Genomic DNA, 111309 nt, shown 5'->3' with positions numbered 1-111309 from the left:
CACGTCGCGCGAGGCCGTGCGCGGCGCGGCGGCCTCGTTGCGCAGCCAGGCGTAGGGCACGGCATGCCCGGCGGCGTTGTGCACGCGCAGGTCGCGCAAGTCGGTGTACGCAGCGCGGCCGTAGAGGGCCAGCGGCAGCGTGAGCCGGTGGTAGGGGCCGGCGCCCTGCAGCGTGATCGGCGCGGTCAGCGCGGTCAGGGCGGTCGCCGCGGGTTGTGCGCTCGCGAGTCCGCTGGCCACGGCCACCAGCGCGACGCCTGCGCGAAGGGTCCACATCGCCTGCGTGTTCATGCCGCACCGCCTTCCGCCGGCGCCTTCGGCTCCGGCACTTCGGGCATCTCTTTGTCGTCTTTCTTTTCGCCCTCCTTCTTCGGCGGCACGGGCGCGAAGTAGCCCACCAGCAGCAGCAAGGCCCCCACCCCGATGAACGACACGATGCGGAACAGCCCGCCCCGGTCCGCCAGCTCGACGAAGAACAGCTTCAGCACCACCACGCCCAGCAGCGCCGCGCCGGCAACCCACAGCGTGCGCACCCCGCGCGAATGGCCGAGCACCATGGCGACGACGCCGCACACCGCCCAGGTGATCGACAGCGCCGCCTGCGTGAGCCACGAGGCGTACAGCGCGTCGAAGCGCCACTCGACGCCTGCGTAGTGATGGCAGGTGCGCAGCACCATGCCGGTCAGCAGCGCCAGCCCGGTGAGGCCGGCGGCGCCCTTGGCGACCATCGGTTCCACGCGCGCGAACGAGCCGGCCGGCAGCGCGCGCCACCAGAGCACCAGCGCGAACAGCACCAGCCATTGCGCCAGCTCGAGCGGGTTCAGCAACGGCACATAGGGCAGCGGCGACGCATCGCCGGGGCTCACCGCGTTGGTCACCCACACCCAGGCGAGCACATAGACCGCCACCGGCGTGGCGGCGAACTCCAGGTAGGCGCTGCGGAACTCGGTGAGCGGCCAGCGCCGCAGCAGCGCGCGCGAGCGCAAGGCCCACAGCACCAGCGCCGGCACGATCGCCCAGCCCAGCAACTGCCAGCTCGACCACTCTGCACCCACGCGGCCCAGCTGCCATTGGCATTCGCGCGCGGCCAGCACCAGGAACAGCCAGAAACCGGCGACGTGGAACGGCGTCAGCGCCGCGGCGCCGAACCACCGCTTCTGCGCGTGCAGCAGCCGCAGGTGCCACGCCAGCGCCAGCGGCCACGCGAGCCAGCCGAGCGCGCTCGACGGCACATAGAACAGCGTGGCGCCGCCCGCGATGCCATAGGCGGCGATCAGTCCGAAAGCCGGCAGCGTGGCGAGCGTCGCCTTGCCGAGCTGCGCCCAGTCGCGCCGGTGCGCCACCACGGCGGCCAGCACCGAGGTGACCAGCACCACGGCCATCGCGCCCGCGGGAATGTGGCTTGCCAGACCATGGCGGTTCAGCACGCGAACGGTTTCGTCGAGCGTGCCGAACAGCCACCAGCCGAGCCCCCAGACCATCGGCGCCCACAGCACCGGGGGCACGGCGCACCAGGCGTTGGCCCAGCGCTTGCGCGCGCTGCCCGCCGGCACGCTCGCACCGGAAAAAGCCGCACGGGCCTCGTCGCGCAGCCAGTCGCCCGCCAGCAGGGCGGCCAGGCCGAGCACCACCGGCGTCCAGAAGCCGAGGTGGGCGAAAGCCGGCCGCACGACGTTCCCACCGCCAGCGCCATCGGCGGCGGAAATGCCGAAGGCCACGGCGGCGATCACCTGCAGCACACCGGCCAGCGCCGCCAGCGGAAAGTGCGCCATGCGCAGCCCGACCCACAGCACCACGGTCGCCGTGAGCGGCCACAGCAGCGCGGCCTGCGCGAGGCTCAGCTGGAACAGCATCGCCAGGTGCAGCAGGCTCACGCCCGCGATCACGCCGACCACATTGCCCAGCGACCACACCGGCTGCACGCCGCGCGCCAGCGCCGCGCGGTGCGCCTGCAGCATCGACCAGGCGGCGCTGCCGAGCACGCTCAGCGCAATCACGCAGGCCACGGCCGCGCCCTGCCAGCCGCTTTGCAGCACCTGGCCGTCGACCACCTCGCCGGTGCCGTGCAGCGTGGCGACGAAGCCCGCCACCGATAGCGCCTGCATGCCGAAGCTCACATGCGTCAACGGCAGCAGGGAGAAGCGGATCGCCACGGCGAAGGTGAGCGACGCCAGCACCGCGGTGGCCGCGGCGGCCCAGGGCGGCACCAGCCACTGCCACGGCAGCAGCGTGAGCGCGGCCATGGCCAGCCAGGGCAAGGCGATGCCGGCCAGGGCCTCCACGCCCCTGCCCTCGTCAAGCTTGGCGCGGCGATGGATGGCCCACATCGCGAAGGCGCTCACGGCCACCAGCACGGGGCCGATGAAAGAGCCTTCGAGCAGCGGATGGCCCGGCGCCGCGTCGAGCCCCGTGGCTTCGAGCAGCTTGACCACCGCGCCGGCGAACACCACGAACGCGAAGGCCCGCGCATAGACGCGGCCCTGCCGCGCGCCCAGCCAGTACATGCCCGCCGCCTCGACGGCCCAGGCCGCGCCGGTCCACTGCCCTTCGAGGCCCAGCGGAATGGCCAGCGTGCCGAAGATCACGCCGACGATGGCATAGGCCTCCGCCAGCAGCGCCAGCCCCTTGGGCTGCGTGGCGAACACCAGCCGCCCGAGCACCAGGTAGAAGGCCGACAGCGCCATCGCCGAGAACGCGGCACCGTATTCCCACGGACGCATCAGCAGCACCTGCATGCCGAACGCGACCATCGGGGTGCCGAACACCAGCGAGCTGTCGACCCGGCCGGCGCGGCGCAGCGTGTCCAGCGCGCGGCTGGCCAGCGGCTGCGCGGGCTGCACCGGCGCGTCGAACAGCGTGCGGCGCGCGAACAGCAGTCCGATGACGGTGAACAGCAGGAAGAACACCACCAGAAACGGCTGCACCGTCGCGTACTGGTCGTCGGTGTAGTACTTGTGCGCCCAGCCCGCGGCCAGCGTGAAGGTGCCGACGAAGCCGATCAGGTTCAGCACGCGCCACGCCTTGAACCAGGCGATGAGCACGATGCCCACATCCAGCACCAGCAGGTAGGTGAAGAGGCCCACCGGCTGGTTGGAACCGGTCGATGCGAGCACCGGCGCCGCGAAGCCTTCGAGCGCGGCCACGATGGCCAGCAGCGGCGCGTTCTGCAGCACGGCCAGCGCCGCGCTCAGCACGGCCACGCCGAACAGGAAGGCGAAGCCGATGCTCGCCGGCAGCAGGCCGCTGAGCTTCATGGCGGCCAGCGTCGTCAGGTAGAACACGCCGATGCCGGCGCCCTGAAGAATCAGCGCATAGCCCGCGCGCTTGTGGCGCAGCAGCCAGCCCAGCACCAGCAGGCCCGCGCCCACCAGCGCCACCGCCGCGTAGCGCAGCTCGATCGGCACGGTGACGCGTTCGGCCGTGTAGCGCAGCAGAAAGGCCAGCCCGAGGAACAGGATGAGCACGCCGAGCTTGACCAGCGTGTTGCCGCCGAAGATCAGGTTGGCGAGGGGCGCGGGCAGGCGGTCGCGCAGCGGCACTGGCGGCGGCGGAGGTGGCGCAGGCGGGCGACGAACCGGTGCGGGTACGGCCGCGGCCGCGGGCGTGGGCGTCGGGGTGGCTGCGGGTATGGCAACTGGCGGCGTGGCTGCGACGGCGACAGGTTGAGGCTGCGGAGCCGTCGTTGGTTGAGCGGCAGCCGGCTCCTGTGCCGCGGCCACCGTCGACTGCATGCGCGACAGGCGGGCCTGGGCAATTTCTTCGGCACGGCCTTCGAGGGTCGCGACGGGGAGCGAGGGGGCGTCGGTCAATGGCTTGCCGGCCATCGACGTGGCCAGTTCGCCGGGAATCAGTTCGGGGATCGCGGAAGGCTCGACTTCGGCGGCCTCGGCCTGCGCGCCCTGCGCCAGTCGGCGTTCGAGCGAGGCAACCCGCTGCTCGAGCTCCGACACGCGCTGCTGCAGCTTCAGCATGCCGCCCTGCGGGGCCGGCGTGGCGGCGATGGCCTGGGTGTTGGCGTCGAGCGAGCCGGTCGCGCGCTCAGCCTCGGTGCGATGCGGCTCGGACTTTTTCTTCTTGCCGAACAGCTTCGGCAACGCGAACGCGCCGACCACCGCAAGCACCAGCGCCACGGGCACCGACTCGAACAGCGCACCGATGAACAGGCCGGCAATGATGCCAATGAACCACATCCCTGACTCCCCTTGTTTGGCGAGTGCGGAGTGTACGGCGGTTCAGGTCAAAAGCGCCCTTTGCACGCGCCCTGCCTGCATTGTTAGCTATAGCTTTAGTAGCAACCTCAGATCGGCGTGAGCTTGGCCACCGACAGCGCCAGCCACTTCACGCCATGCCGCGCGAACTTGACCTGCGCGCGTGCGTCGTCGCCCGAGCCTTCCAGCGCGGTGACCGTGCCTTCGCCGAACTTGTTGTGGAACACCTGCATGCCCGAGCGCAGGCCGTGCGAAGGCGCGGTCTTCTGCGGCGGCACCGGCGGGCTGGCGAAGGTGTCCTTGTCGCGGCTGCTGCCACCGCTGTAGGCGTTGCCGCCGCCGTAGCCCCCTGCCCCGCCGCGCGTGCTGCCGTAGCCGCCGCCGTAGCCGAAGGCCGAGGGCGTGAAGCCCTGGTTCTTGGGCGTGAGCCACTTCAGCGCGCCTTCGGGCAGCTCTTCGAAGAAGCGGCTCTTCACGTTGTAGCGGGTCTGGCCGTGCAGCATGCGTGTCTGCGAGTGGCTCAGGTACAGGCGCTTGCGGGCGCGCGTGATGGCCACGTACATCAGGCGGCGCTCTTCCTCGAGGCTCTCGAAGTCGCTCATCGAGTTCTCGTGCGGGAACAGGCCCTCTTCCATGCCGGTGATGAACACGCAGTCGAACTCCAGGCCCTTGGCGGCGTGCACCGTCATGAGCTGCACAGCGTCCTGGCCGGCCTGCGCCTGGTTGTCGCCCGACTCGAGCGCGGCGTGCGTCAGGAAGGCGGCCAGCGGGCTCAGCGTTTCGCCGGTTTCGGCATCGGGCGCGAGCGGCTCGTCGATCACCGGGCGGGTCAGGTCGATGCCCTGGCTCGCGGGCGACTGGCGTAGTTCGTCGACCGGCAGCGCCACGGCGTCGCGCCCGAAGCCCTCCTGCGTGACGAAGCTTTCGGCCGCGTTCACCAGTTCTTCCAGATTCTCGATGCGGTCGGCGCCTTCGCGGTCGGCCTTGTAGTGCTCCACGAGGCCGCTGTGGTCGAGCACCAGCTCGATGATCTCGCGCAGGCTCACGCCCTGCGTCTGCTCGCGCAGCACGTCGATCTTGGCGACGAAGCCCGTCAGGTTGGCGCCGGCCTTGCCGCCGACCGCGCTCACCGCGTCGTGCAGCGAGCGGTTGGCCGCGCGCGCGGCGTCCTGCAGGGTTTCGAGGGTGCGCGCGCCGATGCCGCGCGGCGGAAAGTTGACGACGCGCAGGAAGCTGGTGTCGTCGTCCTTGTTCTCCAGCAGGCGCAGGTAGGCCAGCGCGTGCTTGATTTCGGCGCGCTCGAAGAAGCGCAAGCCGCCGTACACGCGGTACGGCACCGAGGCGTTGAAAAGCGCGGTTTCAATCACCCGGCTCTGCGCATTGCTGCGGTAGAGCACGGCCATTTCCTTGCGGTCGAAGCCGTCGCGCGCGAGCTGGCGCATTTCCTCGACCATCCACTGCGCCTCGGCCAGGTCGGTCGGCGACTCGTACACGCGCACGGGTTCGCCGGGGCCCTGGTCGGTGCGCAGGTTCTTGCCCAGGCGCTTCTTGTTGTGGCTGATGAGTTCGTTGGCGGAGTCGAGGATGTTGCTGTAGCTGCGGTAGTTCTGCTCCAGCTTGATCTGGTGGCGCACGTCGAACTCGCGCACGAAGTCGGTCATGTTGCCCACGCGCGCACCGCGAAAGGCGTAGATGCTCTGGTCGTCGTCGCCCACGGCGATCACGCTGTTGTTGCCCGGCGTGAAATGGCCCGCGACGGTGTTGCCGGCGAGCATCTTGATCCACGCGTACTGCAGGCGGTTGGTGTCCTGGAACTCGTCGATCAGGATGTGGCGAAAGCGCCGCTGGTAGTGCTCGCGCACCGGGTCGTTGTCGCGCAGCAGCTCGTAGCTGCGCAGCATGAGCTCGCCGAAATCGACCACGCCTTCGCGCTGGCACTGCTCTTCGTACAGGCGGTAGAGCTCGACCTTCTTGCGGTCGTCCTCGTTGCGCGTTTCCACGGCGTCGGGGCGCAGGCCGTCTTCCTTGGCGCCGGCGATGAACCACTGGGTCTGCTTGGCGGGAAAGCGCTCGTCGTCGACGTTGAACTGCTTCATCAGGCGCTTGATGGCCGAGAGCTGGTCTTGCGTGTCGAGGATCTGGAAGGTCGACGGCAGGTTGGCCAGCTTCCAGTGGGCGCGCAGCAGGCGGTTGCACAGACCGTGGAAGGTGCCGATCCACATGCCGCGCACGTTGACGGGCAGGATGGCCGTCAGCCGCGTCATCATTTCCTTGGCGGCCTTGTTGGTGAAGGTCACGGCCAGCAGGCCGCCGGCGGAGACCTGCCCCGTCTGCAGCAGCCATGCGATGCGCGTGGTGAGCACGCGGGTCTTGCCGGAGCCCGCGCCTGCGAGGATGAGCGCGTTGCCTTCGGGCAGCGTGACCGCGGCGAGTTGCTCCGCGTTCAGGTTGTGCAGCAGCGGCATGTCCGAAGGATTCGGGAGGGGGGCGTCAGCCGCGGGATCGTTAAACAACATCCTGCGATTGTAGAAACCACTGCGTATGCGGGTTATATGAAGAATCGGAAGACCCGCCGTCGCGAGACCGCGTAGACTCAATCACCGGGCCCAAGTTTCTTGCGCCCGGTTTTTTGTGGGCGTCTTTTTTTGCAAGGCGCACCGCGGAAACCGGCCGGACCAAGCGCTCATTCGTTTCTTTCAACGATCCCGGCCGCCGCCGGGCCGCCCCAAGGCGGCTCGAGCCTCCCCCCTCGGGGGGGCGAAGCACACGCAGTGGCAAGCCGGGGGGCCATATTTACTGGAGCCTGGTCATGCAAATTTTCGACTACGACAACATCCTTTTGCTCCCGCGCAAGTGCCGCGTGGAGAGCCGCTCCGAGTGCGACACCAGCGTTACGCTGGGCGAGCGCAGCTTTCGCCTGCCGGTGGTGCCGGCCAACATGAAGACGGTGGTCGACGAGTCGATCTGCCTGTGGCTCGCGCAGAACGGCTACTTCTACGTGATGCACCGCTTCGACCTCGACAACGTGCAGTTCGTGAAGGACATGCAGGGCAAGGGCGTGTTCGCGTCGATCTCGCTGGGCGTGAAGAAGGCCGACTACGACACCGTCGACACGCTGGTGGCCGAAGGCCTGGTGCCCGAGTACGTGACCATCGACATCGCGCACGGCCATGCCGACAGCGTGAAGAACATGATCGGCTACCTCAAGCAGAAGCTGCCGAAGACCTTCGTGATTGCCGGCAACGTCGGCACGCCCGAAGCGGTGATCGACCTGGAGAACTGGGGCGCGGACGCAACCAAGGTCGGCATCGGCCCGGGCAAGGTCTGCATCACCAAGCTCAAGACCGGGTTCGGCACCGGCGGCTGGCAGCTGTCGGCGCTCAAGTGGTGCGCGCGCGTGGCGACCAAGCCGATCATTGCCGACGGCGGCATTCGCGACCACGGCGACATTGCCAAGAGCGTGCGCTTCGGCGCGTCGATGGTCATGATCGGCTCGCTGTTCGCGGGCCATGAAGAGTCACCAGGCAAGACGGTGGAAGTCGACGGCGCGCTCTTCAAGGAGTACTACGGCTCGGCCAGCGACTTCAACAAGGGCGAGTACAAGCACGTCGAGGGCAAGCGCATTCTCGAACCCGTGAAGGGCAAGCTGGCGGACACGCTGGTCGAGATGGAGCAGGACGTGCAGAGCTCCATCAGCTATGCCGGTGGCCGCGCGCTGATGGACATCCGCAAGGTCAACTACGTGACCCTGGGCGGTGACAACGCGGGCGAACACCTGTTGATGTAAGCCCGCCCGGCGCGGGTTCGCCGGGCGCTCGTCGTCAGGCTTCGAGCAGTTGCACCGCGTGGCGGTGCAGCGCGTGCGCCGGATCGGCGAGTGCTTCGACCACGCCGAAGTGGTCGAGCCCCGGCAGCACCTCGCACACCGGCACGGTGTTGCGGCCCCAGGCGTCGCGGATCAGGGCGTTGTGGCGAATGAATTCCTCGCTCTCCTCGCCACCGGCGGCCGCATAGAGCTGGCCGCGTTGGGGCGCCGGCCACAACGCCGGGCTCGCTCGCAGGGCATCGGCGTCGCTCAGGTTCAGCGTGCGCTCCAGGAAAGGCGTGCGTTGCAGCGGGCGCAGGTCGTAGAGGCCCGAGACGGAAAGCGCGTTGCGCACGAGCTGCGCGGGCAGGTCGGGCGCGACCGCTTTCCAGTCGCAGGCCAGCAACGCCGCCGCCATGTGGCCGCCGGCTGAATGGCCCGCCACGGTGATGCGCGACGGATCGCCACCGTACTCGGCAATGTGGCGCCAGGTCCACGCGAGCGCGCGCACCATCTGCAACATGATGCCGGGCACCGTCACCGGCGTGTCGGGCGTGCCCGGGCACAGCGCGTAGTTGGGCTGCACCACGCAGATGCCGCGGTCATTGAAGGTGGGTGCGATGAAGGAATGGTCTTTCTTGTCCATCGCGCGCCAGTAGCCGCCGTGGATGAAGACCAGCACCGGCGCGTCGGGCACCGGCGCCAGGAACACGTCGAGGGTTTCGTTGATGCCATCGCCGTAGGGAAGGTCGATGCGGGCGTCCAGCACGTCGCGCGCGGCGGCTGACTCGCTCGCCCAGCGCGCGAAGTACGCGGGGTGGTCTTTTACCCGGGCGAGGTTGTTGTACATGCCTTCCAGCCAGGCGGGATCGAACGAAGCCATGCGATTTTTCTCCGTGTTTCGCGAGCCGCGCATCTTGGCACGCCGGCATGCGCCAAAACAGGAGTTCTGAGTAGAATCCGCCCTGCGTTGGGGGGGTAGCTCAGCTGGGAGAGCGCCGCGTTCGCAATGCGGAGGTCGTGAGTTCGATCCTCATCCTCTCCACCAACCGATACGAAAAAGGCCTTGGCTTCTGCCAGGGCCTTTTTTTCTGGGGGCTCAGCTGTCCAGCGTGAGGTGCTGGCCGTGCAGCGCGGCGGCTGCCGGCGACGCGAGAAAGCCGATGGTCTGCGCCGCGACCGAGGTCGAGACCCACTCGGCCGGATTGGCATCGGGCATCGCCTGCCTATTGGCAGGCGTGTCGAGCACGCTGGGCGCCACGCTGTTCACGTTCACACCATGCGGCGCCGCTTCGGCCGCCATGGCTTCGACCAGGCGCTGCAGCGCGCTCTTCGACGCGATGTACGCCGCCATGGCCGGCATGCCGCGCGCCGCCACCTTCGCCGTGACGGCGATGACGCTGCCCGCGCCCCGTTCGATCATCGCGGGCAGCACCGCTTGCGTTACCGCCACGAACGACCACGCATTCAGGTTCATCATGCGGTCCCAGCTCTCGCGCGTGAGCGCATGCGTGGCCTCGCCCATCTCGAAGCCACCCGCGATGTGGACGAGCGCATCGATGCGGCCGAAAGACTTGAGCGCCTGCTGCGCGAGGCCTGCCATCTCCGATGCCGACGTCACGTCGCCGGCCATCAACAAGTGCTGCGAGTTGTCGAGACCGGGAAAGACTTCGGCGAGCCGGCCTGCATGGTGATCGACCAACGCAAGGCGCGCGCCTTGGTCGAGAAAGTGCTGGGCTACGGCGCGGCCCAATGCGCCTGCGGCGCCGGTGATCAAGACATGGGGCGTGGTGCTTGCGTCGCTCATCGAAATTCTCCTGGTTGAAGGGCGGTGCCCTGCGTTGATGACGAATCCTAACGGTCCGACTACAAATTTTTTGGACAAGCTCAAAAACTGGGATATACTCGTGGTCTTGCCAGATAGCACTAAACGCTTTCTAAGCAAGGGCTCTTAGCTCAGTTGGTAGAGCAGCGGACTCTTAATCCGTAGGTCGAGTGTTCGAGTCACTCAGGGCCCACCAACCAACATTGCGGAAACGCTGAAAAGCCCGCTACCTTACCGGTAGCGGGCTTTTTTCATTGTGCTTCGACCGACCGCGCGATCCAGTCGTCGACACACCGCGCCAGCAGATCCTGACGCTCTTTCACTTCCGCCATCAGATATTGCCTTGCGTGCGCTTGCGCCAACGCGTTGGACATGAACCACTGCGCCCGCTCCGCGCTTCCCTGTGCAGGCGGCGTGCCCCATGCGGCAGCGCTCGCCCCGAGAAACGCTTCGGTCACCGGCAAGCGCCCATCGGTCTTGCCCAAGGTCGACAACGAATCACGCGGACCATCGAGCGCAATGCGCACCCTCACGACCTCTTCATCCACATCGATGAGCGCACCAAGGCCGCCCGACTCATGCACTTGCCAAAGCTGCGCGGCGGACGCGTTGCGAACCCAGCTATCGAGGGCGCGAATCAAACTCTCGAGGATGTCTTGCTTGTTCATATGGAAATCTTTCACAGTTCTGGTGCGGACTTTGGCTCAACCGCGCCCGGCGCAGAGCGCTGATGTTCAAAGACCACGGAGTCAACGGGCCTGGCGATATGCATACACGCGTGAGCTATATTTCCTCCCATGCAAAAGGCGTCCGACATAGGCAAACCCACGGTACCCATCGACCTGATCGGGCCCGACCACTGGCCCCGCTCGAAGCGAGGCGGCGGCCGTGCAACCAGGGTGCTCCTTGTCGTCGTCGGCGGCATTGCTGCCGCAGGCGTCATCGCCTACCGCTTCTTCGGCGTGGGACGCTGACAACCCGGCATCTCTCACCGACGAGAAAGCCCGCCGTCCGAAAGACAGCGGGCTTTTTTCATGGGCGCAGGCCGACATCAAAGCCACGCCCTCATTGAAGCCGCGAGCCCTTGGGCAGGCGCCTCGACAGCCACTCGTGCACGTCCGCACGGATGTTGCGGCCTTCGAGCAAGAAGTTCTCGAAGCGACTCGGCACGTACGGCAGGTAGACCAGCGGCATGTCCGCCTCTTCCGGCGTGCGCGCGGCCTTGCGGTTGTTGCAGACAGCGCACGCGCTCACGAGGTTGGTCCAGGCCCAAGGTCCGCCACGTGACTCGGGCACTACGTGTTCACATTGCAGATCGCGGTCATGGAACACCTCCGCGCAGTACGCGCAGGTGTGGCGATCGCGCCGCAGCAACTTGGCCTTGGTGACGCTCGGAACCACGTCGAAGAGGTTGATCTTCGATGCACCGCTCAACGCGATGATGGGCGCCACGTCGATGCGCGACTGCACACCGCGCGCCACGTTGAAACCGCCGCGCAGCGTGGCCAGCGGCAGGTCGCCGTCTTCCCAGGCCACGGAGCCGGTGGCGTAGTGCAACACCGCCTGCTCCAGCGAGATCCAGGCCTGCGGCGTGCCCTGAATGTCGAGTTGCAGGACGTGTGGTTGCATGTCTCGCCTCCTTTCGTGGCGATGGTCTTGGAAATGAAAAGTGAATAGAGCGGAGTTAACGAACGAATCGAGCTACCACTCGCCCGACGCACGCACGCGTTGATCGAGGTCTACACCGTCGAATGGCGGTTCGCCGCCAGGGAAATTCGGCGCGGCTTCCGCTGCGCGCCGCGCATCGGCAACGATGCCGAAGCATTGGGCCAGGGCGACCACCAGGCGCCTGCGTGGCAGTGCCGGGCGCACGGTGATCATCCGGACCGGGTTGTTGCGCTTGCGCATGGTGACTCTCCTTTGTGTGTGACAGCAAACAGTAAAACGTGGCCCCACGTGCACGACTCGAACGTGCAACCCCTTGCTTCGTAGGCAAGTGCTCTGATCCATTGAGCTAACGCGGGTCTAAAAAAGCAGTGCCCTCTTCCATTTCGGTTGTGTCCTCACGCGACGGGCAGCGCGCTGGGCGCTGCCCCGCAAGACGTCGCTGCACAGGAGTGATCAGTTCCTGCACATCCCGCCAGACCGTCTACGCGGTGGGCCCTGGCGGTGTGGTGAAGGCACACCCGAAATGGCAAACAAGGCACGAGTGCAAAGCAAAAAACAAAAAGGCCCGGAACCTTTCGGTGTCCGGGCCTCTGCATGAGAGAGCTTGGAAGGCTTGCGCCTATGCGCAACCTCCACCCGGTAGCACCTGATCCTCGAGTTTTCCAATGCGCAGACTGGCTGCGGGGTTCGCGGAATACACGTGGCTCTGGTGCTTGTTCGTTCGGACCGACGGCATGCTGTCGAAACCACCACATGCTTGGACGTGCACGAGCGATCGGCCCGAGGCGGGTCGAATGCTGGTGAGGTTCAATGCGGTGTTCACGATGGTTCCTGAATAAAGAATTGCCGATGTCGGCTGTAAGGGCTGGAAAGGTTTGCGGCTGGACCGCGACTGAAGACGACTGTAAATAGTGTTTACGCGACCGTCAACAACCGGGACAATCTTTGTCGTCTTGTTGTTGTTTTTGAACAGTGCCCAATACCACCGTCGCGCGTCGTCGCAATGCCCTCGCGTTGCATCGTCGCTTTCTCGAAGAGGCCGTTGCCGCTGGCCTTCCTGCCAAAGGCCTCGACCAGGCATTTGCCAGGAAGATCGAAATATCCCCGAGCATGTGGAGCCAGATCAAGAACTCCCGCCCCATCGGCGACAACCTGGCGAGGCAGATCGAAAAGCACTGCAGCGTGGTGCCAGGCTGGCTCGATGAACAGGAGCGCGCCTCCGAAGTCCCCGACGCAGCGGAAGAGCGCTTCATCGCGGCAGCGCGCGAAGCTTGGCGCACGGCCAATGCAAAGGGCAAGAAAGAACTTGGCGGCTGGCTGAAGAAGCGCGCCATGGACGCGGCGGACGCCGAAGCCGCGCCCTCACCCCATACAGTTCAGTTGTAGATGATGGTGAAAGTGGCGGACGCGTTGGCCGGCCCAGGCGTCACCTTCGCCGCGGTCTGGATGTACCTGGCACTGAAAGGAATGTCGTAGCTGGCAGAGGTGGGCAGCAAACCAAGACCAGTGGCGCGCTCACTCGACAGCTGCACGGGTTCACCTGCCCTGCTGCCGATCTGTATGCCCACTCCCGTCGCGGCGGCGAGCTTGCCCGCCCCGGCAGGGTCGATGCTCAGGATGCCGTTGGTCAAGTCCACCGCCCGCCTTACCGGATCGATGCGCACCGCCAGCGAATTGCTGACCTTCGCACCATCCTTGGTCGTGCCTGATGGGTTGTCGCCGCTGTCCGCTATCCAGGAAGGCCCGGCATTGACGAACGAACCCCAGAACGCAGGGCAGTTCCTCAGGGACACGACAAAGTTCTTCCAGGGTGTCGACGTGTTCACGCCTTTGAAGTCGCTCACCCTCTGCGACCCCATGGCAACCGTCTGGTCCGGGGTGGTGCACGTTTGGGCAACGATATTGATCGTTCCGCTGACACTCATCCAGAAACCGCGCACCGACGTGTTGCCGATGTTCATGGAGTTTTCGACGGTCGGCAGGTTCGAGCCCTGAATGGTGCCTGGGGAAACGTCACCGATCTTGATCAACAGCAGTTCGAAGTTGGAGACGTTGTCGAAGTAGACCGTGCAGTTCGGAGTGGTTGTGCAGAACGGAAACGGGCCCGTCGTGACAGGTGCCACGCCTTGGTTGTTTTGGTAGACCACGCCGATGCCGGCGACATCGGTCAGATAGACCTTGCCCGCATAGGGCCCCGTTGACCAGCTGCTCAAGGGCCTGGGAGCGCTCGTATAGAAATAGTTGATCTTGACTGTGAAGGGGCCTGACTCACAAAGAACATTGATGGGCTTGGCAGACCTGTATTGCTGCCGGTACACCACCGTTCCCACGGGCACATCACGGCCCACTGTGATATTGGCGACCTGCAGCGGCATGTAGCCGCTCGACGGTCGGCTGCCATCGTTGAAGATGCAACTTGTCGCCATGGCCGCGCCGGCCATGCCCCAGATTCCGCACAGCAGCAGCACGGTTCGTATCGCGGTCCAGATCTTCATGGTTCCCTACTTCTTGTCAGGAGTGACGGCCGTGGCGTTCGCAAAGCGCTGGCTGGCGGAGCACACGCTGTCCAGTTTCAGAAGGCCGCTCTGGCCGCTCCGGGCGCTTTGGTCGTTGTGGTTGTTTTGGGCGCTGTGTTCGGCTTGTTCGGCCAGCGCCGGAAGCGCCAAGGTACAGCGTTGTCGCGCCTGGTTCCCCCAGCTCACAACCAACTGGCGCGTGTCTTCCTTGACCCGCACATACAACTGACCGCCCTGTCCCGCCACACCGACGGAACTGCCGTCTTCGCCCACCACATTCGCACCGAACGGCAGCGGGCTGCCATCGTCCAGGCGCACGTTGAGCAACAGCGCGCGCCCGCTGCGGGTGCCGTACTTGAGGTACACCACAGCGCCGGCACGCGGCGCCACTTGCTGGCTGGTTTCCCCAAGCTCCACATTCATGGACGTGCCGACAGGGTCGATGGCCACTTCGTTCAGCTCGTAAGGCCGCAGGTAAGGCACGACCGCGTGACCGCTGGCGTCGAGCCTCAGCCCCGGGTAGCCGACGACCTTCGCGCCTTGCGCGCCCTGCGCCTTGATAACGGCGATGGTCTCACCGCGGTAAGGCGTCAGGGTCACACCGCCCGGATGGGCGACCACCGTGCCGCTCATGCCGAACGATGCGCTGCGATAGCCATCCCCGCGCCCCAGCGAGCCAGTCAGCATCGCACTGGGGCCCGTGTACTGCCCGTTGAGTGCCGTCGACAGCTTGCCCGCGCTGTCGCGCCCGAAGGTCGCGCCGTAGCCGTACTGGCGGTCTTCACCGGCGGTTCCGCTGAGCGTTGCTTGCTGGTTGGTTTTTCCGTAGGGGTCGCGGCCGGCTTGCGCGGTCAGTTGCGGTCCTTCACCAAGCGCACCCAGCGGAATGCTCATGGTGAGCAGCACGCGATTCATCATGTCTCCATGTCCGCTGCGACTGCGATTGGCGCTGATGCCGAAGCTCAGGCGGCCGACCTGCTTGCTGTAGCTGGCCTGGTACTGCACGTCGGTGCCCGACCTGTTCCAGTAGTCCTGCGTGTAGCCGCTGATCGCAATCTGGCCCCACGTGCCGAGGCTCTGGTCGACGGAAAGAGAGAGGCGGCTGCGCGGACGCGAGAGTTGGTTCACGTCGTAGCCCCGCTTGGCTGCATCCAGCTGCTGCATGGCATTGCTGAAATCCAGGAAGCCCTTGGTTGAGTACCGGTAGGCCGCGAGCGCGAAATTGCTGCCCGTACTAAGAATGTTCTTACTGTAAGAAACGCGCATGCTCTGGCCCTTGGACGGACCCGTCAACAGGTCAGTCTGGGCATGCGTCAGGTCGAGCGCCACTGCGCCGATCGGCGTGCCGAATGCAAGTCCCGCAAGAAATGATCTGTAGGCGTCGCTCGCCTGGACGCCGCCGTACGCGGTGAAGTTGTTGTTCAGCCCGTATTGAAAGGTGCCCTGCAGCAGGCTCGACTGCTTGTCGACAAAGTTGCTGCGGGTCCGCCCGCCGGTGAGACTGAAGCGCATGGTGCCCGGGCGCAGCAACTGGCTGACCGAGGCGTACGGAACCACGAAGATCTGCTGAGAGCCGTCCGCTTCCGAGACGGTCACGTTGAGGTGTCCACCGTAGCCGGTCGGGTACAGGTCGTTGATGACGAACGCGCCCGGCGCCACCGTGGTTTCGAGCAGCACATTGCCCGACTGCCGGATGGTCACGCGCGCGTTGGTCCGGGCGATGCCCCGAATGACCGGCGCATAGCCACGCATCGAGTCGGGCAGCATGCGGTCGTCGCTGGCCAACTGCACGCCGTTGTAGGCCAAGGTGTCGAAGATTTCGCCGCTCGTATTGGCCTGGCCCAAGGTGAGCTGGCTCTTCAGCGAAGTCACGTCACGCTGCACATAGGTGTTGAGCGCGTGATATTGGCTGCCGGCCCGGGGCTGCCAGCTCATCGCGCCGCTGTGGCGAAGGCGCCAGCCTCCTAGGTTGAAGCCACCGTCCAAGCCGAGGTACGCAGAAGAAAAATTGCCACTGCGGGTGGTGTTGTGGCTCGTGTTCAAGTTGTAGCTGAGCATTCCTGCCGTCACGCCACGGTTCCAGAGCTCGGGGCTGACATGGCCGCGGGCGTTGTGCCGCATCGCTGCTTGCGGAATGCTGATTTCAAGGAGTTGGCTCTCCGGCGTGAAGGTCGCGGAGGCGCTTTCGATCAACGTTCCCAGCGATGGGCATCGGCCTGCCTGCTCGCCTTTCGGCAGGGTCGACAAGCGGCCGACATCGACGCCCAGCAACTCGAGCAATTCCCGGGTGACACACACCACAGGGTTGCTGCCGTCGCTGTTCGCATCGATGCGAACGTCTTGCCGCGTGGTCAACTGGCCGTTCAGCATCACGTCGGCGCGGTATCTGCCGGGCAACACCGGGTTGCCGCTCTGGTAAGCGCTCAGGTCGAGATGCCGGGAGTCCTCCGGCAAGAAAGCGCTGTTGAACTGAACGTTCTCGGCGTTCGCCGCCGATGCGGTCAGCGCAACCGAACAGAAGGCCAGGCCGCGCATTGCTCGGAACGCCACCGGCTCGCTGACGAGGACGCGGCGCTGCAAAGGCGCGCGCCCGCAAAATGACGAATTGCTCATGGGTCGACGAGGACTACTGCCCGGACCCAAAGGGCCTGAGCGGCTGCTTGACGGGAACCAGGGCGCCGTAGTCGTTGATGGCGTTGAACTCGACCGTGGCGCCCGCCGGCGGAACGGCGCTAGGCTCTTTCAGGTCGAAGGTCTCGGTCTCGCCGGGGCCCACCATGCCGTCTTCACTTGCGATGTGCTGCGAATTCGCGACCACATTCAGATCGGCCAGCGAGACGTGGAATGCCGAGGGGTTGAATGCCTGCAATGCATAGCCCGGCCCATTTGCAGCACGGACGACTTTCCATTGAATTTGCTCCATGGCTTCGATTGGATTGCCGGAAAGACCTACGGGACGGAAAAAAATCTTGATGCGCGAGCGAAATGCCATTTGCAGGACATTGGCGTCCGGCTGCGCTTCCGGGGCAGGCGGAATTTCCAGGACGTTGAGCCAGAACACGGCCTCTTTGGCCTGCTGCAACGGGGCGCCCGTGAAGATCATGCGCAGGCTTTGGCCCTTGGAAGGATCGATGCGAAAGACCGGCGGCGAAAGAATGAACGGTGCGCTCGAACTGCTGGGACTGGAGGTCATGTCACCCGTATCGATCCATGCTTGAACCAGCGCGGGCAGCGACCCGTTGTTGTTCAGCTTCACGGTGACTTCTTTTTGAGCGGCGGGGTAGATCACGCGAGTGCCGGTGATCACCACGCCAGCCACCGCTTGCGAGCCAACCAGCAAGACGGAGGCGGCCAGCGCCAGGCGCTGGACGAAAGACTTGAGAGACATGACGAACTCCACGGTGGCATGGGCGCACATCCCAGGGAACGTGCGCCCAGTCGGCCGCTTTACTTGTAGTTGATGGAGTAGGTCACCGAGCTGAGGACGGTGCCTGCCGTGGCCTTGCCGGTAGCGAAGTACTGAACCGCGTACGGCAGCGTGGCCGAATTGGCGGTGATGGCCGTGGCGGTGGTTGCCGTGACTTGCGAGGTGTCGCCAGCCTTGATGACATTGCCGTTCGCGCCATCCACGAGCTGAAGCTGAACCAACCTGGCGGTGCCGGTCGTGTTGCGCAGGTTGTTGGTGATCGCGTCGACGGTTGCGCCGGACTCGAAGAACGCCGAGGCGGTGGTCGCAGGACCGGAGCAAGCGCTCAACCCGATCTTGAAGCCGGTCTGGCCGGTCGTCTTGCCGGCGGTGTCCAGGAGTGCGCTGGAAACCGTCGGCAGCGTGACCGTCGAGACGGCGGGGCTCACCTGGCCGTTGACGGTCACGGTGCAGGTCTGGTCTTTGACTTCACCAGCGAAGTTGATCGTGCCGTCTGCGGCGAATGCGGATTGGGCGGCGGTGGCAGCGATCAGGATGGAAAAAATGCGGGACTTGGAAATCATTGAAGAAAACTCCGGGGAGATGGTTGCTGTTTATTGACGTTCTCTTTTCAGGTAAGCGTCTGCGCGATAACGCAGACCGCAATTTAGAGAAGGCCCTCTCGCCGGCCCATAAGACTGGTCCTATAAATAAAACTGGTCTAGGAGTCTGTGGAAAAAGCCGCAATAGCGCGGTGTTGCGCACGGGCGCGCGCACCTCGTTCGAGTCGACAGCGGTCTGCCAGAGCCCAAGAAAAGCAGGTCAACCAAAAAAGAGCAGCCCGTCACGCTGCGGCGTGACGGGCTGAAATGCTGCGGGAATTTGGACGCTGAACAGGCCTGTCTAAGAAAACTCTGAGCGGGTCAATCTCGAATCTGGAGCCCCAATGAGAAAAGCCCACGTTCGCAAGGAACGTGGGCTTTTCGGGGCGAAGCGGCTGTCAAGCCGCCCGCAAAGGATCAGCGGCTGGGCTTGAACGAGCGCTTTTGCGCGTCGCGGGGCACGAAGACCTTGCCCGGACCGCCGTGGCCTGCGCCATTGCCGCGGGGAGCGAAGCCCTCACGGGGTGCAAAACCTTCACGCGGTGCGAAACCTTCGCGGGGAGCGAAGTCGCCGCGGCCGCCGCCGTTGCCGCCGCGCGGTGCGTTGTCGCCCCAACCCGGCTTGCGACCGTAGCCACCACCGCCTTCGTCACGGCCACCGCCGAAACCAGCGTTGTGACCGCCACCACCCTGGCCGCCGAAGCCACCGCCACGCGGTGCCGGGGGACGCGAGCCGCGGTCGTTGAAGCCGCTGGCGCCAGCGTAGTTGCTGTTGCCGCCACCGAAACCACCGGCGTTGCCGCCGCGATGACCACCACCGCCGCCGAACTTGCGGTCACGCGACTGGTTGTCGCCGCGGCCGCCGCGGTATTCACCTTGCGGCGGACGCGATTGCGGCATGCGCTGTTGCGGTTCCATGCCGGGCACCACTTCCGCCTTGAACTGCTGGCGGCTGTATTGCTCGATGTCCATGATCTTGCGGCGATCGCGGAACTCGGCGAACGTGATGGCCAGGCCATCGCGGCCAGCACGGCCGGTGCGGCCGATGCGGTGGGTGTAGTCCTCGGCCTTCATCGGCAGGCCGAAGTTGAAGACGTGCGTGATGGTGGGAACGTCGATACCGCGGGCGGCAACGTCGGTGGCCACCAGGATCTGCACCTGGCCTTGGCGCAGCGCCATCAGGCGACGATTGCGCAGGCCCTGGCTCAGGGCACCGTGCAGTGCCACGGCGCTGAAACCGTCTTGCTGCAGGTCGGCGGCGAGGCCGTCGCACTCGACCTGCGTGCTCGCGAACACGATGGCCTGGTTGATGGTGGTGTCACGCAGCCAGTGGTCGAGCAGCTTGCGCTTGTGCTGGCTGTTGTCGGCCCAGTACAGCGACTGCTTGATGTTGGCGTGCTTTTCTTGCGGGCTGTCGATCGTGATGCGTTGCGGCTCGCGCATGACGCGCTGGGCCAGCTGCTGGATGCGCGGCGCGAACGTGGCGCTGAACATCATGGTCTGCTGGCGCTCGATGGTGAGCTGGTTGACTTCGGCCAGGTCGTCGGAGAAACCGAGGTCGAGCATGCGGTCGGCTTCGTCGACCACCAGGAACTTGACCTGGTCGAGCTTGAGCTGCGACGAGCGTTGCAGGTCGAGCAGGCGGCCGGGCGTGGCAACCACGAGGTCGGCGTTCTGCAGCTTGGCGATCTGCAGCTGGTAGGGCATGCCGCCCACCACATTGGCGACGCGCAGGCCGCGGCAATGGCGAACCAGTTCGATGGCGTCGTGCGCCACTTGTTGCGCGAGTTCACGCGTCGGGCACAGGATCAGGGCGCCGGGGGTGGCGGCCTTGAAGTGGCGGGCGTTGGTCGGGTCCTTGCGCTTCGGCTTCTTCGGCACGGCTTCGCCGCGGGCGGCGGCTTCGGCGGCCAGGCGCTGGAATTCGGCCTTGGCTTCGGCTTCGGCTTCGGCCTGGCGCTTCAGGAGTGTGTGCAGCACGGGCAGCAGGAAGGCCGCGGTCTTGCCCGAACCGGTCTGGCTGGACACCATCAGGTCGACAAAGCGGGCCTTGCCGTCCTGGCCGGCTTCACCGCCCATGGCGAGCGGAATCACCTTGTCTTGCACGGTGGTCGGCTGGGTGAAACCCAGGTCGGCCACGGCGGCGATCAGTTCGGGAGCGAGGCCGAGACGGATGAAGCCGTTGGGCAGGCTGGGTTCTTCCACCGCGGCCACTTCAGGGGCGGCTGCATCGAGCGCCTCGAGGATGGGTGCTTCGGACACGGTGTCCACAGCAGCGGTGAATTCGTTATGGGTAGCGGATTGCACAGGCGCGAACTCGCCCTGCGCTTCAAAAGCGTCGGTCATGAATATCAATCTCAAACGCGAGCGCTGCCGTAGGCGGCGCCCCGTTGGTGGTTAAAAACATCAACCATCCAACGACATTCAACTTCGGGCTGACGCCTGAGGTTGCGGCCCTTTTTGATCAGCGAATGCGATCGGGCGCGGTGTGCAAGATAGGGAGATGCAAGAGACGCTGACCGGGCTTGGAACACCTACCTGATCAGCGAAGCCTGCGATTATGGCACGGATTCGGGTTTTTACCTAATCCTTCTTATACCGCCCCTGCTCAGTCGGTCAGGCGCAGGAAGGTATCGCGGTAGTGCGCCAGCTCTTCGATGGATTCGTGCACGTCGGCCAGCGCGGTGTGTGCCTGCTGCTTCTTGAAACTGTTGTAGGCCGTGGGCTTCCAGCGCTTCGCCAGCTCCTTGAGGGTGCTGACGTCGAGGTTGCGGTAATGAAAGTACGCCTCCAGCTTGGGCATGAACTTGACCAGGAAGCGCCGGTCCTGCCCGATGGTGTTGCCGCACATGGGCGAGCCGCTGCGCGGGATGTACTTGGCGATGAATTCGAGCAACAGCTTCTCGGCGGCGGCTTCGTCGAGCGTGGAGGCCTTTACCTTGTCGATCAGGCCGCTGCGGCCATGCGTGCCCTTGTTCCAGGCGTCCATGGCGTCGAGCACGGCGTCGCTCTGGTGAATGACGAGCACGGGGCCGTCGATGCGCGGCGTCAGGTCGGGGCCGGTGACCACCACGGCGATTTCGAGCAAGAACTCCTTTTCAGGGTCCAGGCCGCTCATTTCGCAGTCCAGCCAGACCAGGTTCTGGTCGCTTCTCTTCAGGGTGGGCACGGCGGCCGGGGATGTCGGGTCTAGGGATTCGGGCATCGCAGGATTGTCGTCGAAGGCCTGCGGCCCCAGATGCCGGGGACTAAACTCGCCGGTCCATATCTATGTCCTATTCCCTCATTTTCACCATTGCTTTCGCAATCGCGCTGGTTGCGGGCCTGCTCGTGAAGTTCTGGCTGGCGTCGCGCCAGGTGCGTCATGTGGCGCAACACCGGGGCGCGGTTCCGGCCGCATTCGCCCAGACCATCACCCTCACAGCGCACCAGAAAGCTGCCGACTACACCATCGCGAAGGCACGCTTCGGCCTGATCGAGCTGGCCTGGAGCGCGGCACTGCTGCTGGCCTGGACGCTGCTCGGCGGGCTCGACGTGCTCAACAAGCTGCTTTTGACATGGCTGGGCGGCGGCATGGTGCAGCAGCTGGTGCTCCTGGGCGCCTTCGCGCTGATCGGCGGGCTGCTCGAGTTGCCGTTCACACTCTGGCAGACCTTCAGGCTCGAGGAGCGCTTCGGCTTCAACAAGATGACCTGGAAGCTCTGGCTGGCCGACACCCTCAAGTCGACTGCGCTGGGCGCCATCATCGGCCTGCCGATCGCCGCGCTGATCCTCTGGCTCATGGGCGCCGCCGGCCAGCTGTGGTGGCTTTGGGCATGGGGCGCGTGGATGGGTTTCAACCTGCTGCTGATGCTGATCTACCCGACCTTCATCGCCCCGCTGTTCAACAAGTTCAAGCCGCTGGACGATCCCACGCTCAAGGCACGCGTCACGGCGTTGATGAAGCGCTGCGGCTTCGCTGCCAAGGGCCTGTTCGTGATGGACGGCAGCACGCGCAGCGCGCACGCCAATGCCTACTTCACCGGTTTCGGCGCCAGCAAGCGCGTGGTGTTCTATGACACGTTGCTGCGCCAGCTGAATGCCCGCGAGGTAGAAGCGGTTCTCGCGCACGAGCTCGGCCATTTCAAGCATCGTCACATCGTGAAGCGGCTTATTGCCATGTTCGCGTTGAGCCTGGCCGGCTTCGCCCTGCTGGGCTGGGTGTCCACACAAGTCTGGTTCTACACAGGCCTGGGCGTACAGCCCAACATGAGCGCGCCCAACAGCGCCCTCGCCCTGTTGCTTTTCATGCTCGCCGTGCCGGTGTTCGGCTTCTTCGTCGCGCCTCTGCCCGCACGGCTGTCGCGCAAGCACGAGTTCGAGGCCGATGCCTACGCCATCGCCCAAACGAGCGGCGCCGACCTGTCGGCCGCCCTGCTCAAGCTCTACCAGGACAACGCCTCGACGCTCACGCCAGACCCGCTGTTCGTCAGCTTCTACTACTCCCATCCGCCCGCTTCCGAACGCCTCGCGCGCATGACGGCGGCGGCGTGACCCGTTCACTTTCAATTTCTTCGCGAAGCCTTTCATGAGCAGCATGTTCAAGCCCAAAGACTGGAAAAACCTTCCTGCCCGCAAAGCCCTGAGCGCCACCGAGATCGTGGCCGGCCTCGCGCGACTCGACGGCTGGAAGCTCACCGGCGACGGCGCGGACGTCGCCATCGAGAAGACCTTCAGCTTCGCCAATTACTTCGAGACCATCGCCTTCGTGAACGCGCTGGCTTTCGTCGCGCACACGCAAGACCACCACCCCGACCTGTCGGTGCACTACAACCGCTGCGTGGTGCGCTTCAACACGCACGATGTGGGTGGCCTGTCGGTCACCGACTTCGACTGCGCGCGCCAGGCCGATGCGCTGGTCGCCAGCCCGGGTCCCGCCGCATGACGGAACTCGCTTTTGGCTAAGCCGGCCCGCCGCGCCACGCCCGCGGCCCCTGCCGCGAAGGCGCTGAACGACGGCCTCGTCGTCGCCAGCCACGGGCGCCACTGCCTGGTCGAGACACCCACGGGCGAGCGGCTGATCTGCCACCCGCGCGGCAAGAAAAGCCAAGCCGTGGTCGGCGACCGCGTGCTCTGGCAAGCCACCGAGGACGAAGGCACCATCGAACAAGTGCTGCCGCGGCGCAACCTGTTCTATCGGCAGGACGAGATCCGCACCAAGTCGTTCGCGGCCAACCTCGACCATGTGCTGATCCTGATCGCGGCGGAGCCGGAGTTTTCAGAGCACCAACTCGCGCGCGCCTTGATAGCGGCGCAGGCCGAACGCATCACGCCGATCATCGCGCTCAACAAGAGCGACCTGGTCGAGCCCTTCGAGCGCGCCTGGACCAAGCTGGCGCCCTACCGGCGCATGCACCACGGCGTGCTGCCGCTGTCGCTGAAGGCGTCGGGCGAAGCCGACTACGCCTCGCTGATGAAGCTGCTGGCAGGCAAGTCCACGCTGGTGCTGGGCCCCTCGGGCTCGGGCAAGAGCACGCTGACCAACCTGCTGGTGCCGGGCGCCACCGTGCTGACGCAGGAGATTTCTCAGGCGCTGAACTCGGGCAAGCACACCACCACCAGCACCACCTGGTACTGGATCGACGAAGCCCGCAGCACCGGGCTGATCGACTCGCCGGGCTTCCAGGAATTCGGGCTCAACCACATCGAGCCCACGCAACTCGCCGGCCTGATGCCCGACATTGCCGAGCACATGGGCGACTGCAAGTTCTACAACTGCACCCACCTGCACGAACCCGGCTGTGGCGTGATCGCGAACGTGGAGACGGCGGGCAAGCCCGGCGCCATCAGCGCGAGCCGCTACAGGATCTACGGCGAACTCTTCGCCGAACTGAGCCAGAAGCGGTACTGAGCAGCCGCGATCCCCAGCGGCCGGCTCAGCCGAGCCAGACCCGGTACGACTTCCAGGTCGGGTCGAAAACCAGGTCCAGCGTCACGGGCACGTCCATGTCTTCCTGCAGCGCTTGCGCATGCGTGATCGCCGCCGCCGCGTCGGCCACCTGAAAGTTGACCGTGCGCACGCCCTCCTCCAGCACCACGTGCGTGCAGCAACCGGCCTCATGCGTCTGCAGCAGCGCGGTCAGCCGGTCTTCGTAGGCGCGGGCGTCTTCCAGCTCTTCGCCCGAAGTCACCGGCATCGCGGCCGACAGCCGATGGCCGAGGTCGGCGCGCCCCAGCAGTGAGGTGGCGGAGTCGTTGCGCATGACGACCAGTTCGATCTCGCTGCCGTCCTCGGCTTCGCGCGTGGCCGTCAGGCCTGACCACGCGTGCTCGCCCACCGGGAACACGCCGGTATGGCCGAGCTCGTCGCGCCAGCAGGCATCGAACACCGGCACGAAGGCATCGAGCGACACGCCCTCGAAGTCCGCGCTGTCTTGCGCGTCGACATAGTCGACCGGGCCGACCTTCACCGCCGTGTCGTACTCGCCCAGGATGTGGTCGAGCATGATGAGGCTCATGTGGCGCGCGTGGTCCTGCATGTCCATCGGAATGGGCTTGGCGAAACCGATTTCCAGCGCTACCAGGCCGTCGTAGGGTTCGTGCTTGACCAGGATGTCGGCGCTTGCCAGTTCGAAGTCGCTCATGCGAATGCCAAAGCCCTCGCCGGTGCGCTGGCGAAATGCCTCCACCTCGACCTGCGGCAACACGGGGCTGCTGTGTGCGAGCGCCATCACATCGTCGAAGTCGTCGACGGAGCCATGTGCCGTCAACACCAGCTTGAAGCTGGGTGGCTCGCCGGCCACCTCGGCAGCCAGCCGCGGAAAGAAGGGCTCGAGCAGGGCGTTCAGCGCCTGCACCAGCTCGTGGGCCGGGAGGGCCCGCAAACTGTCGAGCTCGGCGCTCAAGGTTTTCCAGAAGCCTGCGCAGGCCGCTGCGCGCGGGTCGGAGTCGAGGGTCGACATTGCCGGAAGGTCCTTTGGTGTGTTCAGGCGGTGGGCCCAAGAATGTCTTGCAGGCATTGCACAAGCGTGCTGCATTGCTCGCGCGTGCCGATGCTGATGCGCAGGTATTGCGCGACGCGCTGCTGCTTGAAATGCCGCACCAGCACAGCGCGCTCGCGCAACGCCGCAGCCAGTTCGGCGGCGTCGCGCTGCGGATGGCGAGCGAAAACGAAATTGGCCTGCGACGGCAGCACCTCGAAGCCCAGGTCTTCCAGCTGGAGGCACAGGCCTTCGCGGGTGTCGACGATCTTGTCGCGCGTGCCGCGGAACCAGTCTTCGTCGTCGAGGGCGGCCAACGCGCCCGCTGAGGCCAGGCGGTCGATCGGGTAGGAGTTGAAGCTGTCCTTGACGCGCACCAGCGCGTCGATCAGCTGCGCCTGCCCGCACGCAAAACCCACCCGCAGGCCGGCCAGCGAGCGCGCCTTGGAAAGTGTCTGCACGACCAGCAGGTTGGGGTATTTATCGATCAGCGGCAGCGCGCTTTCGCCGCCGAAATCGACATACGCTTCATCGACCAGCACCACGCGGTTGGCGCAGGCCTGGAGCAGCTGCTCGATGCGCGCCAGCGGCTGGCCGATGCCGGTGGGGGCGTTGGGGTTCGCAATGACGACGCCCGCGCAGCCTCGGCTCGCGCGCGCGGCCATGGCGTCGATGTCGATGCGCAGGCCGTCGTCCACCGGCTGCAGCTCGCAGTCGATGCCGTACAGCTGCGCATAGACCTTGTAGAAGCTGTAGCTCACGTCCGGCATCAACAGCGGCTCGGCCTGCTGGAAGAAGGCGAAGAACGCGTGCGCCAGCACTTCATCTGAGCCGTTGCCGGCGAACACCTGCTCGGGCTTCAGCGCATGGCGACGCGCAACGGCTTCGCGCAAGGCGAGCGATGTCGGGTCGGGATAGCGCTCCAGCCCCTCTTCCGCCGCACGCCGGATCGCCTCGACGGCCATCGGCGACGGCGGGTACGGGTTCTCGTTGGTGTTCAGCTTCACGAGGTTCGCGATGCGCGGCTGCTCGCCGGGCACGTACGGCTCGAGCGCGCCGATGCGCGGGCTCCAGAAAGCCGGCACGGGATCTGTCATGAAATTCTCCTGCGGCTCAGCCCAGCAGGCGAGCAAGGGTCAGCAAGGCCAACAGCACCATCCACATGACGACCGAACGCCATACCAGGCCCACGACGCTGCGCAGATGGCCGGGCTCGGGCTCGCGCCCCGGGGTGCTGCCGCTGTCGATGCGGCGCCCGTCGACCATCGACTCGCCGGCCTGCGCGCGCGACAGCGGATCGGTCACGGGAATGGGGCTCAGCGAGCCGCCGCCCAGGCGCACGTTCACCGCGCCGGACGTCGCGGCGAGGATCACGCCGTCGTTCTCGTTGGGGAAGCGCTGCGCGTCGTTGCGCCAGCAGTCGATGGCTTCCTCGAAGCTGCCGACCACGGCGAAACCCAGCGCGGTGATGCGCGCAGGGAGCCAGTCGATGGCATGCCAGGCGCGCGCGCCGGCCTCCTGCACCGCGACACTCGACGGCTGCACCGCGGCGCCGTTCTTGTGGGCCCAGTAGCGCGAGACAAATTCGCTCATGCGATAGAACACGGCGCCCGCCGGTCCGAGGCCGATGGCCGCGATGATCGAGAACCACGCCAGCACGCCGAACACGTGGCGGTGTGCGGCAATCACCGAATGCTCGATGACGTGGCGCACGATTTCGCTGCGCGGCAGGTCGGCCGCATCGACGCCTTGCCAGTGTGCAAGCAGCGAGCGCGCGAGCGGCTCGTCGCCTTCGTCGAGGGCATCGCGGATGTCTGTGAAGTGGTGGCTGAACTGTCGGAAGCCCAGCGTGACGTAGAGCACCGCGATGCTCCAGAGCACCGCGAACGGCAGGCCGAGCGTGAGCACCAGCAGCCAGTGAACGCCCAGCGCGATGAGCGTGGGCACGAACACCGCGAGGCCCCATGCGATCCATCCGTGATGCGGCTTGCCCGCGTCGAAGTTGCGGCTGGTCCAGCGCGTCCACGCCAGGACACCGCCGTACACGGGGTTGTGCGGGCCCAGGGGCCGCACCTGCTCGATCAGCAGCGCGCACAGGATGGCAAAAAAGCTCATCCTTCGATGATAGCGAGAGCGCCTGACGGTTCAGGCCTTCCGGGCACGGGTCTCAGGCCGCGAGAAAGCGGTAGAGATTGCGCAGCATGCCCGCGGTCGCGCCCCACACGAAGCGCTCGTCGGGGCCGTCCTGGTAGGGCATCGAGTACCACTGGCGCCGGCTGCCGTCCACCGCGCTCACGGTATGGCGGCGATGGTTGGCGGGGTCCATCAACCAGGCCAGCGGCACCTCGAAGGCGTGCGCCACTTCGTAGGGGTTGATGGTGAGTTCGAAATCGGGCTGCACCAGCGCGACCACCGGCGTCACGATGAACGATGTCACCGTGGTGTAGGTCGGCAAGCTGCCGAGCACCTCGATGAACTGCGCCGACAGGCCGACCTCTTCCCATGCTTCGCGCAACGCGGCAGCGGCGATGTTCGCGTCTTCGGGGTCGACACGACCGCCTGGAAACGCCACCTGGCCCGAATGGTTCGACAGGTGGGTGGTGCGCTCGGTGAGCAGCACGGTCGCGCCTTGCGGACGCTGGACGATGGGCACGAGCACCGCAGCCTGCGCGGGCGCGCGGTCGATCATGCGCGGCTCCCGGCGCAGCTCAGGTTCCCACGCGGGCGGGGAGGCGAAGCGCGCGCGCAATGCCTGTGCCGCCAACTGGTCGACGGCCACCGCCGGCAAGCCATCGCTGCCATCCACGAACGGCGCCTCGCGCGGGTCGAACTGCAGCAGCGTGGGCGGTACCACGGCATTGATGGGTTCGACGGGAGCGGATTGCATGGAGGCGGCGGAGGTAGAAGTGGTCAAGAGGCGTTGAGTAGAGCGTAAAAAGGCAAAGCTGTCTTTTTGTGCGAAGCACCAATGCAAAAAGCCGCCAGAGCGGCGGCTTTTCTTGCACGACAGGGCTGCTTATTTGGCAGCGGCCGTCGACTTGCTCGGCAGCTTTTCCTTGATGCGTGCCGAACGACCGCTGCGTTCGCGCAGGTAGTACAGCTTGGCGCGGCGCACATCGCCGCGGCGCTTGACTTCGATGCCGGCGATCAGCGGGCTGTAGGTCTGGAACGTACGTTCCACGCCTTCGCCACTGGAGATCTTGCGCACGGTGAAGCCGCTGTTGAGGCCACGGTTGCGCTTGGCGATCACGACGCCTTCGTAGGCCTGCACGCGCTTGCGGGTGCCTTCGACGACGCTCACGCTCACGATGACGGTGTCACCAGGCATGAAATCGGGAATGGTTTTGCCGAGGCGGGAAATTTCTTCCTGCTCGAGGGTCTGGATGAGGTTCATGATTTCCTGAAAGTCGATCGTGTCGGGCTACACAAAGGGCGCCTTGGGCTTTCGACGGTGAACCGTTGAAAGGACCGGCGCGGCCGGGCAGAGGATCGCGGAGCCCGAGATTATAGCTTTTTTTTCAGCGCGGCTTCATCGGCCTTGCCGAGGCGGCCTGCAGCGCGGGCCGAGTCGATGAGTTCCGGGCGCCGGGCGGCCGTGATGGCCAGGCGCTGGTCGCGCCGCCAGCGCTCGATCTGCGCGTGGTGGCCCGAGAGCAAAGCCGCCGGCACGCCCTGTCCGTTCCATTGCTCGGGCCGCGTGTAGTGCGGGCAATCGAGCAGGCCGTCGAGCGCAGGGTTGAAGCTGTCCTGCACATGGCTGGCTTCGTCGCCGAGCACGCCGGGCTGCAGCCGCGCCACCGCGTCGAGCAGCGCCATGGCAGCGATTTCTCCTCCGGAGAGAACGAAATCGCCGAGGCTGATCTGGTGCGTGACACGCGTATCGATGAAGCGCTGGTCGATGCCTTCGTAGCGGCCGCAGACCAGCACCGCCCCCTCGCTGGCCGACCAGCGCTCGACCGACTCGTGCCGCAGTGCCTCGCCGATCGGCGAGAACAGCACGACCGGCGCTTGCGCGCCACGCGCCGCGAGCACCGCATCGAGGCAGGCCGAAAGCGGCTCCGCCATCATCACCATGCCTGGGCCGCCGCCGAACGGGCGGTCGTCCACGCGCTTGTAGTTGCCCAACGCGAAATCGCGCGGATTCCACAACACGACCTCGACCTGCTTCGATTCGTAGGCGCGGCGCGTCACGCCGCTGGCCATGAAAGGCGCGAACAGTTCGGGAAACAGCGTGAGGACGTCGAAGCGCATGCCGCGCGGGCGCCGGTCAGTATTCGGGTTGCCAGTCGACCGTGATCAGGCGACCGGGCAGGTCGACCTTGTCGACGAAAACCGAGACGAAGGGCACCATCCGTTCGACGGGCTTGCCGTCTTCTTCGGCGGTCAGCACCAGCGTGGTCTGAGGGCCGGTGGCGAGCAGCTCGCGCACCGCGCCGAGCACGACGCCTTCGCGATTGACCACCGACAGGCCGATCAGGTCGACCCAGTAGTACTCGTCGTCGCCGGCAGTGGGAAAGCTGGAGCGTGGCACGAACACGCGCGCCCCGCGCAGCGCTTCGGCCGCGTTGCGATCGGGCACGTCGTCGGACGTGGCGACGATGCAGTCGGAATGTTCTTTGGCCTCGCGGATCGCGAGCCGGAAAGCGCTGCTGGCCGAGGCTCCGGGAGCCTGCAGGAACCAGCGCTTGGAAGAGAAAAGCGCCTCGGGTTGAGCGCTGTGGGGCAGGACCTTGAACCAGCCCTTGATGCCCCATGCGTCGGCGATGCGCCCTACTTCAATCGCGTCCGCCGGCAATTCGGCGGTTTCGAGTGCGGGCAACATCGCCTAGCGGGACGGCTTAGGCCGCCGCCTTGGGAGCTGCCGAAGCAGCTTGCTTGATGATGCGCAGGACCGTGGGCGAAGCTTGTGCGCCAACGCTCTTCCAGTACGCCAGGCGGTCCTGGGCAATACGGATGCTTTCTTCGTTTTCCTTGGCGGTCGGGTTGTAGAAACCCAGGCGCTCGATGAAACGGCCATCGCGGCGAACGCGCTTGTCCGACACGACGATGTTGAAGAACGGACGGCCTTTGGAGCCGCCGCGGGAGAGTCGAATGACGACCATGATTTATCCTTGGGTGGTCAGCAGGCCTTATGGATGAAGAAGAGGCCCGCTCACAATGTTCTTCCAGCGTCGAGACACGCGACATGGCCACCCGGCCAGCGACACGCTGAAAAGCCTGCGATTATAGCCCGACACGCGTTTTCTCCGAATTCCGGCCTCGCGCCTTCTGTTTCCATCCGCATGCCCCTCACCATCCGCCCCAGCCGCGACGAAGACGTTGCAGCCATCACGGCCATCTACGCCCACCACGTGCTGCACGGCACCGGCACCTTCGAAACAGAGCCTCCCTCCCCTGCCGACATGGCCGCCCGCCGCGCGGACGTTCTGGGCAGGAACCTGCCTTACCTGATCGCCGAAGAAAATTCGGAAGTGTTGGGTTTTGCCTACTGCAACTGGTTCAAACCGCGCCCGGCCTACCGTTTTTCAGCCGAAGACTCGATCTACATGTCCGAGTCAGCACGCGGCAAAGGCCTGGGCGCGAAGCTGCTGGCGGCGCTGTCGCAAGCGGCCGAAGCGGCCGGCGTGCGCAAGCTGATCGCGGTGATCGGCGACTCCGCCAACGCCGGCTCCGTCGGCGTGCACCGCAGCCAGGGTTTCACGCATGTCGGCGTGCTGAAAGACTGCGGCTGGAAGTTCGGCGAATGGCGCGACGTGGTGCTGATGGAGAAGGTGCTCGGCGAAGGCAGCACCACAAAACCCGAATGACCCCCGAATGACCCCCGAATGAAAAACAAGACCACCGCCGCCTGGCTCACCTTCCTGGGCGGCCCGCTCGGCCTGCACCGCTTCTACCTGCGGGGCGTCGGCGACTGGCTCGGCTGGCTGCTGCCCATTCCCACCGCGCTGGGCGTTTACGGCATCGAGCGCGTGCGGATGTACGGGGTGGACGACGGTCTCAGCTGGGCACTGATTCCCTTGCTGGGCTTCACCATCGCCGGCTGCGCGCTGATGGCCATCGTCTATGGCCTGATGACGCCGGAGAAGTGGAATGCACGCTTCAACACCAGCGCGCCGACCGATGCCGCTCCCGGCCAGACCAACTGGTTCACCATCGGCGCGGTGGTGCTGGCCCTCTTCTTCGGCAGCACGATCCTGATGGCCAGCATCGTGTTCAGCTTCCAGCGCTACTTCGAGCACCAGATCGAGGAAGGCCGCAAGATTTCCCAGTGACCGCTCAGGCGCTCAGAACAACTGGATGCTGATCCAGTAGGCGATCGCGGCGACGAAGGCCGACGCCGGGATCGTGAAGATCCACGCCCACACGATGTTCCCCGCCACGCCCCAGCGCACCGCGCTCGCGCGCTGCGTCGAGCCAACACCGACGATGGCGCCGGTGATGGTGTGCGTGGTCGACACCGGTATGCCCAGCGCGGTGGCCAGGAACAGCGTCAGCGCCCCGCCCGTCTCGGCACAGAAGCCGCCCACGGGCTTGAGCTTGGTGATCTTCTGGCCCATCGTCTTCACGATGCGCCAACCGCCGAACATGGTGCCCAGCGCAATCGCCGTGTAGCAGCTCACGATGGTCCACAGCGGCGGCGCCGCGTCGCTGGCCGAGGCGTAGCCGGTGGCAATCAGCAGCATCCAGATGATGCCGATGGTCTTCTGCGCGTCGTTGCCGCCGTGGCCCAGGCTGTACGCGCCCGCGGACACCAGCTGCAGCCGGCGGAACCAGCGGTCCACGCGCGAAGGCGTGGCCCGGCGAAAGCCCCAGGCCACCGCGATCATCATCAGCGAGCCCAGCAGGAAGCCCAGCAGCGGCGACACGAAGATGAAGGCCACCGTCTTCCAGATGCCCGAGGCCACCAGGCCGGCGGTGCCGGTCTTGGAGATCACCGCGCCCACGATGCCGCCGATGAGCGCGTGCGACGAGCTGCTCGGAATGCCGTAGTACCAGGTGACGAGGTTCCAGCTGATGGCGCCCACCAGCGCGCCGAACACCACGTGCACGTCGACCACGCCCGGCTGGGCAATGCCCTTGCCCACCGTGGCCGCCACGCTCAGATGAAAGATGAAGATCGCGATCAGGTTGAAGAAGGCCGCGAACACCACGGCCTGACCGGGCTTGAGCACGCCGGTGGAGACCACCGTCGCGATCGAGTTCGCGGCGTCGTGGAAGCCGTTCATGAAGTCGAACAGGATCGCCAGCGCGACCAGCACTATCACCACCCAAAGGGCGACCTGAACCGTTGCCATCGGTTGCTACCCGCTCAGGAATTCTCGAGGACGATGCCCTCGATCACGTTGGCCACGTCCTCGCACTTGTCGGTGATCGTCTCGAGCAGCTCGTAGATCGCCTTCAGCTTGATCACTTCGCGCACGTCGGGCTCTTCGCGGAAGAGCTTGCTCATGGCGCTGCGCATCACGCGGTCGGCGTCCGACTCGAGGCGGTCGATTTCCTCGCAGGTCTTCAGCGTGGCCTCGGCCACGGCGGGGTCGGCGATCTTGCCCAGGAACTTGACGGCGTCCTTCAGGCGGTCGCAGCACTTCACGCTCAGCGCGGTGAGGCGCACGATCTCGTCGGTCATGTGGCGCACGTCGTACAGCGCCATGGTCTCGGCCGAGTCCTGGATCAGGTCGGCCACGTCGTCCATCGTGTTGATGAGCTTGTGGATCTGCTCGCGGTCGATGGGCGTGATGAAAGTCTTGTGAATGAGCCGGTTGACGTCGTGAGTCACGCGGTCGGCCGCGCGCTCGGCGTTGTCGACGTCGCGGTTGTACTGCTCGCGCAGGTGCACGTCGTTGTAGTTGGCCACCAGCTGTTCGAAGGCGCGTGCCGCCTCGACGATGCGCTCGGCATGCTGGTTGAACATCTCAAAAAAATTCCCCTCGCGGGGCAACAGCTTGCCGAACATGACAACTCCTGGGACGCGCCAATCACAATTTCATGACGCCTTCATGAAAAACCGGCGAAGTTTAACGGGCGCAGCGGCACAAACCCGCAGCACCGGCTTTTTTCAGACCCAGGAACAGCCGCGATTCAGCCCTGCAGGCGCAGCACCGGCAGGTGCCAGCCGCCGAAGATGCCGCCCAGGCGCAGCGCCACGATCAGTAGCACCCCGGCATGAAAGGCCCAGCGCCGCGGCACGCCGCCCGCCTGCAGCAGCAGGTAAGCAGCAATGCCCGCGATGGCGGCACCGTAGATGCCGCTGCTGAGCAGCAGCGGCACGTGCGCGGTGAACACGTCGCGCAGCAGGCCGCCGGCCGCGCCGGTCATGGTGCCGACCAACAACACGATGACGGCCGGCAGGCGCCGCTCCTCAGCCACCTGTGCGCCGGTGATGGCGAAAAGCCCGAGCCCCAGCGCGTCGGCCACGGCCAGTGCGTGCTCGGGCACCGGCAGCAAATGGACCCAGGCGATGGTGAACGCGCAGGCGGCCAGGATCACGTAGACGTAGCGCGTGTCCTTGATCCAGAACACCGGATGGCGGTCGAGCAGCAGGTCGCGCAGCGTGCCGCCGCCGACCGCCGTGACCGAGGCGATCACCACCACGCCCAGCCAGTCGAGCCCCGCGTGCCCGGCCGCCAGTGCCCCGCTGACCGCGAACACCGCCACGCCGGCGAGATCGAGGACGTAGAGCAGAAGCACTGCGGCAGCGCGGGCGGCCGCGTCAGGTGATGCGCTTGACCACCTGGCCCGTGACGCGTGCCAGCGCGGCGCGCGGCACCTTGTCGGGCGCAATTTCGGCCAGCGGCTTCAGCACGAAGGCGCGCTCGCGCATGCGCGGGTGCGGCAACGTGAGCGTGGGGGTGTCCATCACCGAATTGCCGTGCATCAGCAGGTCGAGGTCGAGCGTGCGCGGCGCGTTGGGAAAGGGGCGCTCGCGGCCGGCCTGCGTTTCCAGGCGCTGCAACGCCACCAGGAACTGCTCGGCGTCCAGCCCGGTGCGCACGGCGACCACGGCATTGACGAAATCGGGGCCTTCCGCGTCCACCGGATCGCTGCGGTAGAGCGACGAGCGGGCCGTCACCTGGGTGCGCTGCAGCGCGCCGATGGCCGCCATGGCCGCCTTCACGGACGCCTCGGCGTCGCCCAGGTTGGCGCCGATGGCGACGAAGGCCTGCACGGTGGGGTAGTCCTCGCGCAGGCCGCGCGGGGCACGGCGGGCGGGCGGGCCGCTCCTGGCGCCGGCCGGCGGCGGCTTGCCGCCTGCGCGCGGCGGTGCAGTCCTGGGCCTGGCGGCGGGCTTTACCGCATCTTTTGCCGGCGCTTTGGTCACCCCTGTGGCCACCTTTTTTGCCGCGGCCTTCGCGGGCGGATTCTTCGCGTCTTTCTTGCCGTCCTTCGGCCGGTCGAACGCGCTCATTCGCCTGCGGCGCTGCCGCCGCCCTCACCACCGCCACCTGCGGGGCGCGGCTTGCGGCGGCGCCGGCGCTTGCGCGGCACGGCCTCGCCATCGGGCGGCACGGCACCGGCCTCGATTTCGGGCTCGTCTTCGGAGTCCGAATCGCGGCTTTCTTGTCCGACCAGTTCGCCACGCGGCTTCGGCGGCGGCGGCGTTTCACGCACCCGCACGCGCTGGCGCACCTTCTGTTCTTCGCGCACCTGCTCCAGCAGGTCCTGGCGGCGCAGGTCGTCGGCGGTGCTGAACTCCTGCCACCACTCGGCGATGGCCTCGCTCACCTCGCCCACGTCGGCGCGCAGGCGCATGAAGTCGAAGGCAGCGCGAAAACGCGCCTGCTCGACCAGGCTGTAGGGCGTGGAGCCGGTGCGCTTGTCGAAACGCGGCTGCATCATCCAGATCTCGCGCATGTCGGCGGCCAGCTTGCCGCGGCCCGACACATCGCCGATGCGCGAATTGAACACGTCGTCGATGGCGTCCTGCAGTGCCGGGAACGGCGGTTGCGCGCGCTGGCCGTGGCGGCCTTCCTGGCGCTGGGCCCAGCCGTCGCGCACGTCGGCCCACAGCACGCAGGCCAGCAGGAAGCTGGGCGCCACGGGCTTGCCTTCGCCCACGCGGCGGTCGGTGTCCTGCAGGGCCGCACGCACGAAGGGCTGGTCGGCGCGCTCCACCACCACGTCGAGCAGCGGGTAGATGCCGCGCGCCAGGCCGAGCTTGTTGAGCTGCTCGATGGTGGCGATGGCATGGCCGGTCTGCAACAACTTGAGCATTTCGTCGAACAGGCGACTCTGCGGCACGTCGGCCAGCAGCTTGCTCGACTCGATGAGCGGGGCGGCTGTCTTGGCTTCCATCTTGAAGCCCAGGGCCGCGAGCTTGGCCGAGAAGCGAATGGCGCGAATGATGCGCACCGGGTCTTCGCGGTAGCGCGTGGCCGGGTCGCCGATCATGCGCAGCGTGAGCTTCTGCGCGTCCTTGATGCCGTTGTGATAGTCCACCACCACCTGGTTGGCCGGGTCGTAGTACATGGCGTTCACGGTGAAGTCGCGGCGCGCCGCGTCTTCTTCCTGCGGGCCCCAGACGTTGTCGCGCAGCACGCGGCCGCTGGCGTCCACGGCGTGCTTCATGCTCGCGAGCTCGCCCTTGCTGGTGCGCTCGTTGCCCGACACCTGCTCGGCGGCGGTGTTGTCCATGTAGGCGCGGAAGGTGGACACCTCGATCACCTCGTGCTCGCGCCCGCGGCCGTACACCACGTGCACGATGCGAAAGCGCCGCCCGATGATGAAGGCGCGGCGAAACAGCGACTTGACCTGCTCGGGCGTGGCGTTGGTGGCCACGTCGAAGTCCTTGGGGCGCAGCCCCAGCAGCAGGTCGCGCACCGCGCCGCCCACCACGTAGGCCTCGTACCCCGCCTGCTGCAACGTGGTGACCACGTTCTTCGCGCGTTCGTCGACCAGGGCCGGATCGATCTTGTGCACCTCGGCCGGCACCTCCTGGCGCTTGCCGAAGCGGCTCTTGCCCTGCGTGCTGTCGGCGGATTTGCCGAGCAGCTTGTCGATGAATTTCTTGATCATTGTTGGTTGGAAGCCTTGTTCGCTCTTTTATTCGTTCTCGAGCATGGAGCGGATCAGCGGGATGGTGATCGCGCGTTGCGTCTGCAGGGCGTAGCCGTCGAGCTGCGTGAGCAGCTCCATCAGGCTGCCCAGGTCGCGGCTGAAGCGGTGCAGCATGTAGTCGAGCACGTCGTCGGACAGCATCACGCCGCGCGCATCGGCCGCCTGGCGCAGCACCGCGCGGCGTTCGCTCTCGCTGAGCACCTGCAGGTGGAACACATGGCCCCAGCCCAGGCGGGTGCGCAGGTCCTCGCGCAGCGTCAGGTCGGCCGGCGGCAAGGCACCGGCGGCCACCACGCCGCGCTGCAGGGTCTGGGCGTTGACGAACCAGTTGAATGCCGCGTGCTGCTGCACGGCGGTGTAGAGGTGCACGTCGTCGAGCAAGACGGCGCCCCAGCGCTCGTCGAACTCGGGCGGCTCCAGCAGGCCGGCGTGGAGCCAGCCCACGCTGGCGCCCTGCTCTTTCAGTGCGACACGCACCGATTCGAGCAGATGGGTCTTGCCACTGCCGCCTTCGCCCCACAGGTAGGTCGGCACCGGCGAGTGCAGCGCAGGGCTGCCGGCGGCGCCCACCCACACTTGCAGGTGGCGCAGCGCCGCCTCGTTGGGGCCGGCAAAAAAGGCGTCGAAGCTGGGGCCCGTCGCAATGCCGATATCGAGCGCGAGCTGTTTCATCCCGGGAAGGTTCATGGAGGGGGCCGCGAGGGCCCTTAAAATCGTGAGGAATTCTATCGGCCCGGCCACCCCGGTTGCCGGCGCCCCCTTCAGTTCCTGCGCTTCGCACCCTTTCGCGTCTTTCGCTGCTCTTCCCGACCTCTCTTCCCGACCTCGACCCCTATGACCTCCCCTACGCCCACCCCGCTCAGCTACAAGGATGCCGGTGTCGATATCGATGCCGGCGACGCCCTGATCGACCGCATCAAGCCGCTGGCGAAGAAGACCATGCGCGAAGGCGTGCTGGCCGGCATCGGCGGTTTCGGCGCCCTGTTCGAGGTGCCCAAGCGCTACAAGGAGCCGGTGCTGGTGAGCGGCACCGATGGCGTGGGCACCAAGCTCAAGCTGGCTTTCGAATGGAACATGCACGACACCGTCGGCATCGACCTGGTCGCCATGAGCGTGAACGACGTGCTGGTACAAGGCGCCGAGCCCCTCTTCTTCCTGGACTATTTCGCCTGCGGCAAGCTGGACGTCGACACCGCCGCGGCCGTGATCGGCGGCATTGCCCGCGGTTGCGAACTCTCGGGCTGCGCGCTCATCGGCGGCGAAACCGCTGAAATGCCCGGCATGTACCCCGCTGGCGAGTACGACCTGGCGGGCTTCGCGGTCGGCGCGGTCGAAAAGTCGAAGATCCTCACGGGCCAGAACGTCAAGCCCGGCGACGTGGTGCTCGGCCTGGCCTCGGCCGGCGTGCATTCCAACGGGTTCAGCCTGGTGCGCAAGGTGCTCGAACGCGCCGAGCAACAGGAGGGCGGCCTGCCCGCCATGCTCGACGGCAAGCCCCTGCGCGACGCCGTGATGGCGCCCACCCGCCTCTACGTGAAGCCCGTGCTCGAGGCGCTGGCTAAGCACCCGATCAAGGCGCTGGCCCACATCACCGGCGGCGGCCTGCTCGAGAACATTCCGCGCGTGCTGCCCGAAGGCACGGCCGCCCACCTGAAGAAGGGCAGCTGGCCCCAGACCGAGCTGTTCGCCTGGCTGCAGAAGGTGGCCGGCATCGACGACATCGAGATGAACCGCACCTTCAACAACGGCATCGGCATGGTGGTGGTCATCGACGCGGCCGAAGCCGCGGCCTGCGCCGCCACGCTGCGCGCCGCCGGCGAATCGGTGCACGAGATCGGCGTGATCGCCGCGCGCGGCGAAGGCGCCGCGGTGATCGTCGGCTGAGCGCCGGCTGCTCCGTCCCCTTCCAGAGCAGAGCAAGCGACACCCCCCGGATGGCCAAGAAGCCGCAACCCATCACCCCTTCCGCGATCCCGGGCCCTCAAGGTTCTGCGGGTTCCTCGGGCCCCGCCTACCGCCCGACCGCCTCGCGCGGCGTGATGGTCGCCAGCTACCTGCTGATGCTGGCGGCGCTGCTGCTGGTGATGTGGGAGCACCTGCTGCCGGGGTTGCTGTGCGTGTGCATCGGCTTTCTGGCCACGCGCTGGTTCGCGCGCATCCTCACCACGGGCCTGGCGCGCATTCCGGCGCTGGGCAAGCGCCCTGAGCGGGCGCTGGGCTGGGCCAACGTGCTGGCCGTCATCCTGGTGCTGCTGGGCCCCATCGCGCTGCTCACGCTGGCGCTGTCGCAAGCCCGGGAATACATCGTCGACGCGCCCGACCAGTACCGCGAGCTGCTCGACTACACGGCGCGCACCGTGCTCGAGCTGCGCTCCAAGCTCCCGGTCGAGATCGCGGCCTACCTGCCCGAGGGCGCGGCTGAAATCCAGCGCGTCATCGCCAACTACCTGCGCGCGCAGGCCGGCTCGCTGGCCATGGCCGGGCGTGCCTGGCTGCACGGGCTGCTCTTTTCGTACGTGGGGCTGATCGTCGGCGCGCTGGCGGCGGTGTCGCATGCGGCGCTGCGCCGCAAGCCACTGGCCGAGCAGCTGCACCAGCGCGTGCAGACCTTCGGCGAGGCCTTCGGGCAGATCGTGGCCGCCCAGTTCTGGATCGCGGCCTTCAACACGCTGCTGACCGCCATCTTCCTGCTGTTCATCATGCCGATGTGGGGCGCGCACCTGCCGTACACGCCGGCGCTGATCACCCTCACCTTCCTGGCCGGCCTGGTTCCCATCGTGGGCAACCTGGTGTGCAACTCGGTCATCACGCTGGTGGGGCTGTCGGTGTCGCCGGTGACGGCCGCGGCCTGCCTGATCTTCCTGATCGTCATCCACAAGGCCGAATACGTCATCAACGCCAAGGTGGTGGGGGCGCGCACGCAGATGAGCGTGTGGGAGCTGCTGGCCGTGATGTTCGTGGCCGAGGCGATCTTCGGGCCGGCCGGACTGGTGGCTGCGCCGCTGTACTACGCGTACCTGAAGAAAGAGCTACAGGCGGCGGCGCTGGTCTGACGGGGTCCGGGGCTGTTGCCGCCTTCAGGCGGCCATGTCCGGATCTGATCGATTCTGGTCCGACGCGGAGCGGACCGCACCCCTGCCATCGCCAGAGAATACACGGCATCATCTACTCCGCCCCAGTGAGTTCGCCGCCATGAAAATCTGTCTGATTGTGATCGACGCCCAGGAGTCGTTCCGCCAGCGTTCCTACTGGAACCAAGCCCTGGCCGACGCCTACCTGGCGCAGCAGAACGCGCTGGTCGAGGGTTGCGCCGCCTCCGGCATGCCCATCGTGCGGGTGTTCCACACCGATGCGCCGTCGGACGCCAGCAACCCCTTCGCCGTCGAATCGGGCCATGTGCGCCCCCTGGCAGGCTTGGCCGACTTCGAAGCCGCGGCCACCTTCACCAAGCACCGCCACAGCGCGCTGGTCAACAGCGGGCTGGACGTGTGGCTCACGCAGAACGGCATCGGGCGGCTCATCGTGAGCGGCATCCGCACCGAGCAGTGCTGCGAAACCACCACGCGCCACGCCTCGGACCTGGGCTGGGAGGTCGACTACGTGGTCGACGCCACGCTGACCTTCGACATGGTGCAGCCCGACGGCCAACCGCTGTCGGCCGCCGACATCAAGGCGCGCACCGCCACTGTGCTGCAGGGCCGCTTCGCCACCGTGTGCACCGTGGCGCAGGCGCTGGAACGGGCCGTGGCATGAGCGACCCGACGCTGCGCGTGCTCATCCTGGCCTTCGACGGCGTCGAAGCGCTCGACTTCGCCGGCCCCTTCGAGGTGTTCACCACTGCGAGCCGGGTCGCGCAGCGCATGCGCCCCGTCGATGCCACCGGTGCCGCCAGCGCCGCCGTGTTCGACGTCGCCTCGGTCGCGCACGCCGCGCCGGGCCAGCCCGTGCAGGCCCGCGCCGGCCTGCAGCTGCTGGCCAACCACACGCTGGCGAACAGCCCGCAGGCCGACGTGCTCGTCGTGCCGGGTGGCGTGGTCGATGCGGCAATGGCCAGCCCCGACACGCTGCGCTGGATCGCCGCGCAGGCCGCCAAGGCGCAGGTCACTGCCTCGGTGTGCACCGGCGCCTTCCTGCTCGCCGCGAGCGGCGTGGTGACCGACGACGCGGTGACCACGCACTGGGAAGACATTGCCGACCTGCGCGGCCAGTTCCCCGCGCTCGACGTGCGCGACGACGTGCGCTGGGTCGACAACGGCCGCATCGTCAGCTCGGCGGGCATCAGCGCCGGCATCGACATGAGCCTGCACCTCGTGGCGCGGCTGGCCGGCGCCGAGCTGGCCGAGCGCACCGCGCGCCAGATGGACTACGCATGGATTCGCGACCCGCGCACCAGCCCATCCGCGTAGTCTTCGTGCTGCTGCCCGGCAGCCTGGTGCTCGACTGGGCCGGGCCGGCCGAGGCATTGCGCATCGCCAACCAGCGGCTGCGCGCCATGGGGCAGCCCGAGCGCTTCGCCATCGAGTTCGCGAGCCCGCGGCCCACCGCCATCGGCTCGGTCGGCGTGGCGATGTCGGGCCTTGCCGAATTGCCCGCGCAGTGGAACGGCCCGGGCTGGGTGGTGCTGGTCGGCCAGCCCGGCGACCGCATCGACATCGACACGCCCGAGGCGCAGGACATGCTGCACTGGCTGCGCGGCCAGCGCTTCGAGCGCGGGCGGCTGGAGCTGGTGACGATCTGCGCCGGCGCCGTGCTGGCCGCCCATGCCGGCGCGCTGGCGGGCCGCCGCGCCACCACGCACCACCATCACCTGGGCGAGCTGAGCGCCGTGGAGCCGCGCTGCGACGTGGTGAGCAACCGCGTGTTCGTGATCGACCCGCCGCTGTACAGCAGCGCGGGCGTGACGACCGGCATCGACCTGGTGCTGCACCGCATCGCCGAGCTCTGCGGCGAGGCGCTGGCGGCGCAGGTCGCGCAGACCATGGTGGTGGCGCTGCGCCGCGGCCCCAACGACCCCGAGCTGTCGCCCTTTCTCGCCTACCGCAACCACCTGCATGCCGCGCTGCACCGCGTGCAGGACGCCGTCAGCGAGCAGCCGCAGGCCGAATGGAGCGTGCCGCGCATGGCCGAGGTGGGGCACACATCGTCGCGGCACCTCACGCGCCTTTTCGTCGAGCACGCGGGCGTGGCGCCGCTGGCCTACCTGCGCCGGCTGCGGCTGGCCACGGCGCAACTGGCGCTGGCCTCGGGCGCCAGCGTCACGCGGGCGGCGGAGCAGTCGGGCTTCGGCTCCGATACGCAACTGCGCCGCGCGTGGCACCAGTTCGGGCTGCCGGGCTCGCCTTCGGAGGCGCAGTCGGCGTCCGGGGTCTGATTCGGCTGGTTCGCCTCGTTCACTTCATGAAGCAACGTAGGCGCGCGCCCGCGCCAGCAGCAGCGCCCGCTCGCGCGTGTTGCGCGTGAGCGCGGCGGCGCGGTCGAACTCCTTGCGCGCCTCGTCGTGGCGCCCCAGCTTGAAGAGCAGGTCACCGCGCACGGTCGGCAGCAGGTGGTAGCCCTGCAGCGCGGGCTCGTGCACCAGCGCATCGACCACCTCCAGCCCCGCCGCCGGCCCGAAGGCCATCGACAGCGCCACCGCGCGGTTCAGCTCGACGATGGGCGACGGCGACAGCTGGGCCAGCGCGTCGTACAGCGCGGCGATGCGGTGCCAGTCGGTTTCCTCGGCGGTGCGCGCGCGGGCGTGGCACGCGGCAATGGCGGCCTGCAGCGCATAAGGCCCCAGGGCGCCGCCGAGCGCCTCCGCGCGGGCCAGCGCCGCAAGGCCGCGGCCGATCAGCATGTGGTCCCAGCGCGCGCGGTTCTGCGCCAGCAGCAGCACCGGCTCGCCCGACGGGCCCATGCGCGCCGCGGTGCGCGAGGCCTGGATTTCCATCAGCGCGACCAGCCCGTGCACCTCCGCCTCCTTCGGCACCAGCTCGGCCACGATGCGGCCCAGCCGCAGGGCCTCCTCGCACAGCGCGGGGCGCATCCAGTGGTCGCCGGCGGTGGCCGAGTAGCCCTCGTTGAAGACCAGGTAGATCACCTCGAGCACCGACGCGAGCCGGGCTTCGAGCTCGTGACGGCGCGGCACCTCGAAGGGCACGCGCGCCTCGGCCAGCGTGCGCTTGGCGCGCACGATGCGCTGCGCCACCGTGGCCTCGGGCACCAGGAACGCGCGGGCGATCTCGTCGGTGCCCAGGCCGCCCATCACCCGCAGCGTGAGCGCCACGCGCGCCTCGGTCGACAGCACGGGGTGGCAGGCGGTGAACACCAGGCGCAGCAGGTCGTCGCCGATGTCGTCGCCGATGGCCGCATCGACGGCTTCCGAGAACTCGTGCTGCGCCATCTCGTGCCGCGCGTCGAGTTCGCGACCGATCTCGCCGGCCTTGTGCTCGGCCAGTTGCAGGTGGCGCAGCCGGTCGAGCGCGCGGCGCTTGGCCACGGCGGTGAGCCAGGCGGCGGGGTTGTCGGGCACGCCGGCTTCGCGCCATTGCTCCAGGGCCGAGACCAGCGCGTCCTGCGCCAGTTCTTCGGCCAGGCCCACGTCGCGCACCATGCGCGCGACGGTGGCGATGATCTTCGCGGACTCCATGCGCCACACCGCCTCGAGGGTGCGGTGCAAGGCGGGCCCATCGGCGCCCGTGCCTGCAGCCACGTCCATTCCAGCGTCCGCACCCGTGCCCGCGCGGCCCACCTCGGCTCAGCCCCCGGTCTTCCTGACCGTCTGCATCGAGGCCATCTCGGCGGTCACCGCCTGCACCTCGGGCGGAAAGTCTTCGAACTCCTGGACCTGGCGCACCTCGATGACCTCGTTGTCGCCGCCGGGGCAGCGCGTGGCCCATTCGATGGCGTCGGCGCGCGAGGGCACGTCGATCACCCAGAAGCCGCCGAGCACTTCCTTGGCCTCGGCAAAGGGCCCGTCGACGACCTTGGGCTTGCGCCCCTTGAAGCTCACGCGCGCGCCCATCGACGGCGGATGCAGGCCGTCGCAGCTGATCAGCACGCCGGCCTTCTGCATCGACTCGTTGTAGGCCATCATGGCCGACACCGCATCCACGTCGTCGGGAATAGTGCCGGGGGCGGCGGTTTCGTAGCCCTGGGGAATCATCAGCAGCATGAATCGCATGGCGGTCTCCTTGCGTTGCGGCGCGGCTTCAGCGGCCGGCCTGGGTGTGCCCCGCGGTCTCCGCGCGCAGGCGGTCTTCCTGCGCGAGCAGCTCGGGCGTCATCGCGTCGCCGAAGTCGGTGGCCTCGAAGACCTGGCGGATCTCGATCTCGCCTTCCTGGAACGGGCTGCGCTTGATCCATTCGATGGCTTCTTCCTTCGACTTGACCTGGAACAGCCAGAAGCCGGCCAGCAGCTCCTTGGTTTCGGCGAAGGGGCCGTCGATGACGGTGCGCTTGGCGGGCCCCTCGCAGCGCACGCGCGCGCCCTTGGAACTCGGGTGCAGGCCCTCGCCGGCCAGCAGCACGCCGGCCTTGACCAGTTCCTCGTTGAACTTGCCCATGGCGGTGAGGATCTCGGTGCTGGGCATCACGCCGGCTTCGGAATCCTTGTTGGCCTTGACCAGAATCATGAATCGCATGTCGTTTCTCCTGAGGTTGATGAGCGGGGGGAGGCGCTGCACGCTGAACACTGGAATTAGCGCGCTCCCTGTTCACACGTCGAACGAGCAAGAGGCGGATCGACACGGTGGCATCGATCTGCCTGTAAATTCTTGTTTCCGGACTCAGGCCACGTTCGGGCTCGGGCCCGAACTCAGGTCGAATCGCTGCAGAACCGCAGCACGTGCCCGTCGGGCTCGCGGATCGCGAACTCGCGCAGCCCCCAGGGCTGGGACGCCGGCGGCTCGATGACCGTCACGCCGCGCTTCACATAGGCCGCGTGCAGGCCGTCGATGTCCCGGGCCACCTGGATCACGATTTCGCCGCGCCAGGGTTTCGCGTCGCGTGCATTGCATTGCCACAGCCGCAGGAAGACCGGGTCGCCATGGCTGCGGTCGCCCTTCGGATCGCCTTTTTTCACACGGGCGTAGCTGGGCGGCTCCCCGGCGATGAAGTCGAGCTCGAAGCCCAGCACCTCGCAAAACCAGCGCGCCGCACGCGACACGTCCGACACCGGCAGCACCGGCTGCACGCCATGGAACCCGTGCAGGGTGCCCAGGTCGGGCGCCGGGATCACACCGGCCTTGGCGCTCATCAGCTGGCCAGTCGGCGCAGGGTGGCGACGCGCTCGGCGATCAGGTCGATGTCCAGCGCGTCTTCCGCCTTGGCCAGGTAGGTTTCCAGGTCGCGCACGGCCTGGGCGGTGTTGCCCTGCTCGGCATGCGCGATACCGCGGTCGCGGTATTCGCCCCAGGCGCTGGGCAGCAGCACCACCAGGCGGTCTTGCACGGCGATGACGCGTTGCCAGTCTTCCTGCGCCTGGTGCACTTCCTTCAGGTTGCGCAGCATGCGGGCGATGATCTCGCGCGAGCTGGCCGGCTGCAGGTACAGGCCCAGCGGCACGTCGAAGTCGCCGACCAGGCCGTTGCTGCGCTTGTAGGGCTCCAGCCGCTCGCCGAGTTCCTCGCGCGAGAGCGACTTGCCGGTGAACGGGTCGATCACCACCTGCCCCTTGGGCAGCGTCACCTTCAACATGAAGTGGCCCGGGAAACCGACGCCCCGCGCCTGCAGGCCCAGGCCCTGCGCCAGCTCCATCCAGAGCACGGCCAGCGAGATCGGAATGCCGCGGCGGGTGCGCAGCACGGCGTTCAGGTAGCTGTTGTCGGGGTCGTAGTAGTCGTTGACATTGCCGCCGAAGCTCAGGTCGCTGAAGAAGAACTGGTTCAGCGCCCGCAGGCGCGCCAGCGGTGCGGCGTCGCTGGGCAGGCGGCGCTTCAGGCGCGCCAGCAGCTGGTCGACGTCGCCGAGCACCTGCTGCACGTCGAGTTCGGGGTACTCGTCTTGCGCCAGGCTGGCGGCGGCCTCGAGCAGCGGAAAGTGATCGTCGCTGCGTACCAGCGATTCGAAATACTCCAGTGCGGTGGGAAGCTGAAAGCTGAACGTCATGTGTCTTTGTAGAGGAGCCCGCCCGGAGCGTCAAGGATTGGCGGGGGATGCGGCCTCAGCGCCGCATGAAGCTGCGCAGCCGCACGCCCACCGCCGCGAGCACGGCGAAATACAGCAGCGCGGCGCCGGCGACCAGCGCGGCGAGCAGGCCGATGCGCGCCAGGCGGTGCTCGCGCAGGCCGATCCAGTCGAAATGCTGCGAGCCCCAAGCCAGCAGCGCGGCCAGCACCAGCGTGCCCGTGAGCACCTGCAGCGCGAACTTGCCCCAGCCCGGCTCGGGCTTGTAGCTGCCGCGGCGCTTCAGGCCGACCAGCAGCCAGGTCGAGTTGACCAGCGCGCCGATGGCGATGGTCAGCGTCAGCGCAGCGTGCTGGAACACCGGCACCAGGAAGAAATTGAGCACCTGCGTGAGCACCAGCACGCCCACGGCGATGAGCATGGGCGTGCGGGTGTCGTGCTTGGCGTAGTAGCCCGGCGCCAGCACCTTCACCGCCACGATGCCGACGAGCCCCACGCCGTAGCCCATCAGCGCCAGCGTGGTGTGGTCGACGTCGACCGCCTTGTACGCGCCGTTGTGGAACAGCACCGCCACCAGCGGCTTGGCGAACAGCAGCAACGCGACGGCGCAGGGCGCCGACAGCAGCACCACCAGCCGCAGGCCCCAGTCGAGCAGCGACGAATAGCGCGCGTCGTCCTTCGCGGCGCGGGCCATGGCCAGCTGCGGCATCAGGATGACGCCCAGCGCCACGCCGAGCATGGCGGTGGGGAACTCCATCAGCCGGTCGGCATTGGTGATCCAGGTGACGCTGCCCTCGGCCAGGTGCGAGGCAATCTGCGTGTTGATGAGCAGCGATATCTGCGCCACGCTCACGCCCAGCAGCGCCGGCAGCATCAGCTTGAGCACCTTGCGGGTGGTTGGGTCGGCCCACGCGGTGCGCAGCGCCTTGAAGCTCGCGCCCACGCGCGGCATCAGCCCGAGCTTGCGCAGCGCCGGAATCTGCAGGCCCAGCTGCAGCACGCCGCCCACCAGCACGCCCATGCACTGCGCATAGATGGGCTCGATGCCCCAGCGGCGAAACAGCGGCGCGCCGAGCGAAATCGACAGGATCAACGCGATGTTGAGCAACACCGGCGACGCCGCCGGCACGGCGAACTTGCGCCAGGTGTTCAGGATGCCGCCCGCCAGCGCCACCAGCGACATGAAGCCGATGTAGGGGAACATCCAGCGCGTCATGACCACGGCCGCGTCGAACCCCGGCAGCCCGCTGGCCATGGCCCAGACCAGGAGCGGCGCGCCGGCCACGCCGGCCACGCACACGATCACCAGGGTCCAGGTCAGCAGCGTGGCGACGTGGTCGATGAGCTGCTGGGCGCCCTCCTGCCCGGCTTCGGTCTTGCGCGCGGCCAGCACCGGCACGAAGGCTTGGCTGAAGGCGCCTTCGCCGAACACCCGGCGAAACAGGTTGGGAATGCGAAACGCGACGTTGAAGGCGTCGGTCAGCGCGCTGACGCCGAAGACCGAGGCGAAGAGCACGTCGCGCACGAGGCCCGTGATCCGCGAAGCGAGGGTCAGCAGGGAGACGGTGGAAGCGGATTTGAGCAGTGACACGGGGGCCGAGTGTAGGGCCCGACGCCAGGAGAGACGGCCCCGAAACGGCCCGATTCGCCGCCGGATTGGGCAAAACCGCCAACCCGGCCTATAATGGAAGGCTTTGCTGCATCATCCTCAGACACCTAAGGAATAAATCATGGCATCCGCCAAGCCCAAGAAAAAGAACCCGCGCCTCGCCTCCGGCCGTAAGCGCGTCCGCCAGGACACCAAGCTCAACGCTGCGAACACCTCGCTGCGCTCCAAATACCGTACCGCTGTCAAGAACGTCGAAAAGGCTGTTCTGGCTGGCGACAAGACCAAGGCAAGCGAACTGTTCGCGAAGGCCCAGAGCATCGTCGACACCGTCGCCGACAAGGGCATCTTCCACAAGAACAAGGCAGCCCGCGACAAGAGCCGCCTGTCGGCCAAGGTCAAGGCCCTCGCCCTCGCGCCTGAAAAGGCAGCCGCCTGACACCTGTCAGGCAAGCCCGGACCGGAATTCTCCGGTCCGCCGTTTGATCGGGGTGCGCTGCAGCAAAGTGTAAAAAACCGCCTTCGGGCGGTTTTTTCATGGGCGCTCGGTTTTCAGGGCTTGGGCGGCTCGACCGGGATCACGGGGGCGACCGGGTCCGAACGCACTGTGGCGGCCACCGGCGTTTGCGCGGCCTTGGGCATGGCGGGCGCGGGCGGAGCCGGCGACACCTCGGACACCTGCAGGTCGTTGTCCTTGGCGAAGTTCACGCAGAAGTCCCAGGCCATGGGCTCGGCGTCGCGCAGGTCGCGGTTGACGATCACGCACTTCACGCCGTTGATGGACGTGGGCACGCACCAGGGGGAATAGCTCAGGTAGCTGCCCGGAAAGGCGCCACCGGGGCGAAAGGAGCTCATGACGCCGGCAAGGCGCTCGGCCCAATCGCTCGGGCGAAAGGTCCGGCCATCGCGGGTGATGCCCTGGATGAAGATTTCTTTGGCTGTGGGGGAAATCATCGTTGATTGAGGCGACCGGAACAGGTGCTGCGGTGCAGCAAGCGATTGTATCCGCGCCACTTTTTGCATCCTGAACATCGGGCATTGCTGTGATGCGCAATCCTCAACGAAGCCGTCAAATCGCGCGCCTAGAATTCGTGCTCCCTTACTGGAGATACCGAATGAGCGCCACTGCCCAGCCCACCTCGCCCCACGTCATGAACACCTACGGTCGCCTGCCGATCGCGCTGTCGCACGGCCAGGGCTGCCGAGTGTGGGACACCACGGGCAAGGCCTACATCGACGGCCTCGGCGGCATCGCCGTGAACACGCTGGGCCACAACCACCCCGAGCTGGTGCCCGCCCTGCACGACCAGCTGACCAAGCTGATCCACAGCTCCAACTACTACCACGTGCCCGGCCAGGAGCAACTGGCCGCCAAGCTGACCGAGCTGTCCGGCCTCACCAACGCCTTCTTCTGCTCCACCGGCCTCGAAGCCAACGAAGCCGCCCTGAAGCTGGCGCGCAAGTTCGGCCACGACAAGGGCATCGAGCGCCCCGAGATCGTCGTGTACGAAGCCGCCTTCCACGGCCGGAGCATCGCCACCCTGTCGGCCACTGGCAACCCCAAGGTGCAGGCCGGCTTCGGCCCGCTGGTCGAGGGCTTCATCCGCGTGCCGCTGAACGACATCGAAGCGCTGAAGAAGGCCACCGAAGGCAACCCCAACGTGGTCGCCGTGTTCTTCGAGACCATCCAGGGCGAAGGCGGCATCCACCCGATGCGCGTCGAATACCTCAAGCAGGTGCGCGCCCTGTGCGACGAGCGCGACTGGCTCATGATGATCGACGAAGTGCAGTGCGGCATGGGCCGCACCGGCAAGTGGTTCGCCCACCAGTGGGCGGGCATCAAGCCCGACGTGATGCCGCTGGCCAAGGGCCTGGGCTCGGGCGTGCCCATCGGCGCCGTGGTGGCCGGCCCCAAGGCCGCCAACATCTTCGGGCCGGGCAACCACGGCACCACGTTCGGCGGCAATCCGCTGGCCATGCGCGCCGGTGTGGAAACCATCCGCATCATGGAAGAGCACAAGCTGCTCGAGAACGCCGCCACCGTCGGCGCCCACCTGAAGGCGGCGCTGGAGCGCGAGATCGGCGAGCTGCCGGGCGTGAGCGACATCCGCGGCCAGGGCCTGATGCTGGGCATCGAGCTCGACCGCCCCTGCGGCGCGATCCTGAACCGCGCCTGCGACGCCGGCCTGCTGCTGAGCGTGACGGCCGACAAGGTCATTCGCCTCGTGCCCCCGCTCATCCTGAGCATTGCCGAGGCCGACGAAATCGTCGCCATCCTGGCGCCCATCGTCAAAAACTTCCTGTCGGAGCCTGCCGCCCAATGACGACCGCCTCGACAACCGCCGCCACCACGTCGCCGCACGCCATCCGGCACTACCTGCAGTTCTCGGACCTCACGGCCGACGAGTACGTCTATTTGTTCGACCGCATGGCGGTCATCAAGAAGAAGTTCAAGACCTACGAGAAGCACCAGCCGCTGACCGACCGCACGATGGCCATGATCTTCGAGAAGGCCAGCACGCGCACCCGCGTGAGCTTCGAGGCCGGCATGTACCAGCTCGGCGGCAGCGTGGTGCACCTGACCACGGGCGACAGCCAGCTCGGGCGTGCCGAGCCCATCGAGGACAGCGCCAAGGTCATCAGCCGCATGGTTGACCTGGTGATGATCCGCACCTACGAGCAGACCAAGATCGACACCTTCGCCGCGCACTCGCGCGTGCCCGTCATCAACGGCCTGACCAACGAGTTCCATCCCTGCCAGATATTGGCGGACATCTTCACGTACATCGAGCACCGCGGTTCCATCCAGGGCAAGACCGTGGCGTGGGTGGGCGACGGCAACAACATGGCCAACACCTGGCTGCAGGCGGCAGAGATCCTGGGCTTTACGGTGCACGTGAGCACGCCCAGCGGCTACGAGGTCGACCAGTCGATCGCAGGCATCCGCTCGGGCGACAGCTACAAGGTCTTCAAGGACCCGATGGAAGCCTGCCGCGGCGCCGACCTGGTCACCACCGACGTGTGGACCAGCATGGGCTACGAAGCCGAGAACGAGGCCCGCCGCAAGGCCTTCGCCGACTGGTGCGTCGACGAGGACATGATGCGCGCGGCCCAGCCCGACGCCCTCTTCATGCACTGCCTGCCCGCCCACCGCGGCGAAGAGGTGCAGGCCGAGGTCATCGACGGCCCGCAGTCGGTGGTGTGGGACGAGGCCGAAAACCGGCTGCATGCCCAAAAGGCGCTGATGGAGTTCCTGCTGCTCGGCAGGCTCTGAGCGTCAGACCGAACGTCACGAGCAACACACAGCCGGCCGCCGCATGTCCGATTGCCAGCAATGCGGCGCCTGCTGCGCCAGCTACCGTGTCGACTTCAGCGTGCACGAGCTCGACGACAACGGCGGCAGGGTGCCGTCGGGCCTGGCCGTCGAGGTGAACGACGCCATCTGCCGCATGCGCGGCACCGACCACACGCCCATGCGCTGCGCCGCCCTCACCGGCAAGATCGGCCAGTCCGTGGGCTGCGGCATCTACGAATGGCGCCCCAACCCCTGCCACGAGCTGCAGTCCGGCAGCGACGCCTGCGAACGCGCCCGCGCGCGCCACGGGTTGCCTCCGTTTTCTTCGGTGTCCTTGCCGTCCTCGCTGCACTGACCCGATCAACTCGTCACGTGCTGTGTTGGAAATAACCGACACCACGACCCCTCGGCCGGCGCTAACTTCGCGCCATGGCTTCCTCACACCCGCAACGCATCTGGGACATTTCGCCGCCCGTGCATGAAGGCACGCCGGTGTTTCCCGGCGACACGCCCTACCAGCAGCGCTGGGCCGCGACCATTTCGCCGGGCTGCCCGGTGAACGTCAGCGAGATCAGGCTCTCGCCCCACGTCGGCGCGCACGCCGACGCGCCGCTGCACTACGACCCCGAAGGCCAGGCCATCGGCCATGTCGATCTCGCGCCCTTCCTCGGCCCCTGCCGCGTGATCCATGCGATCGAGAAGGGCCCGCTCATCGAGTGGGAGCACATTGCCCACGCCGTCGACAGCCGGCTGCCGCCGCGCGTGCTGGTGCGCACCTACACCACCATGCCGATCGACCGCTGGGACCCGCAGCTGGCGGCCTACGCACCGCAAACGGTCGAGCGCCTGGCCGCCATGGGCGTGAAGCTCATCGGCATCGACACCGCCAGCATCGACCCGGCCGACAGCAAGACGCTGGAAAGCCACCAACGCATTCGCCGCCTCGACCTGCGCGTGCTCGAGAACCTCGTGCTCGACGACGTGCCCGAGGGCGACTACGAACTCATCGCGCTGCCGCTGAAGCTGGTCAGCGCCGATGCCTCCCCCGTTCGCGCCGTGCTGCGCGAACTCCATCGCTGAAACCTGCCCTATGACGACACTTGCAGACTGCCGCGCACTCGACGCGCAAGACCCGCTGCGCGCCCTGCGTGACCAATTCACCGTGCCCGAGGGCGTGCTCTACCTCGACGGCAACTCGCTCGGCGTGATGCCCAAGGCCGCGCCCGCGCGCATCGCCGAAGTCGTCACCAAGGAATGGGGCGAAGGCCTGATCCGCTCGTGGAACACCGCCAGCTGGTTCGACCTGCCGCAGCGCCTGGGCGACAAGGTGGCCCGCGTGATCGGCGCCGCGCCCGGCGAAGTGGTGTGCACCGACAGCACCTCGGTCAATCTCTACAAGGTGCTGTTCGCGGCGCTGTCGCAGCAGAAGGACAGCGGCCGCAAGCTGGTGGTGAGCGAACGCAGCAACTTCCCGACCGATCTCTACATCGCCGAATCGCTGTGCCGCGAGCGCGGCTTCTCGCTCAAGCTGATCGACGCGGCCGAGCTGCAAGGCCCGGGTTCGGTGCTGACCGACGAAGTCGCCGTGCTCATGCTGACGCACGTCAACTACCGCACCGGCGCCATGCACGACATGAAGGCCATCACCGCCGCGGCGCACGCGGTGGGCGCGCTCACGGTGTGGGACCTGGCGCACAGCGCCGGCGCCGTGCCGGTTGCCTTGAACGACAGCAATGCCGACTACGCCATCGGCTGCGGCTACAAGTACCTGAACGGCGGCCCCGGCGCGCCGGCTTTCGCCTGGGTCAACACCCGGCACGCGGGCCAGTTCGAGCAACCGCTGTCCGGCTGGTGGGGCCACGCCGCGCCCTTCGAGTTCACACCGCACTACCGCCCTGCTCCGGGCGTGGGCCGCTACCTGTGCGGCACGCAACCCATCATCGCGCTGGCCGGCCTGGAGTGCGGGCTCGACACCGTGCTGGCCGCCGAAGCCTTCAACGGCACGAACGGTGCCATGGCCGCGCTGCGCACCAAGTCGCTCGCGCTGACCGACCTGTTCATCGAGCTGGTCGAAGAACGCTGCGCCGGACAAGGCCTGTCGCTCGTCACGCCGCGCGAGCACGCACAGCGTGGTTCGCAGGTGTGCCTCAGCCGCGAGAACCCTGACGATCCGCAAGGCGGCTCGGGCGCCTACGCCATCGTGCAGGCGCTGATTGCACGCGGCGTCATCGGCGACTACCGCGCCGGCGATTCGCAGATGCCCGACATCCTGCGCTTCGGCTTCACGCCGCTGTACATCGGCTTCGAGGACGTGTGGAACTCGGTCGAGCACCTGGTGCAGGTGCTCGAGTCAGGCGAGTGGAAGCGCGAAGAGTTCAACCGCAAGAACGCAGTCACCTGAGCCGCGCGCTCCCCTTTTCTTCACCCTTTTTCATGACGCACATCACACGCCGGCTGTTCGCCGCCCTGGCCCCGTTGCTGCTGCTGAGCGCGCCTGCGCTCGCGTTCGCGCAGCAGCAGCCGACCTTCACCCTGCCGCAGCTGAAGGCCTTCGCGGCCCTCACGCCCGACGCCTTCCGCCAGGAAATCAAGCGCCAGGGCTTCTCGTACCGCGACAAGACCGTGACCGAGGAAATCAGCATGCTCGAGTACGAGAAATTCGTCGACGGCCAGACCACCAACCTGATGAAGTCCACCTACGTGGAAAGCCGCGCCGACGAGAACAGCGTGCAGCTCTCGACCACCGACAAGGCCGCCTTCGACAAGCTCGTGAAGGAAGCGCGCGACACCGGCTACGTGCCGGCAGAAAAGGGCCGCATCCCGGGCGGCGAGACCTACCAGCAGTTCAAGCGCAAGAGCGAGGCCGTGCGCTTCGTGTACCCGAAGAAAGACGCCGGCATGGGCCTGCCTTCCTACACCGCCGTGGTCTGGCGATGACCCGCCAGCCAACATCATGACCACCGACAAGACACCCGAGCACATCGTCCACGAAGAGAAGGCGCAGCTGGACTTCAGCAAGTCCATGAGCTACGGCGACTACCTGCACCTCGACCAGATCCTCAGCGCGCAGCATCCGCTGTCGCCCGCGCACGACGAGCTGCTGTTCATCGTGCAGCACCAGACCAGCGAGCTCTGGATGAAGCTCATGCTGCACGAGCTGCGCGCCGCCACCCGGTGCATCGCCGAAGAGAAACTGGCCGACGCCTTCAAGATGCTCGCGCGCGTGAGCCGCATCATGGAACAGCTCGTGAGCGCATGGACCGTGCTGTCGACCATGACGCCGCCCGAGTACACGGCCATGCGCCCCTACCTTGCCAGCTCCAGCGGTTTCCAGAGCGCGCAGTACCGCTGCATCGAGTTCGCGCTGGGCAACAAGAACGCCGCCATGCTCAAGCCGCACCAGCACCGCGCCGACCTGCTCGCGCAGGTCGAGGAGGCCTACCGCGCGCCGTCGCTGTACGACGAGTCGCTGCGCCTGCTCGCACGCCACGGCGTGCCGGTGCCGGCCGACCGCCTGGAGCGCGACTGGACGCAACCCTACGAGTCGAGCGAAGGCGTGGAGGCCGCGTGGCTCGCCGTGTACCGCGACCCGCACGCGCACTGGGACCTGTACCAGCTCGGCGAGAAGCTCACCGACCTGGAAGACGCCTTCCGCCTCTGGCGCTTTCGCCATGTGACGACGGTGGAACGCGTGATCGGCTTCAAGCGCGGAACCGGTGGCACCGGCGGGGTGAGCTATCTGCGCAAGATGCTCGACGTGGTGCTGTTTCCGGAAATCTGGAAGATTCGTACGGATCTTTGAGGGGGCTGTGGGGGCCGCGCGCAACCCCAACCCCCTCATGAAGCTGGGGTGGCACCGATTGCCCCGTTGACGCAACACGCTACAGTTTTGCAAACAACGGAGACCCTGCCATGAACGACATCCGGCTCACTCCCGACGAGCTCTCCACCCTGCGCGAACATGGCATCGTGCTGTTCGCGGACCGCGTGATCTTCGATGCGCAGCCGCCCATGCCGCAGGAGCAGATCGACGCCGTGCAGGCGCAGTGCGCAGGCGCGCTCCCCGAGGCGCTGCGCACGCTGTGGCAAACCACGGCGGGCGGGCGGCTCGACTACGACCTGTCGCTCGACATGAACGGCAACCTCGAGGCCATCAGCTGGAGCGAGCTGTTCTGGAACGGCAGCGACGGCTACCACGACCTGCAGGGCTGGATCGCACACGAGCTCGAACTGGCGCAAGAAGCCGCACAGGAAGCCGCGCAAGAAAGCGGCACGCCCTGGAGCGGCAAGCTCACGCACCTGCCCATCGGCGGCTTCGAGTACACCGACCGCATTTACGCCGTGGTGGAGCCCGGCGCCGAGCAAGGCCAGGTCGTGGCTTGGAAGAAGGGCCTGCCGCCGGCCTGGACGCACGCGTTGCACGAAGACAGCGTGAACACCGTCGCCACCGACCTGCACGGCGCGTTCGCGGCCCTGCACCTCGACGAAGATCCGCTGGCGCCCACGAGCGACTATTTCTCGGGCCAGACGCTGATCGAATACCTCGACGACCGCCACGAAGACCACGGGCTCGACCTCGACCTGATGGACAAGCTGGTGGCCTTCTACAGCCGCGCGGTGGTCGACTGGCGCACGCCGCTGGCCGAAGGCACGCTGCGCCACCATCCGTCGCTCGCACGCGCGGCGCTGCTCCACGCAACGGGCGCGGACGACGCCGAGCTGGTCGCATCGCTCGCCGCCGCGGGCGTGGGCTTCGACGGGCCGATGCAGGGCAGCGCGCTCGCCACCGATGTCGCGGTGAGCCACGGCGCCTTTGCCGCGGCCGCTGCGCTGGTGCGCGCGGGCGCGCCCGTGGCGGCTGATGCGCTGCGCAACATCGACGGACAGATCTCGCCCGAGCTCACGCAGGCATTGCTGGACAACGGCGCGGAGCCCAACGTGTCGGCCATCGTGAAATGCGCGGCCTGCGGCGCGCCCGCGAGCGCGCACCTGATCGCGGAAGCCTGCGCCAAGGCGGGCATCGACGTGCCGCCCGCGTTCATCGACGAGCGCGATGCGATGTTGCTGGATCTGGAAGACACCTTGGCCCGGATGCAAGGCGGTGCCTACGGCCACTACCTCGGGCAGGAAGGCATCGCGGAGCGCATCGAGCACCTGCAGGCGTTTCGGCTCTGAGGCGTTGCGGTTTGCGTCGAGTGCGCTGTTCACCCGCCCCGGAAGGTACTCGAAGGCCTGGAACTCAACCGCCGTAAAGCCAGGGCTGGTCGAGCAACCTGGCGCCCAGCACGCGCATCGCCATGTCGCGCCCCAAGCGCACCGCGCCCGTCGCATGAAAGATCTCGCCGTTGCGCCGCGCCCTCGCCTGCACCTGCGCATTGCGCGCCCAGCGCGCTTCGGCGTAGCGCGCGAAGGCGGCGGGCACATCGACCGCGCTGCCGTCGCCGAGGGCATCGGCCAACGCCACGGCGTCTTCTATCGCCATGCCCGCGCCCTGCGCCAGGTACGGGACCATCGGGTGCGCGGCGTCGCCCACCAGCGCCACGCGCTCGTGGGCCATGTCTGCGGCGGAGGTCATGGGCGCGCGGTCGCCCAGCGACCATGCGCGCCAGGCGGGCATCGCGTCCAGCAGCGCCTGCAGGCCCGCGCAACTGCGGCCCATGGCCTGCTTCAATGCGGCGATGCTGCCGGACTGGTCCCAATCTCGCGCATCGCCTGCCGGAGCCGATTCAGCGATCACCACCACGTTGAGCCAGTCGCCGCCGCGCACCGGGTACGCCACCGCATGCAGCCTCGGGCCCAGCCACACGTGCACCTGCGTGCGGCGCAAGGCGGCAGGCAGGCTGGCCTGCTCGGCCATGGCGCGCCAGGCCGTGTGGCCGGTCACGCGGGGCGGCTCGTCGGCCAGTGGGGTATCGAGTTGGCGGCGCACGATGCTCCACAGGCCGTCGGCCCCGACGATGGCCTCGCCCTCCCAGGCGCGCGCGTCGGTGCTCGACAGGCAGACCAGGTCGTCGCTGGTCTCCACCTGCTGGATGCGCGCGGCCGTGACCAGCGTGCCGTTGCCGCGCGCGCGCACGGCGTCGAGCAGCAGGCCGTGCAGGTCGGCGCGGTGCACGCAGACGTAGGGAGCGCCGTAGCGCTGCTGCATGGTGTCGCCGAGCGGCATGCGGGCCAGTTCGGCACCGCTCTCGGCGCTGTGCACCACCAGCGCATCGGGCCGCGCGGCGATGGCCGCGAGCCCCGTGTCCAGGTCGAGCTGTCGAAGACGCCGCGTGACGTTGGGGCCCAGCTGCACGCCGGCACCGATTTCCGCGAAGGCCGCGGCCTGCTCGAGCACGTCGGCGCGGTGGCCTCGGCGGGACAGCGCCAGCGCGGCGGCAAGCCCCCCGATGCCGCCGCCGGCGACGAGGATGTGCGCGGGCATCGGGCTCAGCGGCTGTGCGTGGAGGACAGCGTGCTGGGCGTGCTGGACTTGTGAAGGATGGCCTGGTCGGCTTCGGGTTGCTTCAGCGGCGCCTGGGCCTTGGGCGCGCAGCTGCCGCAGGTGTCGCACGAGCCGCAGCCCGAGGTCTTGGCCAGCGAGGCGGCCAGCTCCTTCGCGCGCGCTTCGTCGACCCAGCCCGCGCGGTGCGTGCCGGCCGCGAGTTTCTGCGCAGCGCCGCGGCGCCACCCCGCGGGCATCCAGCGCCACACCGCGTAGAACGCGGCCGCCGCGACGATCAATCCGACGATCAGTTGCTGTGCCATTTCTTCTTCAAACCTTTCAGCGTCGAGGTCGGTTTTAACCTGCTCCGAGTGCCACTGCAACGCGGTAGGTGATGAAGCAGGCGGCATAGGCCAGCGCGAACAGGTAGCCCGCCATGATCCACACGTACTTCCACGAACCGGTCTCGCGCTTGACGGCCGCGAGCGTCGAGATGCACTGCGGCGCGAACACGTACCAGACCAGCAGCGACAGCGCAGTGGCCAGCGACCAGCTGCCCGCAATCAGCGGCTCCAGCGCGCCCGCCACGTCGTCGCCGGTGGACGAGAGCGCATACACCGTGCCCAGCGCGCCCACCGCCACCTCGCGCGCGGCCATGCCCGGCACCAGCGCGATGGAGATCTGCCAGTTGAAGCCGATGGGCGCGAAGATGTGCTCCAGCCCGCGGCCGATCATGCCGGCCAGGCTGTACTGGATGGCGGGGCCCGTCGCGCCTTCGGGCGGCGACGGAAAGGTCGACAGGAACCACAGCAGGATGGTCAGCGTGAGGATGATGGTGCCCACGCGCTGGATGAAGATCCACGCCCGCTCGTACAGGCCCAGCGCCAGGTTGCGCGGATTGGGCCAGCGGTAGGCCGGCAGCTCCATCAAGAGCGGCGAATGCGCGGTGTTGTCGCGAAAGCGCTTCATCACCCAGGCCACGGCCATGGCCGAGACGATGCCGAACACATACAGCGCGAACAGCACCACGCCCTGCAGGTTGAACACGCCGCCCACCGTGCGCGCCGGAATGAAGGCCGCGATCAGCAGCGCATACACCGGCAGCCGCGCCGAACACGTCATGAGCGGCGCGATCATGATGGTCGTGATGCGGTCGCGCCAGTTGCTGATGGTGCGCGTGGCCATCACGCCCGGAATGGCGCAGGCAAAGCTCGACAGCAGCGGAATGAACGAGCGCCCCGACAGCCCGACGGTGCCCATCACGCGGTCGAGCAGGAAGGCCGCGCGCGGCAGGTAGCCCGAGTCTTCCAGCGCGAGGATGAAGAGGAAAAGAATCAGGATCTGCGGCAGGAAGACGATGACGCCGCCCACGCCCGCGATCACGCCGTCGACCAGCAGGCTCTGCAGCATGCCCTCGGGCATGGCCGTCTTCAGCAGCCCGCCCAGCGCCTCGGTGCCGGCCTTGATGGCGTCCATGGGCACGTTGGCCCAGCTGAAAACGGCCTGGAACATCAGGAACATGGTCACGGCCAGCACCAGCATGCCCCACACGGGGTGCAGCACGACGCGGTCGATGCGGTCGCTGGTGGCCAGGCTGCCCACGGGCTCCTTCACCGCCAGCCCCAGAATGCGGCGCACCTCGCGCTGCGTGGCCAGCACGTCGTCGAGTCCGGGCGCCTGCCACGGCTGAGGCGCGGCGGCGGCCACGGGCGTATCCAGCGCTTCGAGCAGGCCCTGCGCGCCGCCGGTGTGCACGCCGACGGTCTCGATGACCGGCAGGCCGAGCTCGCGCGAGAGCACGGCCGTGTCGACCACGATGCCCTGCTTCTTGGCCATGTCGGTCATGTTCAGCGCCATCACCATCGGCAGGCCGAGCCGCCTGGCCTCGAGCACCAGGCGCAGGTTCAGCCGAAGGTTGGTGGCGTCGGTGACGCACACCAGCAGGTCGGGCAAGGCTTCCTTGCTCTGGCCGGTGACGATGTCGCGCGTGACGGCCTCGTCGGCGCTCAGCGCGTTCAGGCTGTAGGCGCCCGGCAGGTCGAGCACGAACACGCGGCGGCCCGAGGCGGTGCGCAGCGTGCCCTCCTTGCGCTCGACGGTCACGCCGGCGTAGTTGGCCACCTTCTGGCGGCTGCCGGTCAGCAGGTTGAACAGCGCGGTCTTGCCGCAGTTGGGGTTGCCCAGCAAGGCGATGCGGCCCGGCTGCGCGGTGGCGGCGAGGCGCCCCGGGCCCTGGATGACGGCTTCAACCATGGTGGGCGGCTCCCGGCACGACGTGGATCAGCGCGGCCTCGTGGCGGCGCAATGCGAAGGTGGTGTGGCCCAGGCGAACCGCCAGCGGCTCGCGGCCCGGCAGCCCGCTGGCCACGATGCGCACCGCCTCGCCGGGCACGAAGCCGATCTCGGTCAGTCGCAGCACGAGCTCGCGGTCGTCCGCGCTCTCGGGGCGGGCCACGTCGAGCACGGTGGCCCATTGGTTGTTCGGAAGCTGGTCGAGGTGCAGGACGGCGGGTGCCGGCGCTGCGCCGTTGTCTTTGGTGTGCACGGTGAGGGGGCGCCAGGAATATCGGGCGCGCCAGTAAGCAATACCCGGATGCTAGCAATTCTCACTCGCGAAAGCCTGACCAAACCCCTTCAAAGGCGTCCGAGCCCCGACGAATCGGGGTTTTCGATCAGTTCAGCCCGAGCATGCCGCGCAGTTTCGACAGATCTTCGGCCAGCGTGTTCACCCGCCCGGCCAGCAGCTTGCGGTCGCGTTCGGTGAGTTTCGAATAGGTTTCGAAGCCGCCGTCGGCCGTCTTGTACTTGGCCAGCGTGTCGAACACCACCTTGAAGTTGGCGTCGGTCTTGTCCGAGAAGGCCTTGTTCTCCTTCACCACCAGCGGGCGCAGCAGCTCCACGATCTTGAAGGCGCCCTCGAAGTTCGACTGGAAGTCCCACAGGTCGGTGTGGCTGTAGCGGTTTTCCTCGCCCGAGATCTTGGTGGCGGCCACCTCTTCCATCAGCACGGCGGCGCCGCCCACCACCTTCTCGGGCGGGAAGGTCAGCGCGACCAGGCGCTTCTGCAGCTCGAGCACGTCGGCCAGCAGCTTGTCGGCCACGGGGTTCAGGTCCTTGGTGCTCTTTTGCGTCCACAGGCCGTACTCGATACGGTGGAAGCCGCCGAAGGCCGGGTCCTTCTCGGCCTTCTCGTGGTCGTCGGCGCGCGAGTCGATGGCCTTGTCCAGGTCGTTGAACAGTTCGGCCACGGGCTCGATGCGCTCGTAGCTCGTGCGCGTGGGCGCGTACAGCTTCTTCGCCTTCTCGATGTCGCCGGCCTTCACCGCGGCGGTGAAGGTGCGCGTGTCTGCGGCCAGCTTGCGCACGTTCTCGGCGACGTAGATCTTGTAGTCGGAAATCGGTCCGACCAGCTCGAGCGGCGACACGGCGGCCTGCGCGCCCACGGCATAGAGCCCGGCGAAGCCTGCGACGAAGGTGGCGAGGAAGTGGCGGCGGAACTGCACGGTCATGGAACTCCTGGTTCTGGCGGTGGTGAAAAAAACTTGTGTGCTGGCGACGCGGATTCAGACCGCGACAAAGCCGTGATTCAGGCCGTGATTCAGGCCGCGATCAGCCGGCCATCAGGCTGCGCCCCAGCCAGTCGCGCTCGTCCTGCACGCCCGGCAGCGTGAAGAAGAAGCCGCCGCCGATGGGCTTGATGTACTCCTCGAGCGGCTCCCCGTCCAGGCGCGTCTGCACGGCGATGAAGCCGTTCTCCAGGTTGGCCTGGTAGCAGATGAACAGCAGCCCCATCTCCAGTTGGCCCGATTTGGTGACGCCGTTGGAGTAGTTGAAGGGCCGGCGCAGCATCAGGTTCTTGTCGGAGGCCCGGGTGCGCGGATTGGCCAGGCGGATGTGCGCGTCCATCGGCGTGCGCTTGCCTTCGGGGTCTTTCGCGTAGTCGGGCACGTCGTGCTCGGTCTTGCCGCCGTCCATGGGCGCGCCGGTGGGCTTCAGCCGGCCCATGATGGCCTCCTGCTCCTGCAGCGGCGTGCGGTCCCAGCGCTCCACGAAGTTGCGGATGATGCGCACCGCCTGGTAGCTGCCGCCCACGGCCCAGGCCGGCTCGTCGCTGGCGGGCTGCACCCACACGATGGTGTCCATGAGCGTGTTGTCGGCCGAGTCGGGGTTGGCCGAACCGTCCCTGAAACCGAGGAAGTTGCGCGCGCTTTCCGAAGGCTTGCCGGGCACCGCCGCAATCGGCGGCACGGTGCCTTCCTGCTTCCAGTGCAGCACCAGCAGGTCGGGCGTGTTCTTGATGATGTCGCGCAGCGCGTGGATGTTGGTGTCGGGCGTGTTGGCGCAGAACTGGATCGACAGGTCGCCATGGCACAGCGCGGCGTCCAACGCGTCGTTCGGGTGGCGCTGCATCTGGTTCAGGCGCACCGGCTTCCTTTTGGCCAGGCCGAAGCGCTCGTCGAACAGCGAGGTGCCGACCGACACCGTCACCGTGAGCCCGTCGGGCTGCACCACCGGCCCGAGGATGCCGGAGCCCGCGGGTGGCAGCTTGGGGTCGGGGTCGGTCTGCGGGCCGCCCTGCGTGAGAAAGGCGATGCGCTCGGTGAGCGTCTTGAAAAGCCGCTCCAGGTCGGCGCGGTTCTCGGCCAGCACGAAGAACGAGGCGATCATGCCGGCCGTCGGGCGCGGCGTGACGATGCCCGCCTGGTGCTTGCCGCGGAAGGGCACGCGGTCTTGCGTGTGGGTGCTCTCGGGGGCGTCGGTGACCTGGGCGCCGCTGTCGGGGGCCTTGGGTGCGCCCGAAGGTGCGGCGGCATGCGCGGCGGCCGCGAGCCCGGCGAATGCCACGCCCGCGGCGCCGAGCATGCGGCGGCGGTGCGGGGATGCGGGTTGCCCTTCGGCGGGGACGGCGGTGTCGTTCTTCGGCTTGTCCATGGAGATGTTCTCGCTCTTGCTGTGCGCTCGGCTCATTCCAGGCCGAGCGCGGCGTTCACCTGGCCCAGCGCTTCCGCCAGCGCGCGCACCGGCTCGGCCAGCGCCTTGCGCTGTGCTTCGTCCAGCGGCGCCAGCTTGAAGCCCTCGCCGTCGCCTTTGCTGTCGCGGTACGGCGCCAGCGCGGCGTCGAAGGCGGCGAAGCGTTCGTCCACGCGCTGCTGCAGCGCGGGCGCGGCCTTCACCAGCAGCGGCTGCAGCAGCTCCGCGATCTTCTTCGTGCCTTCGTAGGTGCCCTGCAGGTTCACCAGTTCGGCATGCCCGTAGTGGTCTTCGCCGCCCGCGGGCAGGTTGTCGGCCACGCGGCGCAGCAGCTTCGAGGCCGAGCCGGCCAGGCGCTCCGGCGGCATGTTCAGCGCGCGCAGGCGCTCCTTGAGCACGCCGATGTCGGCCGTGAGCTGCGCGACCACCGGCCCGAGCGACTTCACGTCGTTCTGGCTGTACAGCGCGTACTCGATGCGGTGGAAGCCGGTGAAGCCGGCGTCGGCCTCGCGCTTCTCGAAGTAGTCGGCACGCGCGTTGATGCGGGTGTCCAGGTCGGCGAACAGCTCGGCCATCGGCTCGATGCGCTTGTAGGCCTGGTGCGCGGGGGCGTAGAGCGCCCTAGCCTGCTGCAGGTCGCCGGCCTTCACGGCGTCGGCCAGCGCGTGCACCGCGTCGTCGAGCGAGCCGGCCTCCAGCCGCAGGAACACCTGGTACTCGGCCAGCGCGCCCACGTAGTTGACCAGCGACGGCCGCGCCGCCTCGGCGTCGGAAGCGGCCGAGGGCGTCACGCGCAGCGTGCCGCGCGGGTTGCTCAGCAGGCCGCAGGTGATGGCGAATTCACCCGGCTGCAGCTTCACGGTCATGGTCTGCGAGAAGCCCGGCGCGATGTTCTCGCGCTCTTCCACCACCATGACGCCGTCGAGAATTTCCCACTCCAGCGCGCGATTCGACTTGTTGACGATGGTGAAGGTGGTGCGCCCCGCGGGCACGGTGATCTCGTTGGGCTCGCAGGCGTTGCCCTGGATGGTGACGGTCACGGCGTTGTCGGCCGCCTTGGCTGGCGCCTTCTGGGCCTCTTTGGAGGCGTACCAGAAGGCCGCGAGCCCGGCGACCACCAGCAGCGCCGACGCGGCCACCGCCACGCGCATCAGGGTGGACGAGACGGCTTTGGAGTCGGGGGACGGGGAAGAAGAAGGAGAGGAAGACATCGAAGGTTTTCAGCCGGCCGCGGCCGCGCGTGGCGCCGGCGGCGTGGAGGCCGAGCGCAGGAAGAAGAACAGGGCCACGGCCAGGAAGGCCAGGTACACGACCACCTCGCCCACCACGGGCGCGGCCTGGTAGCCCAGCAGGCCCGAGAGCACGGCGCCCACGGGGCTGTCCATGGGCAGCGTGTCGCTCATGTCGAACACCACCGTCTGCAGGTGGTTCCACACGCCGCCTTCGTGCAGCTTGCGCAGCACGCCGGCCAGCAGGCCCGCGGCCACCAGGAGAATGAACAGGCCCGTGTAGCGGAAGAAGCGGCGTAGGTCGAGCCGCACGCCGCCCGAGTACAGGCCCCAGCCGATCGCCACCGACACCGCGATGCCGGCCAGCGCGCCCACGGGCGCTTCCCAGCCGCTGCTCTGCTGGAACACCGCCAGCAGGAAGAACACCGACTCCAGCCCTTCGCGCGCCACGGCGAGAAACACCATGCCGATGAGCGCCCAGCCCTGGCCGTCCGCGCCCCGGGTCAGCGCCTTGTCGATGGAGGCCTGCAACTCGCCCTTGATGGAGCGCGCGGCCTTGCGCATCCAGAACACCATCGAGGTCAGCATGACCACGGCGATGAGCCCGACCACGCCTTCGAACAGCTCCTGCTGCTTCTGCGGAAACTCCGCCGCCAGCAGTTGCAGGCCGGCCCCCGCGAACAGCGACAGCGCGGTGGCCAGCAGCACGCCGACCCACACCGCGGGCATCAGCGCGCCGCGTCCGCTTTGCTTGAGGTAGCTGGCGACGATGCCGACGATCAGCGCGGCTTCGATGCCTTCGCGCAGCATGATGAGAAAGGGGATGAGCATCGGCATCGCAATTCAGGGCAGGAGGAGTCCCCGGAGCCGGCACGGTCAGCAGCGCTTGGCGTTGGCCCCTCGGAGGAGCGAACGAGCATAACCCATCAAATAAGAGACATTCTCATCTAGGGGCTTTAACTTACCGAATGGTAATGATTGCTCCCGACCAGGCCGCTGGGCGCTGATCGCTCACACGGCGAGTTCGACGATGCGCGCGCTGACGGCGTCGCCGTCGATCGTCAGCTCGGCCACCGCGATGGGCAGGCTGAAGCGCCGCGGCCCCGCGCTGCCCGGGTTCACGTAGAGCACGCCGTCGCGCTCTTCCACCTTCGGTTTGTGCGAATGGCCCGAGACCACCACGCGCACGCCGGCGGCGCGCGGGGCGATGTCGAGCTGCGAGAGATCGTGGATGGCGTAAAGGCCAATGCCGCCGAACACCACGCGTTCGGTCTCGGCGATGCCCGCCGCCCAGGGCTCGCGGTCGTTGTTGCCGCGAACCACCGTCAGCGGCGCCATCGCGCGCAGCGCTTCGAGGATGCCGGCGTTGCCGATGTCCCCGCCGTGCACGATGAAGTCGCTGCCCCGCAGGGCTTCCACGGCCTGCGGGCGCAGCAGGCCGTGGGTGTCGGAGATGAGCCCGACGCGGATCAAGGCATCGACGGCGTCACGCCGCCAGCAGCTGCCGCAGCACGAACGGCAGGATGCCGCCGTGCTTGTAGTAGTCGACCTCGATCGGCGTGTCGATGCGCAGGCGCACCGTCACCTCCTGGTGCGTGCCGTCGGGGCGGTGCACCACCAGCTTCACGTCCATCTGCGGCTTCAGCTCGCTGCCGATGACCACGTCGATCTTCTCGTCGCCCGTGAGGCCCAGCGTCTGCCACGAATCGGCGCCGCGGAACTGCAGCGGCAGCACGCCCATGCCCACCAGGTTGGCGCGGTGGATGCGCTCGAAGCTGCGCGCCACCACGGCCTTGATGCCCAGCAGCTGCGTGCCCTTGGCCGCCCAGTCGCGCGACGAGCCGGTGCCGTATTCCTCGCCGCCGAACACCACCGTGGGGGTGCCCTCTTCCATGTACTTCATGGCGGCGTCGTAGATGAACATCTTCTGGTTGCCGGGCTGGAACAGCGTGACGCCGCCCTCTTCCTGCGTGCCGTTGGCGTCCGGCGGAATCATGAGGTTCTTGATGCGCACGTTGGCGAAGGTGCCGCGCATCATCACGTCATGGTTGCCGCGGCGCGAGCCGTAGCTGTTGAAGTCGGCCTTGGGCACGCCGTGCGCCTTCAGCCAGATGCCCGCGGGCGAGCTTTCCTTGATGGAGCCGGCCGGCGAGATGTGGTCGGTGGTGATCGAGTCGCCGAACAGCGCCATGATGCGCGCGCTCTTGAAGCCCGCGTCGGCCGCGTGCGGCTTCATCTTGAAGCCCTCGAAGAACGGCGGCTCGGCGATGTAGGTCGACTTCGGCCAGTCGTAGACCTGCCCGTTGGTGCCCTTGATGCTGCTCCAGAACTTGCCCGGGTCGGTCTTGACCTTGTCGTAGTTCGCGCGGAACGACTTGGCGTTCATGGCATAGCGCAGGTTGTCGTCAATCTCTTTCGGCGTGGGCCAGATGTCGCCCAGGTACACGTCCTTGCCGCCCTTGCCCTTGCCCACGGGCTGGGTCATCAGGTCGGTCATGACGTTGCCGGCAATGGCAAAGGCCACCACCAGCGGCGGCGAGGCCAGGAAGTTGGCCTTCAGGTTCGGGTGGATGCGCGCCTCGAAGTTGCGGTTGCCCGAGAGCACGGCCGCGCCGATCAGGTCGTTCTTGGTGATGGCTTCGTTGATCTCGGGCGTCAGGTCGCCGGCGTTGCCGATGCAGGTGGTGCAGCCGTAGCCGGCCAGGTAGAAGCCCAGCTTTTCCAGGTAGGGCAGCAGGCCGGCCTTCTCGAGGTATTCGGTGACGATGCGCGAGCCCGGCGCCAGCGAGGTCTTGATGTGCGGCTTGACCGTGAGCCCCGCCTCCACCGCCTTCTTGGCCAGCAGGCCGGCCGCCAGCATCACGCTGGGGTTGGAAGTGTTGGTGCACGAGGTGATGGCCGCGATGAGCACGTCGCCGTTGCCGATGGTGACTTCGCCCTTGGGCGCGGTGGGTGCGGTGGCGCTGGTGTGCGCGGCGGCCTTGGTCGAGCGGTTGGCCACCATCTCGACCACGTCGCGCGGCGAGCCGGCGGGCGGCGCGGCGGCTTCGTCGTCGCTGCCCTGCGCGGCCGTGACCAGCGGGTAGCGCAGCTTGAGCCTGTCGGCAGGCTGGTTGAAACCGTTGGCGTCGTTGGGCTTGCTGTACAGCTCCGAGAACTTGGTCGACAGGTGGCCCAGGTCGATGCGGTCCTGCGGGCGCTTCGGGCCGGCCAGGCTGGGCGACACGGTGCCCAGGTCGAGGCGCACGATCTTGGTGTAGTCGATGTCGCCGGGCGCGGGCATGCCGTACAGGCCCTGCGCCTTGTAGTAGGCGGCAAAACGCTCGACCTCTTCCTTGGTGCGGCCGGTGCCTTCGAAGTAGGCCACCGTCATGTCATCGACCGGGAAGAAGCCCATGGTCGCGCCGTACTCGGGCGCCATGTTGCCGATGGTCGCGCGGTCGGGCACGGCGATGGACGCGGCGCCCGGGCCGAAGAACTCGACGAACTTGCCCACCACCTTCTCGGCGCGCAGGATGGCCGTGACGTACAGCACCAGGTCGGTGGCCGTGACGCCTTCGCGCAGCTTGCCGGTGAGCTCGAAGCCGACCACGTCAGGCGTCAGCATGTACACGGGCTGGCCCAGCATGGCGGCCTCGGCCTCGATGCCGCCCACGCCCCAGCCGACCACGCCCACGCCGTTGATCATGGTGGTGTGGCTGTCGGTGCCCACCAGCGAGTCGGGGTAGTAGGTGGGCACGTCGGCCTTGTCGTTCGGGCTGGTGTACACGCCGCGCGCAAAGTACTCGAGGTTCACCTGGTGCACGATGCCGAAGCCCGGGGGCACCACGCGGAAGGTGTCGAAGGCCTGCATGCCCCACTTCATGAACTGGTAGCGCTCGTTGTTGCGCTGGAACTCCAGCTTCATGTTCAGGTCGAGCGCCTTGGGCGTGCCGTAGTAGTCGACCATCACCGAGTGGTCGACCACCAGGTCGACGGGCACCAGCGGCTCGATGGTCTTGGGCGACTTGCCCAGCTTTTCGGCCACGCTGCGCATGGCGGCCAGGTCGGCCAGCAGCGGCACGCCGGTGAAGTCCTGCAGCACCACGCGGGTGACGACGAACGGAATTTCGTCGACGCGCTCGGCGTTGGGCGCCCAGTGGGCCAGCTCTTCGACGTGCTTGGCCGAAACCTTCTGGCCGTCGCAGTTGCGCAGCACCGATTCGAGCACGATGCGGATGGAAACCGGCAGGCGTTCGATGGTCGGGTATTGCTTGGCCAGCTCTTTCAGGGACCAGTACTTGCCGGACTTGCCCGATGCGGTCTTGAAGGTCTTGAGGGTGGACGCAAAGGCGTGTGCCGGTGCTTTGGCCATAGAGAGACTCCTGTGTGTTCGTGGAAGCCTCTCAAGGATATCTGGGAACAATGTCAACCGTTGTAGTCGGCCTTCTCTTGCGTGCCCTCTTTCGGGCGCCTGGTTCCTCATGGCGAAAAATGACGGGAACAGGGGCGCCCGTCCGCCTGGGCTGTCAGGCCATCGCCATCCGGCCGGCCCCGCGCGTGCGGCGCAAGCCGGTCCATTGCAGCTCGGCCAGCACCACGACGCACACCGCCTGCGCCAGCACCCAGGCGATGCCCACCGCGGTGACCGGGAACATGCCGCTCACCAGCAGCGCAACGCAGGCGACGGCCCAGCCGAAGTTGCCGAGCACGACCAGCCCGATCAGCATGCGCGGCGGCGTGCGGCGCATGGCCACCAGCGCGGCGACGGCCGCGTACGCCAGCAGGAAGAGGCCAGTGCCCATGAGCAGCGGCGCCGGCAGCCCGGTGAGCGCGGCGAGCGCGCCGGTGAAGGCCACCTGCAGCGCGCCGGTGGCGGCGCAGGAGGCGGCGTCGGCCCACATCACGCGGGGCAGGAAACGGGGGGATGCGAAGACGGACATGGGGTACTCCTTCAGGGTCGGGGTGGATGGGTCGGCGCGGCAGGCCTGTCCCGCCGCGTTGGAGCCAATGGTTCCGCCCGCCGGGCATGGCGTCGATGACCTCGCAGGTCATGGCGCCGCGCCGCCGCCGCGCCAGAATGCGGCTCCATGGACACCCCTACCGCCCAAGCCGCCCACCCCACCAAGCCTGGCAAAACTGGCAAACCCGGCCAGCCCGGCGCGCGCGATCCCTTCGGCGCGCACCTGCGCCACTGGCGCACCCACCGCCGGCTGAGCCAGCTCGACCTGGCGCAGGAGGCCGAGGTGTCGACCCGCCACCTGAGCTACGTGGAAACCGGCCGCGCCGCGCCCAGCCGCGAGATGGTGCTGCGCCTGGCCGAGCGGCTGGAGGTGCCGCTGCGCGAACGCAACGCGCTGCTGGTGGCGGCCGGCTTCGCGCCCATGTACCGCCAGCGCTCGCTCGACGACCCGGCCATGGCCGCGGCACGGCGCGCCGTCGACCTGGTGCTCAAGGGCCACGAACCCTTTCCCGCGCTGGCCGTGGACCGCCACTGGAACCTGGTGGCGCACAACGCGCTGGTGCCCCTGCTCATGGAAGGCGCCGCGCCCGAGCTGCTGAAGCCGCCCATCAACGTGCTGCGCCTGAGCCTGCACCCCGAGGGCGTGGCCCCGCGCATCGCCAACCTGGCGCAATGGCGCACCCACCTGCTCGAAAGGCTGCAGCAGCAGATCGCCGCCACCGGCGACGCCACGCTGCAGGCCCTGCACGACGAACTGGCGGGCTACCCCGCGCCCAAAGTGAGCCACGACGCGCCCGCGCTCGACACCGCGCTGTCCGCCGTGGCCGTGCCCTTCCAGGTAGTGATGCCGAGCGGCGTGCTGAGCTTCATCAGCACCATCACCATCTTCGGCACGCCGGTGGACGTCACATTGCAGGAACTGGCGGTGGAGTCGTTCTTTCCGGCCGACGAGCAGACAGCGGCGGCGCTGGTGGCACTGGCGGCGCAAATGTCGCGCTCGGCCGGCTAAGGTCGCCGCCCGGGCCGGTGCCGGCGGCCGGTGTTCGTGGCGGCCCGTCGAAGTCGTCCACCTGGATCACCTTGTCGGCCGCCTTCAGGTAGGCCAGCGCCAGTTCCGGGTGGGGCGACGAACGCGCCGCTTCCTCCAGCGAATTCGTGCGACGCAGCACCTTGTTGAGCGCGGCGGTGTCGCCGAGCTGCGCGCCCAGTTCCATCGCATGCATCAGGTCGCGCAGGCCGCCGGCGGCGGGCTCGCTCAGGTCGGGCGCCAGCCGCTCGACGATGCGCGGGTTGCTGCGCAGCAGCTCGGCCAGTTCCAGCAGCTGCACATCGCGCAGCGGCGCCAGGTGCGCGGTGCGGCGCAGCACCAGCGCGCCGATCAGGCGGCGCCCGGAGGTCGGCAGGTTGGCATACAGGTCGCGCAGGATGCGGCCGGCCTCGTCCAGCTGCAGCCGGATGGCCGCGCGCGCGAAAGGCAGCAGTTCGGGCGCCGCATCGACGCGGTAGCGCCAGATGCACGCGCTGGCCAGGTACAGGTGGGCCAGCACGTCGCCCAGGCGCGCCGAGAGCAGTTCCATGCGCTTGAGCTTGCCGCCCAGCATGCCCATGGCCAGGTCGGCCGTGAGGGCGTACTTGGCGCTCATGCGCGCCAGCAGCCGGGCCTCGTGCATCAGGTCTTCGGGCGGCTCGCCCAGCACCGGCGCGCCGAACACGCTGTGCCACAGGTTGGCCGCCACGTGCTTGCCATGCGCGATGAGCGCCTTGCCCAGCGCGGTTTCGTCATGCGCCTGCACCGCGGCCATTTCGTCGAGCACGTGCGGGTGGCAGCGCACCGCCCCCTGGCCGAACACGATGAGCGCGCGCGTGAGGATGTTGGCGCCCTCCACCGTGATGGCGATGGGCGCCTGCCGGTACGACACGCCCAGCAGATTCGACGGGCCCGAGATGATGCCCTTGCCCCCGAGGATGTCCATGCCGTGGTTCACCGCGCGGCGGCCCGCCTCGGTCAGCTGCACCTTGAGGATGGCGCTGGCCACGCTGGGCCGCTCGCCCTTGTCGAGCGCGGCAGCGGTGAAGCGCCGGGCGGCGTCGCTGGCATAGAGCTCGGCCGACATCTGCGCCACCAGCCCCGCAATGGCGTGGAACTTGCCCACCGGCATGCCGAACTGCTCGCGGATCTGGCCGTAGCCGTTGCTCACGTACAGCGCGGTCTGCTGCATGGCCGAGCCCAGCGCCGGCAGCGAAATGGCGCGGCCCGCGGCCAGGCATTCCATCAGCATGCGCCAGCCCTGGCCCACCTGCTTCTCGCCCCCGATGATCCAGTCCATCGGCACGAACACCTGGCGCCCGTGGATCGGGCCGTTCATGAAGGCGCTGTCCATCGGGAGGTGGCGCCGGCCGATGTCCATGCCCTCGTGCGGCACGGGAATGAGCGCGCAGGTAATGCCGAGCTCGCGCTCGCCCTCGGGCCTGCTCTCGTCCACCGCATGAAAGGCCAGGCCCACCACGGTGGCCACTGGCGCCAGCGTGATGTAGCGCTTGTCGAAGTCGACCAGGAAGCCGCGCGTCATGCGACCGTTGAACTCGCGCTCCACCACCACCCCGCGGTCGGGGATCGATGCCGCGTCGGAGCCGGCGTAGGGCGAGGTCAGGCCGAAGCACGGCAGCTCGCGGCCGTCGGCCAGGCGCGGCAGGTAGTGGTCTTTCTGGCTGTCGGTGCCGTAGCGCAGCAGCAGTTCGGCCGGCCCCAGCGAGTTGGGCACCATCACCGTGACGGCGGTGGCCACGTTGACGGTGGCAATGCGCGTCACCACGGTGGCGTGCGCGAAGTGGCTGAAGCCCAGGCCGCCGAATTCCTCGGGAATGATCATCCCGAAGAAGCGGTTCTCGCGGAGGTAGCGCCACACCTCGGGCGGCAGGTCGCGCGCCTGGTCGATGGCGTGGTCGTCGAGCAGGCGGCACAGCTCGCGCACCTCGCGCTCCAGGAACGCCTGCTCGCTCTCGCTGAGCCGGTTGGGGCCGACGCCGGACAGCACGTCGAAGTCGGGGTTGCCCGCAAAGAGCTGCCCTTCGAAGCCGACGGTGCCGGCCTCGAGCGCGGCGCGCTCGGTGTCTCCCAGCGGCGGCAGCGCCTTGGAAAACGGATGCATGGCCCATCGACCGATGAGTTTCGCCAGAGGCATGGTTGTCTCCTACCGCGAGGGTGATCGCGGCTCGACGCCATTCTTGCGGCCCGCAGCCCCCGGCGCGGGCCGGTCAAGCGCCACCTTGCGTGTCGGACAGGCGCGATCAGCGCTTCTTCGGCATCTGCCCGGTCAAGGGGGCTGAAGGCAGCCCGGGAGCGGCTGCGGCAGCCGAGGCAGCCGCCGATGCAGCGGCTTTCCAGCCGTATTCCACATACCGCCGAATCACCAGGCAGCCGGGCGGCGAATCGATCAGCGACACCGACGAGCTGGGCTCCTTGTCGTCGGTGTACACGGCGTAGATGGGCAGCAGCCGGGTCACCCGGTAGCCGGCCAGCTCCTGCTGCGCGACGCTCTCGCAGGTGAAGGGCGCCACCGAGATGCGCTCGGCCGACACGGTGCAGCCGCCGCTGTCCTCGGGAATGGCCGTGATCGACGCCGCCACGCCGGCGTTCGGGTACTGGATGCCGATGAGCGAGAACATCGGCCCCGTGTCGGGGCGCTTGCGGTCCCAGTCGAGCAGCACGTCGTGGCTGCGGCTGCCCTGCACCGTGAGCGACGACAACCGAGAGATGGCCGGCAGGCAGCGCTGGATGCCCACGCTGGTGGCCGCGCGCGTGAGGCTGTCCTGCGGCGCGGCAGGCGGTGCCGGGGGCACGAGCACGCCCTGCGCGAACGCGGTGCCGGCGGTGCATGCGAACGCGGCGAACACGAGCAGCGCGGCGACCGGTGTCCTGGGCGATGCGGCAATGGGTTTCATGGCGGGCCTCACAGGTAAAGGTTGTCGATCGCCGCCGTGTACACACGCACGTTCTCTTCGCCCTCGGGGTCGAGCGTGGCGATGAAGCGGCGCGCCTCGTCGCGGTAGGCCTGCAAATTGGCGTCGTGCCCGGCGAAGGCGCGCTGCAGCGCGCGCCCGCCCTCCTCGCAGTCGAAGCCGTGGTAGCGGTAGCCGCAGTCGCCGACAAGGTGCGAGTTGTGGATCAGCGGATAACCGCCGTACAGCGCCTCGTAGTAGACGTAGTTCTGCGCGTTCTCCCAGTGGTGCGCGAACACCGCGTCGATCTTGCCGGGCATCACCTGGTACACCGGAAAGCGCCCCTCGAAGGTGGCCAGCCCGTGGCGCACGATGTCCAGGCTCTGCGCGAAGCCGACGAACAGCGGCTTGTCCTTCAGGTGGAAGCTGTTGTAGACCCACATCTTCTCGATCAGCCGCGGCTGCGCGCGGTGCGCCGCCTCGCAGCCGAGCATGGGAATGAAGCTGGTCTTCACCAGGCAGATGTTGGGCTCGAAGATGGCGACGCGCCACTGCCTGCGCCCTGGCACATAGGCGAAGGGCGGGCTGTCGGGCGTGCGGGCCAGCGCGCGCTCCAGCACCATCGGGCTCCACAGGTGCGGCATGAGCCTGACGGGCGCGCGGAAGGTGCTCTCGAAGTACGGCTTGCACGACGAGGCGTACTCGGGAATGGTCCAGACCTCGTCGTACGGCGCGCCGGAAATCAGCAGGCCGTGCGGCTTGTCGAAGATCATGCGTTCGATGTCGATCACGTAGTCGTTGCCCACGCGCATCGAAACGATCTTGCCGCCCTTCTCGCGAAACGCCACCGACCACTCACGCGCCAGCTGCGCGCTCATCTCGATCATCAGGTCGAGTTCCTGCGCGGCGGCGGCCATGTCGATGACGGGCACCGGCGAATCGGCCAGGAAGCCGGTGGCGTCCGCGGGGCCGCCGTCGCCGCCGCCGGCCACCAGCACGGCGCTGTGCACGCGCGGCGAGCGCAGCAGCAGCATCACCAGGAACAGGCAGTTCTGGTAGACGCCGTTCTCCCACAGGCTCTGCTCGCCCTTGCGGATGAAGATCGACACGCCGACCTTGAGCGTGGCGGGCATGGCGGTGCGTTGCGCTTCGCTCATGCGGGTCTCGCGGCGTCTGTTGCATCGGCGCGAAAGCCGGCATCGCCGCCCACCAGGTGCAGCAGTCGCTTCGCATAGGCGTCGACATTCGCGGGCAGCAGCGGGTCGACCGACTCGAACACGCGCCGCGAACGCGCGCGGTAGTCGTCGAGTTGCGCATCGTGCGTGTGCACGGCCTGCAGCAGCTGCCGCGTGCCCTCGGCGATGTCGAAGTCGGGGTAGTAGTAGCCGGCGTCGCGCAGCCAGGGCGAGTTGTGCACCAGCGGATAGTCGCCGTGCAGCGCGTCGAGGTAGCTGTAGTTCTGGTCGTTCTGCCACTGGTGCGAGACCACCGCGTCGGCGAACTGCACCATGAAGCCCGCGAAGTCGTTGCGCCCATGAAAGACCGCCTTGTGCTCGCGCACGAGGTCCAGCGAGTTCGCCAGGTAGAGCATGGTCGGGTGGTCCTTGATGTGCAGGGTGTTGAGCACCTGCATCGACGCCACCGCCGCGGGCTGCGCGCGGTAGGCGCCGTCGCACACCAGCATGGGCACGCTGCTGGACTTCACCACCGAGATGTTGGGCTCGAAGATCGCCACCCGGAAGCCCGGCTGCGCGGCCGTGCGCGGCGTGTAGCCGAAGCGCCAGCCCGCGGCCTCGACCTCGGCCACGCGCTGCGCCAGGAACTGCGGCGCCCACAGGTAGGGCACCTCGAACACCGGGCAGCGGTGCAGCGTGCGCATCAGCGGCGCGAACACCTCGTCCTTGGGCAGCAGCCACACCTCGTCGCAACGCTCGGGCGGGCTGAAGTGGCCCTTGTCGGTGAACACGATGGGCTCGGCCAGGGACACGAAGGGCTGGCCCACGCAATGGAACACCACGCGGCCGCCGCAGGCTCTGAAATACGAGAGCCATTGCACGTCGAGCGCACCGGCCATTTCGATGACCACGTCGAGCGCATCGCCCAGCTCGCGCGCGCGGCCGAAGCCCAGTCCCATGGCGGCCAGGTCGACCTGGGGCGGCATCTGCTGCTGGTCGCCTGCATCGACCAGCGTGACCGATTCGACGAAGCCGATGCGCTGGAGCAAGCGCGCCAGGAACAGCACGTTCTGGCCGATGCCGTTTTCCCAGATGTTCTGGCCGGCGTGGGTCAGCACTGAAATACCGATTCGCATGGGGGCGAAGTGTGAACCGAAAAAATCGGCCCGCCCGTCAATTTTCACTCGATGAGCGGGCTTCCTGCCGCTTCCGGAGACTTCCCTTTCGCAGGCATCGGCAGACAATGAAGTTCGCCAGCCGATCCCGTTCCATTCGAACAGGCATGCGCCCGGATCGATCTTGAACCACATGACATGAATTCCACACCACGCCTGCGCATCGGCATCACCATCGGCCTCCACCACGAGGCCGAAACGCTGTGGAACAACGGCATCAAGCAGAACGCCGTGTTCCTCGCCGAAGCGCTCGGGCATTGCCCCGCGGTCGGCTCGGTGGTGCTGGTGAACACCACGGCCGTCGCCATCACCGCGGCGCTGCCGTGGGACCTGGCGCGCTGGCCCACGGTGAGCTTCGAGGCCGCGAAGGACAGCGTGGACGTGCTGGTCGAACTCGGCGGGCAGATCGATGCGGCGCAGACCGACTACCTGAAGCAACGCGGCGCGCGGCTGGTGTCCTACTGCTGCGGCTTTGAGTACGTGCACGCCATGGAGGCCATGCTGTTCAACAAGCCGCTGTGGGGCCAGAACCTGTTCGTGAACCAGCGCTACGACGACATCTGGATGGTGCCGCAGGTGGCGAACATCAGCCAGCCGTACTTCGAGGTGCTGCGGCGCACCGAGGCCCGCGCGGTGCCCTTCGTGTGGAGCCCGGTGTTTCTGGCCGAGCGCGCCCGCGAACTGCCCGAAGGCGGCATGTACCAGCCCCGTACGCACGCCGGCGCGCGCCGGCTCAGCGTGATGGAGCCCAACATCGACGTGGTCAAGTTCTGCCTGTACCCCGTGCTCATCGCCGAGCTGGCGTACCGCGCGCGGCCCGACGCCATCGCGCTGCTGCAGGTCACGAACGCCGAGCGGCTGGCCAGGGACAACATGGAATTCATCACGCTCATGAACCAGCTCGACTTGGTGCGCGAGCACAAGGCCGTGTTCCTCGGGCGGCACGAGACGCCCGCGTTCCTGGCGCAGCACACCGACATCGTGGTCTCGCACCAGTGGGAGAACCCGCTCAACTACTTCTACCTGGAGACCTGCTGGCAGGGCTACCCGCTGGTGCACAACGCGCACCTGTGCGCCGACCTGGGCTACTTCTATGAAGGCAACGATGTGGCCGCGGGCTGCGCGCGCGTGCTCGAGGCCGTCGACACGCACGATGCGCAGGCCCTCGCCTACCGCGAGCGGCAACGCACGCTCATCGGTCGCTACCTGCCCGGCAACGCCGTGGCCACCGACGCCTACAACACCCTGCTGCTCGCACTGATGCAGCGCCCCGCCAGATAACAAGGCCCCTCAGGACCTGACAGGACCCTTCTAGTGCTCGACCCCTCTGAACTCCGACAGTTCTTCCCCGTGATCGTCACGCCCAGCCACGACGGCAAGTTCTTCCAGAACTACGTCATGTCGATGATGAACTTCACCGTGGAAGCCGAGCGCGCCGGCATGCGGCTGCAGGTGCTGTTCCACCAGGGCGAAAGCCTGGTCACGCGGGCGCGCAACAACTGCGTGGCGCAGTTCCTGGCCAATCCGCACTGGACGCACCTGTTCTGGATCGACGCCGACATCGGCTTCTCGGCGCAGGCGGCGTTCCGGCTGCTGCTGTCCGGCTACGACATCGCGGCCGGCGTGTATCCGCTGAAGCGCGAAGACTGGCCCGCCGAAGGCGTGGCCGAGGGCACCACGCGCCAGCAGTTCGAGGCCACGTTCACGCGCTACACGGTCAACGCCAAGGCGTCCGAGCGCAGCGCGCAGGTCGAGCTCGAGGTCCAGCCCGACGGTTTCATGAAGATGACCGAGGCGCCCACAGGCTTCATGGTCATCGCGCGCGGCGTGTTCGAGCGGCTCATGGCGAGCTACCCCGACCTCAACTACGTGCCCGACAGCATCGGCGAGCCCGACCTGGGCCTGCACTACCGCTTCTTCGACGTGATGGTCGACCCGCAGACGCGCCGCTATCTGTCGGAGGACTACGGCTTCTGCCGCCTGTGGTCGGGCCTGGGCGAGTCGATCTACATCGACGCCAACTCCAACCTCACGCACCAGGGCGCCAAGCTCTACCGCGGCGATTTCGCGAACTCGCTGCTCACCTCGCTGCCGCATGCGGTCGGTGGCCCGGCGGGCGCGGCCATGGTGCTCAGCGGCAGGGAGCACCTGAAGCCCAACATGCCGCCGGCCTGAGCCTGCAGCGCCCAAGAAAAAAGCCCCGCGGTGCGGGGCTTTTTCATTGGCAAGGTTGCCGGGCCTGTCAGCAGGCCGCTGCGGTCTCGGCGACCTTGTAGTCGTCGATCTTGTCGAAGTTCAGGTACTGGTAGATCTGCGTGCTGGAAGCATCGAGCACGCCCGTGGCGGCCATGTACTCCTCGCGCGTCGGGATGCGGCCCAGGCGCGAGCAGATGGCGGCCAGCTCGGCCGAGCCGAGGTACACGTTGGTGTTCTTGCCCAGGCGGTTCGGGAAGTTGCGCGTGCTGGTCGACATGACCGTCGCGCCTTCGCGCACCTGCGCCTGGTTGCCCATGCACAGCGAGCAGCCCGGCATTTCGGTGCGCGCACCGGCATTGCCGAACACGCCGTAGTGGCCTTCCTCGGTGAGTTGCTGCGCGTCCATCTTGGTCGGCGGCGCGATCCACAGCTTGACCGGGATGTCGCGCTTGCCTTCGAGCAGCTTGGAAGCCGCGCGGAAGTGGCCGATGTTGGTCATGCACGAACCGATGAACACTTCGTCGATCACGGCACCGGCCACGTCGCTCAGCGTCTTCACGTCGTCGGGGTCGTTCGGGCAGGCCACGATGGGTTCGTGGATCTCGGCCAGGTCGATCTCGATGACGGCGGCGTACTCGGCGTCGTCGTCGCCCTTGAGCAGTTGCTGGTCGGCCAGCCAGGCTTCCTGGGCGGCGATACGGCGTTGCAGCGTGCGGGCGTCGGCGTAGCCTTCGGCAATCATCCACTTCATCAGCGTGATGTTGCTGTTGATGTACTCGGCGATCGGTTCCTTGCTCAGGTGCACCGTGCAGCCGGCGGCCGAGCGTTCGGCCGAGGCGTCGCTCAGCTCGAAGGCTTGTTCCACCTTCAGGTCGGGCAGGCCTTCGATTTCCAGGATGCGGCCCGAGAAGATGTTCTTCTTGCCTTGCTTGGCCACGGTCAGCAGGCCAGCCTTGATGGCGTACAGCGGAATGGCGTTGACCAGGTCACGCAGCGTGACGCCGGGCTGCATCTTGCCCTTGAAGCGCACCAGCACCGATTCGGGCATGTCCAGCGGCATCACGCCGGTGGCGGCCGCGAAGGCCACGAGGCCGGAGCCCGCCGGGAAGCTGATGCCGATGGGGAAACGCGTGTGGCTGTCGCCGCCGGTGCCCACGGTGTCGGGCGTCAGCAGGCGGTTGAGCCAGCTGTGGATCACGCCATCGCCCGGACGCAGCGAGACGCCGCCGCGGTTGGCCATGAACTCGGGGAGTTCGTGGTGCATCTTGACGTCGACCTTCTTGGGGTACGCCGCCGTGTGGCAGAACGACTGCATCACGAGGTCGGCCGAGAAGCCCAGGCAGGCCAGGTCCTTCAGCTCGTCGCGGGTCATCGGGCCGGTGGTGTCCTGCGAGCCGACCGAGGTCATCTTGGGTTCGCAGTACGTGCCCGGGCGAACGCCCTGGCCTTCGGGCAGGCCGCAGGCACGCCCGACCATCTTCTGCGCGAGCGAGAAGCCCTTCTTGGTATCGACCGGGCTGCTCGGCAGGCGGAACAGCGTGGACACGGGCAGGCCCAGTGCTTCGCGCGCCTTGGTGGTGAGGCCGCGGCCGATGATCAGCGGAATGCGGCCGCCGGCGCGCACTTCGTCGAACAGCACGTCGCTCTTGACGGTGAATTCGGCGATGACCTTGCCGTCCTTCAGCGCCTTGCCTTCGTAGGGACGCAGCTCGACCACGTCGCCCATGTTCATCTGCGTGACGTCGAGCTCGATGGGCAGAGCGCCCGAGTCTTCCATCGTGTTGTAGAAGATGGGAGCGATCTTGCCGCCGAGGCACACGCCGCCGAAACGCTTGTTCGGAACGAAGGGAATGTCTTCGCCGGTGAACCACAGCACCGAGTTGGTGGCGCTCTTGCGCGACGAACCCGTGCCGACCACGTCGCCGGCGTAGGCCACGAGGTGGCCGCGCGCGCGCAGGTCTTCGATGAACTTCACCGGGCCGCGCTTGCCGTCTTCTTCAGGGACGATGCCGGGGCGGGCGTTCTTGTGCATCGCCAGGGCGTGCATCGGAATGTCGGGACGGGTCGTGGCGTCGGGCGCGGGCGACAGGTCGTCGGTGTTGATTTCGCCAGCCACCTTGAAGATGCTGACGGTGATGCTCTCGGGCACTTCGGGGCGGCTGGTGAACCACTCGGCATCGGCCCAGCTCTGCAGCACGCCCTTGGCGTTGGCGTTGCCCTTGTCGGCCTTTTCCTTGACGTCGTGGAACTGGTCGAACATCAGCAGGGTCTTTTTCAGGCCTTCTGCTGCCACGGCGCCGACTTCGGCGTCGTCCAGCAGGTCGATCATGGGGCTGATGTTGTAGCCGCCGAGCATGGTGCCGAGCAGTTCGGTGGCGCGGGCGCGCGAAATGAACTCGCTCTTCTCGGTGCCGTGGGCCACGGCAGCGAGGTAGCTGGCCTTGACCTTGGCGGCGTCGTCGACGCCGGCGGGCACGCGGTAGGTGAGCAGCTCGAGCAGGAAGGCACCGTCCTTGGCGTTCGCGCTCTTCAGGAGCTCGATGGCTTCAGAGGTCTGCTTCGCGCTCAAGGGCAGCGGCGGGATACCGAGCGCGGCGCGTTCGGCAACATGATCAACGTAGGCTTGCAACATCTTCTTTTCTCCGGAAACTGGGCTGTCGGGCGTGCGAGGCGGCCCCCGCGGTCAAGCAAGAGCCGCGCCGCACCCCGTGGTCGGTACGCTTACTTGGCGCCGTCGGCACCCTCGAACAGGGCCTTGGGCGGGTTCTTCTTCATCTCGGCGGCGAACGCGACTTGCGCGTCGGTCTGGCATTCGTCGGCAATGCGCAGGCCGGCCTTCTGGTTCATCAGCATCGACTTGTTGCCGAGCTGGAGCCACATGGCGCCGGCACGCGGGTCTTCGAGGCGGATGGCGCCGGTGCGGCTTTCGACCGGGTGCATGCGGTACTTCAGGCCCTTGGTGGTCACGGTGAAGAAGCCGGGCTTCTTCTCGTCGGGCGTGACGGTCACGTCGGCACCGAGTTCGCACTGGGCCTTGCCGACGGACACGCGCTGGGCCACGGCCAGGTCGGTGTCGCTGAGCGTCACGTCGGTGTCGGTGTTGATGGGCGTGACTTCTTCGACGGCCTTGGCGGCCTTGCGCGTGACCTGGTGCTTCTTGGCGGGTGCCTTGGCCGTGGTGGACTTGGCGGCGGGCTTGGCCGCCGGCTTGGCAGCGTCCTGGGCCAGGGCGGCCAGCGGGAGTGCCAGGGCAACAGCGGCGATCAGGGCAATTTTCTTCATGTGTGGGTTTCCTTGAGGCTGGGTACAGGTGGTTTCAGGAGGCCGCGAATGCAAACCAGGCTTTCGCCTCGGGGGGCAACGCGCGCCCTGTTGCGTGGGCGCGCGTCAGAACCTGCCAGAAGTGGCGGTAGCTCGCGCGGTCGTGCAATGTGCCATCAATTTGTGTCGGCGCCCAATTCGCGGTTGCCGCCTTTACAAGGATTTTTGTGGCAATTTGAATCTGGGCCTCGTCGGGCGCGAAGGCCTCGAGGATGGGCCGGATCTGGTTCGGGTGGATGCTCCACATGCGCGTGTAGCCGAATTCGGTGGCCGCCCTGCGGGCCGCCGTGCGCATGGCATCGGTGTCGTTGAACTCGGTGACCACGCAATGCGAGGGCACCTTGCCGTAGGCATGCGCAGCCGACGCGATGGCCAGCTTGGCGCGCACCACCAGCGGGTGGCTGAACTGCCCCGCCGCGCCCATGCCGTCGGCCGGAATGGCGCCGGCGTGGGCCGAGACGAAGTCCATCAGGCCGAAGCTCAGCGACTGCACGCGCGGATGCGCGGCGATATCGAAGGCGTTGTGCACGGCCAGCGGCGATTCGATGAGCACGTGCAGCGGCAGCGCCGCGGCATCGGCCGCGTCGAGCGCGGCCACGGCCTGCAGCACGTCGGCGAGCGACTCGACCTTGGGCACCATCAGGTGGCTCAGGCGGTCGGCGGCGCGGCCGGCGATGGTGATCACGTCGCCGGCGAACGCCGGATGGTCGACCGGGTGCACGCGCACGCCGATGCGCATGCCCGGCCGAGCGGCCAGCGCCAGCTCGGTCACGAGCGCCGCGTGCTCGGCCTCCCCGCCCACGGGGGCGCCGTCTTCGCAGTCGAGGGTGACGTCGAACACGCAGGCGCCGAACTCCTCGGCCATCTCAGCCTGGAGCGCGAGGCTCTTCTTCATGCGCGCTTCGACGCCGCTGTAGTGGTCGCACACGGGCAGCGTCACGGCGCCGGCCTGCGCGCCGAGCAGCACTTCACCGGGATGGGCCGAATGGGTCATGCCTTGCTCTTTTGCGCCACGATGAACATGCGCGGAAACGCGAGCAGCCGCTTGCCGTCGGCGCGCGCCGGGTAGGCGGCGTCCACGCGGCGCAGGTACTCGCCAAGATAGCTGGCCTGCAGGTCGGCGCCCAGGCGGTCGACGAAGGGCTTGAGCCCCGTGCCGCGCACCCATTCGACGATGGAAGCGGCATCCGCCATGCGGTGCTGGTAGATGGTGTGCCAGACGTCGATGTGCGCGGCGCGCGGCGCCAGCAGGTCGTAGTAGCCGCCCAGGTCGAGCAGCAGCGTGCGCAGCCTGTCGGCGTCGCCGATGGCCTCGGCCCAGGGGGCTTCGGCGGCCACGGCGCGCATCAGCCGGTGCGTGGGCTCCTGGCGGTTGTCGGGCATCTGGATGGCGAGCACGCCACCCGGGGCCAGCGCGTCGAACAGGCGCGGGATCAGCTTCTGGTGATCGGGCACCCATTGCAGGGACGCGTTGGCATAGATGAGGTCGGGCGCTTCTTCCGAAGAACGTGGCGCCCAGGTCGCGATGTCGCTCAACTCGAAGGCCGCCTGGGGCAGGCGCTCGCGAGCGCTGACCAGCATGGCCTCGGAGTTGTCGGTTCCGGTGACTTGCGCCTTCGGAAACCGTTGCACCAGCAGCTCGGTGGAATTGCCCGGCCCGCAACCGAGGTCGACCACGCGGGCCGCCTCCGCCAGGGGCACCCGCGCCAGGAGTTCCTGTGCGGGGCGGGTGCGCTCGTCCTCGTAGCGACGGTAGAGCGCGGGGTTCCAGTCGAGCATGCCGGGCTTGCCTTGCGTGGCTTAGAGCAGGTGGGCGACGCCGGCGCGTTCGCCTTCGAGCTCTTCGAGCGTCTTGTTGATGCGTTCCTGGCTGAATGCGTCGATCTCGAGGCCTTCGACCAGCTTGTACTCACCGTTTTCGCAGGTGACAGGGAAGCCGAACATCACGTCCTTCGGAATGCCGTACTGGCCGTCCGACGGAATGCCCATGGTGACCCACTTGCCGTTGGTGCCCAGGGCCCAGTCGCGCATGTGGTCGATGGCGGCGTTGGCAGCCGAGGCTGCCGACGACAGGCCACGTGCCTCGATGATGGCGGCGCCGCGCTTGCCCACGGTCGGCAGGAAGGTGTTGGCGTTCCATTCCTGGTCGTTGATCAGCTTGGCCACGCTTTCGCCGTTGATGGTGGCGAAACGGTAGTCGGCGTACATCGTGGGCGAGTGGTTGCCCCACACGGTGAGCTTCTCGATGTCGGCCACGGCCTTGCCGGTCTTGGCGGCGATCTGGCTGGCGGCGCGGTTGTGGTCCAGGCGCAGCATGGCGGTGAAGTTCTTGCGCGGCAGGTCGGGCGCGCTCTTCATGGCGATGTAGGCGTTGGTGTTGGCGGGGTTGCCGACCACCAGCACCTTCACGTTGCGGCTGGCGACGGCGTTCAGGGCCTTGCCTTGCGCGGTGAAGATGGCGCCGTTCACGGCCAGCAGTTCGGCACGTTCCATGCCGGGGCCGCGGGGACGCGAGCCGACCAGCAGTGCGTAGTCGGCGTCCTTGAAGGCGGTCATCGGGTCGCCGTGGGCTTCCATGCCGGCCAGCAGCGGGAAGGCGCAGTCGTCGAGCTCCATCATCACGCCCTTGAGCGCCTTCTGGGCCTTCTCGTCGGGGATTTCGAGCAGTTGCAGGATGACCGGCTGGTCTTTGCCGAGCATTTCACCGGAGGCGATACGGAACAACAGGGCGTAACCGATTTGACCGGCGGCACCGGTGACGGCAACGCGGACGGGCTTTTTGCTCATGGGAAGACTCCAGAAGGTAGTGAAAACGGTGTAGGCGCTCTCGTGGGGCGCCAGGGGGTCCTGCGGGACGAAATACCTTCCCGCAGTGCGAGACCCGCAATATTTTAAGCCGATTCAATGAGGGTCGTCTTATGTCTTATATAAGATATCCTCTCGGGGTCCGCCAAGGCGCACCCACCGCTGCCATGAACACGCCCTCCACCCTCGACGAGCCCACGACGCCGTCCTTCAGTCCGCTCTACCAGCAGATCAAGACCTTGATCCTGCAGAGCCTGCAGGCGGGCGAGTGGAAGCCGGGCGAACCCATCCCCAGCGAGATGGACCTGGCGGTGCGCTACCGGGTGAGCCAGGGCACGGTGCGCAAGGCCATCGACGAGCTGTCGGCCGAAAACCTGGTGGTGCGCCGCCAGGGCAAGGGCACCTTCGTCGCCACGCATGCCGAGCAGCACGTGCAGTACCGCTTTCTCAAGCTCGTGCCCGACGCCGGCGACCCGAGCACCGAAGGCCCCGCGGTACGCACCATCGTCGACTGCAAGCGCCTGCGCGCCTCCGCCGACGTGGCGCGCGCGCTCGGCCTGCGCACCGGCGACGCCGTGCTGCAAGTGCGCCGCGTGCTCGCCTACGCAGGCGTTCCCACCATCCTCGAAGACCTGTGGCTGCCCGGCACGCCCTTCAAGGGCCTGACCGCCGAGCGGCTGCGCGCCTGGCCCGGCCCGATGTACGCGCTGTTCGAAACGGAATTCGGGGTGCGCATGGTGCGCGCCGAAGAAAAGATCCGGGCCGTGCTGCCCGATGCCGAACAGGCCCAGTTGCTCGAGGTGCCGCTGCAGATGCCCCTGCTGAGTGTGGAACGCGTCGCGCACACCTACCATGACATGCCGATGGAGTTGCGCCGCGGGCTCTATCGCACCGACACGCACCACTACAGAAACCAGCTGGGCTGACCCCGATGATGCAGACGAAAAAGGCCGAATACCGGTGCGCCAGCGTGCGCACACAACCCGTGCAGGGCGCTACCGGGTCAAGAGCATCCGACTGCAATGGTGCGCTGACTCGTGCGCGTCCGCTGCCCGATGGTGCATTGCAATAGAATTTTGCGTTGTTTGCATTTCCGCATAAGAAACAAAAGCGTTCGCTCTCAGAACAAGCCAACAAGTCTCCACGCCACGAAAGCACTTCCCCCAATGACAGAGCTTGCAACTCCCCCCCGGCCGCCGCGTCGCGAATTCCGCAACATCAACGCATTCACCGACCTCACGACCTATCGGCTGCCGCCGGCCGGCATCGTGTCGATCCTGCATCGCGTCAGCGGCGTGATCATGTTCCTGCTGCTGCCGTTCATCATCTGGATGTTCGACACATCGCTGTCATCTGAATACTCCTTCGCCAGATTCAAGGGTGCCTTCAACGTCGGCATCGGCTTTGCGCCCGGCTGGTTCTTCAAGCTCGTCGCGCTCGCGCTGATCTGGGCCTACCTGCACCACTTCATCGCCGGCCTGCGCCATCTCTGGATGGACGTGAGCCACGCAGCGGTCACCAAGGAGTTCGGACACAGCTCCGCCCTGGTCACGCTGTCCCTGAGCATCCTGCTCACCCTGGTGCTCGGCGCCAAGCTGTTCGGCCTGTACTGAGAAGGAGCCAACCATGTCTGTGAATTACGGCTCCAAGCGCGTCGTCGTCGGCGCCCACTACGGTTTGCGCGACTGGCTCAGCCAGCGCATCACGGGCGGCCTGATGGCGCTCTTCACGATCATCCTGCTCGCACAGCTGATCTTCTCCCGCGGCCCCATCGGCTACGACCTGTGGGCCGGCATCTTTGCCGCGCAGTGGATGAAGGTGCTGACGTTCTCCGTCATCGTCGCCCTGCTCTATCACGTGTGGGTCGGCATGCGCGACGTGTGGATGGACTACGTCCAACCTGTCGGCATCCGTCTCGTGCTGCAAATTTTCACCATCGTCTGGCTTGTCGGTTGTGCGGGTTGGGCCATTCAAGTGCTTTGGAAGATCTGACCCCACCATGACCTACACAAAAGAACAAATCACCAAGCGCAGATTCGACGTCGTGATCGTCGGTGCCGGCGGCTCCGGCATGCGCGCCTCGCTGCAACTCGCTCGCGCCGGCCTCAACGTGGCCGTGCTCTCGAAGGTGTTCCCCACGCGTTCGCACACCGTGGCTGCCCAGGGCGGCGTCGGTGCATCGCTGGGCAACATGAGCGAAGACAACTGGCACTACCACTTCTACGACACGATCAAGGGCTCCGACTGGCTCGGCGACCAGGACGCGATCGAGTTCATGTGCCGCGAAGCACCGAAGGTCGTGTACGAGCTAGAGCACTTCGGCATGCCGTTCGACCGCAACCCCGACGGCACCATCTACCAGCGCCCCTTCGGCGGTCACACCGCCAACTACGGCGAAAAGGCCGTGCAACGCGCCTGCGCCGCGGCCGACCGCACCGGCCACGCGATGCTGCACACGCTGTACCAGAAGAACGTCGAGGCCCGCACCCAGTTCTTCGTCGAATGGATGGCGCTCGACCTCATCCGTGACGACGAAGGCGACGTGGTCGGCGTGACCGCGCTCGAAATGGAAACCGGCGACCTGCACATCCTGCAGGCCAAGACCGTGCTGCTGGCCACAGGCGGCGCGGGCCGCATCTTCGGCGCGTCGACCAACGCGTTCATCAACACCGGCGACGGCCTGGGCATGGCCGCACGCTCGGGCATTCCGCTGCAGGACATGGAGTTCTGGCAGTTCCACCCCACCGGCGTGGCCGGCGCGGGCGTGCTGCTGACCGAAGGCTGCCGCGGCGAAGGCGCCATCCTGCTGAACAGCAACGGCGAACGCTTCATGGAGCGCTATGCGCCCACCCTGAAGGACCTGGCACCGCGCGACTTCGTCTCGCGCTCGATGGACCAGGAAATCAAGGAAGGCCGTGGCTGTGGTCCCAACAAGGACTACATCCACATGAAGCTGGACCACCTGGGCGCCGACACCATCCACAAGCGGCTGCCGTCGGTGTACGAGATCGGCATCAACTTCGCCAACGTCGACGTCACCAAGGAACCCATTCCGGTGGTGCCGACCATCCACTACCAGATGGGCGGCATTCCCACCAACATCAACGGCCAGGTCGTCATCCAGAAGGGTGAAGACAACAGCGCCGTGGTGAACGGCCTCTATGCCGTGGGCGAATGCTCCTGCGTGAGCGTGCACGGCGCCAACCGCCTGGGCACCAACTCGCTGCTCGACCTGCTGGTGTTCGGCCGCGCGGCCGGCAACCACATCGTGCAGTTCAACGACAAGCTCAAGGAACACAAGCCGCTGCCGGCCAACGCCGCCGACCGCACGCTGCAACGCCTGAACGAACTCGAAGACAGCACCGCCGGCGAGTACGCGCAGGACGTGGCCGGCGAGATCCGCGCCGTCATGCAGCAGCACGCCGCCGTGTTCCGCAAGCAGGCTTCGATGGACGAAGGCGTGGTCAAGATCGCCGCCGTGCGCGAGCGCGTCAAGGCCATCGGCCTGAAGGACAAGTCCAAGGTGTTCAACACCGCGCGCATCGAGGCGCTGGAAGTCGACAATCTGATCGAAGTGGCGCAGGCCACCATGGTCTCGGCCGCCGCACGCAAGGAATGCCGCGGCGCCCACACGGTGGAAGACTACGAGCGTCCCGCAGACGACCCGGTCGCACCGCTGGGCCGCGACGACGCCAACTGGATGAAGCACACGCTCTGGTACAGCCAGGACAACCGCCTCTCGTACAAGCCGGTCAAGCTGCAGCCGCTCACCGTGGCCTCGGTTCCGCCGAAGGTCCGCACGTTCTAAGCAACGGCTAACGTCAGCCAAGTAAAAGCATTCACAAGGTCACTACGATGAAGCGCACATTCCAGATCTACCGCTACGACCCGGACAAGGACGCCAAGCCCTACATGCAGACGGTCGAGGTCGAACTCGACGGCCACGAACGCATGCTGCTCGACGCCCTGATGAAACTCAAGGCGCAAGACCCGACGCTGTCGTTCCGCCGCTCGTGCCGCGAAGGCGTCTGCGGTTCCGACGCGATGAACATCAACGGCAAGAACGGCCTCGCCTGCCTGACCAACATGCTCACGCTCAAGGGCACGATCGTGTTGAAGCCGCTGCCGGGCCTGCCGGTCATTCGCGACCTGATCGTGGACATGACGCAGTTCTTCAAGCAGTACAACTCCATCAAGCCGTACTTGCAGAACGACAGCGTGCCGCCCGAGAAGGAACGCCTGCAGTCGCCCGAAGAGCGCGAAGAGCTCGACGGCCTGTACGAGTGCATTCTTTGCGCGAGCTGCTCCACGAGCTGCCCCAGCTTCTGGTGGAACCCCGACAAGTTCGTGGGCCCGGCCGGCCTGCTGCAGGCCTACCGCTTCATCGCCGACAGCCGCGACGAAGCCACCGCCGAGCGCCTGGACAACCTGGAAGACCCGTACCGCCTGTTCCGCTGCCACACGATCATGAACTGCGTGGACGTGTGCCCGAAGAGCCTGAACCCGACCAAGGCCATCGGCAAGATCAAGGAACTGATGGTGCGTCGCGCCATCTGATTCCGAGTCATTGCCAAGAGACGCCACCATGCAAACCGCCGCCGACTCCACCCAGCCGCTCAGCGAACGTGCGCTGAGCAAGCTGAAATGGCGCTGCCGGCGCGGACTGCTCGAGAACGACCTGTTCATCGCCCGCTTCTTCGAGCGGCACGAATTCCGCATGACCGTGGGTCAAGCGGGAGCGATGGAGACACTGATGGACCTGTCGGACAACGACCTCCTCGACCTCCTTCTGCGAAGAAAGGAGCCTGAGCCCGAATGGGCCGGGGCCGAGGTGGTCGCATTGCTGCAGCTGATGCGCACCGACGGCGCGCAGCGCCCCGCCATCTCTCCTTCGTCGTCCTGAATCCACCTCTGAAAGTAAACCGAAATGAAAGCATCCGATACCAAGGCCACGCTGTCGTTCAGCAACGGCGGCGACAGCGTCGACCTGCCGATCTACAAGGGCACCGTGGGCCCCGACGTGATCGACATCCGCAAGCTGTACGCACAGACCGGCATGTTCACGTACGACCCGGGCTTCATGTCGACCGCCGCCTGCCAGTCGGCCATCACGTACATCGACGGCGACAAGGGCGAGCTGCTGTACCGCGGCTACCCCATCGAGCAGCTCGCGACCAACTGCGACTTCCTCGAGACCTGCCACCTGCTGCTGTACGGTGAACTGCCGGACCAGGCCAAGAAGGAAGACTTCACCAAGGTCGTGACGAACCACACCATGGTGAACGAGCAGATGCAGTTCTTCCTGCGTGGCTTCCGCCGCGATGCCCACCCGATGGCCATCATGACCGGCCTCGTGGGCGCCCTGTCGGCCTTCTATCACGACAGCACGGACATCAACAATCCGGAGCACCGCGAGATCGCCGCGATCCGCCTGATCGCGAAGATGCCCACGCTGGTGGCCATGGCGTACAAGTACACGATCGGCCAGCCGTACATGTACCCGAAGAACGACCTGAGCTACGCAGGCAACTTCTTGCACATGATGTTCGCCACGCCGTGCGAAGAGTACAAGGTGAACCCGGTGCTCGAACGCGCGCTGGACCGCATCTTCATCCTGCACGCGGACCACGAGCAGAACGCCTCGACCTCGACCGTGCGCCTGTGCGGCTCGTCGGGCACGAACCCCTTCGCTGCCATCGCGGCCGGCGTGGCCTGCCTGTGGGGCCCTGCCCACGGCGGCGCCAACGAAGCGGCGCTGAACATGCTCTACGACATCCAGAAGGAAGGCGGCGTGGAGAAGATCGGCGAGTTCATCAAGAAGGTCAAGGACAAGAACTCGAACGTCAAGCTCATGGGCTTCGGCCACCGCGTGTACAAGAACTACGATCCGCGCGCCAAGCTGATGCAGGAAACCTGCAACGAAGTGCTGACCGAGCTGGGCCTGGAAAACGACCCGCTGTTCAAGCTGGCCAAGGAACTCGAAAAGATCGCCCTGGAAGACGAATACTTCGTGTCGCGCAAGCTGTACCCGAACGTCGACTTCTACTCGGGCATCGTGCAGCGCGCCATCGGCATCCCGGTGCCGCTGTTCACCGCGATCTTCGCGCTGGCCCGCACGGTCGGCTGGATCGCCCAGCTGAACGAAATGATCGGCGACCCCGAGTACAAGATCGGCCGCCCGCGCCAGCTGTTCGAAGGCTCGCCCAAGCGTGACGTGAAGCCGATCACCGCGCGCTGATCGGCTGGTGGACTGATGGACCGGTCGACGACCGGTTCACGAACCGTCCCCCAAAAGCTGCCTTCGGGCAGCTTTTTTATTGCCCGTTCGGCATGCCCCTCTTCGCGAGCGGGCAGCAATGCCATCTCGCATCACGATGGCAGCGGCAGGAAAACAGGAAGAAAATAGCCAACTCATCGCCAGACGCGATGCCCAAGCCTTCCAAAGCCCACCCCCATGAGCACGTCCGAACGCAACTTTGCACGCCGCATCGACCTCACGTCGCTGCAGCTGTTCGTGGCCGTGTGCGAGCTGGGCAGCATCGGCCGCGCGGCGGAGCGCGAGTTCATCGCGGCGTCGGCCATCAGCAAGCGGCTGTCGGACCTGGAGGCCACGCTCGGCACCACCCTGCTCTACCGCCATGCGCGCGGCGTCGACCTCACGCCCGCCGGCGAAAGCCTGCTGCACCATGCCCGCTCGGTGCTCTACAGCCTGGAGAAGATGCAGGGCGAGCTCAGCGAATACGCCGACGGCGTGCGCGGCCATGTGCGGGTGCACGCGAACATCTCGGCCATCGTGCAGTTCCTGCCGGAAGACCTGGGCGTGTTCACCCGGGCCCATGAGGCCATCAAGATCGACCTGGAAGAGCACCTGAGCAGCGAGGTGATCCGCGCGGTGCAGGAAGGCGCGGCCGACCTCGGCGTGTGCCACGTGGCCGGCGGCGCGGGCGAGTTGCAGAGCCTGTCTTACCGGCACGACCGCCTGGCGCTGATCGTGCCCACGGGCCATGCGCTGGCCGCGCAGGGCGCCATCGACTTCATCGACTCGCTCGCCTTCGACCACGTCGGCCTGCACACCAACAGCTCCATCTACGTCGCGATGCACGAGGCCGCGCTGAGCGCGGGCCGCAGCGTGAAGCTGCGCATCCACGTGACCGGCCTGGACGCCATGTGCCGGATGATCGAGAACGGCCTGGGCATCGGCGTGATGCCGCAGCGCGCCTTCGAGCTCATGCGCAACGGCATCGGCCGCGGCCTGGTGAGCGTGGCGCTGAACGACGCCTGGGCGGCACGCGAAATCCGCCTGGTGGCGCGCGACTTCTCGACGCTGCCGGTGGCCGCGCGCTCGCTGGTGAACCACCTGCACGCCGCAGCGGACGGCACCGAACAACTTGCGGCCTGAAACGAATTCGACCGATCCGAAGCCGCACAGACAAGACAATCCATTTCCCCACGAAAGACAAGAGACCGACATGGCACGCACGCTCTACGACAAGATCTGGGACGAACACGTCGTCCACACCGAGGAAGACGGCACCGCGATCCTCTACATCGACCGCCACCTGGTGCACGAGGTGACCAGCCCGCAAGCCTTCGAAGGCCTGCGCGAGGCCGGCCGCAAGCTGTGGCGCATCAGCTCGGTGGTGGCCACGGCCGACCACAACACGCCCACCACCGGCTGGGAGCGCGGCTACGAAGGCATTGCCGACCCGACCAGCAAGGAGCAGGTCACCACGCTGGACCACAACATCGCCGAGTTCGGCGCCGCCGCGTTCTTTCCGTTCCTGAGCAAGCGCCAGGGCATCGTGCACGTGATCGGCCCCGAGAGCGGCGCGACGCTGCCGGGCATGACGGTGGTGTGCGGCGACTCGCACACCTCCACGCACGGCGCGTTCGGCGCGCTGGCGCACGGCATCGGCACCAGCGAGGTCGAGCACGTGATGGCCACGCAGACGCTGCTGGGCAAGAAGGCGAAGAACATGCTCGTGAAGGTCGAAGGCAAGCTGCCCCTGGGCTGCACGGCCAAGGACATCGTGCTGGCCATCATCGGCAAGATCGGCACTGCGGGCGGCACGGGCTACACCATCGAATTCGCGGGCGCGGCCATTCGCGAGCTGAGCATGGAAGGCCGCATGACGGTGTGCAACATGGCCATCGAGGCCGGTGCGCGCGCCGGGCTGGTGGCGGTCGACGAGAAGACCATCGCGTACGTCAAGGGCCGCCCGCTGGCGCCCACCGGCGTCGAGTGGGAGCAGGCGGCCGCCTACTGGCGCACGCTGCAGTCGGACCCGGGCGCGACCTTCGACGCCGTGGTCGAGCTCGACGCTACGCAAATCCCCCCGCAGGTGACCTGGGGCACCTCGCCCGAGATGGTGGTCGACATCAACGGCCGCGTGCCCGACCCCGACAAGGAAAAGGACGCGAGCAAGCGCGGCGCCATCGAGCGCGCGCTGGTCTACATGGGCCTGGAGCCCAACAAGGCCATGAACGACATCTTCATCGACAAGGTGTTCATCGGCTCGTGCACCAACAGCCGCATCGAGGACATGCGCGAAGCCGCCGCCGTGGTGAAGAAGCTCGGCCAGAAGGTGGCCAAGAACGTGAAGCTCGCGATGGTGGTGCCCGGCTCGGGCGTGGTGAAGGAACAGGCCGAGCGCGAAGGCCTGGACGTGATCTTCAAGGCCGCGGGCTTCGAATGGCGCGAACCCGGCTGCTCGATGTGCCTGGCCATGAACGCCGACCGGCTGGAGCCCGGCGAGCGCTGCGCATCCACCAGCAACCGCAACTTCGAAGGCCGCCAGGGCGCGGGTGGCCGCACCCACCTCGTGAGCCCGGCCATGGCCGCCGCCGCCGCGGTGCACGGCCACTTCGTCGACGTTCGTACCTTTGCCTGATCTGGCCTGAACTGGAGACATCACATGCAGAAATTCACCGTGCACAAGGGCCTCGTGGCTCCCATGGACCGCGAAAACGTCGACACCGACGCGATCATTCCGAAGCAATTCCTCAAGTCGATCAAGAAGACCGGCTTCGGCGTGAACCTGTTCGACGAGTGGCGCTACCTGGACGCCGGCTTCCCCGGCCAGGACCCGAAGAGCCGCAAGCCCAACCCCGACTTCGTGCTGAACCAGCCGCGCTACGCGGGCGCCTCGGTGCTGCTGGCGCGCAAGAACTTCGGCTGCGGCTCGTCGCGCGAACACGCGCCGTGGGCGCTTGACCAGTACGGCTTTCGCGCGATCATCGCGCCGAGCTACGCCGACATCTTCTTCAACAACAGCTTCAAGAACGGCCTGCTGCCGATCGTGCTGAGCGAGGCGCAGGTGGCGCAGCTGTTCGACGAGGCCTTCGCCTTCCCGGGCTATTCGCTGACCATCGACCTGGAGCGCCAGGTGGTGGTGAAGCCCGACGGCGGCGAGCTGGCTTTCGACGTGCAGGCGTTTCGCAAGTACTGCCTGATCAACGGGCTGGACGACATCGGCCTCACGCTGCGCCACAAGGACAAGATCAAGGCCTTCGAGGCCGAGCGCCTGGCGCAAAAGCCCTGGCTCGCGCATACGATGCTCGCCAACGCCTGAGCACGCCCCTCTTTCATCTCTTCAACACACGACAAAAATGAAAATCGCAGTTCTCCCGGGTGACGGCATCGGCACCGAAATCGTGGCGGAAGCCGTCAAGGTGCTCGACGTGCTCGACCTGAAGTTCGAGCTGGAGTCGGCGCTGGTCGGCGGCGCGGCCTACGAGGCGCACGGCCATCCGCTGCCCGAGGCCACGCTCAAGCTCGCCAAGGAATCGGACGCGGTGCTGTTCGGCGCCGTCGGCGACTGGAAGTACGACAAGCTCGACCGGCCGCTGCGCCCCGAGCAGGCCATCCTGGGGCTGCGCAAGAACCTGGGCCTGTTCGCCAACTTCCGCCCCGCCATCTGCTACGAGCAGCTGGTGGACGCGTCGAGCCTGAAGCCGGAGCTGATCGCGGGCTTGGACATCCTGATCATTCGCGAGCTGACCGGCGACATCTACTTCGGCCAGCCGCGCGGCCGCCGCACCGCGACGGACGGGCACTTTCCGGGCGCCGAGGAAGCCTTCGACACGATGCGCTACTCGCGCCCCGAGGTCGAGCGCATCGCGCGCGTGGCCTTCGAGGCCGCCCGCAAGCGCAGCAAGCGCGTGACCAGCGTGGACAAGGCCAACGTGCTGGAGACCTTCCAGTTCTGGAAGGACATCGTCACCGAGGTGGGCAAGGAATATCCGGACGTCGAGCTCGACCACATGTACGTCGACAACGCGGCCATGCAACTCGTGAAGGCACCCAAGAAGTTCGACGTGGTGGTCACGGGCAACATGTTCGGCGACATTCTTTCGGACGAGGCCGCGATGCTCACCGGCTCGATCGGCATGCTGCCGTCGGCGTCGCTCAATTCGAGCAACCAGGGCCTGTACGAGCCCAGCCATGGCAGCGCGCCCGACATTGCAGGCAAAGGGGTTGCCAATCCTTTGGCTACAATCCTGTCCGCTGCCATGATGCTCCGCTTCTCACTCAACCAACCCGAGGCTGCCGACCGTATCGAGTCGGCGGTGAAGCACGTGCTTGCCTCCGGGCTGCGCACGGGCGACATCTGGTCGGAAGGCACGAAGCGCGTCGGCACCCGCGAAATGGGCGACGCGGTGGTAGCAGCAATCACCAAAAAGACGATTACCGGCTAACCGCAGCCCGCTTCGTCACGCCCCTCCCCGGCTCGACGAGTCGGGGGCAAGAAAAGACAGATTTTTTCTTTTTTTAAAGGGCAAATGGAAATGGCGAACGCATCTCAACCTCTGGTCGGCCTCGTGGGCTGGCGCGGCATGGTCGGCTCGGTCCTGATGGACCGCATGCAGGCCGAAGGCGACTTCGGGCTCGTCGAGCCGATCTTCTTCTCGACCTCCAACGCCGGCGGCAAGGCCCCGGCGATGGCCAAGAACGAAACCGCGCTGAAGGATGCGAACGACATCGATGCACTGAAGAAGTGCGACATCGTCATCACCTGCCAGGGCGGCGACTACACCAGCGAGGTGTTTCCCAAGCTGCGCGCCGCCGGCTGGAACGGCCACTGGATCGATGCCGCGTCGACCCTGCGCATGAAGGACGACGCGATCATCGTGCTCGACCCCGTCAACCTGCCGGTCATCGAGAACGCGCTCGCCAAGGGCGGCAAGAACTGGATCGGCGGCAACTGCACCGTGAGTTGCATGCTCATGGGCGTGGGCGCCCTCTACAAGGCCGGCCTGGTCGAGTGGATGACCAGCATGACCTACCAGGCAGCCTCGGGCGGCGGCGCGCAGCACATGCGCGAACTGCTGACCCAGTTCGGCACGCTGAACGCCGAGGTGCGTGCGCTGCTGGACGACCCGAAGTCGGCCATCCTCGAAATCGACCGCAAGGTGCTGCACAAGCAGCAGACTTTGAGCGCCACCGAAACGGCCAACTTCGGTGCCCCCCTGGGCGGCTCGCTGATCCCCTGGATCGACAAGGACCTGGGCCTGGGCAAGAGCCAGGACGACGCCGAGTGGGGCATGTCCAAGGAAGAGTGGAAGGGCGGCGCCGAGACCAACAAGATCCTCGGCCAGGGCGCGGGCTTCGGCACCGCCGCCACGCCGGTCGACGGTTTCTGCGTGCGCATCGGCGCCATGCGTTGCCACAGCCAGGCCCTGACCTTCAAGCTCAAGAAGAACGTGCCGCTGGCCGACATCGAAGCGCTGATCGCCGCCGACAACCCGTGGGCCAAGGTGGTGCCGAACACGCGCGAAGCCACCGTGAAGGACCTGACGCCGGTGGCGGTGACGGGCACCATGGACATTCCGGTCGGCCGTATCCGCAAGCTGGCCATGGGGCCGGAATACGTGGGCGCCTTCACCATCGGCGACCAGCTGCTGTGGGGCGCCGCCGAACCGCTGCGCCGCATGCTGCGAATCTTGCTTGAAGCCTGATATGGTCCGCTCGGCGCCTTTTGAAACATGATTTGTTGCTAAATGGCGACGCTGAATGTCATCGTAAGTATGCGCGCACTGGGTAGAACAGGCGCACTGCCTTGTCAGTGTGCAGCGATGGTGCTAACGTCCTCTTACAAATTCTGGGCCTGAGCCGCCCCTATCAGCATGACAAGACATCTGTTGCCCGCGGCCAGCCCATCGGCCGTTCGCCCGCTTCTGCCATCGAACGGCTGGCGCCTCTCCATCCTGGGCGCAGCGGCAGCTGTCGCCCTGGGCATCGCCAGCACCGACGCTAGCGCCTTCACGCTGGGTCAGCTGAAGGTGCAGTCGGCGCTGGGCGAACCCTTGCGCGCCGAGATCGACGTGACCGAAATGGCCGCCAGCGAGGCGGACGGTCTGAAGATCAACATCGCCACCGCCGAAGCCTTCAAGAGCGCCGGCGTTCCCTACAACTCGGCGCTCAGCGACGTCAAGGCGACGCTGCAACGCCGTGCAGGCGGCCAGTATGTAGTGCGCCTGAGCGGCAACCGCCCGCTGAACGACCCGTTCATCGACCTGCTGCTCGAAGCCAACGGCGCCTCGGGCCGCATCGTGCGCGACTACACCGTGCTGCTTGATCCGCCGGCCACGCGCCAGGCGGCTTCGAGCGCATCGGCCGCCGCGCTTGCGCCCATCGCCCCCCAGATCACCACGCCCGTCGAGCGCCCTGCCCCGGCAGCACGCGCACGCCGCGAGCGCGCCGCCCCCCCCGTTGCGGTGGCACCGCCGCCGTCGGCACCCGTCGCAGCGCCAGCCCCGGCGCCCGTCACGGCAGCTGCACCGGCTCGCTCCAGTGGCGGCGGCAGCGGTGAACAGGTCACCGTGCAGCGCGGCGACACCGCCAGCAAGATCGCAGGCGCCCACAAGCCCGCCGACGTGTCGCTCGACCAGATGCTGGTCGCGCTGCTGCTGGCCAACCCCGACGCGTTCGTCGGCGGCAACGTCAACCGCATGCGCGCGGGCGCCGTGCTCGACCTGCCCAGCGCCGCCGAAGCGGCCGCGGTAACGCCCGCGGAAGCACGTCGCACCGTCACCGCGCAAAGCCGCGACTTCGGCTCCTACCGCCAGCGCCTGGCCGAGAACGCACCCACCGCCAACGTCGCCGCGGCGAGCCGCAATGCCTCGGGCAAGCTGCAAGCCAACGTCGAAGACCGGAACGCCGCGACCAGCGCACCCGACAAGCTCACCATCTCGCAAGGCAGCGCCTCCACCCGCGCCGCCGACGAGAAAGTGGCGCAGGCGCGCCAGGCGCAGGACAGCAACAACCGCGTGGCGGAACTGTCGAAGAACATCAACGAGCTGAACAAGCTCAAAGCCGCTACGGGCACCGGCGCATCGGCACCTGCCGCTGCAGCGCCCGCCGCAGCGGCGCCCGGCATCCCGGTGCCGGCACCGTCCACCGCCGCGACGACGACTCCAACGCCTGCAACGCCAGCACCCGCTACGCCGGCACCCGTGGCCGCAGCGCCCATGCCGGCACCGGCTGCTTCTCCTGCTCCGGCGACGGCAGCACCTGTTGCGGCGCCGACACCCGCACCTGCAACCCCCACACCCGAAGCCACCGCAGCGACTGCCGCACCAGCAACGGCACCAGCCGCTGCCGTTGCTGCTGCCACCACGCCATCGGCCACTGATGCCGCTGCCACCCCCGCCGCAGGCGCAGCGAGCGCCGCAGCCACCGCGGCCGCAGCCCCGAAGCCCGCTGCCAAGAAGGTCGTCGCACCGCCGCCGCCGCCCGAGCCGACCTTCCTCGAGGAACTGCTCGACAACCCGCTGATGCTCGCCGGCGGCGCGCTGATCGCGCTGCTGATCGGCTTCCTGCTGTACCGCGTGCTGGGCCGTCGCCGCGAGGAAATGAGCGAAAGCGTGTTCCTCGAGAGCCGCATTCCCAAGGACTCGTTCTTCGGCGCCAGCGGCGGCGAATCGGTCGACACCAAGAACCGCGGGGACTCCACCGTTTCGTCGCTGTCGTACTCGCCGAGCCAGCTCGACGCGGGCGATGTGGACCCCGTGGCCGAAGCCGACGTGTACTTGGCCTATGGCCGAGACCTGCAAGCCGAGGAAATCCTGCGTGAAGCGCTGCGCCTGAACCCGGACCGCACCGCCATTCACCTGAAGCTGCTCGAAATCCACGCCAAGCGCCGCGACGTGCGCGCCTACGAAAGCCTGGCCACCGAAGTGCACAAGCTGACGAACGGCGCCGGTTCCGACTGGAACCGCGTGGTCGACATGGGCAAGGACCTCGACCCGGGCAACCCGCTGTACGAATCGGGCGCGCCCCGCAGCGGTGGCGCCAGCGCCGCCGAAACGGCTGCCTTCGCAGGCGCCCTGGCCGCAGCCGCCAAGCCGGTGGCACCGCCGCCCCCAGCGGCACCCGCGGCATCCGCACCGCCGGCTTTCGTGCCCTCGGTCGCTCCGCTGGACTTCGACCTCGACCTGACCGCACCGCCGCCGCCACCTCCCGCTCCTCCGGTGCCGGCGCCCGCCCCTGTGCAAACCCACGCGCCGGTCGGCGCCAGCCTGCCGAAGTCCGCCTACGCGCCCGCTCCGACCGCCGCACGCCCCGCCGCGCCGCTGTCGAACGGCCACGCTTCGCTGCCTGTCGATCTCGAAAACGACTTCGACACCGCCCCCGGCGCGCTGACCGCCAACACGCTGCCCGGCTCGCTGAGCGACGTGGACAACACCCGCCCCGCCATGCTGCGCAATGCGTTGCCGGCCGACTCGGGCTTCATCGAGTTCGACATGAGCGCGCTGGCCGGCCTGCCGGCCCGCACCCCGGAGGCCGAGGTCATCACGCGGCCTAACGGTCTCTCGCATGACGACGAGGGCGACGACGAAAGCCCGCATGCGGTCAAGCTGTCGCTCGCACGCGAGCTGCAGGCCATCGGCGACGTCGAAGGCGCCCGCTCGCTGGTCGAGGAAGTCGAAGCCGAAAGCGCCGGCGACCTCAAGTCGCAAGCCCGCCAACTGCTCGCCGAGCTGCGCTGAGCGATTGGTTGTTCCGGTTCCTGATTTCGTGAGGCGGGCGTCTTGAGGCTGGCGCTCGGTATCCGTTACAACGGCCAGGCTTACGAGGGCTGGCAGAGCCAGCGCTCGGGCCGCACGGTTCAGGACAAGCTCGAGGCGGCCCTCGCCAAATTCACCGCGCAGCCCCCCGGCAGCATCGGCACGTTGTGCGCCGGGCGCACCGACGCCGGTGTGCACGGGCTGATGCAGGTGGTGCACTTCGACACCCTCATCGAGCGCGACCCCTTCTCCTGGATGCGCGGCACCAACCGCTTCCTGCCCGACGACATCGCGGTGCAGTGGGCGCACCCGGTGCCCGACGAATTCCATTGCCGCGCCAGCGCCCTGGCCCGCCGCTACCTCTACGTGCTCTCGCAATCGCCGGTGCGGCCCAGCCTTGATGCCGGCCGGGTCGGCTGGTCGATGCACGCGCTGGACGGCGATGCCATGCGCCAGGCCGCCGCCGTGCTCATCGGGACGCACGACTTCAGCTCGTTCCGTGCTTCGGCCTGCCAGGCCAAGTCGCCTGTGAAGAACCTGCGGCGCATCGAGATCACGCGCGTGGGCGAAGGCGAGCGCTGCCGCTGGCATTTCGAGTTCGAGGCCGACGCCTTCCTGCACCACATGATCCGCAACCTGATGGGCTGCCTGGTGCGCATCGGCCGCGGCGACGAGCGGGTCGAATGGATCTCCGAGGTGCTCGAGGCGCGCAGCCGCAAGGTCGCGGCCCCGACCTTCTCCGCGGACGGCCTGTACTTCGTGGGCCCGTTGTACGACGCCAAGTGGGGTCTGCCGGCCGAGGCCACGCTGCAGGCGGGCGGGGCTCCTTATGATCCCCCGCCATGACCGCGCCCCTGCCCAGCACCCTGTCCCGCACCCGCATCAAGATCTGTGGCCTCACGCGTGAGGCCGATGTCGATGCGGCGGTGGAAGCCGGCGCCGACGCCATCGGCTTCGTGCTATACCCGAAGAGCCCCCGCGCCGTGACGCCAGCGCGCGCCGCCGAGTTGGCCTCGCGCCTGCCACCTTTCATCACGCCGGTGCTGCTGTTCGTGAACCAGCCACCGGAGGAGGTCATGGCCGCGCTCTCGCTCGTGAAGGGCGCCATCGCGCAATTCCATGGCGACGAGACCCCCGCGCAGTGCGAAGAATCCAGCGGCCCGGGGCGTTTTCGTTACATGCGCGCCGCCCGCATTCCGCTGGGGGCTGCCGGGATCGGCTTCGACCTCGTAAAATACGCGTCCGATTACTCCCACGCCCAGGCCATCCTGCTCGACGCGCACGTCGAAGGTTATGGCGGTGGCGGCAAGGCTTTCGATTGGTCACTTCTTCCACCCGCCGTCGACGCTCACCTCGTCTTGAGTGGTGGGCTCACACCTGCAAACGTGAGCGATGGCATTCGCATCCTGCGGACGCGCTGCAAGTCGCTGTCCGTTGATGTGAGCTCGGGCGTCGAAATCGACGGCCCCGGGAACAAGGGCCTCAAGGACGCCGGAAAAATCCGGCAATTCGTCGCAGCGGTCAGAGCCGCCGACGCGTCCTTCTCCAGTTAGCCGCCGCAGCCGATCGATTCGGGCTGCGGCCCATCGATCGGAAATCATGCAAAGCCAATTTCAGGACTACCAGCAACCCGATGCCACCGGCCATTTCGGCAACTACGGCGGCACCTTCGCGAGCGAAACGCTCACCCACGCGATCAACGAACTGCGCGACGCGTACGCCCGGTTCAAGGACGACCCGGCCTTTCTGGCCGAATTCCACTACGAGCTGAAGCACTTCGTCGGGCGCCCCTCGCCGATCTACCACGCCGCGCGCACCAGCCGCGAAATGGGCGGCGCGCAGATCTACCTGAAGCGCGAAGACCTGAACCACACCGGCGCGCACAAGATCAACAACGTGATCGGCCAGGCGATGCTCGCGCGCCGCATGGGCAAGCCCCGCATCATTGCCGAGACCGGCGCCGGCCAGCATGGCGTGGCCACCGCCACCATCTGCGCGCGCTACGGCCTCGAATGCGTGGTCTACATGGGCAGCCAGGACGTGAAGCGCCAGAGCCCCAACGTCTACCGAATGAACCTGCTGGGCGCCACCGTGGTGCCGGTGGAGTCGGGCAGCAAGACGCTGAAGGACGCGCTCAACGAGGCCATGCGCGACTGGGTCACCAACGTGGAAAACACCTTCTACATCATCGGCACCGTGGCCGGCCCGCACCCCTACCCGACGATGGTGCGCGACTTCCAGAGCGTGATCGGCACCGAGTGCATCGACCAGATGCCGGCCATGCTCGCGGCACAGCAACGCGCCGCGGGCATCCCCGGCGAAGCCGAGGGCAAGCAGCCCGACGTGGTCGTGGCCTGCGTGGGCGGCGGCAGCAACGCGATGGGCATCTTCCACCCCTACATTCCGTTCACCGGCACGCGCCTGGTCGGCGTGGAGGCGGCGGGCGAAGGGCTCGACAGCGGCAAGCACTCGGCATCGATCCTGCGCGGCAGCCCGGGCGTGCTGCACGGCAACCGCACCTACCTGCTGCAGAACGAAGACGGCCAGATCACCGAGACGCACAGCATCAGCGCCGGCCTCGACTACCCGGGCGTGGGCCCCGAGCACGCCTACCTTGCCGACATCGGCCGTGCCGAGTACGTCGGCATCACCGACATGGAGGCGCTCGAGGCCTTCCACTACCTGTGCCGCACCGAGGGCATCATTCCCGCGCTCGAATCCAGCCACGCCGTGGCCTATGCCATGAAACTCGCGAAGACCATGCGCCCCGACCAGTCGATATTGGTGAACCTCTCGGGCCGCGGCGACAAGGACATCGGCACCGTGGCCGACCTGTCGGGCGTCGACTTCTACGACCGCCCGTCCATGCGCGGCCTGAGCGTGAAGGGAGGCAAGTGATGAGCCGCATTGCAAGCACCTTCGACGCGCTGAAAAATGACGGCCGCCGCGCCCTCATTCCGTACGTCACCGCGGGCTTCCCCTTTGCCGACATCACGCCCGAGCTGATGCACGGCATGGTCGAGGCCGGTGCCGACGTGATCGAGCTCGGCGTGCCCTTCTCCGACCCGATGGCCGACGGCCCCGTGATCCAGAAGGCCGGCGAAGCGGCGCTGGCGCTGGGCATCGGCATGAAGCAGGTGCTGGCCATCGTGGCCGCCTTCCGCCAGAAGGACACGACCACGCCCGTGGTGCTGATGGGCTACGCCAACCCGGTCGAGCGCTACGACCTGGTGCACGGCAAGAAGGCCTTCATTCGCGACGCGGCCGCGGCCGGCGTCGATGGCCTGCTCGTGGTCGACTACCCGCCCGAGGAATGCGAGGCCTTCGCCGCCGAGCTGAAGGAAGCCGGCATCGACCTGATCTTTTTGCTGGCGCCCACCAGCACCGACGAGCGCATGGCCCAGGTGGCGCGCATTGCCAGCGGCTACGTGTACTACGTGTCGCTCAAGGGCGTGACCGGCGCCGGCCACCTCGACACCGAGGCGGTCGGCCTGATGATTCCGCGCATTCGCCAGCACGTGAGCATCCCCGTGGGCGTGGGCTTCGGCATTCGCGACGCGCGCACGGCGCAGGCGGTCGGCTCGGCCGCCGATGCGGTGGTGATCGGCACCAGGATCATCCAGCTCATCGAAGACCAGCCGCGCGAACGCGTAGTGCCGGCGGTGCGCGAATTCCTGGCGGGCATTCGCGAAGCGCTCGACGCGCTGCCGGCGGCTACCCCCAAGAACGCGGCTGGCCGATAATCGCGGTTGCCTCCGTCCCCTGGGCTGTGTTCCGCACGCGGCCCAGGGGAGCTAATCGTCGCGAAGGCCTGCCTGTCGCGAGAACCAAGGATTGCCCATGAGCTGGCTTGAAAAACTGCTACCCGCCAAGATCGCACAAACCGACCCGTCGGAGCGCCGCCAGGTGCCCGAGGGCCTGTGGATCAAGTGCCCCGCCTGCGAGACCGTTCTGTACAAGACCGACCTCGAGCACAACCAGAATGTCTGCCCCAGCTGCAGCCATCACCACCGCATCGGCGCGCGCGCCCGGCTCGACGCGTTCCTCGACGCCGAAGGCCGCTACGAACTCGGCCAGGAAGTGCTGCCGGTCGACGCCCTGAAGTTCAAGGACAGCCGCAAGTACCCCGAGCGCCTGAAGGAAGCCCTGGAGAACACCGGCGAGACCGACGCCCTGGTGGTGCTCGGCGGCTCGGTCCACAGCATCAGCGTGGTCGTGGCCTGCTTCGAGTTCGAATTCATGGGCGGCAGCATGGGCAGCGTGGTCGGCGAGCGCTTCGTGCGCGGCGTGGAAACCGCCATCGAGCAGAAGGTGCCCTTCATCTGCTTCACCGCCACCGGCGGCGCGCGCATGCAAGAGGGCCTGCTCTCGCTGATGCAGATGGCCAAGACCAACGCCGCGCTCACCCGCCTGGCGAAGAAGGGCCTGCCGTATATCAGCGTGCTGACCGACCCGACCATGGGCGGCGTGAGCGCCGGCTTTGCCTTCGTGGGCGACGTCGTCATTGCCGAGCCCAAGGCGCTGATCGGCTTTGCCGGCCCGCGCGTGATCGAGTCGACCGTGCGCGTGACGCTGCCCGAAGGCTTCCAGCGCGCCGAGTTCCTGCAGACCAAAGGCGCCATCGACTTCATCAGCGACCGCCGCGAACTGCGCAAGACCATCGCCAGCACGCTGGCCATGCTGCTGCGCCAGCCGGCCGACGCGGTCAGCTGAAGCAAGTACGGCACGACGAAAAAAGGGCCCGGGTGCATCGCACCCGGGCCCTTTTTGCTTGCCGCCTGGCGGAAGGTCAGACCGTCAGAACGTCAGCTGGTAGGCAAACACCAGCAGGTTGCTCAGCACGATCGCCACGATCTGCAGCACCACGATGGCCGCCAGCGGCGACAGGTCGACCCCGCCGATCAGCGGAATGAAGCGGCGAAACGGCCGCACCAGCGGTTCGGCCAGCCGCGAGATCAGGTCGAGCAGCATCGGCGACGCGCCCGGAATCCACGACAGCACCGCGTACACCACCAGCAGCGCGGTGAGCCCCGAGACCGCCAGCTGCATCAGCCCGACCAGCGACACCAGCGGCAAGGTCACGATGTGTCCCAGGTTGCCGATGAGCAGCCACAGCAGCAGGAACTTCAGCATCACCAGCAGCCACGCCGCGATCAGGCTCGCCAGGTCCCAGCGCTTCACCGAGGGCACGATGCGCCGCAGCGGCAGCACGATCCAGTCGGTGATGGCGAAGATGAAGCGCCCGAGCGGGTTGCCGAACGGCACCCGGTGGTACTGCATGTAGAGCCGCAGCAGGCAGGCGCCGCCGAGCAGGCCGACGATCACGTCGAGGAGGAAAGAGGGGATCTGATAGAGCATGAGGGCGCAGCCGTGAGCGGAATGCGATGATAGCCACGCAAGGTTCTTCGATGACGACACAACCCCTTTTGCATTCACTGCCATTGTTCCCGCTCGGAACCGTCCTGTTCCCCGGCGGCCTGCTGCCCTTGCGCATCTTCGAGGTGCGCTACCTCGACATGATCGGCAAGTGCCGCAAGGCTGGCGTGCCTTTCGGCGTGGTGAGCCTCACCAGCGGCAGCGAGGTCCGCAAGCCCGGCTCCGACGCCGAGCGCTTTTCCAGCATCGGCACGCTGGCCGAAATCCGCGAGTTCGATTCGCCGCAGAGCGGCCTGCTGCAGATTGAGTGCGTGGGCACGCAGCGCTTTCGCATCCGCCAGACCGAGTTGCAGAAGCACGGCCTGTGGGTCGCCGAAGTGGAGGCCGTGCCCGACGACGTCGCGCTCGACATTCCCGACGACCTGAAGCACACCAGCACCGCGCTGCGGCGGCTGATCGACACGCTCGAAGAGCGGCGCCGCGCGCAGGACGCGACGGCCCGCCTGCCCATCGGCGAGCCCTACCGCCTGGACGATTGCGGCTGGGTGGCCAACCGCTGGTGCGAGCTGGTGCCGATGCAGCTCGAGCTGCGCCAGCGCCTCATGACGCTCGACAGCCCGCTGATGCGCCTGGAGCTGGTCAGCGATCTGCTCGCACGCACGGGCATCACTGAATAGCTTGCTCTGTTTTTTGTAGCGCACGCCGCAGGATCGGCGGGCGCTGGCGCCAGCTTTTATTCGAAAAGCCATGGGCTAAAATGCCAGCCCCGCGCACGCTCCCGGATGCGCGCCACCCGCCTCCCATGTCCGATCACCTGACCCCCCACATTCCCACGCCCGCAGCGGCACCGGCAGCCACCGTGGCCGCCGTCGACGACAACAAGCTCATCGCTGAACGCCGCGAAAAGCTCAAGCTGCTGCGCGCCGCGCAGGCCGAGGGCAAGGGCGTCGCGTTCCCCAACGACTTCAAGCCGGGCCACCGCGCGACGGCGCTCGCCGAGGCGCACGGTGCCACCGAGCCCGAGGCGCTCGAGGCGCAGGCCGTGGCCGTCAGCGTGGCGGGCCGCATGATGCTCAAGCGCGTGATGGGCAAGGCCAGCTTCGCGACCCTGCAGGACGCCACCGGCCGCATCCAGCTGTACGTCACGCGCGACGCCGTGGGCGAAGAGGCCTACGCCGAGTTCAAGCGCTGGGACCTGGGCGACATCCTCGGTGCCGAAGGCACGCTGATGAAGACCAAGACCGGCGAGCTGTCGATCAAGGTCACCCGGCTGCGCCTGCTCACCAAGAGCCTGCGCCCCCTGCCCGGCGACTTCTACGGCATGGCCGACCAGGAGCAGAAGTACCGCCAGCGCTACGTCGACCTGATCACCGACGAGTCGGCCCGCGTGCGCTTCACCGCGCGCAGCAAGGCCGTGAGCGCGCTGCGCGAGTTCATGGTGGCCAACGACTTCCTCGAGGTCGAGACGCCCATGCTGCACCCCATTCCGGGCGGTGCGAACGCCAAGCCGTTCAAGACGCACCACAACGCGCTCGACCAGGAAATGTTCCTGCGCATCGCGCCCGAGCTGTACCTCAAGCGCCTGATCGTCGGCGGCTTCGAGCGCGTGTTCGAAATCAACCGGAGCTACCGCAACGAAGGCATCTCGGTGCGGCACAACCCCGAGTTCACGATGATGGAGTTCTACGCGGCCTACTGGAACTACCGCGACCTGATGGACTTCACCGAGACGCTGATCCGCACCATCGCCGACAAGGCCGTGGGCACCCAGCAGCTCAGCTACGGCGGCAAGCCGGTCGACCTGACCCAGCCCTTCCAGCGCCTGACGATCCGCGAAGCCATCCTGAAGTACACCGAGGCCGAGGGCGTGGCCCAGGGCGTGGACGACAGCGCCTGGCTCGTCAACGCCCTGCGCAAGATCGGCCTGAGCGAAGAAAAGGACAAGCTCTCGCAGCGCAGCCTGGCCAGCCTCCAGGTGATGTACTTCGAGGAAACCGTGGAAGAGAAGCTCTGGCAGCCGACCTTCATCATGGAACACCCGACCGAGATCTCGCCGCTGGCGCGCGCCAACGACGAGCGCCCCGAGGTCACCGAGCGCTTCGAGCTCTACATCACCGGCCGTGAGTTCGGCAACGGCTTCAGCGAGCTGAACGACGCCGAGGACCAGGCCGCGCGCTTCAACGCGCAGGTGGCCGCAAAGGACAGCGGCGACGACGAAGCGATGTTCTACGACCACGACTTCGTGCGCGCGCTCGAATACGGCATGCCGCCCACCGGCGGCTGCGGCATCGGCATCGACCGACTGATGATGCTGCTGACCGACTCGCCGAGCATCCGCGACGTGATCCTGTTCCCCGCGCTGCGCAGGGAATCTTGAGCATGGCGTCACCGTCGTCGTTGCCGACGATCGGCATCGACTTCGGCACCTCCAACTCCGCCGTGGCCTGCCGGGTCGACGGCGTGGCCCGCCTGCTGCCCATCGAGGGCGCGGCCACCACCCTGCCCACCGCGATCTTCTTCAACGCCGAAGACCGCAGCACCCATTTCGGCCGCGACGCCGTCGCGCAGTACCTCTCGGGCACCGAAGGCCGGCTGATGCGTTCGCTGAAGAGCCTGCTCGGCAGCGCGCTGATGCAGGAGAAGACGGCCATCTACGACGGCCTCGTGAGCTTCGAGGACATCATCGCGCGCTTCCTGCGCGAGCTGGCCGTGCGCGCCAGCCGCGAACTCGGCCAGCTGCCCGAACGCGTGGTCATCGGGCGCCCGGTGCACTTCGTGGACGACGATGCCAAGCGCGACGAACGCGCCGAAGACAGCCTGCGCGTCGCGGCGCGCGCGGCGGGCTTTCGCGAGATCGCCTTCCAGCTCGAGCCCATTGCCGCGGCCTTCGACTACGAGCAGCGCATCACCAGGGAATCGATCGTGCTCATCGTCGACATCGGCGGCGGCACCTCCGACTTCACCGTGGTGCGCGTGGGTCCCGAGCGCGCCACGCGCGACGACCGCAGCGACGACGTGCTGGCCACCAGCGGCGTGCACATCGGCGGCACCGACTTCGACCAGCGCCTGAACCTGGAGCGCGTGATGCCGCAGTTCGGCTTTCGCCACCATGGTCCGCAGGGGCGCGAGGTGCCGAGCAAGGTGTTCTTCGAGCTGTCGTCCTGGCACCTGATCAACTGGCTCTACGCCGCCAAGGCGGTGCGCCAGGCCAAGGACCTGCGCACCAGCTACAGCGACCTGCGCCTGCACGACCGGCTCATGACCGTGCTCGAGGAGCGGCACGGCCACCGGATCGCCAGCGCGGTGGAGGCGGCCAAGATCGACGCCTCGGTGAGCGACGCCGAAACGTCCATCGACCTGTCCTGCGCCGAAGCCGGGCTCGTGGCCTCGCTGTCGCCCGCCGACATGGCGCAGCAGCTGGCCACGCCGCTGCAAAACGTGATTGCCTGCGCGCACGCCTGCGTCAAGCGCGCGGGCCTGCGCAGCGGCGACCTCGACGCCATCTACCTCACCGGCGGCTCGTCAGCGCTGCGGCCGTTCCAGCACGCCCTGCGCAAGAGCTTCGCGGGCGTGACGCTGGTGGAAGGCGACCTCTTCGGCGGCGTGGCCACCGGCCTGGCCTGCGCGGCCCGCACCGAGCGCCGCGCATGAAGTACCTGGCGGGCTATCCAGCGACCCTGCTGGACCAGGTCCGCCAGCTGATGGCAGAGGACAAGCTGGGCGCGCTGCTGAGCAGCCGCTACCCGGACGGCGCCCATGCCGTGCAGACCGACCGCGCGCTGTACGACTACGTGAGCGAGCTCAAGAGCGATTTCATGCGCAAGGCCGAGCCGCTGTCCAAGGTGATGTACGACAGCAAGCTCCACGTGATCAAGAACGCGCTGGGCACGCACACCACGGTGTCGCGCGTGCAGGGCGGCAAGCTGAAGGCCAAGCGCGAGATCCGGGTGGCCAGCCTGTTCAGGGAAGTGCCGCTCGAATGGCTGCGCATGATCGTCGTGCACGAGCTGGCGCACATGAAGGAGCGCGAGCACGACAAGGCGTTCTACGCCCTGTGCAGGCACATGGAGCCGGACTATCATCGCCTGGAGTTCGACCTTCGCCTGTATCTGGAGCACCTGAACACGGGTGGAAAGCGCCTCTGGGGCGGGGCCCCCGAAGCACCTGGTCCGGCGCCGGGCTCGATACCGGACAACGGCTAGTCCGCCTCGGACGCCGGTCGGCGTTCACCCCGCCGGCCACGCGCCCCCCGCTCTTTCAACGCCACGGGGTACCGCCATGTCACATCCTCAACAACGATTCTTCGTCGCCGGTGTGAAGCAGTTCCTGCCGTCCTACTTCAGGGACCGCTCAGTCGTCGAAATCGGCAGCCTCAACCTCAACGGCTCGGTGCGCGAACTCTTCGAAGGCTGCAGCTACCTGGGCATGGACGTGGACGAAGGCCCCGATGTCGACCTGGTCTGCCATGGCGAGAACTACGGCGGCGCCGCGAGCGGCACGGACGTGGTGATCTCCTGCGAGGCGATGGAACACAACCCGCAGTGGAAGAAGACCTGGCTCAACACCCTTCGCCTGGTGAAGGACGACGGCCTCGTCGTCATGACCTGCGCCACCCCGGGGCGGCGCCAGCACGGCACCGTGGAGTTCAACCCCTCCGATTCGCCGTTGACGGTCGGCCAGCACCAGAACCACTACCGCAACCTGGCCGCCACCGACTTCACGGCCCTGCTGCAGCACGACGCCTGGTTCTCGGTGTGGGGCTTCTTCGAAGACCGCAGCAGCCACGACCTGTACTTCTTCGGCGTCGGCCCGGAGGCCGACGAACCGACCCGCGCGCAGGCGCTCGCGCTGCACGCGGCGTTGAAGGAGCACTATCACCAGGTGAACGTGTTGGGCCGGTACTGAGGCGCAGGAAGCAAGCAGCAGGGCCCGAGACCAGAAACCCGGAAACGTGAGCCCCCATGTCCACCCTGCCCCGGCTCAACTTCACCTCGCTGTCTTCGCACGAGACCTGCGGCGATATCGTGGAGGCCTTCAGGCTGGCGGCGCAGAGCCTGGGCTACCCGACCCGCTTCACGCCCTGCTACATCGTGCCGGGGGAAATCAACATCCTTTTCTTCTTCTGGGATGTGCCGTGGGAGCACATCGAGCAGCACCACCCCGATTGCATCGTCGTCAATTTCGAACCGATGGTGCACGGCACCCATGCATGGAACGAGCGCTATCTGGACGTGCTGAAGCGCTGCTATCTCTGGGAGTACAGCAAGTCGAACTTCCAGCGGCACCGCCAGCTGGGCTACCGGAACGCCGACTACGTCGCGCTCGGCTGGGAGCCCGGCGCGGCCGAGATCTTGCCGCTGGCCGACGTGCTGCCCGACGCGAAGCAGGACATCGACGTGGTCTTCTTCGGTTCGCTGACGCGGCGGCGCATCGACATCCTCGAAGGGCTGATGGCGCGCGGATGGCGCGTCGAAGTCAATCGCGGGCGCGCCTGGACGCTGGAGGAGCGCAACGGCTTCCTGCGGCGCGCCAAGATCGTGCTGAACCTGCACAACTGGGAGGCGTCGCGCGTGGTCGAAGTGCCGCGCCTGTCGATCCTGCTGCGCCATCGCAAGGCGGTGGTCTGCGAGCTCTATCCCGACAGCGAGGTCGAGGCGCCGGTGCGCGATGCGGTGGTCGGCGCGCCGTACGAGCGGCTCATTGAAACCATCGAACAGCTGCTGGCCGACCCGCCCCGGCGCGAGGCGCTCGAGCGCGACGCGCTGGACGTGTTCAGCCACGCGTTCGCGCCGCCGCTGGTGGGGCCGGCCATCGAGCGCTTCCTGGACTGGCGCGCACAGCAGCCCGACCGCTTCGGGGCCACGGCCATGCCGCGCGTGACGGTGTGCCTGACCGCCGGGGACTCTCTGGATGCACCCGATGCGCGCGGTGCGCTGTCGCAAAGCTTGCGGGCCTGGTCGGCGCAGCGAGGCGTGTCGCTGCACGTGGTGCTGGTGGCTCCGGCGGAAGTGGACTGCCTGCCCGCCCTGCTCGCTGAAGCGGGCATCGTCGATGCGCAACTGATCTCGCTGCCGGTCGCTTGCGACCGCGCCACCGCCCGCAACCTCGCGTTGGCACAGGCGCAGGGCGGCTGCATCGTGTTCTCCGACGCCGGAGACATTCCCTCGCCCGAGCGCCTGCAGCGCCAGGCGGCGCTGCTGCAGGCGTGCGCGGCCATCGACATCGTCGGGTGCTGGTGCGACACGCTAGACGGCGCATTCGAGTTCGCCGAGCGGCACCAGGACATCCTCGTGGAATTTCTCGGGCCCCGCCCGCTGCAGCTGTCGGCGTGCATGGTGCGCCGCAGCTTCCTGGCGCGCAGCGGCGTGCGCCACGACCCGGAATTCGCGGTGCACGACGACCTTCACATGCTGTGCAAGAGCGCCGCCGCGGGTGCGCGTTTCGCGGTACTGCCGCAGCTGCTGCACCGGCCGGCGACGCTGCCTTCGCCCCTGGGTGCCGATGCTTCAGCAGCACTCGCCGCCCGGGCGCGTGCGCTGGTGCTGGCCTGCCTGTTGCCGAAATCGACGGGCGAAGCCTTGCAACAGATCGCGCAGCTCTATGCGCTGTACTGGCCACCGACGCTGGATTTCGCGCAAGACCTGCTGCACGCCCTGGCGCACGCCTGCTTCAAGCCGGCCGCGCCGCCGGAGCAGCAATGGGTCGAGCACGAGACCTTGACGCGCGCGCTTCGCCACGAGGCGTTGCGCCTGCTGCGGATCTTTTTCGACGCGGGGCTGGCGGACAGGGACTGGCTGGAACGCCAGTTCATGGCCCTCGAGGTCGCTCAGTTCCTGGCACCGGCGTCCAACGAGTTGCCGGTGCGGGTGTTCAGGCACGCGCAGGACGCTTCGGCTGCATCGCCAGCCCCGCTCCAGGGCGACGCCGGTTAGCGCAGGCGCTTAGGCCGTCAGGTCACCGCGCGACAGGATGCGCCGCGCACCCTGGTAGGGCGCCGAGCCCGCGAGATCGGTCCACGACAGCGCTGCCGATGGCGGCAGCAACGCCCGGCGGCGCGCCTCGCTGGCGGCATCGCCCACCCAGCGGCCCGTGTCGCGTGCCGCGCCGAAGCCGTCCAGCAGGCTGTCGAGCGGCGCGCCGTCGCCGATGCTCTGGTTGCACAGCATGGCGAGGTCGCAGCCCGCGTCGATGGCCGCCAGCGCCGCATCGGCGTAGCTGAGCAACTGGCCGTCGATGTAGCGCCCCGCCTCCATGCTGAGGTCGTCGCTGAAAATCACGCCCTCGAAACCCAGCCGCTGCCGCAGCACCGCCTTGAGCCACTTCGACGAAAAGCCCGCGGGCCGCTTGTCGACCTTCGGGTAGATCACGTGCGCGGGCATCACGGCGCTGAGCGTGCCCGCGAGCCAGTCGTAGGGCTGCGCGTCGTCGCTCAGGATGTCCTTGAGCGCGCGCTGGTCGACCGGAATCTCGACGTGCGAGTCGGCCGCGACAAAGCCGTGCCCCGGAAAGTGCTTGCCGCAGTTGCGCATGCCCATCTGCAGCATGCCGTGCATGACGCTCTTGGCCAGCAGCGCCACCACGCGCGGATCGCGGTGGAAGCTGCGGCTGCCGATGACGCTGCTGCCGCCGTAGTCGAGGTCGAGCACGGGCGCGAAGCTGAAGTCGACGCCGCACGCGCGCAGCTCGCCGGCCAGCACCTGGCCGACGGCCGTCGCGGCCTGGGTGGCGCGCAGGGCGTCGCGCATCCACAGCTCGCCCAGCGCGCGCATCGACGGCAGGTGGGTGAAGCCGTCGGTGCGAAAGCGCTGCACCCGGCCACCCTCGTGGTCGACGCAAATCAGCAGGTCGGGCCGGATCGACTTGATCTCGGCGTTGAGCGCGGTCATCTGCGCGCGGTCTTGCCAGTTGCGGGCGAAATGAATCACGCCGCCCACCAGCGGGTTCGCCAGGCGCCGGCGGTCGGCGTCGGTGAGCGCGGTGCCGGCCACGTCGACGATCAGCGGCGCGTGCACGGCGCGGGGGCGTTCGAGCCCGGGGGTCATAGCTTCTCCACCACCACGAAGCTCGCGGCGTATTCGGTTTCGTCGGTCACGGTCACATGGGCCGTGAGGCCCTGCGCCTCGAACCATTCCTTCAGCTCGCCATGCAGCACGATGACGGGCTTGCCACTGCGCAGGTTGGCGATCTCGCACAGCCGCCAGCTCATGGGCATGCGCATGCCCATGCCGACGGCCTTGCTGAAGGCCTCCTTGGCGGAAAAGCGGGTCGCCAGGTAGCTCAGGCCGCGCTTGGGCCAGCGCGCGCTGCGCGCCTGCCAGACCGCGAATTCGGCGTCGCTGAGCACCTTGCGAGCAAAGCGCTCGCCCTGTCGCTCGAAGGTCGCGGCAATGCGACGCAGGTCGCAGATGTCGGTGCCAATGCCGTAGATCATGCGGCGGCGACGTTCACTGCGCCTCGCTGATGCAACGCAGGTAGTCGCGCGTGGCGGCGGCGTAGCCGAGCTCGAGCGCATCGGCCACGAAGGCGTGCCCGATGGACACCTCCTGCACACCGGGCACGGCGCGCAGGAACGCCGTGAGGTTGTCGCGGCTCAGGTCGTGCCCGGCGTTCACGCCCAGGCCCGCGGCCAGCGCGGCGCGCGCGGTGTCGGCATAGCGCGCGAGCACGGCTTCTTCTTCAGGCGTGCCGCGCGAGGCG

108 protein-coding genes and 3 tRNA genes (2 of these 111 only partly in view) are annotated in these 111309 nt (G+C 67.4%); 51 read left to right on the top strand and 60 right to left on the bottom strand.

What is annotated here, in order from left to right:
• The 3 genes from QTI51_RS03320 to QTI51_RS03310 all read right to left on the bottom strand — a co-directional run.
• Window positions 1-291 carry the start of a DUF3999 domain-containing protein gene (locus tag QTI51_RS03320; protein WP_286512871.1) on the bottom strand. It extends 1242 nt beyond the left edge of the window, so only the first 291 of its 1533 coding nucleotides appear in the window; the start codon lies at window positions 289-291; the stop codon falls past the left edge of the window.
• Window positions 288-4190, bottom strand: a complete 3903-nt coding sequence (locus QTI51_RS03315; RefSeq protein ID WP_116908170.1) for a DUF2339 domain-containing protein — start codon at window positions 4188-4190, stop codon at window positions 288-290. The genes QTI51_RS03320 and QTI51_RS03315 overlap by 4 nt, the downstream gene beginning before the upstream one ends.
• Window positions 4191-4297: 107 nt before the next feature.
• A complete protein-coding gene (locus QTI51_RS03310; RefSeq protein WP_116908171.1) occupies window positions 4298-6724 on the bottom strand; it encodes a UvrD-helicase domain-containing protein in 2427 nt (808 codons plus the stop codon).
• Window positions 6725-7017: 293 nt separating this feature from the next.
• Between QTI51_RS03310 and QTI51_RS03305 the strand changes: the two genes are divergently transcribed.
• Entirely contained in the window at window positions 7018-7995 is a 978-nt protein-coding gene (locus QTI51_RS03305; RefSeq protein ID WP_116908172.1) for a GMP reductase, read from the top strand.
• Between the two features lie 34 nt (window positions 7996-8029).
• Here QTI51_RS03305 and QTI51_RS03300 read toward each other — a convergent pair whose 3' ends face one another.
• A complete protein-coding gene (locus QTI51_RS03300; protein WP_116908554.1) occupies window positions 8030-8896 on the bottom strand; it encodes an alpha/beta hydrolase in 867 nt (288 codons plus the stop codon).
• An 89-nt stretch (window positions 8897-8985) separates the two neighbouring features.
• Between QTI51_RS03300 and QTI51_RS03295 the strand changes: the two genes are divergently transcribed.
• Window positions 8986-9061: transfer RNA gene (locus tag QTI51_RS03295), tRNA-Ala, on the top strand.
• A gap of 51 nt (window positions 9062-9112) precedes the next feature.
• Here QTI51_RS03295 and QTI51_RS03290 read toward each other — a convergent pair.
• A complete protein-coding gene (locus QTI51_RS03290) occupies window positions 9113-9820 on the bottom strand; it encodes an SDR family NAD(P)-dependent oxidoreductase (RefSeq protein WP_116908173.1) in 708 nt (235 codons plus the stop codon).
• Window positions 9821-9958: 138 nt separating this feature from the next.
• Here QTI51_RS03290 and QTI51_RS03285 point away from each other — a divergent pair.
• Window positions 9959-10034: transfer RNA gene (locus tag QTI51_RS03285), tRNA-Lys, on the top strand.
• A 55-nt stretch (window positions 10035-10089) separates the two neighbouring features.
• Here the strand turns inward: QTI51_RS03285 and QTI51_RS03280 are convergent.
• Window positions 10090-10506: a hypothetical protein gene (locus QTI51_RS03280; protein WP_116908174.1), complete on the bottom strand. Its 417-nt coding sequence runs from the start codon at window positions 10504-10506 to the stop codon at window positions 10090-10092.
• Window positions 10507-10635: 129 nt separating this feature from the next.
• Here QTI51_RS03280 and QTI51_RS03275 point away from each other — a divergent pair, with 129 nt between their 5' ends.
• Entirely contained in the window at window positions 10636-10812 is a 177-nt protein-coding gene (locus QTI51_RS03275) for a hypothetical protein (RefSeq protein ID WP_165840286.1), read from the top strand.
• Window positions 10813-10903: 91 nt separating this feature from the next.
• On the opposite strand, the gene QTI51_RS03270 is transcribed toward QTI51_RS03275, so the two are convergent.
• The 3 genes from QTI51_RS03270 to QTI51_RS03260 all read right to left on the bottom strand — a co-directional run bounded on the left by QTI51_RS03270 (window position 10904) and on the right by QTI51_RS03260 (window position 11862).
• A complete protein-coding gene (locus tag QTI51_RS03270; protein WP_116908175.1) occupies window positions 10904-11467 on the bottom strand; it encodes an HNH endonuclease in 564 nt (187 codons plus the stop codon).
• 72 nt (window positions 11468-11539) lie between these two features.
• Window positions 11540-11746, bottom strand: coding sequence for a short-chain dehydrogenase (locus QTI51_RS03265; protein WP_116908176.1), 207 nt, complete (start codon window positions 11744-11746; stop codon window positions 11540-11542).
• Between the two features lie 39 nt (window positions 11747-11785).
• Window positions 11786-11862, bottom strand: a tRNA-Arg gene (locus QTI51_RS03260).
• 616 nt (window positions 11863-12478) lie between these two features.
• On the opposite strand from QTI51_RS03260, the gene QTI51_RS03255 reads away from it, so the two are divergent.
• A complete protein-coding gene (locus QTI51_RS03255) occupies window positions 12479-12892 on the top strand; it encodes a hypothetical protein (protein WP_116908177.1) in 414 nt (137 codons plus the stop codon).
• Here the strand turns inward: QTI51_RS03255 and QTI51_RS03250 are convergent.
• The 6 genes from QTI51_RS03250 to orn all read right to left on the bottom strand — a co-directional run bounded on the left by QTI51_RS03250 (window position 12883) and on the right by orn (window position 21235).
• Window positions 12883-14001: a fimbrial protein gene (locus QTI51_RS03250; RefSeq protein WP_116908178.1), complete on the bottom strand. Its 1119-nt coding sequence runs from the start codon at window positions 13999-14001 to the stop codon at window positions 12883-12885. The two genes, QTI51_RS03255 and QTI51_RS03250, sit on opposite strands and share 10 nt — an antisense overlap.
• Window positions 14002-14007: 6 nt before the next feature.
• The gene (locus QTI51_RS03245) at window positions 14008-16635 is read right to left on the bottom strand and encodes a fimbria/pilus outer membrane usher protein (RefSeq protein WP_286512879.1); all 2628 of its coding nucleotides are present in this window, start codon (window positions 16633-16635) and stop codon (window positions 14008-14010) included.
• Window positions 16636-16648: 13 nt separating this feature from the next.
• Complete coding sequence (locus tag QTI51_RS03240; protein ID WP_116908556.1) at window positions 16649-17410, bottom strand: fimbrial biogenesis chaperone; 762 nt, start codon at window positions 17408-17410, stop codon at window positions 16649-16651.
• Window positions 17411-17469: 59 nt separating this feature from the next.
• On the bottom strand, window positions 17470-18012 hold the full coding sequence (locus QTI51_RS03235) for a fimbrial protein (protein ID WP_116908179.1): 543 nt from the start codon (window positions 18010-18012) through the stop codon (window positions 17470-17472).
• A 435-nt stretch (window positions 18013-18447) separates the two neighbouring features.
• Entirely contained in the window at window positions 18448-20376 is a 1929-nt protein-coding gene (locus QTI51_RS03230; RefSeq protein ID WP_116908180.1) for a DEAD/DEAH box helicase, read from the bottom strand.
• Between the two features lie 262 nt (window positions 20377-20638).
• Entirely contained in the window at window positions 20639-21235 is a 597-nt protein-coding gene (orn, locus tag QTI51_RS03225; RefSeq protein WP_116908181.1) for an oligoribonuclease, read from the bottom strand.
• 65 nt (window positions 21236-21300) lie between these two features.
• Here orn and QTI51_RS03220 point away from each other — a divergent pair, with 65 nt between their 5' ends.
• From QTI51_RS03220 to rsgA, 3 genes are read left to right on the top strand one after another with little or no spacing between them, the layout of a single operon-like run.
• Window positions 21301-22563, top strand: a complete 1263-nt coding sequence (locus QTI51_RS03220; RefSeq protein ID WP_116908182.1) for a M48 family metallopeptidase — start codon at window positions 21301-21303, stop codon at window positions 22561-22563.
• Window positions 22564-22597: 34 nt separating this feature from the next.
• On the top strand, window positions 22598-22954 hold the full coding sequence (locus tag QTI51_RS03215) for a 4a-hydroxytetrahydrobiopterin dehydratase (protein ID WP_116908183.1): 357 nt from the start codon (window positions 22598-22600) through the stop codon (window positions 22952-22954).
• 12 nt (window positions 22955-22966) lie between these two features.
• Complete coding sequence (gene rsgA, locus QTI51_RS03210) at window positions 22967-23920, top strand: ribosome small subunit-dependent GTPase A (RefSeq protein ID WP_116908184.1); 954 nt, start codon at window positions 22967-22969, stop codon at window positions 23918-23920.
• 25 nt (window positions 23921-23945) lie between these two features.
• On the opposite strand, the gene QTI51_RS03205 is transcribed toward rsgA, so the two are convergent.
• From QTI51_RS03205 to rpsP, 8 genes are all read right to left on the bottom strand, one after another.
• Window positions 23946-24971 (bottom strand): hypothetical protein, encoded by a 1026-nt coding sequence (locus QTI51_RS03205; protein WP_116908185.1) that lies wholly within the window; start codon window positions 24969-24971, stop codon window positions 23946-23948.
• Window positions 24972-24994: 23 nt separating this feature from the next.
• Window positions 24995-26086 (bottom strand): histidinol-phosphate transaminase, encoded by a 1092-nt coding sequence (gene hisC / locus QTI51_RS03200; protein WP_116908186.1) that lies wholly within the window; start codon window positions 26084-26086, stop codon window positions 24995-24997.
• A 16-nt stretch (window positions 26087-26102) separates the two neighbouring features.
• Window positions 26103-27104 (bottom strand): CobD/CbiB family protein, encoded by a 1002-nt coding sequence (locus QTI51_RS03195; RefSeq protein ID WP_116908187.1) that lies wholly within the window; start codon window positions 27102-27104, stop codon window positions 26103-26105.
• Between the two features lie 52 nt (window positions 27105-27156).
• Window positions 27157-27876 carry a CoA pyrophosphatase gene (locus QTI51_RS03190; RefSeq protein ID WP_116908188.1) on the bottom strand — a complete coding sequence of 240 codons (720 nt, stop codon included), beginning with the start codon at window positions 27874-27876 and terminating at the stop codon, window positions 27157-27159.
• A gap of 129 nt (window positions 27877-28005) precedes the next feature.
• Window positions 28006-28383 (bottom strand): 50S ribosomal protein L19, encoded by a 378-nt coding sequence (rplS, locus tag QTI51_RS03185; RefSeq protein WP_116908189.1) that lies wholly within the window; start codon window positions 28381-28383, stop codon window positions 28006-28008.
• Between the two features lie 110 nt (window positions 28384-28493).
• Window positions 28494-29240, bottom strand: a complete 747-nt coding sequence (gene trmD / locus QTI51_RS03180) for a tRNA (guanosine(37)-N1)-methyltransferase TrmD (RefSeq protein ID WP_116908190.1) — start codon at window positions 29238-29240, stop codon at window positions 28494-28496.
• 16 nt (window positions 29241-29256) lie between these two features.
• Entirely contained in the window at window positions 29257-29811 is a 555-nt protein-coding gene (rimM, locus tag QTI51_RS03175; RefSeq protein WP_116908191.1) for a ribosome maturation factor RimM, read from the bottom strand.
• Window positions 29812-29827: 16 nt separating this feature from the next.
• The gene (gene rpsP / locus QTI51_RS03170) at window positions 29828-30091 is read right to left on the bottom strand and encodes a 30S ribosomal protein S16 (RefSeq protein ID WP_093124286.1); all 264 of its coding nucleotides are present in this window, start codon (window positions 30089-30091) and stop codon (window positions 29828-29830) included.
• Between the two features lie 180 nt (window positions 30092-30271).
• Here rpsP and QTI51_RS03165 point away from each other — a divergent pair, with 180 nt between their 5' ends.
• Both QTI51_RS03165 and QTI51_RS03160 read left to right on the top strand, forming a co-directional pair.
• Window positions 30272-30796: a GNAT family N-acetyltransferase gene (locus tag QTI51_RS03165; RefSeq protein WP_116908192.1), complete on the top strand. Its 525-nt coding sequence runs from the start codon at window positions 30272-30274 to the stop codon at window positions 30794-30796.
• An 18-nt stretch (window positions 30797-30814) separates the two neighbouring features.
• Window positions 30815-31261: a TM2 domain-containing protein gene (locus QTI51_RS03160; RefSeq protein ID WP_116908193.1), complete on the top strand. Its 447-nt coding sequence runs from the start codon at window positions 30815-30817 to the stop codon at window positions 31259-31261.
• A gap of 12 nt (window positions 31262-31273) precedes the next feature.
• Here the strand turns inward: QTI51_RS03160 and QTI51_RS03155 are convergent, their stop codons facing one another.
• The 6 genes from QTI51_RS03155 to hda form a co-directional block, all read right to left on the bottom strand.
• Window positions 31274-32284: an inorganic phosphate transporter gene (locus QTI51_RS03155; protein ID WP_116908194.1), complete on the bottom strand. Its 1011-nt coding sequence runs from the start codon at window positions 32282-32284 to the stop codon at window positions 31274-31276.
• Between the two features lie 14 nt (window positions 32285-32298).
• A complete protein-coding gene (locus QTI51_RS03150) occupies window positions 32299-32943 on the bottom strand; it encodes a DUF47 domain-containing protein (RefSeq protein ID WP_021006205.1) in 645 nt (214 codons plus the stop codon).
• A 125-nt stretch (window positions 32944-33068) separates the two neighbouring features.
• Window positions 33069-33677: a trimeric intracellular cation channel family protein gene (locus tag QTI51_RS03145; RefSeq protein ID WP_116908195.1), complete on the bottom strand. Its 609-nt coding sequence runs from the start codon at window positions 33675-33677 to the stop codon at window positions 33069-33071.
• Window positions 33678-33699: 22 nt separating this feature from the next.
• Complete coding sequence (folK, locus tag QTI51_RS03140) at window positions 33700-34395, bottom strand: 2-amino-4-hydroxy-6-hydroxymethyldihydropteridine diphosphokinase (protein ID WP_116908196.1); 696 nt, start codon at window positions 34393-34395, stop codon at window positions 33700-33702.
• Entirely contained in the window at window positions 34392-36002 is a 1611-nt protein-coding gene (gene pcnB / locus QTI51_RS03135; RefSeq protein WP_116908197.1) for a polynucleotide adenylyltransferase PcnB, read from the bottom strand. The genes folK and pcnB overlap by 4 nt, the downstream gene beginning before the upstream one ends.
• Window positions 36003-36029: 27 nt before the next feature.
• A complete protein-coding gene (hda, locus tag QTI51_RS03130) occupies window positions 36030-36716 on the bottom strand; it encodes a DnaA regulatory inactivator Hda (protein WP_286512900.1) in 687 nt (228 codons plus the stop codon).
• A 162-nt stretch (window positions 36717-36878) separates the two neighbouring features.
• Between hda and purM the strand changes: the two genes are divergently transcribed.
• The 5 genes from purM (at window position 36879) to QTI51_RS03105 (ending at window position 41415) form a co-directional block, all read left to right on the top strand.
• Complete coding sequence (gene purM / locus QTI51_RS03125) at window positions 36879-37928, top strand: phosphoribosylformylglycinamidine cyclo-ligase (protein ID WP_286512902.1); 1050 nt, start codon at window positions 36879-36881, stop codon at window positions 37926-37928.
• Between the two features lie 50 nt (window positions 37929-37978).
• A complete protein-coding gene (locus tag QTI51_RS03120) occupies window positions 37979-39097 on the top strand; it encodes an AI-2E family transporter (protein ID WP_116908200.1) in 1119 nt (372 codons plus the stop codon).
• Between the two features lie 139 nt (window positions 39098-39236).
• A complete protein-coding gene (locus QTI51_RS03115) occupies window positions 39237-39797 on the top strand; it encodes an isochorismatase family protein (protein WP_116908201.1) in 561 nt (186 codons plus the stop codon).
• Window positions 39794-40450, top strand: a complete 657-nt coding sequence (locus QTI51_RS03110) for a DJ-1/PfpI family protein (RefSeq protein WP_116908202.1) — start codon at window positions 39794-39796, stop codon at window positions 40448-40450. Before QTI51_RS03115 ends, QTI51_RS03110 begins: the two co-directional genes overlap by 4 nt.
• Window positions 40414-41415, top strand: coding sequence for a GlxA family transcriptional regulator (locus QTI51_RS03105; RefSeq protein WP_116908203.1), 1002 nt, complete (start codon window positions 40414-40416; stop codon window positions 41413-41415). Before QTI51_RS03110 ends, QTI51_RS03105 begins: the two co-directional genes overlap by 37 nt.
• Window positions 41416-41439: 24 nt before the next feature.
• Here the strand turns inward: QTI51_RS03105 and QTI51_RS03100 are convergent, their stop codons facing one another.
• From QTI51_RS03100 to murJ, 6 genes are all read right to left on the bottom strand, one after another.
• Window positions 41440-42741, bottom strand: coding sequence for an RNA polymerase sigma factor (locus tag QTI51_RS03100; RefSeq protein WP_116908204.1), 1302 nt, complete (start codon window positions 42739-42741; stop codon window positions 41440-41442).
• Window positions 42742-42780: 39 nt separating this feature from the next.
• Window positions 42781-43206 carry a YciI family protein gene (locus tag QTI51_RS03095; RefSeq protein ID WP_116908205.1) on the bottom strand — a complete coding sequence of 142 codons (426 nt, stop codon included), beginning with the start codon at window positions 43204-43206 and terminating at the stop codon, window positions 42781-42783.
• 28 nt (window positions 43207-43234) lie between these two features.
• Window positions 43235-43666: a YciI family protein gene (locus QTI51_RS03090; RefSeq protein WP_116908557.1), complete on the bottom strand. Its 432-nt coding sequence runs from the start codon at window positions 43664-43666 to the stop codon at window positions 43235-43237.
• Between the two features lie 173 nt (window positions 43667-43839).
• Complete coding sequence (locus tag QTI51_RS03085; protein ID WP_116908206.1) at window positions 43840-44280, bottom strand: bleomycin resistance protein; 441 nt, start codon at window positions 44278-44280, stop codon at window positions 43840-43842.
• A complete protein-coding gene (locus QTI51_RS03080) occupies window positions 44280-45131 on the bottom strand; it encodes a SirB1 family protein (protein WP_116908207.1) in 852 nt (283 codons plus the stop codon). Before QTI51_RS03080 ends, QTI51_RS03085 begins: the two co-directional genes overlap by 1 nt.
• Before the next feature lie 55 nt (window positions 45132-45186).
• Window positions 45187-46740 carry a murein biosynthesis integral membrane protein MurJ gene (gene murJ, locus QTI51_RS03075; protein ID WP_116908208.1) on the bottom strand — a complete coding sequence of 518 codons (1554 nt, stop codon included), beginning with the start codon at window positions 46738-46740 and terminating at the stop codon, window positions 45187-45189.
• A 139-nt stretch (window positions 46741-46879) separates the two neighbouring features.
• On the opposite strand from murJ, the gene rpsT reads away from it, so the two are divergent.
• The gene (gene rpsT / locus QTI51_RS03070; RefSeq protein WP_007831346.1) at window positions 46880-47194 is read left to right on the top strand and encodes a 30S ribosomal protein S20; all 315 of its coding nucleotides are present in this window, start codon (window positions 46880-46882) and stop codon (window positions 47192-47194) included.
• 113 nt (window positions 47195-47307) lie between these two features.
• On the opposite strand, the gene QTI51_RS03065 is transcribed toward rpsT, so the two are convergent.
• On the bottom strand, window positions 47308-47709 hold the full coding sequence (locus tag QTI51_RS03065; protein WP_116908209.1) for a DUF3579 domain-containing protein: 402 nt from the start codon (window positions 47707-47709) through the stop codon (window positions 47308-47310).
• 161 nt (window positions 47710-47870) lie between these two features.
• Here QTI51_RS03065 and QTI51_RS03060 point away from each other — a divergent pair, with 161 nt between their 5' ends.
• The 8 genes from QTI51_RS03060 to QTI51_RS03025 all read left to right on the top strand — a co-directional run bounded on the left by QTI51_RS03060 (window position 47871) and on the right by QTI51_RS03025 (window position 55225).
• Window positions 47871-49079 carry an aspartate aminotransferase family protein gene (locus tag QTI51_RS03060; protein ID WP_116908210.1) on the top strand — a complete coding sequence of 403 codons (1209 nt, stop codon included), beginning with the start codon at window positions 47871-47873 and terminating at the stop codon, window positions 49077-49079.
• Window positions 49076-50029, top strand: coding sequence for an ornithine carbamoyltransferase (gene argF / locus QTI51_RS03055; RefSeq protein ID WP_116908211.1), 954 nt, complete (start codon window positions 49076-49078; stop codon window positions 50027-50029). Before QTI51_RS03060 ends, argF begins: the two co-directional genes overlap by 4 nt.
• A 43-nt stretch (window positions 50030-50072) precedes the next feature.
• The gene (locus tag QTI51_RS03050) at window positions 50073-50405 is read left to right on the top strand and encodes a YkgJ family cysteine cluster protein (RefSeq protein WP_116908212.1); all 333 of its coding nucleotides are present in this window, start codon (window positions 50073-50075) and stop codon (window positions 50403-50405) included.
• Window positions 50406-50479: 74 nt separating this feature from the next.
• A complete protein-coding gene (gene kynB, locus QTI51_RS03045) occupies window positions 50480-51130 on the top strand; it encodes an arylformamidase (protein ID WP_116908213.1) in 651 nt (216 codons plus the stop codon).
• A gap of 10 nt (window positions 51131-51140) precedes the next feature.
• Complete coding sequence (kynU, locus tag QTI51_RS03040; RefSeq protein ID WP_116908214.1) at window positions 51141-52451, top strand: kynureninase; 1311 nt, start codon at window positions 51141-51143, stop codon at window positions 52449-52451.
• A gap of 32 nt (window positions 52452-52483) precedes the next feature.
• A complete protein-coding gene (locus tag QTI51_RS03035; protein WP_116908215.1) occupies window positions 52484-52987 on the top strand; it encodes a hypothetical protein in 504 nt (167 codons plus the stop codon).
• 16 nt (window positions 52988-53003) lie between these two features.
• Window positions 53004-53852: a tryptophan 2,3-dioxygenase gene (gene kynA / locus QTI51_RS03030; RefSeq protein WP_116908216.1), complete on the top strand. Its 849-nt coding sequence runs from the start codon at window positions 53004-53006 to the stop codon at window positions 53850-53852.
• 110 nt (window positions 53853-53962) lie between these two features.
• Window positions 53963-55225, top strand: coding sequence for an SMI1/KNR4 family protein (locus tag QTI51_RS03025; RefSeq protein ID WP_116908217.1), 1263 nt, complete (start codon window positions 53963-53965; stop codon window positions 55223-55225).
• 64 nt (window positions 55226-55289) lie between these two features.
• On the opposite strand, the gene QTI51_RS03020 is transcribed toward QTI51_RS03025, so the two are convergent.
• The 11 genes from QTI51_RS03020 to QTI51_RS02970 all read right to left on the bottom strand — a co-directional run bounded on the left by QTI51_RS03020 (window position 55290) and on the right by QTI51_RS02970 (window position 67596).
• Complete coding sequence (locus QTI51_RS03020) at window positions 55290-56474, bottom strand: FAD-dependent monooxygenase (RefSeq protein ID WP_116908218.1); 1185 nt, start codon at window positions 56472-56474, stop codon at window positions 55290-55292.
• A gap of 5 nt (window positions 56475-56479) precedes the next feature.
• On the bottom strand, window positions 56480-56797 hold the full coding sequence (locus QTI51_RS03015; RefSeq protein ID WP_116908219.1) for a DUF6587 family protein: 318 nt from the start codon (window positions 56795-56797) through the stop codon (window positions 56480-56482).
• A 34-nt stretch (window positions 56798-56831) separates the two neighbouring features.
• The gene (gene feoB, locus QTI51_RS03010; protein ID WP_116908220.1) at window positions 56832-58727 is read right to left on the bottom strand and encodes a ferrous iron transporter B; all 1896 of its coding nucleotides are present in this window, start codon (window positions 58725-58727) and stop codon (window positions 56832-56834) included.
• Window positions 58720-59019, bottom strand: coding sequence for a FeoA family protein (locus tag QTI51_RS03005; protein ID WP_116908221.1), 300 nt, complete (start codon window positions 59017-59019; stop codon window positions 58720-58722). Before QTI51_RS03005 ends, feoB begins: the two co-directional genes overlap by 8 nt.
• A gap of 127 nt (window positions 59020-59146) precedes the next feature.
• On the bottom strand, window positions 59147-59983 hold the full coding sequence (gene efeO, locus QTI51_RS03000; protein WP_116908222.1) for an iron uptake system protein EfeO: 837 nt from the start codon (window positions 59981-59983) through the stop codon (window positions 59147-59149).
• 100 nt (window positions 59984-60083) lie between these two features.
• A complete protein-coding gene (gene efeB / locus QTI51_RS02995; protein ID WP_116908558.1) occupies window positions 60084-61406 on the bottom strand; it encodes an iron uptake transporter deferrochelatase/peroxidase subunit in 1323 nt (440 codons plus the stop codon).
• A gap of 32 nt (window positions 61407-61438) precedes the next feature.
• Window positions 61439-62656 (bottom strand): iron uptake system protein EfeO, encoded by a 1218-nt coding sequence (efeO, locus tag QTI51_RS02990; RefSeq protein WP_286512920.1) that lies wholly within the window; start codon window positions 62654-62656, stop codon window positions 61439-61441.
• A gap of 9 nt (window positions 62657-62665) precedes the next feature.
• On the bottom strand, window positions 62666-63505 hold the full coding sequence (gene efeU, locus QTI51_RS02985) for an iron uptake transporter permease EfeU (RefSeq protein ID WP_116908224.1): 840 nt from the start codon (window positions 63503-63505) through the stop codon (window positions 62666-62668).
• A gap of 180 nt (window positions 63506-63685) precedes the next feature.
• A complete protein-coding gene (locus QTI51_RS02980; protein WP_116908225.1) occupies window positions 63686-64147 on the bottom strand; it encodes a metallophosphoesterase family protein in 462 nt (153 codons plus the stop codon).
• A 13-nt stretch (window positions 64148-64160) separates the two neighbouring features.
• Window positions 64161-67028, bottom strand: coding sequence for an aconitate hydratase (locus QTI51_RS02975; RefSeq protein WP_116908226.1), 2868 nt, complete (start codon window positions 67026-67028; stop codon window positions 64161-64163).
• A gap of 154 nt (window positions 67029-67182) precedes the next feature.
• Window positions 67183-67596, bottom strand: a complete 414-nt coding sequence (locus tag QTI51_RS02970) for a hypothetical protein (protein WP_116908227.1) — start codon at window positions 67594-67596, stop codon at window positions 67183-67185.
• 147 nt (window positions 67597-67743) lie between these two features.
• Here QTI51_RS02970 and QTI51_RS02965 point away from each other — a divergent pair, with 147 nt between their 5' ends.
• The gene (locus QTI51_RS02965; protein ID WP_116908228.1) at window positions 67744-68625 is read left to right on the top strand and encodes a helix-turn-helix domain-containing protein; all 882 of its coding nucleotides are present in this window, start codon (window positions 67744-67746) and stop codon (window positions 68623-68625) included.
• Here the strand turns inward: QTI51_RS02965 and QTI51_RS02960 are convergent.
• The 4 genes from QTI51_RS02960 to QTI51_RS02945 form a co-directional block, all read right to left on the bottom strand.
• Complete coding sequence (locus tag QTI51_RS02960; protein WP_116908229.1) at window positions 68522-70798, bottom strand: acyl-CoA dehydrogenase; 2277 nt, start codon at window positions 70796-70798, stop codon at window positions 68522-68524. The two genes, QTI51_RS02965 and QTI51_RS02960, sit on opposite strands and share 104 nt — an antisense overlap.
• A 106-nt stretch (window positions 70799-70904) precedes the next feature.
• The gene (locus tag QTI51_RS02955; protein WP_286512925.1) at window positions 70905-71558 is read right to left on the bottom strand and encodes a hypothetical protein; all 654 of its coding nucleotides are present in this window, start codon (window positions 71556-71558) and stop codon (window positions 70905-70907) included.
• A gap of 8 nt (window positions 71559-71566) precedes the next feature.
• Complete coding sequence (locus QTI51_RS02950; protein ID WP_116908230.1) at window positions 71567-72712, bottom strand: DUF2827 domain-containing protein; 1146 nt, start codon at window positions 72710-72712, stop codon at window positions 71567-71569.
• Complete coding sequence (locus QTI51_RS02945; protein ID WP_116908231.1) at window positions 72709-73866, bottom strand: DUF2827 domain-containing protein; 1158 nt, start codon at window positions 73864-73866, stop codon at window positions 72709-72711. The genes QTI51_RS02950 and QTI51_RS02945 overlap by 4 nt, the downstream gene beginning before the upstream one ends.
• A gap of 177 nt (window positions 73867-74043) precedes the next feature.
• Here QTI51_RS02945 and QTI51_RS02940 point away from each other — a divergent pair, with 177 nt between their 5' ends.
• Entirely contained in the window at window positions 74044-75186 is a 1143-nt protein-coding gene (locus QTI51_RS02940) for a DUF2827 domain-containing protein (protein WP_116908232.1), read from the top strand.
• Between the two features lie 33 nt (window positions 75187-75219).
• Window positions 75220-76080, top strand: coding sequence for a hypothetical protein (locus tag QTI51_RS02935; RefSeq protein WP_116908233.1), 861 nt, complete (start codon window positions 75220-75222; stop codon window positions 76078-76080).
• Between the two features lie 67 nt (window positions 76081-76147).
• On the opposite strand, the gene QTI51_RS02930 is transcribed toward QTI51_RS02935, so the two are convergent.
• From QTI51_RS02930 to QTI51_RS02910, 5 genes are all read right to left on the bottom strand, one after another.
• Entirely contained in the window at window positions 76148-78733 is a 2586-nt protein-coding gene (locus tag QTI51_RS02930) for a bifunctional aconitate hydratase 2/2-methylisocitrate dehydratase (RefSeq protein WP_116908234.1), read from the bottom strand.
• Window positions 78734-78822: 89 nt separating this feature from the next.
• The gene (locus tag QTI51_RS02925) at window positions 78823-79383 is read right to left on the bottom strand and encodes a hypothetical protein (RefSeq protein WP_116908235.1); all 561 of its coding nucleotides are present in this window, start codon (window positions 79381-79383) and stop codon (window positions 78823-78825) included.
• A 34-nt stretch (window positions 79384-79417) separates the two neighbouring features.
• Complete coding sequence (locus tag QTI51_RS02920; RefSeq protein ID WP_116908236.1) at window positions 79418-80416, bottom strand: HpcH/HpaI aldolase/citrate lyase family protein; 999 nt, start codon at window positions 80414-80416, stop codon at window positions 79418-79420.
• Window positions 80413-81201: a trans-aconitate 2-methyltransferase gene (gene tam / locus QTI51_RS02915; protein ID WP_116908237.1), complete on the bottom strand. Its 789-nt coding sequence runs from the start codon at window positions 81199-81201 to the stop codon at window positions 80413-80415. Before tam ends, QTI51_RS02920 begins: the two co-directional genes overlap by 4 nt.
• A 21-nt stretch (window positions 81202-81222) precedes the next feature.
• The gene (locus tag QTI51_RS02910; RefSeq protein WP_116908238.1) at window positions 81223-82209 is read right to left on the bottom strand and encodes a malate dehydrogenase; all 987 of its coding nucleotides are present in this window, start codon (window positions 82207-82209) and stop codon (window positions 81223-81225) included.
• Window positions 82210-82394: 185 nt separating this feature from the next.
• On the opposite strand from QTI51_RS02910, the gene QTI51_RS02905 reads away from it, so the two are divergent.
• From QTI51_RS02905 to accD, 18 genes are all read left to right on the top strand, one after another.
• On the top strand, window positions 82395-83153 hold the full coding sequence (locus tag QTI51_RS02905) for a GntR family transcriptional regulator (RefSeq protein WP_116908239.1): 759 nt from the start codon (window positions 82395-82397) through the stop codon (window positions 83151-83153).
• 240 nt (window positions 83154-83393) lie between these two features.
• Window positions 83394-83840, top strand: a complete 447-nt coding sequence (gene sdhC, locus QTI51_RS02900) for a succinate dehydrogenase, cytochrome b556 subunit (RefSeq protein ID WP_116908240.1) — start codon at window positions 83394-83396, stop codon at window positions 83838-83840.
• Window positions 83841-83853: 13 nt separating this feature from the next.
• Entirely contained in the window at window positions 83854-84219 is a 366-nt protein-coding gene (sdhD, locus tag QTI51_RS02895) for a succinate dehydrogenase, hydrophobic membrane anchor protein (protein ID WP_116908241.1), read from the top strand.
• A 7-nt stretch (window positions 84220-84226) separates the two neighbouring features.
• Window positions 84227-86035 (top strand): succinate dehydrogenase flavoprotein subunit, encoded by a 1809-nt coding sequence (gene sdhA, locus QTI51_RS02890; RefSeq protein WP_116908242.1) that lies wholly within the window; start codon window positions 84227-84229, stop codon window positions 86033-86035.
• Between the two features lie 47 nt (window positions 86036-86082).
• On the top strand, window positions 86083-86784 hold the full coding sequence (locus QTI51_RS02885) for a succinate dehydrogenase iron-sulfur subunit (protein ID WP_108137843.1): 702 nt from the start codon (window positions 86083-86085) through the stop codon (window positions 86782-86784).
• A 28-nt stretch (window positions 86785-86812) separates the two neighbouring features.
• Window positions 86813-87130: an FAD assembly factor SdhE gene (locus tag QTI51_RS02880; RefSeq protein WP_116908243.1), complete on the top strand. Its 318-nt coding sequence runs from the start codon at window positions 86813-86815 to the stop codon at window positions 87128-87130.
• A 24-nt stretch (window positions 87131-87154) separates the two neighbouring features.
• Entirely contained in the window at window positions 87155-88465 is a 1311-nt protein-coding gene (gene gltA, locus QTI51_RS02875) for a citrate synthase (protein ID WP_116908244.1), read from the top strand.
• 216 nt (window positions 88466-88681) lie between these two features.
• Window positions 88682-89626, top strand: a complete 945-nt coding sequence (locus QTI51_RS02870) for a LysR family transcriptional regulator (RefSeq protein ID WP_116908245.1) — start codon at window positions 88682-88684, stop codon at window positions 89624-89626.
• Window positions 89627-89696: 70 nt separating this feature from the next.
• A complete protein-coding gene (leuC, locus tag QTI51_RS02865) occupies window positions 89697-91118 on the top strand; it encodes a 3-isopropylmalate dehydratase large subunit (RefSeq protein WP_116908246.1) in 1422 nt (473 codons plus the stop codon).
• Between the two features lie 24 nt (window positions 91119-91142).
• Window positions 91143-91799 (top strand): 3-isopropylmalate dehydratase small subunit, encoded by a 657-nt coding sequence (gene leuD, locus QTI51_RS02860; RefSeq protein ID WP_116908247.1) that lies wholly within the window; start codon window positions 91143-91145, stop codon window positions 91797-91799.
• Between the two features lie 37 nt (window positions 91800-91836).
• The gene (leuB, locus tag QTI51_RS02855) at window positions 91837-92925 is read left to right on the top strand and encodes a 3-isopropylmalate dehydrogenase (RefSeq protein WP_286512940.1); all 1089 of its coding nucleotides are present in this window, start codon (window positions 91837-91839) and stop codon (window positions 92923-92925) included.
• A gap of 90 nt (window positions 92926-93015) precedes the next feature.
• Window positions 93016-94185, top strand: a complete 1170-nt coding sequence (asd, locus tag QTI51_RS02850; protein ID WP_116908560.1) for an aspartate-semialdehyde dehydrogenase — start codon at window positions 93016-93018, stop codon at window positions 94183-94185.
• 168 nt (window positions 94186-94353) lie between these two features.
• Window positions 94354-97218 (top strand): FimV/HubP family polar landmark protein, encoded by a 2865-nt coding sequence (locus QTI51_RS02845; RefSeq protein WP_116908249.1) that lies wholly within the window; start codon window positions 94354-94356, stop codon window positions 97216-97218.
• Between the two features lie 42 nt (window positions 97219-97260).
• The gene (truA, locus tag QTI51_RS02840) at window positions 97261-98082 is read left to right on the top strand and encodes a tRNA pseudouridine(38-40) synthase TruA (protein ID WP_116908250.1); all 822 of its coding nucleotides are present in this window, start codon (window positions 97261-97263) and stop codon (window positions 98080-98082) included.
• Complete coding sequence (locus QTI51_RS02835; protein ID WP_116908251.1) at window positions 98079-98789, top strand: phosphoribosylanthranilate isomerase; 711 nt, start codon at window positions 98079-98081, stop codon at window positions 98787-98789. Before truA ends, QTI51_RS02835 begins: the two co-directional genes overlap by 4 nt.
• Window positions 98790-98835: 46 nt before the next feature.
• Entirely contained in the window at window positions 98836-100134 is a 1299-nt protein-coding gene (gene trpB, locus QTI51_RS02830) for a tryptophan synthase subunit beta (protein ID WP_116908252.1), read from the top strand.
• Window positions 100134-100979 carry a tryptophan synthase subunit alpha gene (gene trpA, locus QTI51_RS02825; protein ID WP_116908253.1) on the top strand — a complete coding sequence of 282 codons (846 nt, stop codon included), beginning with the start codon at window positions 100134-100136 and terminating at the stop codon, window positions 100977-100979. The genes trpB and trpA overlap by 1 nt, the downstream gene beginning before the upstream one ends.
• Window positions 100980-101076: 97 nt before the next feature.
• Window positions 101077-101949, top strand: a complete 873-nt coding sequence (gene accD / locus QTI51_RS02820) for an acetyl-CoA carboxylase, carboxyltransferase subunit beta (protein WP_116908254.1) — start codon at window positions 101077-101079, stop codon at window positions 101947-101949.
• A gap of 84 nt (window positions 101950-102033) precedes the next feature.
• Here accD and QTI51_RS02815 read toward each other — a convergent pair whose 3' ends face one another.
• Window positions 102034-102594, bottom strand: coding sequence for a YggT family protein (locus QTI51_RS02815; RefSeq protein ID WP_116908255.1), 561 nt, complete (start codon window positions 102592-102594; stop codon window positions 102034-102036).
• A 50-nt stretch (window positions 102595-102644) separates the two neighbouring features.
• Here QTI51_RS02815 and QTI51_RS02810 point away from each other — a divergent pair, with 50 nt between their 5' ends.
• The 6 genes from QTI51_RS02810 to QTI51_RS02785 all read left to right on the top strand — a co-directional run bounded on the left by QTI51_RS02810 (window position 102645) and on the right by QTI51_RS02785 (window position 109544).
• The gene (locus tag QTI51_RS02810; RefSeq protein ID WP_286512946.1) at window positions 102645-103289 is read left to right on the top strand and encodes an LON peptidase substrate-binding domain-containing protein; all 645 of its coding nucleotides are present in this window, start codon (window positions 102645-102647) and stop codon (window positions 103287-103289) included.
• A 125-nt stretch (window positions 103290-103414) separates the two neighbouring features.
• Window positions 103415-104989 (top strand): lysine--tRNA ligase, encoded by a 1575-nt coding sequence (gene lysS, locus QTI51_RS02805; RefSeq protein ID WP_207786643.1) that lies wholly within the window; start codon window positions 103415-103417, stop codon window positions 104987-104989.
• 2 nt (window positions 104990-104991) lie between these two features.
• Entirely contained in the window at window positions 104992-106263 is a 1272-nt protein-coding gene (locus QTI51_RS02800; protein ID WP_116908257.1) for an Hsp70 family protein, read from the top strand.
• Window positions 106260-106814 carry a M48 metallopeptidase family protein gene (locus QTI51_RS02795; RefSeq protein WP_116908258.1) on the top strand — a complete coding sequence of 185 codons (555 nt, stop codon included), beginning with the start codon at window positions 106260-106262 and terminating at the stop codon, window positions 106812-106814. The genes QTI51_RS02800 and QTI51_RS02795 overlap by 4 nt, the downstream gene beginning before the upstream one ends.
• A 76-nt stretch (window positions 106815-106890) precedes the next feature.
• Window positions 106891-107517 (top strand): class I SAM-dependent methyltransferase, encoded by a 627-nt coding sequence (locus tag QTI51_RS02790; protein WP_132748738.1) that lies wholly within the window; start codon window positions 106891-106893, stop codon window positions 107515-107517.
• Window positions 107518-107573: 56 nt separating this feature from the next.
• On the top strand, window positions 107574-109544 hold the full coding sequence (locus tag QTI51_RS02785; RefSeq protein ID WP_116908260.1) for a glycosyltransferase family A protein: 1971 nt from the start codon (window positions 107574-107576) through the stop codon (window positions 109542-109544).
• Between the two features lie 9 nt (window positions 109545-109553).
• Here QTI51_RS02785 and nagZ read toward each other — a convergent pair whose 3' ends face one another.
• The 3 genes in view from nagZ to QTI51_RS02770 are tightly spaced (at most 13 nt apart) and all read right to left on the bottom strand, a layout consistent with a single transcriptional unit that may run on beyond the window.
• The gene (gene nagZ, locus QTI51_RS02780; protein WP_116908261.1) at window positions 109554-110654 is read right to left on the bottom strand and encodes a beta-N-acetylhexosaminidase; all 1101 of its coding nucleotides are present in this window, start codon (window positions 110652-110654) and stop codon (window positions 109554-109556) included.
• The gene (gene acpS / locus QTI51_RS02775) at window positions 110651-111043 is read right to left on the bottom strand and encodes a holo-ACP synthase (protein WP_093124095.1); all 393 of its coding nucleotides are present in this window, start codon (window positions 111041-111043) and stop codon (window positions 110651-110653) included. Before acpS ends, nagZ begins: the two co-directional genes overlap by 4 nt.
• A gap of 13 nt (window positions 111044-111056) precedes the next feature.
• Window positions 111057-111309 carry the 3' portion of a pyridoxine 5'-phosphate synthase gene (locus QTI51_RS02770; protein ID WP_116908262.1) on the bottom strand. The gene runs 521 nt beyond the window's last position, so 253 of the gene's 774 nt are visible here — the last part of the coding sequence; its start codon lies beyond the right edge, outside the window; its stop codon occupies window positions 111057-111059.

The organism is Variovorax sp. J22G73, assembly GCF_030317035.1.
In the GTDB taxonomy this organism is placed as follows: Bacteria; Pseudomonadota; Gammaproteobacteria; order Burkholderiales; family Burkholderiaceae_C; genus Variovorax.
Note: the sequence above shows the minus strand (reverse complement) of the source record. Positions and strands in the feature narration are given on the sequence as shown.

What these genes read in the sequence shown, in the direction of transcription:
- tam (WP_116908237.1), bottom strand. Translation starts at nt 81,201, where the DNA reads ATGCTCGACTGGAACCCCGCGCTCTACCGTCGCTACGAGGACGAGCGC.
- QTI51_RS02910 (WP_116908238.1), bottom strand. Translation starts at nt 82,209, where the DNA reads ATGAGCAAAAAGCCCGTCCGCGTTGCCGTCACCGGTGCCGCCGGTCAA.
- QTI51_RS03315 (WP_116908170.1), bottom strand. Translation starts at nt 4,190, where the DNA reads ATGTGGTTCATTGGCATCATTGCCGGCCTGTTCATCGGTGCGCTGTTC.
- gltA (WP_116908244.1), top strand. Translation starts at nt 87,155, where the DNA reads ATGAAAGCATCCGATACCAAGGCCACGCTGTCGTTCAGCAACGGCGGC.
- QTI51_RS03300 (WP_116908554.1), bottom strand. Translation starts at nt 8,896, where the DNA reads ATGGCTTCGTTCGATCCCGCCTGGCTGGAAGGCATGTACAACAACCTC.
- hda (WP_286512900.1), bottom strand. Translation starts at nt 36,716, where the DNA reads ATGAAACAGCTCGCGCTCGATATCGGCATTGCGACGGGCCCCAGCTTC.
- rpsT (WP_007831346.1), top strand. Translation starts at nt 46,880, where the DNA reads ATGGCATCCGCCAAGCCCAAGAAAAAGAACCCGCGCCTCGCCTCCGGC.
- purM (WP_286512902.1), top strand. Translation starts at nt 36,879, where the DNA reads ATGACCTCCCCTACGCCCACCCCGCTCAGCTACAAGGATGCCGGTGTC.
- QTI51_RS03035 (WP_116908215.1), top strand. Translation starts at nt 52,484, where the DNA reads ATGACGCACATCACACGCCGGCTGTTCGCCGCCCTGGCCCCGTTGCTG.
- QTI51_RS03020 (WP_116908218.1), bottom strand. Translation starts at nt 56,474, where the DNA reads ATGCCCGCGCACATCCTCGTCGCCGGCGGCGGCATCGGGGGGCTTGCC.
- QTI51_RS03275 (WP_165840286.1), top strand. Translation starts at nt 10,636, where the DNA reads ATGCAAAAGGCGTCCGACATAGGCAAACCCACGGTACCCATCGACCTG.
- QTI51_RS02945 (WP_116908231.1), bottom strand. Translation starts at nt 73,866, where the DNA reads ATGCGAATCGGTATTTCAGTGCTGACCCACGCCGGCCAGAACATCTGG.
- QTI51_RS03155 (WP_116908194.1), bottom strand. Translation starts at nt 32,284, where the DNA reads ATGGCAACGGTTCAGGTCGCCCTTTGGGTGGTGATAGTGCTGGTCGCG.
- QTI51_RS03215 (WP_116908183.1), top strand. Translation starts at nt 22,598, where the DNA reads ATGAGCAGCATGTTCAAGCCCAAAGACTGGAAAAACCTTCCTGCCCGC.
- QTI51_RS03290 (WP_116908173.1), bottom strand. Translation starts at nt 9,820, where the DNA reads ATGAGCGACGCAAGCACCACGCCCCATGTCTTGATCACCGGCGCCGCA.
- QTI51_RS02815 (WP_116908255.1), bottom strand. Translation starts at nt 102,594, where the DNA reads ATGCTCTATCAGATCCCCTCTTTCCTCCTCGACGTGATCGTCGGCCTG.
- trmD (WP_116908190.1), bottom strand. Translation starts at nt 29,240, where the DNA reads ATGCGCTTCGACGTCCTCACGCTGTTTCCCGAACTGTTCGCGCCTTTC.
- QTI51_RS03190 (WP_116908188.1), bottom strand. Translation starts at nt 27,876, where the DNA reads ATGCAATCCGCTCCCGTCGAACCCATCAATGCCGTGGTACCGCCCACG.
- trpA (WP_116908253.1), top strand. Translation starts at nt 100,134, where the DNA reads ATGAGCCGCATTGCAAGCACCTTCGACGCGCTGAAAAATGACGGCCGC.
- QTI51_RS03090 (WP_116908557.1), bottom strand. Translation starts at nt 43,666, where the DNA reads ATGCGATTCATGATTCTGGTCAAGGCCAACAAGGATTCCGAAGCCGGC.
- rplS (WP_116908189.1), bottom strand. Translation starts at nt 28,383, where the DNA reads ATGAACCTCATCCAGACCCTCGAGCAGGAAGAAATTTCCCGCCTCGGC.
- QTI51_RS03230 (WP_116908180.1), bottom strand. Translation starts at nt 20,376, where the DNA reads ATGACCGACGCTTTTGAAGCGCAGGGCGAGTTCGCGCCTGTGCAATCC.
- orn (WP_116908181.1), bottom strand. Translation starts at nt 21,235, where the DNA reads ATGCCCGAATCCCTAGACCCGACATCCCCGGCCGCCGTGCCCACCCTG.
- QTI51_RS03205 (WP_116908185.1), bottom strand. Translation starts at nt 24,971, where the DNA reads ATGTCGACCCTCGACTCCGACCCGCGCGCAGCGGCCTGCGCAGGCTTC.
- QTI51_RS02790 (WP_132748738.1), top strand. Translation starts at nt 106,891, where the DNA reads ATGTCACATCCTCAACAACGATTCTTCGTCGCCGGTGTGAAGCAGTTC.
- QTI51_RS03250 (WP_116908178.1), bottom strand. Translation starts at nt 14,001, where the DNA reads ATGAAGATCTGGACCGCGATACGAACCGTGCTGCTGCTGTGCGGAATC.
- QTI51_RS02885 (WP_108137843.1), top strand. Translation starts at nt 86,083, where the DNA reads ATGAAGCGCACATTCCAGATCTACCGCTACGACCCGGACAAGGACGCC.
- QTI51_RS03280 (WP_116908174.1), bottom strand. Translation starts at nt 10,506, where the DNA reads ATGAACAAGCAAGACATCCTCGAGAGTTTGATTCGCGCCCTCGATAGC.
- QTI51_RS03085 (WP_116908206.1), bottom strand. Translation starts at nt 44,280, where the DNA reads ATGAGCGCCAAGGCCGGTGTGATCCCGGCGCCCGACCTGGGCACCCTG.
- QTI51_RS02835 (WP_116908251.1), top strand. Translation starts at nt 98,079, where the DNA reads ATGACCGCGCCCCTGCCCAGCACCCTGTCCCGCACCCGCATCAAGATC.
- QTI51_RS02810 (WP_286512946.1), top strand. Translation starts at nt 102,645, where the DNA reads ATGACGACACAACCCCTTTTGCATTCACTGCCATTGTTCCCGCTCGGA.
- leuD (WP_116908247.1), top strand. Translation starts at nt 91,143, where the DNA reads ATGCAGAAATTCACCGTGCACAAGGGCCTCGTGGCTCCCATGGACCGC.
- QTI51_RS03265 (WP_116908176.1), bottom strand. Translation starts at nt 11,746, where the DNA reads ATGCGCAAGCGCAACAACCCGGTCCGGATGATCACCGTGCGCCCGGCA.
- QTI51_RS02930 (WP_116908234.1), bottom strand. Translation starts at nt 78,733, where the DNA reads ATGTTGCAAGCCTACGTTGATCATGTTGCCGAACGCGCCGCGCTCGGT.
- efeO (WP_116908222.1), bottom strand. Translation starts at nt 59,983, where the DNA reads ATGACCGTGCAGTTCCGCCGCCACTTCCTCGCCACCTTCGTCGCAGGC.
- QTI51_RS03095 (WP_116908205.1), bottom strand. Translation starts at nt 43,206, where the DNA reads ATGCGATTCATGCTGCTGATGATTCCCCAGGGCTACGAAACCGCCGCC.
- QTI51_RS02870 (WP_116908245.1), top strand. Translation starts at nt 88,682, where the DNA reads ATGAGCACGTCCGAACGCAACTTTGCACGCCGCATCGACCTCACGTCG.
- QTI51_RS03080 (WP_116908207.1), bottom strand. Translation starts at nt 45,131, where the DNA reads ATGACGTTCAGCTTTCAGCTTCCCACCGCACTGGAGTATTTCGAATCG.
- QTI51_RS03110 (WP_116908202.1), top strand. Translation starts at nt 39,794, where the DNA reads ATGAGCGACCCGACGCTGCGCGTGCTCATCCTGGCCTTCGACGGCGTC.
- acpS (WP_093124095.1), bottom strand. Translation starts at nt 111,043, where the DNA reads ATGATCTACGGCATTGGCACCGACATCTGCGACCTGCGTCGCATTGCC.
- sdhA (WP_116908242.1), top strand. Translation starts at nt 84,227, where the DNA reads ATGACCTACACAAAAGAACAAATCACCAAGCGCAGATTCGACGTCGTG.
- QTI51_RS03240 (WP_116908556.1), bottom strand. Translation starts at nt 17,410, where the DNA reads ATGTCTCTCAAGTCTTTCGTCCAGCGCCTGGCGCTGGCCGCCTCCGTC.
- QTI51_RS02975 (WP_116908226.1), bottom strand. Translation starts at nt 67,028, where the DNA reads ATGGCCAAAGCACCGGCACACGCCTTTGCGTCCACCCTCAAGACCTTC.
- argF (WP_116908211.1), top strand. Translation starts at nt 49,076, where the DNA reads ATGACGACCGCCTCGACAACCGCCGCCACCACGTCGCCGCACGCCATC.
- QTI51_RS03150 (WP_021006205.1), bottom strand. Translation starts at nt 32,943, where the DNA reads ATGTTCGGCAAGCTGTTGCCCCGCGAGGGGAATTTTTTTGAGATGTTC.
- QTI51_RS02955 (WP_286512925.1), bottom strand. Translation starts at nt 71,558, where the DNA reads ATGAAACCCATTGCCGCATCGCCCAGGACACCGGTCGCCGCGCTGCTC.
- QTI51_RS02925 (WP_116908235.1), bottom strand. Translation starts at nt 79,383, where the DNA reads ATGAAGAAAATTGCCCTGATCGCCGCTGTTGCCCTGGCACTCCCGCTG.
- sdhD (WP_116908241.1), top strand. Translation starts at nt 83,854, where the DNA reads ATGTCTGTGAATTACGGCTCCAAGCGCGTCGTCGTCGGCGCCCACTAC.
- QTI51_RS03160 (WP_116908193.1), top strand. Translation starts at nt 30,815, where the DNA reads ATGAAAAACAAGACCACCGCCGCCTGGCTCACCTTCCTGGGCGGCCCG.
- QTI51_RS03105 (WP_116908203.1), top strand. Translation starts at nt 40,414, where the DNA reads ATGGATTCGCGACCCGCGCACCAGCCCATCCGCGTAGTCTTCGTGCTG.
- QTI51_RS03245 (WP_286512879.1), bottom strand. Translation starts at nt 16,635, where the DNA reads ATGAGCAATTCGTCATTTTGCGGGCGCGCGCCTTTGCAGCGCCGCGTC.
- accD (WP_116908254.1), top strand. Translation starts at nt 101,077, where the DNA reads ATGAGCTGGCTTGAAAAACTGCTACCCGCCAAGATCGCACAAACCGAC.
- QTI51_RS02920 (WP_116908236.1), bottom strand. Translation starts at nt 80,416, where the DNA reads ATGACCCATTCGGCCCATCCCGGTGAAGTGCTGCTCGGCGCGCAGGCC.
- leuC (WP_116908246.1), top strand. Translation starts at nt 89,697, where the DNA reads ATGGCACGCACGCTCTACGACAAGATCTGGGACGAACACGTCGTCCAC.
- QTI51_RS03120 (WP_116908200.1), top strand. Translation starts at nt 37,979, where the DNA reads ATGGCCAAGAAGCCGCAACCCATCACCCCTTCCGCGATCCCGGGCCCT.
- QTI51_RS03195 (WP_116908187.1), bottom strand. Translation starts at nt 27,104, where the DNA reads ATGAGCTTTTTTGCCATCCTGTGCGCGCTGCTGATCGAGCAGGTGCGG.
- QTI51_RS02970 (WP_116908227.1), bottom strand. Translation starts at nt 67,596, where the DNA reads ATGTCCGTCTTCGCATCCCCCCGTTTCCTGCCCCGCGTGATGTGGGCC.
- QTI51_RS02795 (WP_116908258.1), top strand. Translation starts at nt 106,260, where the DNA reads ATGAAGTACCTGGCGGGCTATCCAGCGACCCTGCTGGACCAGGTCCGC.
- pcnB (WP_116908197.1), bottom strand. Translation starts at nt 36,002, where the DNA reads ATGATCAAGAAATTCATCGACAAGCTGCTCGGCAAATCCGCCGACAGC.
- rimM (WP_116908191.1), bottom strand. Translation starts at nt 29,811, where the DNA reads ATGTTGCCCGCACTCGAAACCGCCGAATTGCCGGCGGACGCGATTGAA.
- QTI51_RS02800 (WP_116908257.1), top strand. Translation starts at nt 104,992, where the DNA reads ATGGCGTCACCGTCGTCGTTGCCGACGATCGGCATCGACTTCGGCACC.
- QTI51_RS03100 (WP_116908204.1), bottom strand. Translation starts at nt 42,741, where the DNA reads ATGGACGTGGCTGCAGGCACGGGCGCCGATGGGCCCGCCTTGCACCGC.
- leuB (WP_286512940.1), top strand. Translation starts at nt 91,837, where the DNA reads ATGAAAATCGCAGTTCTCCCGGGTGACGGCATCGGCACCGAAATCGTG.
- QTI51_RS03115 (WP_116908201.1), top strand. Translation starts at nt 39,237, where the DNA reads ATGAAAATCTGTCTGATTGTGATCGACGCCCAGGAGTCGTTCCGCCAG.
- sdhC (WP_116908240.1), top strand. Translation starts at nt 83,394, where the DNA reads ATGACAGAGCTTGCAACTCCCCCCCGGCCGCCGCGTCGCGAATTCCGC.
- asd (WP_116908560.1), top strand. Translation starts at nt 93,016, where the DNA reads ATGGCGAACGCATCTCAACCTCTGGTCGGCCTCGTGGGCTGGCGCGGC.
- QTI51_RS02950 (WP_116908230.1), bottom strand. Translation starts at nt 72,712, where the DNA reads ATGAGCGAAGCGCAACGCACCGCCATGCCCGCCACGCTCAAGGTCGGC.
- QTI51_RS03270 (WP_116908175.1), bottom strand. Translation starts at nt 11,467, where the DNA reads ATGCAACCACACGTCCTGCAACTCGACATTCAGGGCACGCCGCAGGCC.
- hisC (WP_116908186.1), bottom strand. Translation starts at nt 26,086, where the DNA reads ATGACAGATCCCGTGCCGGCTTTCTGGAGCCCGCGCATCGGCGCGCTC.
- QTI51_RS02965 (WP_116908228.1), top strand. Translation starts at nt 67,744, where the DNA reads ATGGACACCCCTACCGCCCAAGCCGCCCACCCCACCAAGCCTGGCAAA.
- QTI51_RS03015 (WP_116908219.1), bottom strand. Translation starts at nt 56,797, where the DNA reads ATGGCACAGCAACTGATCGTCGGATTGATCGTCGCGGCGGCCGCGTTC.
- QTI51_RS03305 (WP_116908172.1), top strand. Translation starts at nt 7,018, where the DNA reads ATGCAAATTTTCGACTACGACAACATCCTTTTGCTCCCGCGCAAGTGC.
- QTI51_RS03220 (WP_116908182.1), top strand. Translation starts at nt 21,301, where the DNA reads ATGTCCTATTCCCTCATTTTCACCATTGCTTTCGCAATCGCGCTGGTT.
- kynU (WP_116908214.1), top strand. Translation starts at nt 51,141, where the DNA reads ATGACGACACTTGCAGACTGCCGCGCACTCGACGCGCAAGACCCGCTG.
- QTI51_RS03060 (WP_116908210.1), top strand. Translation starts at nt 47,871, where the DNA reads ATGAGCGCCACTGCCCAGCCCACCTCGCCCCACGTCATGAACACCTAC.
- kynA (WP_116908216.1), top strand. Translation starts at nt 53,004, where the DNA reads ATGACCACCGACAAGACACCCGAGCACATCGTCCACGAAGAGAAGGCG.
- QTI51_RS03065 (WP_116908209.1), bottom strand. Translation starts at nt 47,709, where the DNA reads ATGATTTCCCCCACAGCCAAAGAAATCTTCATCCAGGGCATCACCCGC.
- QTI51_RS02905 (WP_116908239.1), top strand. Translation starts at nt 82,395, where the DNA reads ATGAACACGCCCTCCACCCTCGACGAGCCCACGACGCCGTCCTTCAGT.
- efeU (WP_116908224.1), bottom strand. Translation starts at nt 63,505, where the DNA reads ATGCTCATCCCCTTTCTCATCATGCTGCGCGAAGGCATCGAAGCCGCG.
- QTI51_RS03025 (WP_116908217.1), top strand. Translation starts at nt 53,963, where the DNA reads ATGAACGACATCCGGCTCACTCCCGACGAGCTCTCCACCCTGCGCGAA.
- QTI51_RS02940 (WP_116908232.1), top strand. Translation starts at nt 74,044, where the DNA reads ATGAATTCCACACCACGCCTGCGCATCGGCATCACCATCGGCCTCCAC.
- trpB (WP_116908252.1), top strand. Translation starts at nt 98,836, where the DNA reads ATGCAAAGCCAATTTCAGGACTACCAGCAACCCGATGCCACCGGCCAT.
- nagZ (WP_116908261.1), bottom strand. Translation starts at nt 110,654, where the DNA reads ATGACCCCCGGGCTCGAACGCCCCCGCGCCGTGCACGCGCCGCTGATC.
- efeO (WP_286512920.1), bottom strand. Translation starts at nt 62,656, where the DNA reads ATGTCTTCCTCTCCTTCTTCTTCCCCGTCCCCCGACTCCAAAGCCGTC.
- kynB (WP_116908213.1), top strand. Translation starts at nt 50,480, where the DNA reads ATGGCTTCCTCACACCCGCAACGCATCTGGGACATTTCGCCGCCCGTG.
- QTI51_RS03310 (WP_116908171.1), bottom strand. Translation starts at nt 6,724, where the DNA reads ATGTTGTTTAACGATCCCGCGGCTGACGCCCCCCTCCCGAATCCTTCG.
- QTI51_RS02785 (WP_116908260.1), top strand. Translation starts at nt 107,574, where the DNA reads ATGTCCACCCTGCCCCGGCTCAACTTCACCTCGCTGTCTTCGCACGAG.
- QTI51_RS02960 (WP_116908229.1), bottom strand. Translation starts at nt 70,798, where the DNA reads ATGCCTCTGGCGAAACTCATCGGTCGATGGGCCATGCATCCGTTTTCC.
- QTI51_RS02880 (WP_116908243.1), top strand. Translation starts at nt 86,813, where the DNA reads ATGCAAACCGCCGCCGACTCCACCCAGCCGCTCAGCGAACGTGCGCTG.
- QTI51_RS03165 (WP_116908192.1), top strand. Translation starts at nt 30,272, where the DNA reads ATGCCCCTCACCATCCGCCCCAGCCGCGACGAAGACGTTGCAGCCATC.
- feoB (WP_116908220.1), bottom strand. Translation starts at nt 58,727, where the DNA reads ATGGTTGAAGCCGTCATCCAGGGCCCGGGGCGCCTCGCCGCCACCGCG.
- QTI51_RS03235 (WP_116908179.1), bottom strand. Translation starts at nt 18,012, where the DNA reads ATGATTTCCAAGTCCCGCATTTTTTCCATCCTGATCGCTGCCACCGCC.
- efeB (WP_116908558.1), bottom strand. Translation starts at nt 61,406, where the DNA reads ATGGACAAGCCGAAGAACGACACCGCCGTCCCCGCCGAAGGGCAACCC.
- rpsP (WP_093124286.1), bottom strand. Translation starts at nt 30,091, where the DNA reads ATGGTCGTCATTCGACTCTCCCGCGGCGGCTCCAAAGGCCGTCCGTTC.
- folK (WP_116908196.1), bottom strand. Translation starts at nt 34,395, where the DNA reads ATGAGCGCGTTCGACCGGCCGAAGGACGGCAAGAAAGACGCGAAGAAT.
- lysS (WP_207786643.1), top strand. Translation starts at nt 103,415, where the DNA reads ATGTCCGATCACCTGACCCCCCACATTCCCACGCCCGCAGCGGCACCG.
- QTI51_RS02845 (WP_116908249.1), top strand. Translation starts at nt 94,354, where the DNA reads ATGACAAGACATCTGTTGCCCGCGGCCAGCCCATCGGCCGTTCGCCCG.
- QTI51_RS03050 (WP_116908212.1), top strand. Translation starts at nt 50,073, where the DNA reads ATGTCCGATTGCCAGCAATGCGGCGCCTGCTGCGCCAGCTACCGTGTC.